We start from the raw sequence: 88,320 nt of genomic DNA, 5'->3' as shown, positions 1-88,320 counted from the left end.
ACTTCGATATTGATTATAGATCACTTTTCGTCTATACTTAGGGGTGAACACAATGTGATATAACACATCCATTTTGTGTGTGATAAACTATGTGCTTTTTGAGCCATATTTTTCTCCTTTCGCTTTACAATTGGCTTGAACACCTTAATTGTATCGCGTTTGGAGTTTTTTGGTATAACCTTCGATGCGCACCCGCATAGCGGGTGGTTCTTTTGTCTCGCACCTAACGGAGCGAGACGGACTGAAAGTCACATAATACAAAAAAGAGGGAAGACCCTCTTTTTGTTTAAGCATTATTTTATTCGCTTACTTCAACAGTTTCAACGACTTTTTCTACAGTCGTATCAACTGGAGCTTCTTCTTGTGAAGATGCTAGGTAAGACTCTTCGTTGACTGCTTGTGGTTCAAGGTTACGGTAACGTGCCATACCTGTACCAGCTGGGATGATTTTACCGATAATAACATTTTCCTTGAGACCAAGGAGATGGTCTTTCTTACCACGGATAGCTGCGTCTGTAAGGACACGAGTTGTTTCCTGGAAGGAAGCTGCTGACAAGAAACTATTTGTTTCAAGTGAGGCTTTGGTAATTCCCATAAGGACTGGACGACCAGTTGCTGGCACTCCACCTGCGATGAGAACATCCTTATTAGCATCTGTAAAGTCGTTGATGTCCATAAGCGTTCCCATGAGAAGATCTGTGTCTCCTGGATCCATAACACGAACTTTACGGATCATTTGACGAACCATTACCTCGATGTGTTTGTCACCGATTTCTACCCCTTGGCTACGGTAAACTTTTTGTACTTCACCGAGGAGGTAAGTTTCAACTGATAAGACATCACGTACAGCAAGGAGACGTTTTGGTTGGATTGAACCTTCTGTCAATGCTGCACCACGAGAGACTTGGTCCCCAACTTCAACACGCATACGAGCTGTAAATGGTACCACGTATTCGCCTTCTCCAGTTTCACCCTTAACAAATACTTTCTTAGTACGAGTTGAAGCATCTTCTTCGATAGCAGTAACTTGTCCTTTGACCTCTGTGATAACCGCTTCCCCTTTAGGATTGCGGGCTTCAAAGATTTCTTGGACACGAGGAAGACCCTGAGTGATATCGGTATTTGAGGCAACCCCACCCGTGTGGAAGGTACGCATTGTAAGCTGTGTACCAGGTTCACCGATAGATTGAGCAGCGATTGTACCAACTGCTTCACCAACTTCAACCGCATCACCAGTCGCCAAGTTGATACCATAACAGTGACGGCAGACACCATGACGAGTGTTACATGTAAATACAGAGCGGATAGTCACTTCTTCAACACCAGCATTGACGATTTCACGCGCCTTGTCTTCTGTGATCAATTCATTTGGACCAATGATAACTGCACCAGTTTCTGGGTGTTTAACAGTTTTCTTAGTGTAACGACCATTGAGACGTTCTTCAAGAGACTCAATCATCTCTTTACCTTCAGTAATAGAACGGATCAAGAGACCACGGTCAGTTCCACAGTCATCCTCACGAATGATAACGTCTTGTGCAACGTCAACCAAACGACGAGTCAAGTAACCTGAGTCGGCTGTCTTAAGGGCCGTATCGGTCATACCTTTACGAGCACCGTGTGTTGAGAAGAACATTTCGAGTACTGACAAACCTTCGCGGAAGTTTGAAAGGATTGGCAATTCCATGATACGTCCGTTCGGAGCAGCCATCAGACCACGCATACCGGCAAGCTGTGAGAAGTTTGAGATGTTACCACGGGCTCCAGAGTCCATCATCATAACGATAGGGTTCTTAGGATCTTGGTTGGCAACCAAACGTTTCTCCAATTTTTCACGGGCAGCACGCCATTCAGCTGTAACAGCATTGTAGCGTTCGTCATCTGTGATCATACCACGACGGAATTGTTTTGTGATTTGTTCTACACGTTTGTGTGATTCTTCGATGATTTCAGCCTTGTCTTCAACGACTGGAATATCAGCAATACCCACTGTCAAACCTGCAAGAGTTGAGTGGTGGTAACCGAGGTTCTTCATACGGTCAAGTAGGGCAGATGTTTCTGTCGTACGGAAACGTTTGAAGATTTCAGCGATGATATTTCCAAGGTTTTTCTTCTTGAATGGCGGGTTGAGTTCAAGTCCATCGATAGCTTCCTTGATATTTCCACCTAATGGCAAGAAATATTTAGCTGGAACGCCTTCTGTCAAGTTGGCATTATTTGGTTCTTGCAAGTAAGGTAGGCCTTCTGGCATGATATCGTTGAAGAGGATCTTACCAACAGTTGTAAGCAAGATTTTGTGTTTTTGCTCTTCTGTCCATGGTTTGTTAAGACTGTCTGTTGCGATACCAACACGTGAGTGGAGGTGAACATAGCCATTGCGATAAGCCATAACAGCTTCGTCACGGTCTTTGAAGATCATTCCTTCACCTTCACGACCAGCTTCTTCCATGGTCAAGTAGTAGTTACCCAAAACCATGTCCTGAGATGGAGTAACAACTGGTTTACCATCTTTCGGGTTCAAGATGTGCTCAGCAGCAAGCATCAAGATACGAGCTTCTGCTTGGGCTTCTTCTGAAAGAGGTACGTGGATGGCCATTTGGTCACCGTCAAAGTCGGCATTGTAGGCTTCACAGACAAGCGGGTGCAAGCGAAGGGCTTTACCGTCAATCAAGACAGGTTCAAAGGCTTGGATACCCAAACGGTGAAGGGTCGGTGCGCGGTTCAAAAGCACTGGGTGTTCCTTGATAACTTCTTCGAGGATATCCCAGATACGCTCATCTCCACGTTCCACCAAGCGTTTAGCGGCTTTAACGTTTTGCACGATATCACGCGCTACGATTTCACGCATGACAAATGGTTTAAAGAGCTCGATCGCCATTTCACGTGGCACACCACATTGGTACATCTTAAGAGTTGGACCAACGGCGATAACGGAACGTCCTGAGAAGTCAACACGTTTACCGAGCAAGTTTTGACGGAAGCGTCCTTGTTTACCTTTGAGCATGTGGCTCAATGATTTAAGTGGACGGCTACCTGGTCCTGTAATTGGACGACCACGACGACCATTGTCAATCAAAGCGTCAACCGCTTCTTGAAGCATACGCTTCTCATTTTGAACGATGATACCAGGTGCATTCAACTCAAGCAAACGAGCCAAACGGTTGTTACGGTTGATAACACGACGGTAAAGGTCGTTCAAGTCAGATGAAGCAAAACGGCCACCATCCAACTGCAACATTGGACGAAGATCTGGTGGAATAACTGGAAGGATGTTGAGAATCATCCATTCAGGCTTGTTACCAGACTTGTGAAAAGCATCCAAAACATCCAAACGACGGATAGCTTTGACACGTTTTTGTCCAGTAGCTGTTTTTAACTCTTCTTTGAGTTCAGCAATTTCTTTTTCAAGATCTACTTGTTTCAAGAGGTCTTGGATAGCTTCGGCACCCATTTTAGCAACGAACGATCCATAGCCATATTCACGCAAGCGCTCACGGTATTCACGCTCTGTCATGATTGATTTGTGCTCAAGTGGTGTATCCTTCGGATCGATCACCACATAAGCTGCAAAGTAGATAACTTCCTCAAGTGCTCGAGGACTCATATCAAGGGTCAAGCCCATACGGCTTGGAATCCCCTTGAAATACCAGATATGAGATACAGGAGCTTTCAACTCGATGTGTCCCATACGTTCACGACGAACTTTTGTACGCGTTACTTCAACACCACAACGGTCACAAACAATCCCTCTGTAACGAATGCGTTTGTACTTACCACAAGCACATTCCCAGTCTTTTGTAGGACCAAAGATGACTTCGTCAAATAGTCCTTCACGTTCTGGTTTCAACGTACGGTAATTGATTGTTTCAGGTTTTTTGACTTCTCCATAAGACCATGAACGGACTTTACTTGGAGAAGCTAGTGTGATTTGCATACTTTTAAAACGATTTACGTCAACCACTATTTCTTCCCTTTCTATTCTAAGTGAGCTACTTATTCTTGTTCAGTAGCTTCTTCTGTTGCTTCCGCTTTTGCACCTTCTTCAGCTTCAAAAGCAGCTTTTGCTTCTTCAGCAGCTTTTTTACGTGCTTTTTCAAGGTCATCTACGTGGATGACATCTTCGTCCATGCCCTCGTCAAGATCACGAAGTTCAACTTCTTGATCATCTTCGTCAAGAACACGCATGTCAAGACCAAGTGATTGTAATTCTTTAACAAGAACTCGGAAGGATTCTGGAACACCTGGTTTTGGAATTGGTTTTCCTTTTGTAATAGCTTCATAGGCTTTCAAACGTCCGTTGATATCGTCAGACTTGTAAGTCAAGATTTCTTGAAGGACATTTGATGCACCATAAGCTTCAAGCGCCCAAACCTCCATCTCACCGAAACGTTGTCCACCAAACTGAGCCTTACCTCCGAGTGGTTGTTGCGTAACTGTTGAGTATGGTCCGACTGAACGAGCGTGCAATTTATCATCAACCATGTGGTGGAGTTTGATCATGTACATGACACCAACTGACACACGGTTATCAAATGGTTCACCAGTACGTCCATCGTAAAGGATGGTCTTAGCATCGCTATCCATACCTGCTTCCTTAACAGTTGACCAAAGATCTTCTGAACTTGCTCCGTCAAAGACTGGTGTTGCGATGTGGATACCAAGAGTACGAGCTGCCATACCAAGGTGAAGCTCCATAACCTGACCGATATTCATACGTGATGGCACCCCAAGTGGGTTCAACATGATATCGACTGGAGTTCCATCTGGAAGGTAAGGCATATCTTCTACAGGAACGATACGAGAGACAACCCCTTTGTTTCCGTGACGTCCGGCCATCTTGTCTCCGACCTTAATCTTACGTTTTTGAGCGATGTAAACACGAACCAGCATATTAACACCTGATTGCAATTCATCACCGTTTGCACGTGTAAAGATCTTAACATCACGAACAACACCATCGGCACCGTGGGGTACGCGAAGTGAAGTATCGCGAACTTCACGAGATTTGTCTCCGAAAATAGCGTGCAAGAGACGTTCTTCAGCTGAAAGGTCTTTTTCACCCTTAGGTGTTACTTTACCTACAAGGATATCCCCTTCTTTAACCTCAGCACCGATACGGATAATACCCATTTCGTCAAGGTCTTTAAGGGCATCTTCACCAACGTTTGGAATTTCACGAGTGATTTCTTCAGGCCCAAGCTTTGTGTCGCGTGTTTCTGATTCGTATTCTTCAAGGTGGACAGATGTATAGACATCATCTTTCACCAAGCGTTCGCTCATGATAACGGCATCCTCGAAGTTGTAACCTTCCCATGTCATGTAGGCAACGATTGGGTTTTGTCCAAGCGCCATTTCTCCATTTTCCATAGAAGGTCCATCTGCGATAAAGTCGCCTTTTTCTACAACATCACCAACTTTAACAAGCGTACGTTGGTTGTAGGCAGTACCTGAGTTTGAACGACGGAATTTTTGAATGTGGTAAACATCCAATGAGCCATCTTCACGACGAACTTCTACCTTGTCAGCATCTGCATAGGTAACCTTACCACCATGTTGTGCAATAACTGCAGCTCCTGAATCATGAGCTGCTTGGTATTCCATACCAGTACCCACGTAAGGTGCTTTGGGATCAATCAATGGCACAGCCTGACGTTGCATGTTGGCACCCATGAGGGCACGGTTGGAGTCGTCGTTTTCCAAGAAAGGAATACATGCTGTCGCAACGGCAACTACCTGCTTAGGAGAAACATCCATGTAATCAACGCTTGACGCTGGATATTCTTGGTTAACCCCTTGGTGACGTCCCATGACAACTTTTTCAGCAAAAGTGCCATCTGCGTTCAATTTAGAGTTAGCCTGCGCTACTGTGAACTCATCTTCTTCATCGGCTGTCAACCAAACGATTTCGTTGGTTACTTTTCCAGTTGCACGGTCAACCTTACGATATGGTGTTTGAATGAAACCATACTTGTTGAGGTGCCCGTATGAAGACAAGTTGTTGATCAAACCGATGTTTGGCCCTTCAGGTGTTTCAATCGGACACATACGACCATAGTGAGTGTAGTGCACGTCACGCACTTCATATCCAGCGCGGTCACGTGTCAAACCACCAGGTCCTAAGGCAGACAAACGACGTTTGTGTGACAACTCAGAAAGCGGGTTGTGTTGGTCCATGAACTGTGACAATTGAGAAGAACCAAAGAATTCTTTGATTGCTGCAGTTACTGGACGGATATTGATAATTTGTTGTGGTGTTAGTACTTCGTTATCTTGAACAGACATACGTTCACGAACGTTACGTTCCATACGTGAAAGTCCAAGACGCACTTGGTTGGCAAGCAATTCACCAACAGCACGGATACGACGATTTCCGAGGTGGTCGATATCGTCCACACGACCAATACCTTCTGCTAGGTTGAGGAAGTAACTCATCTCAGCCAAGATATCTGCAGGTGTTACAATACGAACTTTATCATCTGGATTTGCATTACCGATGATTGTTACAACACGGTCTGGATCAGTTGGTGCTACAACCTTGAATTTTTGGAGTACGACTGGTTCTGTCAATACTGCTGAGTCATTTGGAGTGTAGACAATCTTGTTCAAATCACCATCCAAGTGACCTTCGATGCTTTCAATAACATCGCGAGTCATGACTGTACCTTTTTCAACCAAGATTTCGCCTGTTTCTGGATCTACCAGTGATTCAGCGATTGTTTGGTTGAGCAAACGAGTTTTAATATTTAATTTCTTGTTAATCTTGTAGCGTCCTACAGCAGCCAAGTCATAACGGCGTGGGTCGAAGAAACGAGCTACAAGCAAGGTACGTGAACTCTCAGCAGTTTTGGGTTCACCTGGACGAAGGCGTTCATAAATTTCTTTCAAAGCCTCGTCTGTACGAGAGTCCATTGGATTTTTATGGATATCTTTTTCTACGGTATTGCGAACCAATTCGCTGTCACCAAAGATATCAAAGATTTCGTCATCGCCTGAGAAACCAAGCGCACGAACCAATGTTGTAAATGGAATTTTACGCGTACGGTCGATACGAGTATAGGCAATATCTTTTGAGTCGCTTTCAAGTTCCAACCAAGCTCCACGGTTAGGGATAACAGTTGAACCGTAGCCGACTTTACCGTTTTTGTCTACCTTGTCATTAAAGTAAACACCTGGTGAGCGCACCAACTGTGATACGATGATACGTTCACCACCGTTGATGATGAAAGTACCCATCTCAGTCATGATTGGGAAATCACCAAAGAAAACTTCTTGAGTTTTGATTTCGCCAGTTTCTTTGTTAATCAAGCGGAAAGTTACAAAGATTGGGGCTGAATAACTTGCATCATGGATACGAGCTTCTTCAAGCGTGTATTTTGGTTCTTTGATTTCGTAGCCAACAAACTCTAACTCCATAGTGTCAGTAAAGTTTGAAATTGGCAATACATCTTCAAACACTTCCTTCAGACCATGGTCTAGGAAATCTTTGAATGAATCAGTTTGAATTTCAATCAAATTTGGTAAGTCAAGAACTTCTTTAATTCTTGAAAAACTACGACGGGTACGATGTTTCCCGTATTGAACGTCATGTCCTGCCAAGATGATTCTCCTTTGTAAATAAAGTTCCAAGCTTAGTCGCCTAAGCTAATAATTATCGTTAGATGGTTCTAAAACCCCTATCAACTTATCCTCTTTGGGTAATTTTCAGAATCTTTAAATCTTTGTTACAAAGGTCGAAAAAACTGAAAAAAAGCACAAAAAGAGCAGCTAAATCCGACTTTTTCAGGAGATTTAACTGCTGTGAGCCTTGTCCGGACAATATTTCAGACAAAACCTACGACAAATGATTATTTATATTATACCCTATTTAGCTAGATTTTTCAAGGTTTTGAACGATTTTTTTGCTTGTAATATTGATGGGGCCTGTTTTCAGAAAAGGTAATGTTCTAGAAAACTAGTTGTTGAATAAATAGGACTGGTTCCATTCATTAACCAACCGACCAACAAAAAAATTCTCTCTTTAGTTTGTAAGTTGGCATCTTGTATACCGAAAAAGAATCAAACGACTTACTGAAAAAGATACAATACTAATCAATTCAATTTGCTTGACAAAAGCTTGACTTCATGATTTAATATACCCCATAAGGGTATATTTGGAGGTGCCTATGTTTCACTTATTTACAAAAATTGACAGTATTTCTACCAGCGAGTTAGAAGTTAAACTCAAGGAACCGATTCAACTACTGGATGTTCGGACGCCTACGGAATTCCGTAGAGGTCATATCAAAAACGCCAAGAATGTTCCTTTAACAGAAATCGGTTCTTACACACCTGCAACAAAAGAAACACTTTATGTCATTTGTCATTCTGGTGTACGAAGCAAACTAGCCGCTAAAAAGCTAAAGAAAAAAGGTTACGATGTCGTCAATGTTCGAGGCGGTATGAGCGCTTGGACAGGTAAGGTCATCTAGAAGCATAAAGGAGAAAGTCAATGAAAGTTATCATTGTTGGAGGAGTTGCAGGCGGTATGTCAGCAGCAACCCGTATCAGACGTCTCATGGAGGACGCTGAGATCATTATTTTTGAGAAAGGTCCCTTTGTTTCCTTTGCAAACTGTGGGCTACCTTACTATGTTTCAGGAGAAATTGCAAACCGTGATAGTTTATTGGTCCAAACTCCTGAAAGTCTCAGGGCACGCTTTAATCTTGATGTGCGACCGTTTCACGAGGTCATCCAGATTTCACCAGAAGAACACACTGTGACTGTTCGCCATGATGGACAAGAATTCACAGAAAGCTATGACAAACTGATCCTCTCTCCAGGAGCTAAACCATTTGTTCCTACCATTGAAGGCTTAGCAGAAGCTAAAAATACCTTCACGCTACGCAATGTTCCCGATCTCGATGAAATTATGGCGGCCTTGGACAATCATCCAAAAGAAGCTGTCGTTATCGGTGCAGGCTTTATCGGGCTTGAAATGGCTGAAAATCTGGCGAAACGGGGATTGCAAGTTACCATCGTGGAGAAAGCACCTCATGTCTTGCCACCATTAGATCAAGAAATGGCAGCCTTTGTCCAAGCAGAATTACTGGCAAACGGTGTCCGTGTCATCACTTCCCAGTCTGCGACTCGATTTGAAGACCAAGGAAAAGTCATCGTTATTGAAAATGGTCAAAAAATCACTTCTGACCTCACCATCCTTTCTGTCGGTGTTGAACCTGAAAACGGTCTGGCCAAAGCTGCGGGAATTGAACTGGGACTTCGTGGCGGTATCTTAGTCGACGAACACTACGAAACCAGTCAAAAAGATATTTTTTCAGTTGGGGATGCCATCGTCGTCAAGCAAGAGATTACAAGCCAAGATGCTCTCATCTCTCTCGCTTCTCCTGCCAATCGCCAGGGCCGCCAAGTGGCGGACGTCATCGCAGGACTCGGTCGTACAAACAAGGGCAGCATCGGCACTGCTATCGTTCGTGCCTTTGATATGACAGCCGCTTCGACTGGTCTCAGCGAACGTATCCTTCGCATGAATCAACTCCCTTACAAGGCACTTCATGTCAGTGGAAAAGATCACGCTGGTTATTATCCAGGCGCTACTGATATGACCTTGAAACTCCTCTTTGACCCAACCACTGGAAAAATCTATGGTGCACAAGGAGTTGGGAAGAAAGGTGTTGACAAGCGCATCGATATCCTAGCAACTGCTATCAAGGGAAATCTCACCGTATTTGACTTACCAGAGTTAGAGTTCACCTATGCGCCACCATTTGGCTCTGCCAAGGATCCCGTCAATATGCTGGGCTACGCAGCCTTGAACCTTATCGAAGGTCTCAGCGACAATATTCAATGGTACCAGCTCGAAGACGAACTAGCTAAGGGCAAGAAATTCCTTGATGTACGGACAAGTGGCGAATTTCAGAGTGGTCGACTCAAAGTCGATACCATTCATATCCCCCTAAACGAACTACGGGAACGCTTGGACGAACTGGACAAGAACCAAGCCTACATCGTTAGCTGCCACAGCGGTTTACGTAGCTATATCGCAGAGCGTATCCTCAAGCAAGCAGGATTTACCGTCCAAAACCTTGACGGCGCTTATTCACTATACAAAATGGCTAACCCAGAAGGAGTAGAATATGGTAACTAATATCAGCATGGCTGACTTTTATGAAAAATATCAAAATGAAAATCTAAATCTTATCGATGTCCGTGAAGTACATGAATTCCAAGCAGGACATGCACCAGGTGCAAAAAATCTTCCGTTAAGTACCTTGGAGCAAGGCTACAAAGAACTCAAACCGGACCATGAATACCATGTCATTTGTCAAGGTGGAGTGCGCTCCGCCTCTGCCTGTCAATTTCTCAGTGCCCAAGGTCTCACCGTTACCAATGTAGAAGGTGGCATGAATGCTTGGCCTGGTGATGTTGAATAAATAAAATTCAAAAAGAGCAATTGGTCTAATTTCAAGAAAACCAACTGCTCTTTTAATCATTTGTTCACTATTTAGGAGAAACGTTTGTTTTTTATTACTTGCGTTTAATCAAGTATTGAACAGCTTTTTCTAAACGTTCCTTCTGTGCTTGAGGATCCTCTAGTGGGTCGTTAATACAAGCTGTTAAATTCTCCGTTATCATCAGTTCAATAATACGATCAACACTGGATCGCACTGCTGTTAATTGAGTAATGATATCGACACAATCACGCTCTTCCTCCATCATTTTTTGAATACCTCGTAATTGACCTTCCGAGCGTTTGAGACGTGTAATGTACTTTGATTTTGTCATATCTTTATCCTTAAACGATTTTTCTACATTATATCTCTAATATAGACCTTTGTCAAAAGGAGCACTTATCTTAAAGATAAAGACTTCTAGTTCTCCACTCTCACTCTCGTAACAATACCGTCTTTATCTGTAACGGAAAATTCAGAAGAGGAAATCCATTGAAGTTGCCCTTGCCTATCCTGTGCTTGCGTAAACAAATTGACCAAAAACTCCTTGTTCTCAACTTCAACCACATAGTAGGCAAGACCTGGCATTCCTTGCTCACGAGGAGCTAAGTTTTTACCTCCCCATTCATTGACAGCCAAATGATGATGATAGTCACCTGATGCGATCCAACTGGCATGTGGAATCGTGAATTTATCCTCAAGATTGAGCGACTCTTGATAGAATGCACTAGATTTACGACTATTTTTAACGGATAAATGAACATGCCCCATACGAGTACCACTAGCAATGGCAAAAGGTTCCATTTCTTTTCCCAGTTCATAGATATCTTGGGCAGACAGCTCTTCTGTCACACCAATAATTCGCCCGTCCTCACGAATATCCCATTCTACCACAGGCTTGTCTCTATAGAGCTCAATGCCATTGCCCTCTAAGTCTTCCAAATAGATAGCCTCACTATAACCATGATCCGCCCCGCCAACTAGTGGGATCTTTAAATCTAACAAGCGTTTAAAAACGTTAGCTAAATCTTCTCGAGTCGGTAAAAGCAAAGCCATATGGTAAAGACCGTAGCTCTGCTTAGAATTGCTTGTATTCTCTGTCTGGATCAGTTTTACTAGCGGTTTTCCTCCAGCACCTAGAAGAACTTCTTTTTCCGATTGATTCAAAATCTCCAAACCAAGTAATTGGTGATAAAAAGCAGTCTGACCTGCTAAATCTCTAACATTTAAAGCCACCTCCGCCAAATGAATGCGACTATTATATTCGTAAACCATAGAAAACCTCTCTTTGTTGTAACTATTTTTGTTACAGATATTATACTCCCTTCTCAGCCAATGTCAATTCAGATGCTTAGAGATGAAAAAACGAGAAAAATCCTCCCCATCGGGAAGGATTGTTTCGCTTTAATGAGCCAACATTTCTTGGGCGATTTCTTGACCAGATAAGCCATATGGATAGTAGGTTGGCCAGTTGTCCATCTCTTCAAAGAGGGCTTCTTGGCTAGTGCCTCCAAAGAAGATATGGAAATGCTCTGCCTTGACTGGGGCAATATTATGGTCGCTAAACTGAACATACTTGAATTGCCCGGCGTCTGCATCAGTCGCTTCAAAGAGGAAGCGTACTCCACGATTCCCTTTCTTATAAGTCAAGATTTTCTTGCCGACATACTTGTAAGTATATTTCTTACTTTGGCCACCTTGGATGAATTCCATAGTATTATCTGTAATATTAATCTTGCTTACATCTGTTTGGTAACCCTTTTGATAGTAGGCCTTATACTCATCCTTGGTCATCTTGCCAGTCAATTTAGCCTTGTAGTCAAAGACTTGGTCAAGAGTCCCATCCTCAAGGAAAGGATAGACAGACTGCCAGTTACCAGCATAATCACTCAGGGTACGGTCCTTAACATCGGCATCCTCAAAGTAGCCATTATGAACTGTTTTAGTTTCCTCTGCTTTTTCCGGTTCAATTTCTGCCCCTGCCTGGTCAGTTGTTTGCTTGAGGGCCTTGAGATTTTTCTCCATGATAGAGATATAGTTCTCGCCGTCCTTCATATCCTCTTCGGTCAAGCTTTCCAGAGGATTCAGAACATCTAACTTAACTCCTGTTTCTTTTGAAAGAGTATTAGCTAGAGCTTGTGAGGCATTTTCTTCAAAGTAGATATAAGAGATCTTATTCTTCTTGATATATTCGGTCAATTCTGCCAAGCGGCTTGCTGACGGCTCCGCATCGGGTGAAAGTCCTGAGATAGAGACTTGATTGAGTCCATAGTCTAAGGCTAGATAACGAAAGGCAGCGTGCTGCGTCACAAAACTCTTTTGTTTTGCACTAGAAAGTCCTTCAGTATAGGCCTTGTCCAGAGCTTGCAATTTCTCGATATAGGCAGCTGCATTTTGCTCAAAGGTTGCTTTTTTATCAGGATAGTCAGCTGATAAACTGTCACGGATGTGCTCTACAAGCTTAATGGCACGCGCAGGAGACAACCAGACGTGAGGATCATACTCGTGATGATGACCTTCTTCACCATGGTCATGGTCCTCCTCTTCTTCACTTCCTGGAAGAAGCAACATATCTCCAGTCGCCTTGATTGTTTTTACTTTTTTCGCATCTAGGGAATCTAACAATTTGGGAACCCAAGTTTCCATGTTTTCGTTCTCATACACAAAGGCGTCGGCGTCTTGGATTTTAGCGACTGCCTTAGGAGATGGTTCATAATCATGTGGTTCTGTCCCTGCTCCAATCAAGAGCTCGACATTGGCTGTATCGCCTGCTACTTGCTTGGTAAATTCGTAGACAGGGTAGAAAGTTGTAACGATGTTTAATTTCCCGTCTGCCTGTTTTTGATTGGAACAAGCCACTAAGAATAGTGTCACAAGACTTGCAAAAAGTAGGCCTAGTTTTTTCATTTTTTTCTCCTATTTGATAAAACGTTTGAGTAAGCTGACTAATAAAAAGACAACTACAAAGATAAGGGTGATACTTGCACTCGGTGGTGTCTCTGCATAATAGGAAATATAGAGTCCCGCAACCATGCCCAGAAATCCAATGGCGCTAGCAAGAATCATCACCGAACTAAAGTTCTTCCCTAAACGCAAAGCAATACTAGCTGGCAAAACCATGATGGTTGATACCAAAAGTGCCCCTGCAGCTGGAATCATAAGAGCAATAGCTACACCCGTCACCATGTTAAAGAGGATAGACATGGTACGTACAGGTAAACCATCTACAAAAGCTGTATCCTCGTCAAAAGTTAAGATGTACATGGGTCTTAAAAAAAGGAAGGTCAGGATTAAAACAACCGCTGCAATGACAAAGAGCCCAATGACCTGCTCTTGACTAATGGTCACGATAGAACCAAAAAGGTACTGATCCAGACTCATCGAGCTAGAGCTCTTACCCTTACTCATGACAATGAGCGATACTGCAAGTCCTGTAGACATGAGGATAGCTGTCCCAATCTCCATAAAGCTTTTATAAACCGTGCGGAGATACTCAAGGAAAACCGCCGCAATCAAAACAATGACAATAGTTGAGATAGTTGGAGAGATCCCTAAAACCAAGCCAAAGGCAACCCCTGAAAGGGAGACGTGACTCAGTGTATCACTCATAAGACTCTGGCGACGCAAGATAAGGAAGGTCCCCAGAACTGGTGAAAAGAGACTCATGGCAATAACCGCTAAAAAGGCTCGCTGCATAAAATCATAAGAAAATAGATTAAGCATGTTCCACCTCCTGATCATTTTCATGGACATTGAAACAACGCCATGGCGAATCTTGGTCACGAACAAGATGGATATTACGATCTGCGTAATCCTTAACTTCTTCAGGATCGTGAGTAATCATCAAAACAGCCTTGCCATGATGGTGGGCACTATGGTGCATGAGCTCATAAAATTCATCCTTGGTTCCCGCATCCATCCCTGTTGTCGGCTCATCCAAGATAAAGATATCCGGATCTGAAGCAAACATACGTGCAATGACCGCTCTTTGCTTTTGCCCACCAGAGAGAGAACCAATGCGTTTATCCCGATGTTCCCACATGCCAACTGAGTTTAAACTAGCCTTGATGTGTTCTTCATCATGGGCATTCAAACGACGGAACCAGCCCTTTCTTGGGTAGCGACCTGATTTGACAAACTCATAAACAGTACTTGGAAAACCTGCATTAAAACTTGCAATCTGTTGAGGAAGGTAGGCGATTCTTAGTTTTGTCCCACGAGTGTTGGTCTTTGAAATGGTAACTTTGCCAAATCTTGGTCGCAGAATACCAAGACTGGCCTTGATAAGAGTCGTCTTTGCCGCTCCATTTTCTCCTGTCAGTGTGACAAATTCCCCACTATCAACACTATAGTTGATATGCTCAAGAACAGGCTCCTTGTCATAATAGAAGGACAAATCCTCTACTGTGATGTATCTCATTACTTGATTTCTCCTACTAAAGCAGTTAAAAACCGCTGGATAATTTTTTGTTCGTTTGGTGTGAACTGAGTGGCAACCTGCTCATAAATCGAGAGGGTGTGCTCATGATGATGGTGGTGTTCCTCAGCAATTGGTCCTGCTAAGTCTGTCAATCGATAGAAGATAACGCGCGCATCCTTGGGATCCTTAGATGTCTCCAACATCCCCTCCTTGACCAAGGATTTGATAGCCTTGGTAACGGCAGCTTGACTGACATTGAGACGACGCGCCAACTCAGAGTTGGTTAGCGACTCCTCTGATAAAAGCATGAGAATATGCTCCTGGGTATTCGTCAAAGCCACATCACTCGTGCAATGGCCAATCAAAATTTCATGCTGATTTTCAGCTTTTAAAATAATCTCGTTTAAAAATTGATCGATATCTTTTGCTAACTGTCTCATGATTTGCTCCTTTCTCAGAACGGAATTTCTATAAATACAAGGTTTTCATACTCTTCAAAAATCAAATTCAAACCACGTCAGCTTCGTCTTGGCGTACTCAAGTACAGCCTGCGTCTCGCTTCCTAGTTTGCTCTTTGATTTTTATTGAGTATCACACCATTCCTTTACTAGTTAAGTATATCACATCCAAGTAAGGAGTCAAGAAAAAAGATGAAAACAATTTTTTATGTTTTCATCTTCTCGATACCTTTTTTACTTAGTACTATTCGACTACTATACTAGGCATCAACAAAAACTCAGCGACTACAAAGAGCCCAAACCAAGGTTCAGGCTCTGTTGCTATTTATTGAAAATCTTTGATGTTACCATCGTAATCCGCCCAATCTTGGCTAAAGAAGCGGTCATTCATTTGGTAACTAGGTGCTGTTGTTGGATTGCTCAAAAAAGGATTTACAATCTTATCAAACGCCAGCCAGCCTAACCAACCGATATGAATCGTATCCTTGACAAAATAAGGTTCATCACCGTTTTTTGAAAAATCAGCAATATTGGTGAAACCTTGGCTCTCCAACTGGTAACGAATTTTTTCGACAGAGTGTTGATACATTTCCTCACTCAAACCTGTATAGTCCATCCATTTTTTATTGACAGGTTGAAAGACAAAGAGTACATTTACCTTAGATTTGGCAAATTGATCGAGCACTAACTGCAAATCATTGTATTCCCTTGACTGGAGGAAGTTGTAATTTTTTTGATACCCTTCCCACTTTTTCAAATCCTTCTTTAGTTGAGTATTATAAAAGTGGTTCTCCATTCCCAAATCATTATTGGTCGTGTTTTCTTCTGCATCCTTACGCGCAATATTTTCCAATTCTTCATAAGAAAATTGTTCCGGGAGACTGCTCAAATATTTCTCAACATGATCTTTATACTTTAATCGACCTCGAATCGAGAATTGTCCAAAAATAGCTGACTGTTTCTCATTTAATTGCGACGAAATATTAATCATACTTTGGTCGAACTCTGATAATTTTTCTCCTTTGGCTAGTTTCTCAACGATGCTCTTCATCGGAACTCTCGGATTTTGCTTTAAGAGTCTATTGGCCGCATATTGAGAGGCTGCATCCCCAGATTGATTTTCCAAGAAGGCAGTCAATTGATCATTGTTAAAATAAGTTTGAAAAATAGTCGAGTCATGATCCTCTTTTGTAAACCACTGTGGAGAGATTACAAATACCGCTTGCTTATTTTCAAGCTCGGATGTGATTTGTTGTATCCCAAAATACTGGCTGAGGGTGGCTGCTCCTGCCTGTCCCATAAAGTAAGGTCGATAAGAACGGTCATATTTTTCAGCTAGTACTGCCGGATGCATACTATCAAAACGAATCCATTCACTCGACCCAAAGAAAGGGACAAAACGCATATTAGGGTCTGTTAGAGCTCTCACTTTTTGGCTTCTCTCCTTAAAGCTCTCTGTACTAACAGAAGCTGCAGAGTATTTTTCCTCCATGAGATTATGACTTGGGCTACTTGGATAGAAACAGATAAGAAGAAAAACCAATAATCCCGCTACAAAGATAGGCCCGAAGATTAACCACAGGCGTTTAAGCATTCTTTAACTCCGTAATCCCTGCTACGATTTTATTAGCTGTATTCCAGTCATCACGACCAAATTCTGTAACTGGGACACGAATATCAAAGCGATTTTCGATTTCCACGATCAATTCAACTGTTCCCATACTGTCCAAGACACCCGCATCAAAAAGATCCTCATCCATCATGTCAGAAACATCTTCCATAAACAATTCATCAATAATTTCAATAACTTCTGATTTGATATCCATTTTTTAACTCCTTTTATTTTTTAAACCATAAATCATTCAAAAATCCAGAGAAGATTAAGAATGAAATCATCACGACATGGAAGGTTATAACCATGCCAAGCAACTGAACCCAGCGATTCTCAGGCAAGGGAGCTTGCCCTGCTTTCTTACGTTCTTTATTGAGTGTTTTTTTCTTTCGAACCCAGGCATCATTAATCACTAAACCTAGCCCATGAAAGAGTCCATAGGCGATGTAAAACCAAGTTATCCCATGCCAGAAACCCATAAGGAGCATGTTCAGGATATAGGCGACACTTGAAGTCACATTTCGATTCTTAAAAAGCTTCTTTCTCGTCATCACCATGACCATGCGCATAAAGACAAAGTCACGAAACCAGAAGGATAAACTCATGTGCCAGCGATTCCAAAACTCTTTCAAATCTCTTGACAAGAAAGGTTTGTTGAAGTTGATCGGACTACGAATCCCCATCAGATTTGAAATAGCTATAGCAAACATAGAGTAACCTGCAAAGTCAAAGAAGAGCTCCAAACCAAATGTGTACATGATGGCCACTACATAATAGTTAAAGACGCCACCTGTTTGTAAAGCTAAATTCTTTAGCGGTGGTAATAAAATCTCACCTAAAATATGAGCTAGGATAAATTTATACAGAAATCCCCACATAATATACCGAACGGACTCGGCTAGCATATCCATCAACTCATCGCGCTCTGGTATCGTCTGATAATTTTCATTAAAACGTTTGAAACGATCAATAGGACCACTTGAAAATGTCGGCATAAAGAGAAGAAAACGCAAATACTCCCACATCTTCAAATCCTTAATGACTCCATCTCTAAGTTCGATGATGATTCCCACCGAACGAAATGTCAAATAAGAAATTCCCAAGAACCCGAACAAAGACTCCGTTCCATTGATAGCCGGCTGCACCTTGACAAAGACGATGGGAAGCAATGATAATAAACTTACTAGGTAGAAAATCCATTTGCCATCTCGAACTTTTCGATACTGCTTGTAAAAAAGAACCAACAAGATTTGCCAGATTAGATATATCCCTAAGGCAGCCAATTGATTGGTCTTGCCACCCGTCAACATGGTAACGATAAAGAAGAGACTAACCAATATTTCATACCAAGCAAAGCGTTTTTTGAAAAAAAGACCGATAAAGATTGGCAAGGTAGCAGTAATCACGTACAAAAAGTACTGCGGATTCCCATACGGCTCAATATGAGGCAGCTGTTTCAGGAAATCCATCATCTATTATTCACCTCGTTAATCAATCCTTTGATGTCAATCTTACCATTTGGAGTCAGTGGCAATTCCTCTCTGTAAAGAAACTTAGATGGCATCATGTAAGACATCATAATATCTTCCAAGTCTTCCTTGATAGCTTTCGTGATATCAATTTCGCGCTCAAATTGTTCTTTGATGCCATCTTTTAAGATAACATAGGCCAAGAGATTTTGGACCTTGTGATCCTTGTTGTAACGTGGAACTGCAACAGCAGATTCAACGTACTTGGATTTGTTCAAGTTTTGAGAGACATCCTCTAGTTCAATACGATAGCCATTAAACTTGATCTGGAAGTCCATCCGTCCACCATAGAGAAGAAGACCTTCATCTGTCATAGTTCCAACATCTCCAGTGTGGTAGGCTGGCAAACCTTCAAATTCGAAGAAAGCTTCAGCTGTTTTTTCAGGATTATTCATATAGCCTTTTGAAACAGCAGGTCCAGATACGATGATTTCCCCTTGTTCCCCATTTGGTAATTTATTGCCTTCTTCATCAACGATAAAGGTTGGTGAATCAGGTTTGGTGTAACCGATTGGCAAACGTTTCAAGGTTGCCAACATCTCATCTGTAACAGCAACTGCTGACAAAGCCACCGTCGCTTCCGTTGGACCGTAAGCATTGATGATACGCGCATTTGGAAAACGCTCGCGCAATTTTTGAGCAGTTTTAACTGTCAACTCTTCTCCATCAAAGTAGAAATGGGTAATCCCTGGCATCTTTTCAGCATTGAAATCTTCAGACAGCATGGCCATATCTGCAAAAGATGGCGTTGAAGTCCAGATAGCAATCGGAAGTGAAAAGATGGTCGCAAAGAGTTGCTTAAAGTCTTGAGTAAGGGCTGATGGGAGGGCAAAAAGCGTTCCTCCAAGAGCCAAGGTCGGTGCCCAATACATGACAGACAAGTCAAAGGAATAGGGTGGTTGCGCCAACATTTGTGGACGCTCTGGCGTTGCAAATTCCTTGTCCGTAATCATCCAGTTGGTAAAGCTGAGCAAATTATCATGCGAAATTTGCACCCCTTTTGGTTTTCCAGTTGTCCCTGATGTAAAGATGATGTAGTAGTTATCATCCCCCTTGACCGGATGCTGCAAATCATAAGCTTTTTGAGCCGCATAAGCTTCACGCACCTGCTTCAAGGACATGATTGGAGCAGCTGGAGTTTCGATTGGAAACTCTGAAATGGCAATGATCAAACTTGGTTCTGCAACCTCCAATATAGCTGAAACTCGTTCCAAGGCCGAATGGCTATCGATTGGAATATAGGCATGTCCTGACTTAGTCAGAGCTACAAAGGTAGCCAACATTTCATACTCCTGACCACCAAAAACGACTACTGGAGATTTCTCAGGTAAATCTAATTGATCGATGGACGCAGCCAAGCTATCTGAATCAGCCTTCAAATCACCATAAGTGTGCTCTTGCCCTAAGACATTATATACTGGAAAGGTAGGTTGAGTTTGGGCGAAATATTCAATCGCTTCAATCATATCTTTTATCGGCTTATTAGACACGATGATTCTTCTCCTTTAAACTAAAATTCATTGTAAATAAAGCTTCCCTGACTTTGTCCTAGGTAACTAAAAAAGTAAAGCAAACCAAGTAGAACAATAAAATACAGGACAGTTTGTCCTAAAAAAACATAGATTGGTTTCTTTTTATCCATAATTAACTTCTTTTTGTGAATTTTCAATAATTTTATGCAAATATACAATTACTATTTTTTCTTGTTCCCATTTTACCACTTTAGTCTCTTTATTTTCAACTGTTTACCATTTTTAAAGAGTACATTTTAGCCTATTTTAGTTCTTTCTTCATAATTTTACTGATATAAATAAATCACTTTAAAACGATAGTAGGCACCCCACTCCCCCTTTGGGCATTTTTATGCTAAAATAGTAGCTATGGATAAAATTATAAAAACAATATCAGAAAGTGGATCTTTTCGTGCTTTTGTTCTAGACAGCACTGAAACCGTCCGCACTGCTCAAGAAAAACATCAAACCCAAGCTAGCTCAACTGTGGCACTCGGCCGTACCCTCATTGCTAGCCAGATTCTCGCCGCCAATGAAAAGGGAGATACTAAAATTACGGTCAAAGTCCTCGGAACTAGCTCACTCGGAGCCATTATCACCGTCGCTGATACCAAGGGGAATGTCAAAGGCTACGTTCAAAACCCTGGTGTTGACATCAAAAAGACTGCAACTGGTGAAGTCCTAGTCGGGCCTTTTGTCGGAAACGGTCAATTCCTCGTTATCACAGACTATGGTACTGGAAATCCTTACAACTCTATGACTCCCCTCATCTCTGGAGAAATCGGAGAAGACCTTGCCTTTTACCTGACTGAAAGCCAACAAACGCCGTCAGCAGTTGGTCTCAATGTCCTTTTGGATGAAGACGACAAGGTCAAAGTCGCAGGTGGCTTCCTTGTTCAAGTTTTGCCAGGAGCCAAGGAAGAAGAAATTGCTCGTTTTGAAAAACGCATCCAAGAAATGCCAGCTATTTCTACTCTTCTCGAAAGCGACGACCATATCGAAGCACTTCTCAAGGCTATCTACGGCGACGAACCATACAAACGTTTGTCTGAAGAAGAAATCCGTTTCCAATGCGACTGTAGCAAAGAACGTTTTATGAAGGCTCTTGCTAGCCTTCCAAGCTCAGACTTACAGGAAATGAAAGAGGAAGACCACGGGGCAGAAATCACTTGTCAATTCTGCCAAACTACTTACAACTTTGATGAAAACGACCTGGAGGAACTCATTCGTGACAAATCTTAATACACCTTTTATGATTGGCAATGTTGAGATTCCCAATCGGACTGTTTTAGCACCCATGGCGGGAGTAACCAACTCTGCCTTCCGTACCATTGCAAAAGAGCTTGGAGCTGGACTCGTTGTCATGGAAATGGTCTCTGACAAGGGAATCCAATACAACAACGAAAAAACTCTTCACATGCTTCATATCGATGAAGGCGAAAACCCAGTCTCTATCCAACTTTTTGGTAGCGATGAAGATAGCCTTGCACGCGCAGCAGAATTCATTCAAGAAAACACCAAGACCGATATCGTCGATATCAACATGGGTTGCCCAGTTAATAAAATCGTGAAAAACGAAGCTGGGGCTATGTGGCTCAAGGACCCAGATAAGATTTACTCTATCATTAACAAAGTTCAATCAGTCCTTGATATCCCTCTCACTGTCAAAATGCGTACAGGCTGGTCTGACCCATCCCTGGCAGTTGAGAATGCTCTAGCTGCTGAGGCTGCAGGTGTTTCTGCCCTTGCCATGCACGGCCGTACACGTGAGCAAATGTACACAGGTCACGCAGACCTTGAGACTCTTCATAAGGTTGCACAAGCTCTGACCAAGATTCCATTTATCGCTAACGGAGACATCCGTACGGTTCAAGAAGCTAAACAACGCATCGAGGAAGTCGGTGCCGACGCCGTTATGATTGGGCGTGCCGCTATGGGAAATCCTTACCTCTTCAATCAAATCAATCATTACTTTGAAACTGGAGAAATCCTACCTGATTTAACCTTTGAAGACAAGATGAAAATTGCCTATGAGCACTTAAAACGCTTGATTGATCTCAAGGGAGAAAAGGTTGCGATTCGTGAATTCCGTGGCCTCGCCCCTCACTATCTCCGTGGTACATCTGGTGCAGCTAAACTTCGTGGAGCTATTTCACAAGCAAGCACACTGGCAGAGATTGAAACTCTCTTACAGTTAGAGAAGGATTAAACTTCTATACTACCTTTCGAATAAGGGCTGATTTCTAGCCCCTCTCACACCACCGTATGTGTCGTTCGGCATACGGCGTTTTAACGTATACCGTTCAAGATAACAATTCAATCACCCCCATCTAACGGCTGGTTTGCACCAGAACGCTATAAGCCCAAGTTACCAGAGTCTGGGACAAAAAGATTTTGATTTTAGGAATTCTTTATTATAAATTTTTAAAATCGATAGATTAGACAAAAAAGCGAACAAGACAGTATTCTGAGTGTCAGATAACTTGTTTTGTTCGCTTTTTATATTTAAGGTTAGACTTTTGTCCCAGACTCTCTCACCTTGTTCAAGCATCATTGCTCTTGACTCGTCACTTGCCTCTTAAAGAGGCGTGAGTATTACTTACCACTATCCCTAAAGGGATCCTCATATTCTTTTACACTCAATTTATCTAGTGCTATATCATGCTTTACTCGTTCTCAATTTTTTATACTCGTAAAGAAATCATTCACTGGATAATTTCTTTAATCTTGAATATATTTCTTGATTGTGGCTTCATTGAGACCTACTGTACTCATATAATAACCTTCTTCCCAGAAATGCCGATTCCCAAACTTGTACTTGAGATTAGCGTGTTTGTCAAACATCATGAGTGCACTTTTACCTTTTAAATAACCCATGAAACTTGAAACACTTATCCTTGGTGGAATATTTCTCCCAAACTACTTCGATATTGACTATAGGTCACTTTTCGTCTATACTTAGGGGTGAACACAATGTGATAGAACAGTGCCACTTTGTGTGTGATAAACTATGAGACTTTTGTGCCATGGTTTTCTCCTTTCGCTTTACAATTGGCTTGAACACCTTTATTGTATCGCGTTTGGAGTTTTTTGGTATAACCTTCGATGCGCACCTCACGGAGCGAGACAGACTAATAGTCACATAACACCAAAAATCTCTTAGGTTCATTTCTAAGAGATTTTTTCTTTCTTCCTCCCCCTCACAACCAACCTTCTTCTTCGGCAGTTTTGGCTGCTTCGGTTCGATTGCTGGCATTGAGTTTAGAGAGGATATTGGTCATGTAATTACGGACGGTGCCGTTTGAGAGGTAGAGCTTATCCGCAATTTCTTGGTTGGAGAGACCTTGGGCAACTCCATGTAGGACAGCGACTTCTTGCTCGGTCAAGGGATTGGGATGGGTCATCATGACTTCCATCAGCTCTGGAGAATATTCCTTGCGTCCCTCTAACACCGTATGCAGGGTTTGCATGAGTTCGGCGATGCTTCGCTCTTTCAAGACATAGGCGTCGACTCCTGCTTTGACCGCTCGTTCAAAATAGCCTGGACGTTTAAAGGTCGTAACGATAACCACCTTGGTTTCAGGCACTTCTTGTTTGATCCACTCGAGAGCTTCTAGTCCCGTCTTGACTGGCATTTCGACGTCAAGGATGGCAATATCTACTGCTTCTTTCTCCAAAATCTCGATAGCTTCGGCTCCATTTTTTGCCTGCAAGACAGTCTCCACATCTGGCTGAAAACTTAAGAGCTGACACATGGCATCTCTAAGCATACTTTGATCTTCTGCGACTAATACTTTCATCTACTTTCTCTCCTTATAAGGCAGATGCACGCGCACCTCTGTGGGATCTTTCAAACTGACCAGCTCTACTTGACCTGAGAAGGCTGCTGCACGGTCACGGACTGTATGGAGTTCATTCCCTTTTACAGTTGCAAATCCTTTCCCGTCATCTCTAACTGTCAGGATCAATTCCTGATCTGTACGTTCCAGTTTTAGATAGGCTTTTTCAGCGCTGGCATGCTTGATGATATTGGTCGCCAGTTCTAACAAAATCATAGCAGCTGTCGACTCCACATCTTGGGTCAAACTAGCCTTGTCCAAGTGATTCTCAACTTGAACCTCAATCCCAGCAATTTCCAGCATCTTTTTGACAGTCTCGAGCTCTGATGCTAGGGTCCGTGATTTCAGATTTTCCACAATGGTTCGCACTTCATTCATGGAATCCTTGCTTATCTGGTGAATTTCTTTTAATTCCTTCTCCACCTGTGGATAAGCCTCCATCTGAAACAACTGCAAGGCTAAATCTGTCTTGACACTCAGCATAGCAAAGGTATGTCCCAAGCTATCATGCAAATCCTGACCGATACGACTACGTTCATTTTCAGCAAGCAATAGATTTATCTGGGCATTTTGCTTAGCCTGAGCTTCTTTCAAATCCTCGACAATGCGAATCCGAACCAAACCAAAAGTCATCAAATCGACAAAAGTAAGAATTCCAAGCTCAAAGGCTACGAACTCAGTTTCGACTGACTGAAACATCATGAGTTGTCCAACAACAAGAACTTGAGCAAGAAGAAAAGTCCAGACATGAAGAGAACGTAGGCTACGCACTCTAAAATGATAAATCAAAAGATTGGCAAGGAAAAAGAAGAACCAGACATAGTTGCCATAAATGAAGACGGTATTTCCAGCTACATAGGCTAGCATGATAATCCAAAAGAGCCAGGATAATCGCTGGCTCTTGGTTGTCAAAACGCCTAAGTAAGCCACCACAAATAGAATATCAACTAGTAAATGCCAGCTAGGAATCTCCCCAACTACTGCAGAGAGGATAGGAAAAACCATAAAAATCAAACTGGCCCAAAACATATAGTGTATGCTTTTCAGTCTTTCAAGCATTAAGCATTCTCCTTATGACCTTGAAGGTAAATAGTCAAACCAAATAAAACTGCTGAAAAAACAAGTAGATAAACTGTGGCTGATAAATTGATGCCATCCTCGTTTAAGAAGGTCTTGAGCAACTCCATCAACTGATAAGTTGGCAGGCACTTACCGATTGCTTGCATCCAGTCTGGAAATAAAGAGATGGGCATCCAGAGTCCGCCTAAAACAGCCAATCCTAGATAGAGGAGATTGCCCACGACAGACATCAGTTGACTAGACGGTAAGAGTGTCAGGATCAAGCCAAGCGCTACAAAGGCTATACTTCCCGCAATCAGCAAGAGCGCAGCCCCAATCCAGCTTCCTAGAGGCATATCCACACCTCTGACCAAGTGCCCAACTGAGAAAACAACCAGGATTGAAACCAAATAATCAACCATCATACTTGTTATCTTTGATAGATAATATTCTACCATATTTACCGGGGTATGGCGTAATGTTTTCTGCCAGTTGTTGATTTTATCTGTATGTAAGACAGCTGGGAATGAAAACATAGCTGTCGACATCATGGAAAAAGCCGTCATGGAGATGAGGTAGTCGCGCATAAAATTAGCCGGTCCACCGGGTGTGTCCTGGTACATACCTGAAAAGAATAAATAGAAGGCCGTCGGCATCCCTACGGATAATAGATAATAGACTAATTGTCGTTTGGTCAATAGAAATTCTATCTTGTTTAGTGCGATCCATCGTTTCATCTTAGTCATCTCCTTTTTGTGTTTCTTCAAAGATTGTATCCAGCAAGCTACGATTATTGACTTCAATTTCTTGAATCCTGCATCCTGCTCGGACTAATAGTTCCCAGAAATCATCCGCTTCGCGTGTGACTACTTGTAGAGCATCCTGTTTTTGTGACCAGTTTTCAACCAAGTTAGACTGCTCAATGACTTTCTTGTAAGCCAGAGGTAGGATGAAGTGCTTTTCAATCTCCTCACTGCGCATGGCTAGAGGTGTTGTATCGCGAATCAACTCTCCCTTATTCAAGACCAAGATTCGGTCCGCTGTATGCTCTACCTCTTCGATATAATGGGACGAATAGAGAATGGTAACTCCCTTAGCTTTTAGCTCCTGAACAATTTCCCAAAAGCGTTGACGGGTTGAAGTATCCATGGCAGCAGTCGGCTCATCTAAAAAGACTAGCTTTGGTCGCCCAATCAAGGTCAAGACAAAAGAGAAGAGACGCTTTTGCCCACCTGACAATTTTTCTGCCAATTGCTCTTTTTGTTGCTGGTCAAACTGCAATAATTGATCGACTTCCTGGTTGCTCAAGGGATTTGGATAAATACTTTGAAAGAAAGCAATCAACTCTTTGACCTTTAATTTCTGAACGATAACATTTTCTTGAGGGAGGTAGGATCTAATATAGTCTAACTGAGAACTCGTCACTGGCAAGCCTTGGATGGATACTTGACCGCTTGTGACCAGTTTATCTCCTAGCAAACAGTCCAAGAGTGTGGTCTTCCCAGCACCATTGGGCCCAATCAAGGCGACGCATTCGCCTTCTGCTACTTCAAAGGAAATATCCTTCAATATAGCCTTGCTCTTGATGCTTTTATTTAGGCTTTCTACCTTAATCATGTTCATGATATTCTCCTTTCAGCCACTCCTTTCCCATCGGAAAGGCGATAAAAATCATAAATCCTAATCCCCAGGCACCACGGATGAATTGGTGAAGGAAGGCTTGATCAAACCAACCTGTAAACATTTCTACCAACCATACCACTAGTGATAGTCCAATAAAAAGATAGAGAATCGCTTTTTTCATTTTTCAAACTCCTTTTTCACATCTGAGACTAATTTCAAACCTTCTCGGATCAACCAAGACATGATTCCAAATCCTGCAAACAACTCCCAAGGAAAATGATAGAAGCCTTCATCCAATCCTGAAAACATGAGATAAGTCATGACTCCTGCTGCTACTAAACTCATTGCGATAATTACTTTATGTTTCATTTTTTTCTTCCTCCATTTGATACATCTAGTATAATTCTTTGAAGGTAGAATCACTAGAAGCTTCTGTCATGAGGAGATATGACAAATGTCATTAAAAATGATGGAACAGAAAATACTAGATTGGATTGATTTTCTAGCACCAATCAGCTACTGGGTCCAAAACTCATTGCAAACCAAAAAGATCGGGAATCTTTTCCCGACCTCTTTCGTTTTCTATTTCATTCTTATTCCACACTGAAAAGATATGGATACACTGGTTGTTGACCTTGGTGGATTTCTACTTCAACATCTTCGAATTCTTCTGCAATTTCTTGGGCGATTTGGTTAGCCAATTCTTCGCTTCCATCTTCACCAATATAGAAGGTTACGATTTCACTGTCTTCATCCAACATATGTTTCAAAGTTTCAGTCAGAGTTTGGTGCATATCAGGGTTTGATACGAGGATCTTACCATCAACCATACCTAGATTGTCATTTTCATGGATTTCCAAACCATCGATAGTCGTATCACGAACGGCTGTTGTTACACTACCGCTGACAACATCACCAAGTGCTGCAGTCATACGTTCTTTATTTTCTCCGATAGACTTGCTTGGGTCAAATGCTAGAAGACTAGTCAATCCTTGAGGAAGGGTACGAGCTTCTACCACTACTGCTGGTTGTTCTAATACTTCAGCTGCAGATTGAGCTGCCATGAAGATATTTTTGTTGTTGGGCAAGAAGATGATGTTGCGAGCATTCACTTGCTCTACAGCCTTTATAAAGTCTTCTGTCGAAGGGTTCATGGTTTGTCCACCCTCGATAACATAGTCCACACCTTGAGCACGGAAGATGTCTGCCAATCCTTGTCCAGCTACTACTGCGATAAGGGCGTATTCTTTTTCTTCAGCTGGTTTGCTGACTTGAGCTGCTTCTTTTTCCACTTGTGCTTCGTGTTGGTTACGCATGTTATCGACTTTAACCTTGACCAAGCTACCATATTTAAGACCTTCTTGCATAACAAGACCTGGATCTTCTGTATGGACGTGAACTTTAACGATTTCATCGTCATTGACAACAAGCAATGAGTCCCCAAGTTCGTTCAAGTAGTTACGGAATTCTTCGTAGTCAAACTCTTTAGCATAAGTTGGGCCTTGTTTAAGAGCAACCATGATCTCCGTACAGTAACCAAAGGTGATGTCTTCTGTTGCCACATGTCCAGCTACAGACTTGTGGTGTTCAGCATTGATCATTTCACTCATGTTGGCTGGAGTAGCGACAAAGTCCTCAGAAGCGCTATATTCACCAGTAAGAGCTGAAAGGAAACCTTCGTAGATGAAGACCAAACCTTGACCACCTGAGTCTACAACTCCAACTTCCTTCAATACTGGAAGCATGTCTGGAGTCTTAGCAAGGGCTGTTTTAGCTCCTTCCAAAGCTGCACGCATAACCTCAACGGCATCATCTGTCTGCTCGGCTTTTTTCTTAGCACCGATGGCAGCACCACGTGATACAGTCAAGATTGTTCCTTCAACTGGCTTCATAACAGCCTTGTAGGCTACTTCAACACCAGATTGGAAGGCAAGAGCTAGGTCTTTCCCTGTTAACTCTTCTTTGGTTTTGATGGCTTGCGAAAATCCGCGGAAAAGCTGAGAAGTGATAACTCCTGAGTTCCCACGCGCACCCATCAAAAGACCTTTAGCCAAGATGCTTGCAGCCTCACCAACTGTTGAAGCTGGTTTGTCTGCTACTTCTTTAGCACCATTTTCGATAGTCATTCCCATGTTTGTTCCTGTATCTCCATCTGGAACTGGGAAGACGTTCAATGAGTTAACATATTCGGCTTGCTTGTTCAAACGAGTAGATGCAGCCTGTACCATTTCTTGAAATAAGCTTGTAGTAATATTTGACACGATTATTCTCCTACAACTTTGATATTTTGAATATAGACATTCACAGTTTGAGCCGTGATGCCAAGTTGGTTTTCCAAACTAAAGCGTACACGCTCTTGGATGTTTTTTGAGACTTCACTAATCTTAGTTCCGTAGCTCAACACGGTATATACATCAACTGCAATGCTACCATCTTCGGCCGCTTTTACAACGACACCTTTAGAATAATTTTCCTTCCCAAGGAGGGCTTGGAAATTATCTTTGAGGGCTTTCTTACTTGCCATACCGACCACACCAAAAATCTCAGTTGCTGCACCGCCTACAACGGTAGCAATCACTTCATCTGTTAGTTCGATTTGACCATCTTTTGTATTAATTTTTACAGTCATTTTTTCTACCTCAACTAGTTGATACTCTATTTTATCATATTTCAAGCCAAGTGTAAAAGCAGAATACTGTATCGGCGGATATTTGCTCCTTTGACGAGACTTTTTGAGCTTAGAGCAAAAGAAAAAGACCTGATGGCCTTTTACTCTTTATTAAACGCGTTCTACTTTACCTGATTTCAAAGCACGAGCTGAAGCCCAAACTTTTTTAGGTTTACCATCGATAAGTACAGTAACTTTTTGAAGGTTTGGTTTTACGGCACGTTTTGTTTGGTTCATCGCGTGTGAACGGTTGTTTCCTGATACAGTCTTACGACCTGTAAAGTAACATACTTTAGCCATTTGTGTTTTCCTCCTATTAGATCTAATATAGCGGATGTGCTAGCACCACATACTGTACTATGTTATCACACTTTCTCTTTTTTGGCAAGGGGATTGGAAGATTTTTTTATTTAACGTAAACAACTCCTAGTTTCCCAAAAGCTACATCTCCACGGATAATCAAAGTTTTGCTGGTTGGGGCTACAGGGGCATCTGCCTTGGCTGCTCCACAAAAAGTCTCTACCTTTAGATCTACTCTCCAGTGTTGAGGCACGTAGATAACTGCATTCCCAAAACCGACTTCGATATTCAGAGTAGCAAAATCACCTAACATCTCTGCATTGTCATAATAGATTTTGGCATTCCCAAATCCGACTTCAAACTGGTCTTCTACCAATTCTTGGTCTTGCTTGTAAAATGTACCCGCCCCAAAAGCGACTTCCTTGTCTGTCAGAATGGTCTTTTCACCGTCATACCACCATTTTTTTCCATTCCAAGTTCTATTAGAATGAGTGAGTGCGCTGACACCCATTACGATTAAAATACTTGCCCAGAACAATGATTGATTTGGAATCGGTAAAATGTCATAAAAATGATTAGCAATCATGAGGGCCACTAGGGCTGTAAAAGTGGCTGATGTCAGATGACGACGAAGCAAAGCTTCAATTGATTGATAGGCAAAAAATCCAATACCAATCAAAGGCCAGATATGCCCTCCCAGAGAAGGGATTCCAAAATTCCCCTGCAATAACACTAAAGCTGCCAATACTAGCAACACAATACCAAATGCTTTCTTTTTCATGTTCTTACCTCATGTTTCTTAGATTTTCTTTTAGGAGGGATTGATAGTGCCGTGACACGTGAACCTCCTTGTGGGTCTGATAAAAGGAAATAGTTCCTGTTCCTGAAAAGGACTTATCAACCGAGTAAACTTGCCGGATATTGGCAATGGTCGACTTGGATACCCGACTGAAATAGCGGGGCAGGATGGACTCTAGTTCATAAAGCTTGAGCCGAACCTCGTAGGCTTCTTTCTGGGTATGGGCGTAAATCTTGCTACCTTCCGTCTCAAAGAAGAGGATTTCTGCCAAGTCTAAGTAATACTCACCCGTCCCCTTATAAAAGATCAACCTAGGAGCCTTGGTTTCTTGCAAGAGTCGTTGCAAGTCAGCTATCTCATCTGTCAGGGCTGCAGCCTTGATGACAATCTCTGTCTCAGTTAATTCACTATCAATCTCGATTCGTAACTTCATCCTATCTCCTTTCTGCATCTACTATACCAAAGGCCAGAAGACTTTACAAGGGCAAAAAAGCAAGTGGTCACTTTTGACCCGTAAGTGGTTACGAGGCCAAGCCCACTTGCTTTGCTTCTTACACAATAAAGAAAAGAATTCCCAAGAGGAAGCCACAGGCGTAGCCAACTAAAACATCCTTGGGATAATGAACACCACCCAAGACTCGCACAAAACCGAGAAAAGCTGATAAGACCAATAAAAGCAATCCCACAGGCAGATTTGCATGCAAGCAAGCCATGGAAATGATGGTTGCTGAAAAGACATGGCGGCTGGGCATTGAATTCCCAAGGCTATCCTTGTCTAGTAACGGAATAATTTCCCAAGTCTCATAAGGACGCGGTTGATTGATCCGCTTACGAACAAGCGTCAATAGAACAAAGCCAGAAGCTGGCACTAAGATATAAGCATAAAGGTCGTTTCCAACCCCTTTACTTACAAAGTTTGTTCCCAACAAGGTCAAGTAAGCTAAGGGCATCAGAACTGTCATCATACGATTAAAGACTCGCATCAATTGCAATAATTGTGGATGTCGAAGAAGACTTGATTTCCTCTCATCGTACCACTCTTGATAGTTTTTCATCTGTTTTCTCGTTGTTTCTAGATTTTACACAAGAAGCCTGACAGAACGAGTCTGCTAGCATCTCCTACTCTAGTATAGTGCAGAAAAAGAAGGCCGTCAAGCCTTCTTTTGAATTACTATTCTTCTGCTTCATCTTCTGTAAATTGACTATTGTAGAGGTCTGCATAGAAACCACCTTGAGCCATGAGTTCCTCATGATTGCCTTGCTCGATGATGTTTCCTTCTTTCATGACCAGAATCAAGTCAGCATTGCGTATCGTTGACAAGCGGTGGGCGATGACAAAGGATGTGCGTCCCTCCATCAAACGGTCCATAGCCTTTTGAATCAACTCCTCCGTACGAGTATCGACTGAGGATGTTGCTTCGTCCAGAATCAAGAGCGGAGCATCCTTGAGCAGGGCACGAGCGATAGTCAAGAGCTGCTTTTGACCTACTGACAAGGTCACTGTATCATCCAAGACGGTATCGTATCCATCAGGTAAGGTTGTGATGAAGTGGTGGATTCCGACTGCTTTGGCAGCTTCAATCACTTCTACATCACTGATACCTGTTTGATTGTAGATGAGATTGTCTCGAATGGTTCCTTCAAAGAGCCAGGTATCCTGCAAGACCATTGAAAAGGCATCGTGTACTTCTGAGCGCTTCATAGCCTTGGTATCCACACCATCAATGCGAATACTTCCCTTATCAATCTCATAGAATTTCATCAAGAGGTTAACAATGGTCGTCTTCCCAGCACCAGTTGGTCCGACAATCGCGATTTTTTGACCTGCATGAGCTGTCGCAGAAAAGTCATGAATGATCGTTCGCTCCGGTGTGTAGCCAAATGAAACTCTGTCAAAGATCACTTCACCCTTCATGTTGGTCAATTGTCTTTCCTTATGAGATTCATCTTCCATTTCCTCTTCACCTAGAAATTCGAAGACACGAGTCATAGCTGCACTAGCTTGTTGTAAGCTGGTAATTCCTTGGGCAATCTGTGATAAGGGTTGCGAGAATGTTCGAACATAAACCATGAAGGCTACAATAATCCCGATACTGATATACCCTTCAAGAGCCAAGGCAGCACCGACGATAATGACTAGAACATAACTAAAGTTGCCTACAAAGACCATGGCAGGCATCATAATTCCAGAGATAAACTGAGATTTCCAGATGCTATCATGTAGATTCTGATTCAAGCCTGCAAATGTATCTTTTGTTGGTTCCACAGCATTATAGCTGGTCACCACATTGTGGCCAGAGTACATTTCTTCCACATAGCCATTTACAGCTGCTAGGTTATTTTGTTGAGCTTTAAAGTAGCCCTGCGACTTGGCCATAATTACGGAAACCGCCGTAAATCCAACAAGGGTTGAAACAACGGTTACCAGTGCCAAAATCCAGTTCATACCAAACATGGTAATCAAAACAGCAATCAGTAAAAAGCTGGCTGAAAGAACTGTCCCAAGGCTTTGGTTAAGAGACTGAGCTGCTGTATCAACGTCATTAGTCACACGAGAAAGGGTGTCCCCTTGAGAATGACGGTCAAAATAAGCAAGTGGCAAGCGATTGATTTTCTCAGCAATAGCTGTCCGCAAACGTTTTGAGAAATGTTGGATACTAGTTGAAAAAATGTAGGCTTGCGTATAGTTCAGGATAATCCCAAGCACATAGAGGATAACCAAAAAGCTAGCAATACTTGAGACAGCCTCTAGGTCAATCTCTGTCATTAACCCATCTGAAATCAAATTGGTAATTTCTTTGATCTTAGTTGGTCCATAAACCGTGATAATACTTGAACATATAGCCGCCACAACTGCGATTAGTAGGGGAAGTTGGAGACCTGCTAGAAAAGGTTTACACTGTTTCCATAAGGACATTTTCTTATTTTCCATGTTCCAATTCCTCCTTCGATAGTTGTGAATAGGCAATTTCTTGGTAAACTTCATTGCTTGCAAGAAGTTCCTTGTGGGTGCCTTGTCCCACGACTTTACCTTGATCCAAGACTAAGATCAGGTCTGCATCCATAATGGTTGAAATGCGTTGAGCAACGATTAACTTAGTCATGGATTGTGTTTTTTCAGCTAATACTTGACGCAAGATACGATCTGTCTTGTAGTCCAAGGCTGAGAATGAATCATCAAAAATGAGAATCTCTGGTTTACGAGCCAAGGCGCGTGCAATGGCCAGACGTTGTCTCTGTCCACCTGAGAAGTTGGTCCCGCCTTGAGCTACTTCTGAGTCAAGACCGGCTTCCTTATCCTCTATAAAGTTTTTAGATTGAGCCAATTCCAAAGCTTGCCACATGGCCGTTTCACTTAGTGGTGTTTCTTGACTCTTACCAAAGTCGAGATTGCCCTTAACATCTCCAGAAAAGAGCACAGCTTTTTGTGGGATATAGCCAACTTTATTACGCAAATCTTCTAAGTCATAATTCTGAACATTGACGCCGTCTACTAGAATTTCTCCCTCTGATACATCATAAAAACGGGGCAAGAGGTTAACTAGAGTAGATTTACCAGAACCGGTTGAGCCGATAAAGGCAAGGGTTTGCCCTGCTTCTGCCTTGAAGCTGACATGTTCCACAACTGCTTCTGAGTTTTTAGAGTAGCGGAAGGTTACGTCGCGGTATTCCACTTGACCTTTTACAGAAGAGTTTGCTGTCTGTGGGTGACTAGGATTTTCAATAGTAGAATGAAGGTCCAAGACTTGATTGATACGACCTGCAGAAACCAAGGTACGAGGCAAGACGATAAAGAGAGCACCCATGAGTAAGAAGCCCATTACCACTTGCATAGCATAGGACATGAAGACCACCATATCGCTAAAGAGGGGTAGACGCTCTGTCAAACTAGCGTCGTTGATAAGATAAGCACCAATCCAGTAAATGGCAAGGACCAAGCCACTAGAAATCGCCATCATAATAGGATTCATAATGGCCATTAAGCGACTGACAAAGAGATTGAGTCGTGTGACTTCATCATTGGCTTCTTCAAATTTCTTATCTTGGTAATCCTCAGCATTGTAAGCACGAACAACCCGAATCCCTGTCAAGCTTTCACGAGTAATACTGTTCAGTTTATCTGTCAATTTTTGAATGACAGATTGTTTAGGAAAGGCCAAAGTCATCAAGACAGTTGTCATCAGAACATTGACAATGACTGCCACCACTACTGCCCAAATCCAGTATTCAGACTTGCCAAGGATTTTACCAATGGCCCAAATAGCCATGATAGGACCACGAGTGACCACTTGGAGTCCCATGGTAAAGAGCATCTGAATCTGCGTGATATCATTAGTCGTCCGAGTCAAAAGACTAGGAATAGAGAAACGTTTAATTTCTGTCTGGGAGTAATCCAAAACACGATTAAAAATATCGCTTCGTAGTTGAGCCGTATAGGATGCTGCAACTCGAGCAGCAAAAAATCCAACTGTTACAGATGATAGGAAGGCTAAGAATGACAAACCTATCATCTTAGTTGCTGGCGACCAAAGGTCTCCCAACTCCGTACCTGGCGTTCCGAGTAATTCTGTTATTTTTGAAACGTAAGTCGGTACTTCTAACTCTAGATAGACCGAGCAACAGGTAAAGAGAACAGTTATTAGAATCATGCCCCACTCTTTTCCTGTGATACGCTTAGCGAGTTTCTTCATCTGCTCCTCCTATTTTTTCTATATTTGCTTGTAGTTGGCCCATGACTTCTTCAAAAATAGCGAGATTCTCTTCGGAAATGCCATCAAGTAAACTACGGTCAATTCGATCAAAAAAAGACTTAACTTGCTTCATTTGAGAGCGTGATTTTTCGGTCAAGTGAACAAATTTCGCCCGTTTATCACTTGGACTCGTCTCCAACTCCACCAAACCATTTTGTACCATACGCTTGACCAAATTACTTGCAACAGACTTGGTAATATTAAGTTCTTGTTCAATATCCTTGATGAGAGTTAATTCTTGTTCATGCTCACGCCAACCTAAAAAACGCAGAACTTGTCCTTGAGGTCCCCCCATAAATTCAATACCACAACGCTTGGCTTCCTTTTGCACCATGAGGTGAACCTGATGACTAAAACGTTTTAAAACCAACATCGGTTTATCCATATCTGCTTCCTCCCAAATAAAAATAGTTCTCTTGAGAACAATTAAGTTTCCATGAGAACTATTTTATCATTTTCAGAAAAGATGTCAAGAAAAAAGTTTCTATGAGAACTATCTCGGTATAAATTGACATCAGCTCTTATTTTATCTATAATAAACACTATCTCACACGAACACAAATCCAGTTTACTAGAAATGAGTAATTCACAAATGAAGCAAAAAGAACAGAAAATCTTAGGAATCCTTGCCATCATCTTTGGAACCCTGGCACTTCTTGGTTCTTGGATACCTATTGTAAACATCCTATCATTTTTCCTTGCCATTGCCTCTTTGATTTTAGGAATTTTTGGCATTGTCCTCAATCTCAGAAACCGTAAAACATTGGCCATTATTGGAACAACCTTAGGTGTTATTTCCATTGTCATTGTTTTGATAACTCAAGTTCTATCTACTAATATCTTTACTGACCTTGCCAGAACCTTTAGTCACCCCTATAGAAACATCACTTTTTCAACTAATGCTGGGGAGTATGATGAACTTCCTGATAGTAGTACAGCTGAGGAAGATGACGAAGATGATACCGAATTCTTCACTTGGAGTCAGGAACAGTTCGATGCCTTGGTAGAAGGGGACACTTCTGATAGCGGGAAGGGAGGCAGCAACTACAAAGATATTATCAGGAAACACGGAATCCCAGATTCAGAAACAGATTCAATTATGGGAGACTATGAAATAAAAAGAATCACCTATCTCTCCATCAGTTCAGATCCTAAGACAGTTGTGCTCACCTTCGTAAAACAAGAAAATGGCCAGTTTCTTCTGATCCGTAAATTCGCCATCGGACTGGACCGCAAAGAACAATCTGATTCTGGAGTAAAAATTTAACATAACTAAAAAGGTTCTGGGAATAGCAATCGGTAGACCAAGTCTCGATTTCTAAATCCCAGCACCACGATATTTCCACAATCCATTGGATTATAGACGATTATAGATAACTAATAACGTTTTGGGCAAAAGAGATTTTTGTCTCTTTCTTGCCCCTTTTGTCATCACAAGATAAACAAACCCCTTGAAAATATTGAATTTTCAAAGGGGTTATTTTTATTCTTAGAATCCGTCTACGTTTGTGTAGATTTTTTGTACGTCTTCGTCGTCTTCAAGGACTCCGTAGAGTTTTTCAAATGTTTCCAAATCTTCACCTAACAACTCAACTTCTGATTGAGGAATCATTTCCAATTCAGTTACTTGGAATTCTTCAATACCAGACCCACGCAAGGCAACGATAGCCTTGTGAAGGTCAGTTGGTGCAGTGTAGACAGTGATTGTTCCTTCTTCTGCTTCTACATCATCTACATCAACATCTGCTTCAAGCAAGAGTTCAAAAATAGCATCAGCATCGTCACCTGCAAATACGATAACACCCTTGTTGTCAAAGAGATAAGATACAGAACCTGAAGCTCCCATATTTCCGCCGTTTTTACCAAAGGCAGCACGCACGTTGGCAGCTGTACGGTTAACGTTTGAAGTCAAAGTATCAACGATCAACATAGAACCATTTGGTCCGAAACCTTCGTAACGACCTTCTGTAAAGGTTTCGTCTGTGTTTCCTTTTGCTTTATCGATAGCCTTATCAATAACGTGTTTTGGCACTTGCGCTTGTTTGGCACGATCGATAACGAATTTCAAAGCAGTGTTTAGTTCTGGATCTGGTTCACCTTTTTTAGCTGCTACATAGATTTCTACACCAAACTTTGCATATACTTTAGAGTTAGCTCCATCTTTAGCTGTTTTCTTAGCTACGATATTGGCCCATTTACGTCCCATTAGGAATCTCCTTTTTTCACATTTTAATCTTTCTTATTATAACACAAGTCTACCTGATTTTCACTAGAGGAAATGGATTTTTCTTTTGTAAATCAAGCTAGGATTTCCCACCAGCAACCAAGATTTTCTTGCCTTCTTTGATCCATGGATGTTTGGAAAGTGAGAAGTAAAGTTGAGCAGTCATAACTAGCCAGAGAAGGGGCTCACATAGAATCACACCTGTATAGCCTGTCCAAGGAATAATCCAAGCCACAAACACGATTTTCCCAAATAACTCGATAAAGCTAGATACGAGAGGTAGGAACTTTTGACCTAGCCCTTGTAAGCTATTTCTATAGATCAATAAAAGACTCAAAAATGGATAGAATACAGAACTGATGCGTAGGTATAAAGTCCCATTTTCAATCAAGTAGCCGTCTGTCGAACTTGCCAGGAAAGAAACTAGAGTAGGACTTGCAAAAAATAGGAAAATACAGGCAAAGCTCGCCCAAGCCATACTGATATAACTCCCTAGTCGAAGACCGTGAACAATACGTTCTGGACGTTTTGCCCCAAAGTTTTGAGAGATAAATGTGGTCATAGAGGCTGAAATAGCCGTCATTGGCAATAAGGCAAAGGCCATGATTCGGCGTGCTGCCGTCTGAGCACTGATAATGACTGCTCCAAAACTATTGACTGAGGATTGCAAAATAACACTTCCGACAGAGACGATTGAACCCATCAAGCCCATAGCTAGCCCCTGCTCCAAGAGTTCAACATAGAGAGCCTTGTTCCATTTGAAGTGCTTCAAGCTTGGAAGAAGCTCCGGAACACTCTTGCGAATATAGAAATAACAGAGAATAGCGGACAAACCTTGCGAGATGATGGTTGCAAGACCAGCAGATTGAACACCTAACTTCAATTGTGTAATAAAATATAAATCTAGAATGACGTTAACAATGGCTGAAAAGACAAGAAAGGCAAGCGCCGCAAGGCTATCACCAATCGAGCGTAGTAATCCTGCAAAGAGATTATAAGCAAAGCTAACTCCCACACAACTGACAATCATTGAGATGTATTCATAAGACTGGGGGAGAATCTCTGTAGGAGTTTCCAGATATTGGAGAAGTGGATAGAGGCCGACAAAGCCTATCGCCATAACAATCACACTTAAAAGGGCTCCTAAGATCCAAGTGGCTGCGACAGCTTCTTTAATCTTCGAAAAGTTACGGGCTCCATAATAGCGGGCAATCACCACTCCCATTCCATTGCCAACTCCGAGAGCAAAACCGATAATCAAGTCAAAGATAGCCGTTGTTGCCCCAACAGCCGCCAAAGAGTCTGGCCCTAGAAAACGTCCAACAATCAAAATATCAGCCGTATTATAAAGTTGCTGAAAAATATTGGACAGTAAAATCGGGAATGCGAAACTAAGTAGCGCGGGAAGGATGGGACCATAAATCAAGTCCACCGTTGATTTTTTATTCATAAGGCTTATTATATCAGCTTTCTAGTAGGGGAACAAGAGAGTTTGGATAAGAAAGCGTTGCCTATATACAGACAATCTGGTATAATCATAACAGAAAAGGAGGTTAGGTATGACCTTAACCAGCCAATTAATTACAGATGTATTCCCAGATCTTGAAAAAGTTGACCAATTAAACAAGGAAGCTTTTCCTGAAGAAGAAAGGGTACCTTTGGATGAATTTTTACGTTACCAAGATAGGGATGACGCTCACTTTTTCGCTTTTTATAACGAGGAAGAATTTGTTGGCTTCGCTTTTGCTATTGCCAATCAAAAAGCATTCTACATCAGCTTTTTTGCTATTATGCCCCATCTCCGCAGTCATGGCTACGGGAGAGAAATTATTGAAAAACTGATTGATTTTTACCAGCGTACCATGATTCTTGAAGTTGAACGTTTGGATGAGGAATGCGATAACCTCGAACAGCGAAAAGCTCGCATGGAATTCTATAAACAAAACGGCTTCAAAACAGCCAATGCTTTTTTGGAGTACGAAGGTCTTAGTTTTGAGATTCTATATCGTGGCGACCACTTTGATGAAGAAGCCTACCGTGATATCTTCCAAAAATTACAAGAAGAAAATTACTTTGACTTCCACATCGAGTACCGTCGCTTTAGTGAACACTAGTCTGGATGGCAACCTTGAGTCTCCATTAAAGATTTATAATTTTCTCTGTAACCAATATACAATCACCTGTCGTAGGTGATTTTTTGTTATTTCAGAATAAATTAAGAAGAAAATTTGACAAAACTTTCCCCAGCACATCATAAAGATGCACTAAGTTTACGCTTCTGTTCCAGCTTCTGGCATGATGAGCCAAAGAATGAAGTAAGCAAGAATTCCTGATCCACCTAGTAATGTGAAGAGAATCCAAATAGCACGAACCAATGTTTGGTCCATATCTAAGTAGTCAGCAAGACCTGCACAAACACCAGCAATTTTTTTATCTTGAACATTACGAACTAAACGTTTTTCCATAAAAATCTCCTTATACTAATTTTTCTTTTAATTTATCATCAAATCAAATCTTTTTCAATAGTCTTTCTACTTTTTATCAGAAGATGCTAGTTTTAGAAAACTATATACTCTCATTGTTTCAGTTCTTTATACTCTTCGAAAATCAAATTCAAACCACGTCAGCTTCGCCTTGTCGTACTCAAGTACAGCCTGCGGATCGCTTCCTAGTTTGCTCTTTGATTTTCATTGAGTATTAGTCCACGATAACAGAAAAAGTGGGGATCCCTCCACCACTTTTACTTTTTAATCTTCAATTTCGATTTCAAGATCATCGCCAAGGTCAAGAGTCACTTCTTGATTAGCTACTTCTGATTCCGCAGGTGCAACTTTTTCATCGGCTACTGCATCATCTTCAATCAAGCCAAACTTGACACGAACTTGGTGGTCAATCTCGTCAAAGATTTCTGGATGATCTGCCAAGTATTTCTTAGCATTTTCAGAACCTTGACCGATCTTTTCGTCTTTATAAGAGTACCATGCTCCTGCTTTCTTGATGATGTCAAGATCACTTGCAATCTTCAAAAGCTCACCAGTTCTTGAAATCCCTTCACCATACATGATTTCAACAAAGGCTTCTTTAAATGGTGGAGCCACCTTGTTTTTAACAACCTTAATCTTGGTTTCCTTACCTACGCTCGTATCTTTTTGGTCACCAGTTCCCTTGATTTGTGTGCTTCCACGAACATCCAAACGGACAGAAGCGTAAAATTTAAGAGCACGTCCACCAGGAGTTGTTTCTGGATTACCAAACATAACCCCTACTTTTTCACGCAATTGGTTGATGAAGATAGCAATTGTCTTTGTCTTGTTAATAGAAGCCCCGAGTTTACGCATAGCCTGGCTCATCATACGAGCTTGAAGACCAACGTGGCTATCTCCGATATCACCATCGATTTCCGCACGAGGCACAAGAGCTGCAACTGAGTCGATAACGACAAGGTCAACTGCACCTGAGTCAATCAATTTCCCAGCAATTTCAAGACCTTGCTCCCCTGAGTCTGGTTGTGACAAGAGCAATTCATCGATATTAACTCCAAGCGCTGCTGCATAGGCTGGATCAAGAGCGTGCTCTGCATCGATAAAGGCAGCAATTCCGCCTTCTTTTTGGGCTTGCGCTACCGCATGAAGGGCTACTGTTGTCTTACCTGATGACTCTGGTCCGTAGATTTCAATGATACGTCCCTTTGGATAACCACCTGATCCAAGAGCAATATCCAGAGCCAAAGATCCTGAACTCATCACTTGGACTTTTTGCTCTGCACGTTCACCCAAGCGCATGATTGATCCCTTACCAAAGTCTTTTTCAATCAATTTAAGGGCATCGTTCAAGGCTTTTTCACGATCAGCACCAAATTTTTTGCCAATTTCGTCTAATTTTTTTGTTGGTTTTTTCGCCATTTTGTTCTCCTATATTCTAATAGTCCTAAGACCTTCTTCTATTATAACAAATCTCCAGCACTTAATAAAGCTCTGCGAACTAGGTTAAAGGCATGTAGGACTGCAATTTCTCGCACATCTCCACGACTTCTACCTGCGATATTGGCCTGGATAACTTCTGTACCCGAAGCTTGTGCCAAAGCGATAAAGACTGTACCTGCTGGATGTCCTTCTAGGCTGTCTGGTCCAGCCACTCCTGTCAAACTAATTCCAAAATCTGACTGGGTTTTGATGCGCGCCTGTTCAGCCATTTTTTCAGCAGAAAAAGCCGATACAACTCCATATTTCTCCAATTCAGCCTGTGGAATATCAAGCATTTTTGCTTTTTCTTCAAGGCTATAGGTCACAAAACCACCTTTAAAAATAGTAGATACACCTGAAAAATCTGCCAAAGTAGCTTGAAAAAGACCTGCAGTCAAGCTTTCTGCTGCAGTGATGGTTTTCTTTTGCTTTTTCAACTCTTCTACCACCAGGCTAGCCAAGCTGGTTTCTTCCCCATAGCCATAGCAAATTTCTCGAAGTGAAATACCCTCAAAGGTTTCTCTTTCAAGGATTTTTTGTTCTAAAATATCTAGAACACGATCCGCTTCTTCTTGACTCTTAGCCTTGGTCGATAAGCGAAGGGTCACTTCCCCAGTTTTAGCATAAGGTGCCAAGGTTGGATCCGTCTGCTGGTCAATCAAATCTGATAGAATGGTCACTAGCTGGCTCTCACCAATCCCAAAAAAACGTAGCACACGTGAATAGAGCATAGAGCCCGTTGTCAATCTCGGAAGCAACTCATTTAAGACCATAGGTTTCAATTCACTTGGAGGTCCTGGTAGAACGACGTAGGTTACCCCAGCCACCTCGATCAGGCCACCGACTGCCAGCCCTGTTTCGTTTGGTAATGGAGTTGAACCTTGAACGATTTGAGCCTGGCGTTCATTATTTGGAGTTCTAGCATAGTCTGGTCGGTGAGCAAAAAAGTCATCCAGCTTAGCCTGAGCCTGAGGATCAAAAGTCAAGTCACGTCCTAAAAATTGGGCTAAAGTTTGCTTGGTCAAATCATCTTCCGTTGGCCCCAAGCCACCTGTTAAAATAACTAGACTACTACGATTCTGAGCAATTTCTAACAAGGATAAGAGACGAGCCTCGTTATCTCCTACGGCCGTCTGAAAATAGACATCTACACCGATTTCAGCCAACTTTTCAGACAAGAATTGCGCATTGGTATTGACAATCTGACCTGTCAAAATCTCTGTTCCAACAGCTATAATTTCTGCTTTCATTTTTTCCTCCTACTTACCTATTCGGATTTCTTTGAAAAAATCGCAGGATAATTCCTACGATTTGATGAATAGTTTCCTATTATTCTAATTCTTCTACTGCAACACTAGTAGATTGAGGCAACTGACCCTGACCATAAAGATTCTCATACAAGACTACATTAGTCTCCAAATTCGTAACCTCTGGTTGCCCGAGCGAACGGCGTAAAAGATTTTGCATCTCTAACATATGCTCAGATGTCACGATTTGGTAAGATGTCCCTTGAAGCATTGCATCCTCTCCACGCAATTGTTGAGACTCAATATTTTTAAATGAATCTTGATAACCCATCAACTGAGGAATCGTCGTCGTTGTAATTTCGATATTTGTCTGCATATTATCGCTAAGAGCCTTCAGAATCTCTTGATAGTGACTCACACTATTCAAACTAAGAATCTTCTCGACAACTTTTTGAATCACTTCACGCTGACGTTTTTGACGACCATAGTCTCCTTCTGGATCCTGATAACGCATACGTGAATAAACAAGGGCTTCCTCACCATTTAGCTTCTGTTCGCCAACACCGATAGAAATCGTATTAAATGGTTCCTGATCTTGGATAGAGATTGGGAAACCTAGAGTGTTGTTCACTGTAATACCACCCACAGCATCAACCATTCTTTGAAGTCCATGCATATTGACCATCACATAGCGGTCGATATGGATATTCATCATTTTTTGAATCGTTGAAATAGACAACTCTGCTCCACCATTGGCATAGGCGGCATTGAGTTTAGCCTCTATTACACTACCATCTGGCTGCTGGATTTGTGTGAGAATATCTCGCTCTAAACTCATCATGACTGTCTTCTTAGTTTTAGGATTCACCGTCACCAAGATCATTGAATCACTATTACCAGCCCATGGATCTGTACGTTCAACATTCCCTGTGTCCACGCCCATAAGTAAAATCGTCAGAGGTTCGGTCGCTTCAATGACCTTGGTTTCTTCACCGATTTTTTTATAGGTTTTAGCCAAAGTCTGTGTACCCTGTTGGTAGATCGTATAGGCATAAGCTCCCACACCCAGTACTGTCACAAGAACAAAGCCTAAAAACATTCCGATTATCTTTTTTGCCATACTTTTATTCATCTATCAGTTGACCCATCAGGTAAACATCTAGAAACTCTCCTCCTTCTATACAAGCACCACGTTCCTGTAATCCTTCTATGATAAAGCCCATTTTTTCATACAGATGCACCGCAGCAAGATTTCTTTTTTGAACTGTCAATTGTAGACGTCGTACACTACCACTTGATTTGGCCCATTCAATAGCTTCTTCCATCAGGACACTACCGAGACCATTTCCCCAGTAAGCTTTTTTTATTCCTAAAAAGACATCCCCAATATGACGGACTCGCGGACGTTGATCAGCTGTTATATTGATGATTCCTACTAATTCATTATTCAAAAAAGCTAGTAGGATGATTTGATTATCCGACTGGGCCTGCTTATCCAAAAAATGTTGCATCTCAGACCCACTCATTGCAATCCCATTTTCATCCAGACTGGTAAAATTAGACTCTTGACCAATTTGATCTAAGAGAGCAATGACTTCTGAAGCATCCTGGGTTTCCGCTTCACGGATTAAAAGATCATACTCCATCCGTCAACCTCTGCAAAAGTTCTGTTGCCCTTTGACCATGAGCATGAAAGACTATTTCTCGTCCCTCATCTTTTTTTAGGATTTCTAACTCCAGATAATCTGAAGGGAGATCCTCACCCAATAGATGTCCCCACTCAATAACCGTTACACCTGAACCAAAAAGAAATTCGTCCAAATCGATAGAATCTGCATCCCCTTCGATACGATAAACATCCAAGTGATACAGGGGTAGACGTCCTTCATATTCTCGAACAATGGTATAAGTAGGACTCTTAATCATTTGATGAATGTCCAATCCTTTAGCTAGACCTTTTGTTAGTGTTGTTTTCCCAGCACCTAATTCACCAGTCAAAATCAATACATCATTTTTTTCTAACAAGTGCCCTAGCTTTTCCCCAAGTGCAATCAACTCATCTTCATTTTTTGTGTACATGTACTTATTATACCAAAAAGTTTTATTTTGTGATATTTCCATCAACAAAAAAAGGGGAGACTCCCCTCTTTTTTTAGTTTTTGTCATTAGTTAAGAGCCATACTGATGTAGTTCAAGATAAACAAGGCATCCAAAATCCAAATCATGACATGCACATCTTTCACTTGACCTTTGACAACCTTCGTCAAAGTATAAGTTAAGAAACCAACGGCAATCCCTTGTGTGATTGAGTAGCTGAATCCCATAAAGATAGATGTGAAGAAAGCTGGAACAGCTTCAGCCATATCATCCCAAGGGATATTTTTCAAGTTAGAGAGCATCATAATTCCAACGATGATCAAAATTGGTGCAGTTGCAGCTGTTGGAACGATTGCTAGAAGTGGGCTAAAGAAGCTTGATAGAGCAAAACAGATGGCAACAACTAAAGCTGTCAAACCAGTACGTCCACCCGCACCGATACCCGCTGCAGACTCAACATAAGTTGTAACGTTTGAAGTACCTGCAATGGCACCTACGGAAGTTGCCACCAAGTCAGAGTAAAGAGCCTTATCCAATTTAGCTGACTCATTGTTTTCACCACTTGTCGCAATGATACCAACTTTTTCACCAGTACCAATAAGAGTACCGATAGTATCAAAAATATCTGTCAATGAGAAAGCAAGAATGGCCATCAAGGTTTCTGGCAAACGAGAGGTGTTTGAAATCAGAGATCCCAATCCTTCTGAACCAAGAGCAGCACCAAACAAAGTTCCTAGGTCGTTAACTGCTGATGAAAGATTGTTGCTTGCAAAGTCAATGCTAGACAAATCAACAAGACCAACAGCAATCGCAAGAACTGTCGTTGTCAAAATAGAAAGGATGATACCGCCTTTGATCCCCTTAACAACGAAGAAGATAGTAATGGCAAGACCTGCAAGAGCTACCAATACAGCTGGAGTGTTGAAGTCTACCAATCCTGGAACAGCTGCTGAGTTTGCAGTAAGTGCTGCTTGAGCCTTATCTGCTCCTTCACCTGCTACTGTATAAGTACCCGGGTCAATCGAGAATTTCAAGAGACCAGCATTCTTAATCCCAACATAAGCAAGGAAAACCCCAATACCAGCTGAAATCGCTGAACGAAGTGTTGTAGGAATAGACTCAATGATCATTTTACGAACATTGGTCAATGTAATAATCAATGAAATAATCCCACAAATGAAGACCATCCCAAGAGCTTCTTGCCATTTATAACCCATCCCAAATACGACGGTAAATGTAAAGAAGGCATTGAGTCCCATACCTGGAGCTTGCGCGTATGGTAAGTTAGCATAGAAGGCCATCATCAAAGTCCCCACAACAGAACCAATGATTGTAGCCAAGAACACACCTTGAACAGGCATTCCTGTTTGTGAAAGCATTTGAGGGTTTACAAAGAGAATATAACTCATTGCAAAGAAAGTTGTTAAACCAGCAAGAACCTCTGTACGGACATCTGTCCCGTGCTCTTTTAGTTTAAATAGTTTGTCCATTTTTAATCTCCTTTGTCATTTTACGAACAATACTACTATTATATCACCAATCATTCATCTTTTCAAGATGTTTTTTCTAATTTTAAAAATTCTTATGAGATATTATTCTCCCTATTTTCGCTTATTATCAGCTTTTCTAGTCACTTTCTGATATAATAGAAAACATCTTATCTGAAACTAGATTCGGGAGGATTTTATGACTAAAAAAATGATTGCCGTCGATTTGGACGGAACCTTGCTCAACTCTGAAAGCAAACTTTCTGATTTTACTATTGAAACGATTAAGAAAATCTCTAAAAAAGGCCACCAAGTTGTTATCGCAACTGGTCGCCCTTACCGTATGGCCAAAGATTTTTATGATCAACTTGAACTTGAAACCCCTATGATCAACTTCAACGGTTCACTCACTCATCTGCCAGGTAAGACTTGGAAACATGAAAAGTGTCTGACTGTGGACAAAAAATACCTCTTGGATATTGTGAAACGAAAAGAGGAGATTGAGGCAGACTTTATCGCAGGTGAATACCGTAAAAAGTTTTACATTACGGCTCCAGACAAAGAAATTGCCAACCCTAAATTATTTGGTGTTGAAAACTTTCGCCCTGAAAATCAATTCCAGTCTGATTTAGTTACCAAGGGGCCTAACTGTATTTTATTACAAACTAGGGCAGACGATAAATATGCACTGGCTGAAGAGATGAACAGCTTTTACAAGCACCAACTCAATATTAATACTTGGGGTGGTCCCTTAAATATCCTTGAATGTACTCCCAAAGGAGTTCACAAGGCCTTTGCCCTCGAATATCTTCTCAAGATCATGAATATAGACAAACAGAATTTGATTGCCTTTGGTGACGAACACAATGACCAAGAAATGCTTTCTTTTGCAAGTAAAGGCTATGCTATGAAAAACGCAAATCCTGCTCTGTTACCTTTCGCAGACGAGCAATTACCATTGACCAACGAAGAAGATGGCGTCGCTCACTTTTTACAGGAACGATTTCTTTAATTTCACTCATTCTATACTTTTGGGGTAGACATTAGCTACCTTAAGAGTATGGAATTTTTTTGAGCTCAAAGTTAATGAAAAAGGATTTGAATCCGTCTTTTACAGATCCAAATCCCAACAAATGATGTCTATTTCTTTAAAACGATACGATCTGAAGCCTCGCGGTCCATGTCATCGATAATAATCTGGTTCTCTTCTGCCACATAAATCTTGATATCGTCTCCAATAAAGACTCTCTGATTTTCTGGTTCGAAGGTCACCTTCTTAACCTCTTGATCTCCGTTCGCTTCAACTTCTGTCCACGTTCCGGTATTTCCAGTGACTACAAGAGTAATGCTATCACCCTCGTCTTGGCCCTTATAGGTCCCATCTATATTAGTAGTTGCGTCAGTCTTTGCACTAGTAGTAGAACTAGAAGCACTGGTTTCTGATACTTGACTAGTGCTCGCTTCAGAGCTAGTGCTTGCTTGGGATGAAGGTGTCGGCTTCGTTGTTGCCGAACAAGCAACTAAAAGACTAAGACTTGCTACAGTAGCAAGAGAAAGTGTAAATTTTTTTAGTGACATAATGTCTCCTTTCTTTCAGGAGCTAAAGGCAGAAAAACTGCAGAACTATTCTACTTATACTATATCAAATAAAGGAAACAAGGTCAATCAAGCAACTATGTTTTTATAAGGTAGGCACGAACTTCAGATATAAAATAGAGGGAACCTGTAACAAACAGTAAGTCTTTCTCACCTGCAGACTTTTCAAAATCATCTATAAAATCTCGATAGGAAGCAACTCTATGATAGTCGCTCAAATCTTGCTCCTCCAAAGATCCCTGATAGTCAAAACTCGTCACATAGAGAGCTGTATCAGGTAAATGATCTGTCAGATAACCAAGCATGCCACTGTAATCTTTACGCTTTAAAGCTCCAAAAAGGATTTGAGGTTGATAACCTTGCTGAATTTTTTCCTGGATAAATTCAACTAACCGCTCCAAGGCTGGTAGATTGTGGGCACCATCTAGATAAATGTGCTCCGTAACAGGTTCTAGACGCCCAGCCCAACTGGTTATTTTCAAAGCACGCCGGATAGACTCCTCATTGACCTTTTCACCTCTCTCTGTCATAAACAACAGAAATGCCTGCAAAGCAAGGGCAGCATTCTCCTCTTGATAAGCTCCTTCCAATCCTAGTTTTAATTGGGTCAAATCCGCTAGAGAAGAAGAAAAATGTCCTGATTTGAAAGAAAAATCTCGGTCAGCTTGGTAGAGAGTTACATCTAAATCTTCTGCTATCTTTTGACAAACGAGCTGGGCTTCAGGAGCTAAGTTTGCAATCACTGCTGCTCTTTCTGGCTTAAAAATTCCTGCTTTCTGTTCAGCGATTTCTTCCAGACTATTGCCCAAGGTCTCCTGATGATCTAGGCCGATTGAAGTAATAACTGCAATCTCTCCAGTCACCACATTGGTCGTGTCAAGCAAGCCACCAATTCCAACTTCTAATAGAACTAGATCCACCCCTTGTTCTTTAAAATAAAGCAAAGCAATCACAGTTAACAATTCAAAAAAAGATAGCTGATCGTGGGTTTCTAGAAGCCTTTGCTCCATTTCCTTAACTTGATTTGCCAAACGGATAAAGTCTGCGTCCGATATGGGTTGACCATTGATACAAATCCGATCATGGATGCTAACAATATGGGGTGAAGTAAAGGTCCCCACCTTCTTACCATGAGAAACAAAGAGTTCTCTCATAAAGGCAATGGTTGACCCCTTGCCATTAGTTCCTGTAACATGGATAATGGGGTAAAATTCCTCAGGATTTCCCAACAAATCTACTGCCTTCTGCATACGCCCCAAACCTGATCTAAAATTCAAACCGATTCGACTATGAAGCCATTTTTCTACTTCAAACACGCTTAATCTCCTTAATCCTTAACAAAAAAGCGAAGATTCTCTTCGCTTTTCACTGAATTAGCTAGTACTTAGCTATATTTTATTTCAATACGGGCTAAAAACGTCCACTGGACATTCCAACTCTTCCCAATTTCTGAGTTGGGCTGATACAGTCTCCCAGACTTACCCGCTCTCTCTTAATTCAAGGAGCTGGGCTAAAAACATCCCCCGAACTTACTGACGGTTTTTATTTTTAGCGTCAGGCTAAAAACGTCCACTGGACGTTCCAACTCTCTCCAGTTTCTGGGAGTTGGGGTAAAAACATCCACTGGATGTTTTTACTCCTCCATAAAGCTGTTGAAGACTTCTTCAATCATGTTCCATTCATCTTCTGAATCTTCAGGGATTGGTTGCAATTCGCCTTCTGTTCCATCTTCGTTTTCGATGAATGAATAAGCTTGGATTTCGACTTCGCCGTTTTCATCTTCTTCTGCGTTAACTGGTACAAGAAGAACATAGTTTTTACCAAATTCTTCTTTTCCGTCAATGGTCAAAAGGATTTCAAACAAAGTTTCGTTTCCTTGCTCATCTACAAGTGTAATAAGTTCACGTTCTTCGTGATCGTGGTTGTGATCGTGTGACATAGTTTCTCCTCTGTCTTAAAATTTTCTATCTAAATAATTTTGCAAAATCAACTGAGCGGCTAGTTTATCAATAACTTTTTTACGCTTATTACGACTAATATCCGCTTGCTCAATCAACATACGCTCTGCAGCGACCGTAGTTAGGCGTTCATCTTGATACTCTACTGGTAGACCAAAGAGTTCTTCTAGTTTAGCCCCATAGGCTTGACTGGCTTCTACCCGCGGTCCACTGGTATTGTTCATGTTTTTAGGCAAACCAACAACAAAACGGTCTACCTTATAGGTAGTAACCAGTTCCTTGAGGCGTTCAAAACCGAACTCTCCCTGTTCTTCATTGATTTGGATGATTTCAAGCCCTTGTGCCGTAAAACCTAACGGATCGCTAATCGCTACTCCTACCGTTTTGGAACCAACGTCCAATCCCATAATTCTCATAGATTATAGATCGACTCCTTGTCCTTTAAGGTAGTAGCGAACCAGTTCTTCAACGATTTCATCTCGCTCATACTTACGGATTTGATTTCGTGCATTGTTATAACGAGGAACGTAAGCTGGGTCTCCACTGAGAACATAGCCCACGATCTGGTTAATAGGGTTATAGCCCTTTTCATTCAAAGAAGCATAGACATCTGTCAATGTTTCACTGATTTCTTTTTTATTGGAATCGTCCAATTTAAAACGTACGGTTTCTTCAGTAAATCCCATTCTAACACCCTCTTTCCTTAGAATAGTACTATTATAGCACATTCACGGTCGTTCTACAAATCACACAGTCTGATTCTGTTGATTTTCTATGACTTTCTACTGGACTGTTGCCCCATTTGCAACACGATTAGCAATATAGTCCTCTGGTTCGTTTTTCAATAGATTTTCCAGTCCAACATTCTTCAAGTATTCGTTTTCACTTGCTTTTTTGAGATCCAGTGTTTGGAAATCATAGCTAGTCTTGGTTTCCATTTCTTTCTCATTTAAAAGAGTCGTTTCAATGGTAAAGCCTGAAATTTTTCGAGCTGCTTGAACAGACTCATCCTTGTCCTCAGCTTCTTTAAGAGCTTTTTTAGCTTCGTCTAATCCACGTTCAGAAATATAATTTTTTAAATCTTCTGATACAGGACGTTTCTGCTGAATTGTCAAGCTTAAAAATTGATTGCCTTTGTAAGTAATGATTTGAGTTTGCTGTGCTCCACTCTCATCAGCTGGCAAAACCAAGGTCTTAGTAACAACTGTATTTTTGGTTGCATTTTCTAATACGGGCAAGGTTGACTGTAGAGCTTCTTGAGAACTCTCAGTAGTTGAAGCTGCTGTTTCTTTTTTCTGACCACATCCAACGAGCAAAAATAGTGCTGCGAATGTTCCAATGACTAACTTTTTCATAAATCCTCACATGTTATCCAATTTAAATATTAGAGAAGGCCAGGAGTCACTCCCAGCCTTGATGTTTTATAGAGCCGCACGTAAGCGCGCTTCTGCATTTTCCACATTACGGACAGAGCGTGGCAAAAAGGCACGGATATCGTCTTCTTTATAGCCGACTTGTAGGCGTTTCTCATCTACAAGAATCGGACTTTTCAAGATACGTGGTGTTTCCATAATCAGGTTGAGCACTTCATTCACACTCAAATCTTCGATATCAACACCAAGGGCCTTTGCGTAACGATTTTTCGATGATACGATACTTGCAATTCCATTGTCTGTTTTTGTCAAAATATCAAGTAGTTCTTCTCTCGAAATTCCTTCCTTACCGAGGTTTTGTTCTTTATAACTTAACTGGTGGGCATTGAGCCAGGTCTTCGCTTTTTTACAGCTAGTACAACTTGAGACTGTATAAATTTTGATCATGTACCTACCCCTTTCGCTACATGTTACTATCAGTTTAGACTATTATACCATAAAAAACATCGGACTTGCGACCTATTTTTAAAAAATTTTAACTTTTTTGGCAATTTTTGAACTTTTTTCTTGACAAAATACGAACTATAACCATTCTTTATACTTCTTAATGTAAAATTTCTTAATAACTGTAACGCTAAACATATACAAGAAAATAATACAGATTAAGAATAAGAAGTAAGGAAGCCCTAAGGGTGCTAGACGAAGGATATTTACTAGCGGTCCATAAGGTAGACTGGTTACAAAAAAGGCTGCAACCAGTGTCATCAAAATCACAAGCCAAGCTGGTCTGCTTTGTACAAAAGGAACTTTCGCTGTACGAAGCATATGGATGACCATGGTTTGAGACCACATAGATTCGATGAACCATCCTGTTTGGAACAAGATAATAAACTGAAGGGCAGATTCTGACCCATGAACATAATGATGGCCAGTCACCAAAGGAACAATGATAAAGTAGAGGAAGATAAAGGTCAAAATATCAAAGACAGATGAGATTGGTCCCATCCAAACCATAAATCGCGTAATGGATTTTGCTTCCCATGTATGGGGTTGTTTTAGGAAATCTTGATCCACATTATCAAATGGCAATGCCACACAAGACAAATCATAGACTAGGTTTAGGACAATGAGATGAACAGGGGCCATTGGTAAAAATGGTAAGAAAATACTCGCAACAAGGAGTGAGAAGATATTCCCAAAGTTTGAACTAACGGTCATCTTGATGTACTTGGTCATGTTGGCGTAGACCTTACGGCCTTCAACGATACCCGTTTCAAGAACCATGAGATCCTTGTCTAGCAAGATAACATCCGCTGTTTCCTTGGCGATATCGACTGCTGTATCTACAGAAATACCGACATCTGCCACCTTCATGGATGGAGCGTCGTTAATACCGTCCCCCATATAACCAACACCGTGACCATTTTTCTTTAACTGTAGAATGATACGAGCTTTTTGATCAGGTGACAATTTAGCAAAGACTGTTACTTTTTCAACCACTTCTGCCAATTCTTGGTCTGTCATTTGATCAATGTCAGCACCTAAGAGCATATGTTCAACGTCCAATCCAACCTTTTCACAGATGGCTTGGGTTACTTTTTCGTTATCTCCAGTTAAAATTTTTGTTCTGACACCATGCTCAAGCAAAGCTTGGATAGCGGGTGCTGCAGATGGTTTTGGTGGATCCAAGAAGGCAAGGTAACCCGTAAGGATCATATCATTTTCATCATCCACAGCATAGGCATAGTCTTCACGTAAACCTGATTTGTAGCCAACACCTAAGACACGCAAGCCTTGACGGTTTAATTGACCAACTTCTGCCAGTACTTCTTGGCGAATACCTTCCGTAATAGGGATTATTTCTCCACGATATTCCACATGTGTCGAAATGTTCAACATTTCTTCTAAAGCGCCTTTGGTCACCATACTAACAACATTGCTGTCATCTTTGACGATAACACTCATACGTCTGCGCTCAAAGTCAAATGGAAGCTCGTCAATTTTTTGAAAACTGGTATCTAGATTTTGTAGGATAGCGTGTTCTTTGGCTTCTTTTTCAGTTCTACTGATAATGGCACGGTCCATCAAGTTTTTCAAACCTGTTTGAAAATGTGAATTTAGATAAGCTCTTCTTAAGACCGCCATATCCAAATCACCATGGATATCCAAAGGGTATTCTAAGACAATCTCATCTTGCGTTAGAGTTCCAGTTTTATCTGTACATAGGATATCGATCGCTCCTAAGTCTTGAATAGCATTGAGTTTTTTGATGACCACTTTTTCCTTGGCCATGATAATGGAACCTTTGGCCAAGCTAGCTGTAATAATCATCGGAAGCATTTCTGGTGTCAGTCCGACACCGACACTCAAGGCAAATACTCCAGCCTCTAGCCAATCACCATCGGTCAAACCATTTGCGAAAAACACGATTGGGACCATGACAAGCATCAAGCGGATCAAGAGCCAAGAAATGCTGTTCATTTCACGTTCAAAAGAAGTTGGCTCATCATAGGTGTTGAGAGTCTGCTCGATGGCTCCCATCATGGTGTCATCACCAACAGCGAGAACCATAGCTGTGGCACTTCCTGAGATAACGTTTGTCCCCATGAATGCCAAAGATTCTGCTTCTAAAAGACTCTCTACATTTTGATTAGTAGCTTTATTTAAAGCAAGCTTTTCGACTGCATCACTTTCTCCAGTCAAACCTGACTGTTGAACGAAAAAGTCGCGGGATTCAAACAAGATGACATCTGCTGGAATCATGTCTCCAGCACTCAATTTCACGAGATCTCCCACAACCAACTCATCGATCGGCAACTCTTGTTCAAGACCATCACGAATAACAGTTGCAGTATTGACAATCATTTTTGAAAGGTTGGTTGTTGCCTTGTCGCTCCGCAATTCTTGGACAAAACGGATGCCTCCTGAAATCAAAACCAAGACAACGATAATGATAGAGGTCGTTGGATCCTCTTGACCAGGTTTGGCAAGCCAGACGTTTGTAACGAGAGAGATAAAGGCAATCACAAGTAAAATGATTGTAAAAGGATTGATAATGGACTCATAAATCTTTTTAAAGATAGAATCCTCTTGACCCTTGGTGATGGTGTTTTCACCATATAGGTCGCGATTTTCTTCGACTTGTTCTGAATCTAAGCCTTTTAGACTTGTATGGTAAAAAGCTAGACTCTCTTTAAATGGAGTTTGAATAGCTGCTGCTAATCTTTCTTTTGTAGTTTTCATTGGCTTCTCCTATCTGTATGAATGGTGATTTCATACTCAATGAAAATCGAAGAGCAAACTAGGAAACTAGCCGCAGGCTGTACTTGAGTACGGCAAGGCGACGTTGACGTGGTTTGAATTTGATTTTCGAAGAGTATCATACACAGGAACCAATCACTTTATAAGGACAAAACGACACAAATCAGCGATTGGCTGTGTATGTGCGGTTCTGGATGATCGTCAATTTGCATCGTTTGTCTCCTTTCTTTGTTTTAAAACAGCAGAAAGTCCTGCCATAAAATGGCAGGACTAAAAAACTTATGATCTGTTTTCGTTCAAGCTTTAACTCCATAGGGCAATGAAATGAGCTTAGTCTTGACCTTCGCGACCAGGACTGTTGACCAACGAGTAGTGTCTCCACTGCTTTGCGGTAGCCATCCGTATCCCTATGGTAGCCTCACCTACCGTTTTCGCCTTTCAGTATAAACCTTTAACTAGTAAAAGTCAACGATTTATCTCATTTTTCTTAGATTACGATTAATTCTTTTGGAGCAAGGGTTAATAATTCACAACCGGTATCTGTAATCAGGATATCGTCTTCGATACGAACCCCGTATTTACCTTCAATATAAATACCCGGTTCATCAGTCAAGACCATACCAGTTTTGATAACTTCTTTGGAAGTTTGACTGAAGTAAGGTTCTTCGTGGATATCAAGCCCGATACCGTGTCCGATACCGTGTGTAAAGTATTGTCCATAACCTGCTTCCACAATAATGTCACGAGGAATCTTATCAAAGTCACGGAAACCTAAACCATCCTTAGCTTGGTCAATCAATGCTTGATTGGCTTTTAGAACTGTATTGTAAATCTCTGCCTGCTCGTCACTGACATGACCGAGGTAGATGGTCCGAGTCATATCACTCACATAGTGGTCATAAAGACAACCGAAGTCCATTGTAATAGCTTCGCCTAGTTCTACTGGCTTGTGCATTGGGTGGGCATGAGGTTTAGAAGAGTTGATTCCACTCGCTAGAATCGTGTCAAAAGACAAACCAGCAGCGCCTAATTCACGCATACGGAAGTCCAGGAAGTTGGCAATTTCAATCTCTGTCTTACCTAGCTTGATAAAGTCAAGGGCATCGTGGAAAGCTTGGTCTGAGATGGAACAAGCCTTACGAATGGTCGCAATCTCTGTCTCGTCCTTAATCATACGAAGGGCTTCAACAAACTGCGTCTGAGGAAGCAATTCTAAACCTTCAAAGGCGGTTTGCATGCGATGGTAATAAGAAACTGAAATCTCATCTTCAAATCCGATACGAGAAAGGCCCATATCTTTTGCAATCTTTGCGATAGTAGCCAACTCGTCACGCTCTGCAAAAATCTCAAAACCGGTTACTTCTTGCTTGGCAGCGATAATATAGCGGGCATCTGTCACTAAGACCTGACGGTCACGGCTGATGAAGACTGTCCCATTTGAACCCCAAAATCCTGTCAAATAGTAGACATTTTTAAGGTTATTGATAATGATTCCATCTAGTTCTTTTTCTTGCATTTTATCTAAAAATGCTTGTACACGTTTATTCATGATGTAACTTTCCTTTCAAATACTGTCCTGTATAGCTAGCTTCATTAGCAGCTACTTCCTCTGGTGTTCCTGTTGCGATAATAGTTCCGCCACCGACACCACCTTCTGGTCCTAGGTCGATAATATGGTCTGCTGTTTTGATAACATCCAGATTGTGCTCAATGACGAGAACTGTATTCCCATCATCGACAAAGCGGGACAAAACGGTGAGTAAGCGAGCGATATCCTCGGTATGCAAACCAGTTGTCGGTTCATCTAAAATGTAGAAAGACTTCCCTGTTGAGCGCTTGTGAAGTTCACTAGCCAGTTTCATACGCTGAGCCTCCCCTCCAGAAAGTGTCGTAGCTGGTTGTCCCAAGGTCACATAACCTAGACCAACATCTTTGATGGTCTGGAGTTTGCGTTGAATTTTCGGAATATGTTGGAAAAATTCTACTGCGTCGTTGACTGTCATATCCAAGACTTGCGAGATATTCTTTTCCTTGTAGTGAACTTCTAGCGTTTCACTGTTGTAGCGGGTCCCATGGCAGACTTCACAAGCTACGTATACATCTGGCAAGAAGTGCATCTCAATCTTAATAATCCCGTCACCCGAGCAGGCCTCACAGCGCCCACCCTTGACATTGAAACTGAAACGCCCCTTCTTATAGCCACGAATCTTGGCTTCATTTGTCTGAGCAAAGAGGTCTCGAATATCATCAAATACACCTGTATAGGTCGCAGGATTAGACCTCGGTGTTCGACCAATTGGACTCTGGTCAATATCTATCAGACGATCGATATGCTCGATTCCTGTAATGGATTTAAACTTACCAGGCTTGTCTGAATTGCGATTGAGCTTTTGTGCAATAGCCTTTTTGAGGATGCTATTAATCAAGGTAGACTTCCCTGAACCAGATACCCCTGTCACCGCAATGAATTTTCCTAGTGGGAAACGAACGGTGATGTTTTGCAAGTTGTTCTCACGCGCGCCTATCACTTCGATAAAGCGTCCATTTCCTACACGACGTTCTGACGGCACTGGAATCGCGCGTTTCCCTGACAGATACTGTCCTGTAATGGATTTGCTGTTGCGAGCTACCTGTTTAGGCGTTCCTGCAGCAACAATTTCTCCACCAAAGACACCTGCACCAGGGCCAACGTCAATCAGATAATCAGCTTCTCGCATAGTATCTTCATCGTGTTCCACCACGATCAAGGTATTCCCCAAGTCACGCATCTTTTTCAGGCTGGCAATCAGGCGGTCATTGTCCCTCTGGTGAAGACCGATGGATGGCTCATCAAGGATATAGAGAACTCCTGAGAGATTGGAACCAATCTGGGTCGCCAAACGAATACGTTGACTCTCCCCACCTGATAGGGTTCCTGCCGAGCGGGATAACGTTAAATAGTTAAGACCCACGTTATTGAGGAAGGTCAAGCGGTCCTTGATTTCCTTCAGGATAGGACGAGCGATAATAGCCTCATTTTCAGATAGGGTTAGCTGGTCAATAACTTCCAAATGGTCTGCGATGGAGAGGTCTGAAATTTCTCCGATATGGAGTCCTTTCTCTCCTCCTACACGAACAGACAAGGCTTGGTCATTGAGACGATAACCATGACAGGTGCCACAAGTCAGCTCGTTCATATAGAGACGCATTTGTGTACGAGTGTAGTCGCTATTTGTTTCATGATAGCGACGCTTGATATTTCCAAGCACTCCTTCAAATGGAATATCGATATCACGAACTCCACCAAATTCATTTTCATAGTGGAAATGGAATTCTTTCCCATCTGAACCATAAAAAATGTGATGTTTATCCTCCTCAGACAAGTCCTCAAAAGGCGTATCCATATCCACTCCAAAGGCTGTCATGGCTTGTTCCAGCATATTTGGATAATAGTTAGAAGAGATAGGGTTCCAAGGCGCTAAGGCTCCCTCACGAAGAGTCTTGCTAGCATCTGGCACTACTAAGTCCGTATCAACCTCTAGCTTGATTCCCAAACCATCACACTCACTACAGGAGCCAAACGGTGCATTGAAGGAGAAGAGACGAGGTTCCAGTTCTGGAACCGTAAATCCACATACTGGACAAGCATAGTGCTCCGAAAAGAGCAACTCTGAATCATCCATAGTATCAATAACGACATATCCTTCAGCGATACGGAGAGCTACTTCAATCGAATCAAAGAGACGACTACGGATACCATCTTTGATGATAATACGGTCTACCACCACGTCAATGTTGTGTTGTTTATTCTTTTCAAGTTCAGGAACTTCAGTCACGTCGTAGACAACTCCATCGACACGGACACGGACGTAACCATCCTTTTGAATCTTTTCAATCAACGTCTTATGTTGCCCTTTTTTCTTACGAATCACGGGAGCTAGAATCTGCAAGCGTTGGCGTTCTGGCAATTCCAAGACCTTGTCTACAATCTGCTCTACTGACGAAGCCTTGATAGCCCCATGCCCATTGATACAGTAGGGTGTTCCGACACGTGCATAGAGGAGACGTAGGTAGTCATTGATTTCCGTTGTTGTCCCAACCGTCGAACGAGGATTTTTACTGGTCGTTTTCTGGTCAATGGAAATGGCAGGGCTGAGACCATCGATAGAGTCCACATCTGGCTTTTCCATATTGCCCAAAAACTGACGAGCGTAGGCTGACAGACTTTCGACGTAGCGACGTTGCCCTTCTGCATAAAGGGTATCAAAGGCTAAACTAGACTTTCCTGATCCAGATAGTCCCGTCACCACAACTAGCTTGTCACGCGGAATTTCCACATCTATATTTTTTAAATTATGGGCGCGTGCCCCATGGATGACAATCTTATCTTGCATATTACTTCTTCCTAGTTCATTGTTGCTTTCCATTATACCAAAAAAAGTGAAATTCTATTACCAAAAAAACCGAATTTGTAGTATAATAGTACGGTGTCAAAAATCACTGGAACACGGAATAGATTAGGAAAGGATAGGAGATATGAAACAAGTTTTTCTCTCAACTACAACTGAATTTAAAGAGATCGATACGCTCCAGCCGGGCACTTGGATCAATCTCGTCAATCCTACTCAAAGCGAATCGATGGAAATCGCCTCTGCCTTTGATATTGATATCGCAGACCTCCGTGCACCGCTCGATGCGGAAGAAATGTCTCGTATTACTATCGAAGATGAGTACACCTTGATTATCGTGGACGTCCCAATCACAGAGGAAAGAAATAACCAGACCTACTACGTGACTATTCCCTTGGGGATTATCATCACAGAAGAGGCTATCATCACTACCTGTTTGGAGCCTCTACCACTTCTTGATATCTTTATCAATCGTAGGCTTCGCAATTTCTATACCTTCATGCGGTCGCGCTTCATCTTCCAAATCCTCTACCGCAATGCAGAGATTTACCTAACTGCCCTTCGTTCAATTGAACGTAAGAGTGAGCAGATTGAGAGTCAACTTCACAAGTCTACTCGAAACGAAGAATTGATTGAACTCATGGAGTTGGAAAAGACCATCGTCTACTTCAAAGCTTCACTTAAGACAAATGAGCGCGTGATTAAAAAATTGACCAGCGCAACTAGCAATATCAAGAAATATCTCGAAGACGAAGACTTACTGGAAGATACCTTGATTGAAACGCAACAGGCCATCGAGATGGCGGACATCTATGGAAACGTCCTTCACTCTATGACAGAGACCTTTGCTTCTATCATTTCAAATAACCAGAACAATATCATGAAAACCTTGGCACTTGTGACTATCGTTATGTCCATCCCGACCATGATTTTCTCAGCCTACGGAATGAACTTTAAGGATAATGAAATTCCTCTAAACGGAGAACCGCATGCTTTCTGGCTCATCGTCTTTATCGCCTTTGCTATGAGTGTCTCTCTCACTCTTTACCTCATCCATAAAAAATGGTTCTAAACAGGAGTTATTATGTCACAGATTGATTTAAAAGAATTAACCAAGAAAAACCAAGAATTTATCCATATTGCAACTCAACAATTTCTAAAGGATGGAAAAACCGACGCTGAAATCAAGGCCATCCTTGAAGAAGTCATTCCTCACATCCTTGAAGAACAACCAAAAGGTGTGACTGCTCGTTCAATCTACGGAGCACCAACTCACTGGGCTCATAGCTTTAGTGAAAAAGAGCAATACGAAAAAGAACATCCAAAAGAAAACGACGATCCAAAATTGATGATGTTAGATTCAGCTCTTTTCATCACAGGACTTTTTGCAGTAGTTAGCGCCTTGATGAGCTTCTTCTCAAACCAACCCGTTGCCTACGGCTTGGTAACACTTATCAGTGTAGGGGCCTTTGGTGGAGTTGCCTTTTACCTTCTCTATCACTTCATCTACCGCTACTACGGACCAGATACTGACCGTAGCCAACGCCCTCCATTCTGGAAATCACTTTTGGTTATGTTAGCGACTATGTTTGCTTGGGTTCTCATCCTCTTCTTGAGTAACTTCCTTCCACAAGCCATCAACATCAGCCTCCCACCACTTGTTTTATTGGTGATTGGAGGAGCTCTCCTTGCCCTACGTTTCTACCTCAAAAAACGTTTCAACATTAAGAGCGCAAGTGCAGGACCTGCCAGATATTAAGATAAACAATAAAAGTAGTGTGTTTTGTAGACAGACTATTTTTATTCTGGCTCCAAAGCATTTTTCGATTCTACAAAGAAAAGTAGCCACATTTTCTAATAACATTCTAATGTAAAATCTTCCCTTAGAATCCCGAGGTTTTGTCCTTGAATCCAAGTTGTTTTTCTGTTATACTAATAAAGTAATAAGGAGAAATATATATGACTAAACAGAGAATTAATCAAATTGTCGGTTCAATTGGTGCCTTTATCGGGATTATTGTATTTATAGCCTACATCCCTCAAATTTTTGCCAATTTACAAGGGAACAAAGCTCAACCATTCCAACCTTTATCAGCAGCAGTCTCTTGCTTAATCTGGGTCATTTACGGATGGACAAAAGAGCCTAAGAAAGATTGGATTCTAATCATTCCAAACTCAGCTGGGGTTATCCTTGGCGGACTGACCTTCCTTACTGCTCTATAAGAAATTAACTACTATAAAAAGCAACCACATCGAGCGGTTGCTTTTTTGCTTACTTTTGTGATCTAAAAGCCTTTTTCTGATTCTAATTCTTGTTGTTTCCCCTCTTCTTTTGTGATACAATAGCATCAATTTATTTCTAGGAGGATGAGATATGGTTTCTACTATTGGTATTGTTAGTTTGTCTAGTGGCATTATCGGAGAAGACTTTGTCAAACACGAAGTGGACTTGGGTATTCAACGTCTCAAGGGCCTTGGACTCAATCCTATCTTTTTACCTCATTCGCTAAAAGGCTTAGATTTTATCAAAGAACATCCTGAAGCTCGTGCAGAGGATTTGATTCAGGTATTTTCTGATGATAGCATCGACATGATCCTATGCACCATCGGTGGAAACGATACCTATCGTTTATTGCCCCATCTTTTTGAAAATGACCAACTACAAAAGGTTATCAAGCAAAAGATTTTTCTTGGCTTCTCGGATACGACCATGAACCATCTCATGTTGCATAAACTAGGAATCAAGACTTTTTATGGGCAATCCTTTTTAGCAGATATTTGTGAATTAGACAAGGAAATGCTTGACTATAGCCTTCACTACTTTAAAGAATTGATTGAGACTGGTAGAATCTCGGAAATCCGCCCTAGTAACGTTTGGTATGAGGAACGGACTGATTATAGTCCCAAGGCTCTGGGAACACCTCGTGTTAGTCACGAAAATACAGGTTTTGACTTGTTACAAGGCAATGCTCAATTCGCAGGGAAAATCCTCGGTGGTTGTCTTGAGTCTCTCTATGATATTTTTGACAACTCTCTACACGCAGATAGCACAGACCTCTGCCAAAAATACAAACTTTTCCCTGACTTGTCAGACTGGGAAGGAAAAATCCTCTTGCTAGAAACCAGCGAAGAAAAGCCTGAACCTGACGACTTCAAAAAGATGTTGCGGACTTTGAAGGACACTGGCATATTCGCGGTCATCAGTGGACTCTTGGTCGGAAAACCTATGGATGAGACTTTCTATGACGACTATAAAGAGGCACTATTGGATATCATTGATAGCAATATCCCAATTGTCTATAATCTGAATGTCGGACATGCAACTCCAAGAGCAATTGTCCCCTTCGGAGTTCACGCCCATGTAGATGCAATGGAGCAAGTCATTCGCTTTGACTATAACAAATAAAGCTGGGAAGAATTTCTCAGCTTTTTTCAGTATCGTTACTAGCATTTTCATCACATACTACCGATAGCTAAAATGATCAAGGCTAGGCTATTGCCTAACATGTGAACAAGTAGGGGATAGTAGATATTCTCCTTTTCTTTCACATAAATAATAGAAAAAGCAAGACCCCCACCTAGGTATCCGACTGCACCGACCCACTCTGATAAAGACAAACTGTGCATATGAGTAAGCGCAAAGGCAAGGCCGACCAAAAAGACACTCAGCCAAGTTGGCAGACTTTTCCTTAAATATCTCAATAAAATTTGACGGAAAAAGAGCTCTTCCACTAAAGGGCCTATGACACAGGCAAAAACCGCTATCAGTAGTGGTTGTTCTTTAAAGGCAGTTTGTATATTAGCCTCGTTTAGTCCCTGTCCGCTTAATCCCAACATCTGTCTCAACATTTCCGATAGGAGCCCAAAGAGAATGGTTAAAATGAAAAGCAAGGCCCAGCCTTTTAAAACCCCAAAGATAAATTTCCTTTTAGAATTTCTAACCTCTTCCCACTTTTGGAGCAATAGGGACTTAAATAAGAAGCAACCATACACAAACATGATGGTATAGACTAAATAGGTCCCTGCAGAAGAAGGCAATGGAGCATCAAATACTCGTATACCATCAAACACAAAAAGGACTATATAGAGAATCCCAAAAATCAGAACTCCCTTATATTTTGTAGACATCATTTAAGACCCTTCCATTCACAATCATTCTCATGGTCATCAACTAGCCCTGCAACCTGCAGATAGGACAAGACAGCGACTGGTCCAGTGAACTTAAAACCACGTTTTTTGAGATCCTTGGATATTTTTTCAGACAAAGGCGTTTTGGCTGGTGCTTGACTGTAGTCCGGGATATCATTGACCAAGGTCTTCCCATCTACAAAAGACCAGAGATAAGCATCAAAAGAGCCATACTCTTTCTGAACTTGTAGAAAAGCCTGGGCGTTGGCACGGGTGGCAAATATCTTGGCACGATTGCGGATGATAGCTGAATTATTCATCAGATCTTCCAGTTCTTCATCCGTCATGTCTGCGACTCGTTGGACTTGATAGCCATAAAAAGCTTTTCGGAAGGCTTGGCGTTTATTGAGCACCGTTTCCCAAGAAAGACCAGCCTGATAAGTCTCCATGCAAAGCAACTCAAAAAGTGCTCGGTCATCATGGAGGGCCTGGCCCCATTCCTCATCGTGGTAGGCTACATATAGAGGGTTGTTCATTTTAACCCAGCCACAGCGTTTTGGCATCTTCTTCTCCTATTTCACCAACATCTTAAGGGCAGATTTGATGTAGTTTTCAGCAGTATCTGAAGTTCCTTCAAAGAATTTCTTGATTTTCTTAAGCTCGGTTGCCTTGTAGCCCAAGGCCAACATAGCTTCCATAGCTTCTTCCAATTCTTGGTTATCGTTGCTAGATGGAGCAGTAGTCTTAGCAGGGAGGTCATCGCCTGCCACAACCACTTTACCTTCTAGGTCTAGCACCATCTGCTGGGCTGTTTTCTTACCAATCTTCGGAAACTTGGTCAAGTAGGTGATATTCTTGGTCTCGATAGCTTGAACGAGACCTGCATTGTCATCAGCTGCGATAATAGCAAGAGCAGAAACAGGGCCAATGCCTGATACAGAAATCAAGCTGAGAAAGAGGTTTTTCTCGTCTTCCGAACGGAAACCGTAAAGCAGAAGAGCATCTTCACGAACAACTTGATGCACATAGATTTGCGCTTCCTGATTGACTTGTCCTGAGTAGGCATAGGGGTTTGCTACGTGTAGGATATAGCCGATTCCGTTTGCTTCTAGGACGATGTATTTAGCAGTAATTTTGGTAATGATACCCTTTAGATATTCGTACATAATTTTCCCTTCAATTTATACTCAATGAAAATCAAAGAATAAACTAGGAAGCTAACCGTAGGCATAACTTGAGTTAGGCAAGGTAAGGCTGACACAGTTTAGAGAGATTTTCGAAGAGTATTAGTATTTTCCTAGCTCTCGGAGGCTAGTATGATTTTCCTGAATGCGACGGAACATCTTTTCCATGTCCGACTTGGTAAAGTGTACCAAAACAGGACGTCCGTGTGGACAGTTATAGGGGTTGTCACATTGAGAGAGCTGATAGAGGAGTTGTCTAGCCGAGTGGTCATCGATCCGATGATTGGCCTTGATAGACCGCTTGCAGGACATCATAATCGCCAGCTCTGCTCGGTATTTCTTTATCGAAACTTCCTTGGTCAAGAGAAGCATATCACACATCTCATAGATACCTGACTCGATTTCCTCCTCTGCCATCCAAATGGGATGTTCCCGAAGGATGAATTGATTCTCCCCGTACTCTGCTAGAAAGACACCAACTTCCTCTAAAAGTGGCATTCTTTCCTTGAGACGAAGGGCATCATCCGCAGGAAATTCAAAGATATAGGGCACTAGGAGTTGCTGCTGGCTCTGGTCAACATTTCCAATGCTCTCACGGTACTCCTCATACTTAACCCGCTCTTGAGCCGCGTGCTGATCTATGATGTAAAGGCCATCTCGACCTTGGGCAAAGAGATAGGTTCCATGCATCTGCCCGAAAAATTCCAACTCTGGGAAGCTTGACGTTTCTTCTCGCTCTAGCTTGTCATAAGCCTTATCCAAACTAGCCATATCTAACTCAGGATGATCCAGTTGGTCATAGCTGATAGGCTTTCTCTCTGCAAAATGCAGTTTTGCTGGCTTGGTCAGCTGATCCAAGGTTTCCTTGGCGAAGAGATTCAAATCCTGTCTTTCTTCAGTCAGATTCACCTGATGGTCTGCTACCTCAGCTTGAGGCGGTCTTGTCAGCTCCGTTTTTTCATAGTAGAGCGTATTTTCTCTCAGTGGCAAAGTCGTTTGCTCCACCTTTTCACGATTGCGAACGGTAGACTTTGCAAGATTTTCCAAGGCATCTGGAATCAAGGTCTGTTCCTTGAGACTCTTTGCGATAGCTTCTGAAACCAGTGCCATCAGCTCTCTTTCCTTAGAAATACGCACCTCTTGCTTGGTTGGGTGCACATTTACGTCCGCCAGATATGGATCAATCTGGATGTGAATAACAGCTAGCGGAAAACGCCCCACCATGAGCTTGCTGCCGTAACCATCTAAAATAGCACGATTGAGTAGGAAGTTTTTGATATAACGGCCATTGATAAAAAGGCTGATATAGTTACGATTAGCCCGTGTCAATTCCGGCAATGAGACAAAACCTGAAATTTCAAAGTCTAGGTCCGAATTCTCAATCTCAACCATCTTTTTGGCACTAGCTAAACCATAAATCCCAGCAATGGCTTGGCGCAGCTGACCCGTACCAGCTGTTCGTGTCATCTCCTTGCCATCGCTAATCAGGCTAAAGGAAATCTCAGGATGGGCTAGCCCCAAACGGTTGACAATATCAATAATATGGGACAACTCCGCCTGCTGACTCTTCATATACTTGAGACGAGCCGGTGTGTTGAAAAAGAGGTCCTCCACACAAACCTTAGTCCCAACAGGACTAGTCGCTGGGCTAATCTCTCCAACTTCTCCCCCACGAGCCACTAACTTGGTCCCGTGACTTGCTCCATCCGCCGCAGTCAACAAGGTTAAGACACTAACAGATGCGATTGAAGGCAGGGCTTCACCACGAAAACCCAGCGTGCGAATCCGAAAGAGATCTGCCTGATTCTTTATCTTACTAGTGGCATGACGACGGAGGGCTAACTCGACTTCATCGTGGGCAATCCCATGTCCATTATCTGTGATTTGGATTTTCTTAAGACCAGCTTCTTCAATCTCAACGATAATCTGGCTTGAGCCAGCATCGATAGCATTTTCAACTAATTCTTTGACAACGCTAGCAGGACGCTCGATAACTTCTCCTGCTGCAATCTGGTTGGCCAATACTTCTGGCAATTCAATAATATGAGACATCTTTCAGCCCCTTTCTCAACTGTTTTTATCTATTTCTCTGAAAATAATACTCTTCAAAAATCTCTTCAAACCATGTCAGTCTCGCCTTGCCGTATATGTGTTACTGACTTCGTCAGTTCTATCCACAACCTCAAAACGGTGGTTTGAGCAGCCTTCGGCTAGCTTCCTAGTTTGCTCTTTGATTTTCATTGAGTATAAGCTAGTGCTATTATACCATATTTCACTCGTTTCCAAAAAAGTCCAAGTAGCAACTTTCTTCCCGATTTTACTAGGTTATTTGCCAAGTTTGTGGTAAAATAGGTAGAAACAATATTTTAAAAAGGAGAAAAGACACATGCACATTTTTGATGAGCTAAAAGAGCGTGGTTTGATTTTTCAAACGACTGATGAAGAAGCTTTGCGTAAAGCCCTAGAAGAAGGTCAAGTTTCTTATTATACCGGCTACGATCCAACTGCTGACAGCCTTCACCTAGGTCACCTTGTCGCAATTTTGACCAGTCGTCGTTTGCAATTAGCAGGTCACAAACCTTATGCGCTCGTTGGCGGTGCTACAGGTCTCATCGGAGATCCGTCCTTCAAAGATGCTGAGCGTAGTCTCCAAACAAAAGACACAGTAGATGGCTGGGTCAAGTCTATCCAAGGGCAACTTTCTCGTTTTCTTGACTTTGAAAATGGCGAAAATAAGGCTGTCATGGTCAACAACTACGACTGGTTTGGCAGCATCAGCTTCATTGACTTCCTCCGTGACGTCGGAAAATACTTCACTGTCAACTACATGATGAGTAAGGAATCTGTGAAAAAACGGATCGAGACAGGGATTTCTTACACTGAGTTTGCTTACCAAATCATGCAAGGTTACGACTTCTTTGTCCTTAACCAAGAGCACAACGTAACCCTACAAATCGGTGGTTCTGACCAGTGGGGAAATATGACAGCTGGTACCGAATTGCTTCGTCGTAAGGCTGACAAGACTGGTCACGTGATCACTGTTCCACTCATCACAGACGCAACTGGTAAGAAGTTTGGTAAGTCAGAAGGAAACGCAGTCTGGCTCAACCCTGAAAAGACTTCTCCATATGAAATGTATCAATTCTGGATGAATGTCATGGACGCTGACGCTGTTCGCTTCTTGAAGATCTTTACCTTCTTGTCACTGGATGAAATTGAAGACATCCGAAAACGATTTGAAGCAGCTCCACACGAACGCTTGGCTCAAAAAGTCTTGGCTCGTGAAGTCGTGACACTTGTTCACGGAGAAGAAGCCTACAAGGAAGCCCTTAACATCACTGAGCAACTCTTTGCAGGAAACATCAAAAACCTTTCTGTCAAAGAACTCAAACAAGGACTTCGTGGAGTGCCAAACTACCAAGTTCAAGCAGACGAAAACCACAACATCGTGGAACTCCTCGTGTCATCTGGTGTGGTTAACTCAAAACGCCAAGCCCGTGAAGATGTTCAAAACGGAGCTATCTACGTCAACGGCGACCGCATCCAAGACCTTGACTATGTCTTGGGGGATAGCGACAAGTTAGAGAACGAACTGACTGTTATCCGCCGTGGGAAGAAAAAATACTTTGTATTGACTTACTAAATTGTTCAACATTTACCTATAAACAAAGGAGTTAACCTCGAGAAAGGTAACTCCTTTTTGCTGTGAATAGTCCCCACCTATCCCTTAATAGACAGGCTACGCAGTACAATGCGTAAGGTTGTTAGATTATGTAAGATAGAGAGATTTGAAGGACTGAGCCAGTTAAACAAGCCAAAGCCAATCAAACTACTATTTACGACAACGGTATCTTGAATATTCTTCTTAATGAGTGTTTGCAAAGATGATGATAGCGAATCCAACTCTTGGAAGAAATCCAAACGATTATCTAACAATAAGATATCACTCATCTGCTTAGAAATATCTGCACTCTCATTCATCACCACACCGATATCTGATAGGGTTAGAGCCGCTGAGTCATTCAATCCATCTCCAACCATCAAAATAGTGTGACCTGCTTTCTGCAATTCCTCTACTAACTCAAATTTCCCATCAGGTTTCAAGTCTGTATATACCTGATCAAAGGGCAAATCTTTGACTAATTCCTCTGTCCTAACCAAGGTGTCCCCTGTTGCCAGAATCAATTTTTTCCCCTGTGCCTTAAGTTTATCCAAGGCTGTTTTTGCTTCTTTTCTCAAAGGAGTATGAATGCAGAACATTCCAATCAATTCATTCTGATAAGCCAAGAATAAGAGATTGTAGTGACTCTTGTACTCTTCAATTAAAGCATTTTGTTCTGAACTGATATGAATCTGCTCATCCTGCATCAAGACATAATTCCCAATAAGAACTGGTTGGCCATCTATATGAGATTTGATCCCCTTGCTTGCGATATATTGGAGTTTCCCATGCATTTCCTCATGTTCAATCCCCTCTATCTCAGCTTGCTTGACGATGGCATTAGCAATAGGATGATAAATGTGTTCCTCAAGACAGGCACTGATTCTGAGAATATCTTCCTCACTATAGTCCCCAAAAGGTAACACCTTTTCAACTATCGGATAGCTAGTTGTGATTGTTCCCGTCTTATCAAACAAGAAAGTATCAACTTCCAGATATTTCTCCAAAACATCTCCATCCTTAATCACCATTTCACGGTTCAACCCCTCCTTGATAGCTGTCAAATAAGCTACAGGAGTAGAGATTTTCAAAGCGCAGGAGAAATCGACCAATAGGAAAGAAATAGCCTTAGAAAAAGAACCTGTCAATAGGTAAGTCAGCCCAGCCCCCAAGAAATTATATTTGACGACCTTGTCCGCCATTTTGATGAAATAGCGTTGTTTCGTTTTCTTGTTTTCTTCAGATTTCTTCATCAACTCAATCAGTTGTAAAACCCGGCTGTTCATCTGATTATCGGTTACACGAATGCGTAACTCTCCAGTTTCTAATACTGTATTTGCACAAACCAAATCAGACTCTCTTTTTTCAACTGGAAAACTCTCTCCCGTCAAGGAACTTTCGTTGACCATACCTAAACCTGAAACTACTTGTCCATCAAACAGAATTTCATTTCCTTGAGATAAGACCAAAACATCTCCTATTTGAACATCGGAACTCTTGATACTAACAACCGTATCGCCCTGTACTAGGAATACATCGCTCTCTTTTGCAAGAAGACTCTGTTCTAAATCTGTTGCAGTTTTTTTCAAGGACCACTGATCTAAATGATTCCCCAAATCAAGCATAAACATGATGTTGCTGGCAGTCTTGGATTGGTTCATAAACAAGGACAATAAAATCGCCGAACAGTCCAAGACTTCCATCGTTAGTTCCTTACGCGCTAGTGTTTGATAGGCTTCTCTGATATAACCCAAAGCCTGATAACAAGTCCATATATAGCGAATAGGATACGGCACAAAACTACGAAAAATTATACGCTTAATCGCTGCACCTGAAACAATAGAATAAGCACTCTCTTCTCTACGAATGGGAAGAGTCATCAACTCAGAAACTTTCCCTCTATCAATTCTTTTTAAAAAGGCTTCTGCATTGTCTAATACAGAGAAGCCTTCTTTTATGCGTAGAGTAAAGTGCTGTTGATCCATGTAAAACTGGATAGACTCAATCCCCTTTTCATCTCTCGCCAAGGAACGAAGATAGTCTTGAATATCCAAGGTGAGTGAAAAAGAAGATGATAGTCGGATATGTTGGTATCCTCTATGTAGCACTTTAAAAGACATATTATTCTCCTATAAGGCTATCTAATTGCTCTTCTTTTTTCTCTTGCTCGTACAAATATTTGGCATCTTGCAAGACATCGTCTCCATGTTGTTTCACAACAGAAACAGATGCATCTAGCCCGTCTTTCAACTTGTAAGCCTTAGCCAAAGCTTTAGAATAACCTTTTTTAGCTTCCTTACTTGCTAAGATTTTCAAACCAAGGGTACCAAATGCGACACCACCCAAAAAGAGTGATGATTTTTTCGCAACTTTTGCGACGTTTAATACTTCTTTTAGCATACTTATTTCCTCCTTATCATTATTATATAGCAATTTAGATATAAAAGCAATTTTATTCCATAAATTGGAGAATTAGTTTTATTTCTACTGAATCTCCCATCTACTTATTCCTAAAGTTGCTTTCATTTGCCTCTTTTGATACACTTAAACTATGAATACAAATCTCAAACCCAAACTCCAGCGTTTTGCTTCTGCTAGCGCTTTTGCCTGTCCCGTCTGCCAAGAAAACTTGACCTTGGTAGAATCTAGTCTCAAGTGCACCAATCACCATTCTTTTGACCTGGCAAAATTCGGCTATGTCAATCTAGCACCACAAATCAAACAATCCGCCAACTACGATAAAGAAAACTTTCAAAATCGCCAGCAAATCCTAGAAGCTGGCTTTTACCAAGCTATTCTAGATGCCATCTCTGATTTAATTGCACGTTCAAAAATTGCCAAAACAATTTTAGATATCGGCTGTGGTGAGGGCTACTACTCTCGCAAACTTCAGGAAGTGCACCCTGACAAGACCTTCTATGCCTTTGATATTTCAAAAGATTCGGTCCAAATCGCTGCCAAGAGCGAACCTAACTGGGCAGTCAATTGGTTTGTCGGTGACCTGACTCAACTTCCTATAAAAGACGCTAGCATGAATATCCTTCTTGATATCTTCTCGCCTGCAAATTATGGAGAATTTCAACGAGTTTTATCAAAAGATGGTATCTTAATCAAGGTCATCCCTACCGAAAACCACCTCAAGGAAATCCGCCAAATAGTACAGGACCAGCTGACAAAGAAGGACTATTCCAATCAAGATATCAAGGTACACTTCCAAGAATATTTCAGCATCCAATCTATCCAGACTGCTTCCCTGACCAAATCCATCACCGCAGAGCAAAGACAAGCTTTACTCAGCATGACACCCCTCCTCTTTCACGTTAACCAAAGCAAGATTGATTGGAGCCAACTGACAGAGATCACCATCGAAGCAGAGATTCTGGTCGGGAAAGCCCTGTAAACTAGGTTATGAGATAAAACCAAGCCCGCACCTCTTCTGGAGATGCGGGTTTAAAACACGATTTTTCACTGTCTTTCCGAAAAGTATAAAAATTTTTGACCTCTCCATTTATTTTCGATTTGAAATGACAAATTTATCAATAAATAGCAAGTGATATAAGGCAAGTGCTGCCCCATAACAACAGCCATGAAAAGAGATTTCTTGATGAGTAAGTGGAAATGAAGAACTATTACCCATATAAAGACATGACCAAATTACAAAAAGAATCCAAAATAAATCAGTCCATTTATATTTTGAAAAATATTTTTTCCACATAAGAACACCCTCTTTCTTTACTATAATACTATTATAATACTGTTTGTAAACGAATACAAGAAATTTGAGGTAACAGCTAAGAAGAACCTTAGGCTTAAAGGTAGTACAACCAACCTTCTTAGTGTTCTCTAGGTCTGATTTTTAAGTCTAGAAATTATTGACAAATTATTTTTTCTTTTGAGACCAGTCAACCTCAAATCCATAACATTCAAAAAAAGCGAATTTCAATTGAAACTCACTTTTTTTCAAAATCCATTAGTATAATTTTTTATCTTAGTTCAAGTGCCAGATATCTTCGTTATACTGAGCGATTGTACGGTCAGATGAGAAGAATCCTGCTTTAGAAATGTTAACGATGACTTTATCCAACCATGCGTCACGGTCTTCGTAGTCAGCAAGCATTTGCTCTTTCACTTTGATGTAGTCTTCCAAGTCAAGAAGAGTCATGAACCAGTCTTTGTTGATTAATTCGTTATAAAGACGTTCCAAACGTTCAATCTTACCAACTGCAAGAACAGCGTCGCTCACGATAAAGTCAACCAATGGTTTGATCGCTTTACGAGCGTAGAATTCGCTTGATTTGTAAGCTGATTTTTCGTAAAGGTCGATAACAGTTTCTGAATCTTCACCAAAGATGTAGATGTTTTCATCACCAACCAACTCAGCGATTTCCACGTTAGCTCCGTCCATAGTACCAAGAGTCAAAGCTCCGTTCAACATGAATTTCATGTTACCAGTACCTGAAGCTTCCTTGGAAGCAAGTGAGATTTGTTCAGAGATATCACACGCTGGAATTAAGAAGCTTGCTGCAGTAACGTTGTAGTTTTCAACCATAACCACTTGTAAGTGTGGTGCAACTGCTGGGTCATTAGCGATTACTTCTGACAAGCAAAGGATCAAGTGGATGATATCTTGAGCAATTGTGTAGGCAGGAGCTGCTTTACCACCAAAGAATACTGTGATTGGACGAGCAGGGATGTTACCAGCCTTGATGTCCAAGTATTTGTGAATCACATACAAAGCGTTCATTTGTTGACGTTTGTACTCGTGAAGACGTTTGATTTGGATATCAAAGATAGAGTTTGTATTGATTTCCACACCTTGGTGCTCTTTCAAGTGACGAGCCAACTTACGTTTGTTGTGAGCTTTGATGCTTTCCAATTTTTCTTTGACAGCAACCTTGTCTTCGTAAGAAAGAAGGTCTTCCAATTTAGAAGCTTCATGGTGCCATTCGCGGCCAAGAATCTCATCCAAGTAGTGAGACAAGCTTGGGTTAGCATGCATGAGCCAACGACGGAAGGTGATCCCGTTTGTTTTGTTGTTGAATTTTTCTGGGTAGATGTCGTAGAAAGCTTTCAACTCTGAGTTCTTCAAGATTTCAGTGTGAAGAGCGGCAACCCCGTTTACGCTGTATCCATAGTGGATATCCATGTGGGCCATGTGTACACGATCGTTTTCATCAATGATTTGAACAGCTGGATCTTTGTATTCTGCTTTAACACGACGGTCCAATTCTTTGATGATTGGTACCAAGTGAGGAACCACTTCTTCCAAGAATTCAAGAGGCCATTTTTCAAGGGCTTCAGCAAGAATTGTGTGGTTTGTGTAAGCAGTCATGCTACGAACGATAGAGATTGCTTCATCAAGTTCGATACCACGTTCAGTCAAAAGACGGATCAATTCAGGAATCACCATTGATGGGTGAGTATCGTTGATTTGTACAACTGCGTAGTCAGCAAGGTCATGCAAGTTGCTTCCTTTTTCGATTGCTTCATCGATGATCAATTGTGCACCGTTTGAAACCATGAAGTATTGTTGGAAGATACGGAGCAATTCACCTTGTTTGTCGCTATCGTCTGGGTAAAGGAAAAGAGTCAAGTTGTGAGCGATGTCTGTCTTATCAAAGTTAATGCCATCTTCAATGATAGATGAATCAACTGAATCCAAGTCAAACAAACGCAAGCGGTTTTTCGTAGCTGTTTTGTAACCAGGCACATCGATATCGTAAAGAGTAGATGTCAATGTGAAGTGTGCAAATGGTACTTGGTAGCTACGGCTTGAGCGAACCAACCAGTTTTGGTCAGTCAACCAAGCGTTAGGAATAGTTTCTTGTTGGTTGTTTTTAAGCACTTGTTGGAAAAGACCAAAGTGGTAGTTCAAACCAACACCGTCACCGTTCAATCCAAGTGTAGCGATTGAGTCGATAAAGCAGGCTGCCAAACGTCCCAAACCACCATTACCAAGTGATGGTTCCAATTCTACTTCTTCGATTTCGATCAACTCTTTACCTGCGTCAGCAAGTTCTTTTTTAACTTCGTCATAAAGACCAAGGTTAATCAAGTTGTTTGACAAGAGTTTACCAATCAAGAACTCAGCTGAGATGTAGTAAACTTTTTTCTTACCAGTGTTCACTGGTTTTTGGCTGCTTGCAAGTTTGCTGTAGTTAAGAAGAGCAAGGTAAAGCTCCTCATTGCTACATTCTGCGATAGATTTATTGTAACGATTTTGTACAAATTCTTTTAATGGTAACATTTTTATGTCTCCTGATAATGTCTTATTTCTTTAATTCTACCAAATTTTCATTGATACGGCGATAAATTGTAGTCAAGTCAAGCAAAGTTTCTTCAACAGCAGGAGTCAATTGATCCTCTGTCATACGCCATGACCAGTTTCCACCAAGAGTAGATGGGAAGTTCATACGAGCTGAACCATCCAACTCTAGCAAATCTTGCATAGTAGCAATCGTCATGAAACTTACTGATGCGAAAGCTGTACGAAGCATAGCATGCACCACTGTTTCGTACTCTTTACGGTTTGTGTAACGAGCCATGTACTCACGAGTTGGATCATCAATTTCATCACGGTACCAACCAAGAACAGTGTTGTTATCGTGTGTTCCTGTATACATAACTGAGTTTGCTGGTGCCAAGTGTGGGCTGTCGATACTTTCGTGTTCTGGATTGAAAGCAAATTGAAGGACTTTCATTCCTGGGAATCCAGTGCGCTCACGAAGCTCGATGACTTCATCAGTCATAAATCCAAGGTCTTCTGCGATGATGTTCAAGTCACCAAGTTCTTCTTTAACCGCCGCAAAAAGTTTGTAGTCAGGTCCTTTCACCCATTTACCAGGTGCTGCTGTTTCAGAACCCGCAGGGATTTCCCAGTAAGACTCAAATCCACGGAAGTGGTCAATACGCACGATGTCGTAAATCTTAAAGCTTTCACGCAAGCGTTCAATCCACCATTTATAACCATCGCGATCCATTGCTTCCCAGTCATAGATTGGGTTACCCCAAAGCTGACCAGTCGCAGAAAACTCATCTGGTGGGCATCCTGCGATGCAAGTTGCTTTTCCGTTTTCATCAGTTTTAAAGAGGTGTGGATTTGCCCACATATCGCTTGAATCTTCAGCAACATAGATTGGCATATCCCCCACAATCTCGATGTGGTTTTCGTTAGCGTATGCTTTCAATTTCAACCATTGTTGGAAGAAGAGATATTGGGTTACGCGGTGGAAAACAAGTTTGTCTGCCAATTGTTCACGGTAGCTTTCAAGAGCAGAAGCTTTACGCGCACGAATATCTGCATCAGGCCACTCTGTCCAAGCAAGGTTATCAAAATGCTCTTTGATAGCCATATACTCTGCAAAAAGTTCAAGCCATGATTGGTTCTCTTGAGCAAATCTTTCAAAATCTTTGACATCTCCAGCTTCAAGGAAACGTTTAACTGCTTTTTCTAGAAGGGGACGACGTGCATAGTAAATTTTAGCGTAGTCAACTTCAGTTGGGTTGCTACCGAAGTCTACTCCCTCAAGATCACCTGCTTCTAATAAGCCTTGCTCTACCAAAATATCAAGATCGATAAAATGAGTGTTTCCAGCAAAGGCTGAGAAAGATTGATAAGGAGAATCTCCGTAGCTGGTTGTTCCTAAAGGAAGGATTTGCCAGTAACGTTGCTTTGTACGAACCAAGAAGTCAACGAAATCATAGGCGCTTTGACCAAATGATCCGATTCCGTAAGCTCCTGGAAGTGATGAGATGTGCATCAACACACCACTTTGACGTTTCTTCATAATAGCACCTCAAGTGTTTTTTAATTAATTGTTCAAATTTGTGCGCAAACGTTTGCGCTATGTAAAGTATAACCCATTTCTAAAATAAATGCAAGCGTTTTTAAAAAAACTTTTTATTGTTTAATCTTTTTTGACAAACTTTCAAGTTACTATATTCTTATTTTCAATACCCTTTTAATCACCATCCTAATCATGCAATCGTTTCCCTTCAATTATTTTTGAATCGAAATTTACACGATTACATCTTTCTCTTCTATTATACGAACAATTTTAGGAATTAGCCAGTAACAAGCTTTTTAATTTTTTTTCAAAAAAATACTTGCAACCGTTTTCTGTTTGTGCTATACTAAGGTCATAAGGGAAAACGTTTGCGTTCCCTAGACTATAAAATTTGTTATTCTTTAGGAGGAATACACTATGTCAACTAAATTCATGAAGAGCGCAGCTGTACTTGGTACTGCTACTCTTGCTAGCTTGCTTTTGGTAGCTTGCGGAAGCAAAACTGCTGATAAGCCTGCTGATTCTGGTTCATCTGAAGGTAAAGAACTTACTTTATACGTTGAAGACCAATATAAAGCATTTGCTGAATCAGCTGCACAAGCTTACGAAAAAGAAGCTGGAGTAAAAGTTACTATCAAAACAGGAGACCAAATGGGTGGTCTCGATAACCTTTCTCTAGATAACCAATCTGGTAAAGCTGCTGACGTTATGATGGCACCATACGACCGAGTAGGTAGCCTTGGTAAAGACGGACAACTTTCAGAAGTGAAATTGAGCGACGGTGCTAAAACAGATGATAAAACTAAATCTCTTGTAACAGCTGCTGACGGTAAAGTTTACGGTGCCCCTGCCGTTATCGAGTCACTTGTTATGTACTACAACAAAGACTTGGTGAAAGATGCTCCAAAAACATTTGCTGACTTAGAAAACCTTGCTAAAGATAGCAAATACGCATTCGCTGGAGAAGATGGAAAAACTACTGCCTTCCTAGCTGACTGGACAAACTTCTACTATGCATACGGACTTCTTGCTGGTAACGGCGGTTATGTATTTGGCCAAAACGGTAAAGACGCTAAAGACATCGGTCTTGCAAACGATGGAGCTATCACAGGTATCAACTACGCTAAATCTTGGTACGAAAAATGGCCTAAAGGTATGCAAGATACGGAAGGAGCTGGAAACCTAATCCAAACTCAATTCCAAGAAGGTAAAACAGCCGCTATCATCGATGGACCTTGGAAAGCTCAAGCCTTCAAAGATGCTAAAGTAAACTACGGTGTTGCAACTATCCCAACTCTTCCAAACGGAAAAGACTACGCAGCATTCGGTGGTGGTAAAGCTTGGATCATCCCATCAAGCACTAAGAACCTTGAAGCTGCTCAAAAATTTGTAGACTTCCTTGTTTCAACTGAAGAACAAAAAGCCTTCTACGATACAACTAACGAAATCCCAGCTAACACTGAGGCTCGTTCATACGCTGAAGGTAAAAACGATGAGTTGACAACAGCTGTTATCAAACAGTTCAAGAACGCTCAACCAATGCCAAACATCTCTCAAATGTCAGCTGTTTGGGACCCAGCTAAAACAATGCTATTTGAAGCTGTAAGTGGTAAGAAAGATGCTAAGACAGCTGCAAACGATGCTGTAACATTGATCAAAGAAACAATCAAACAAAAATTTGGTGAATAAAAAATTTGTTCAAGGGGGGTGGAAATCAAATCCCCCTTTGAATTTATCAATAGAGACACAAATAATTTAGCTTTCTTATAAAAAAGCAGTATCCTATGAAAGGAGTTATTATGGAAAAGCAACAACCTAGTAAAGCAGCCCTGCTGTCTATCATTCCTGGGTTAGGGCAGATTTACAATAAACAAAAAGCCAAAGGTTTTATCTTCCTTGGTGTAACCATCGTATTTGTCCTTTATTTCCTAGCACTTGCAGCCCCTGAATTGAGCAATCTCATCACTCTTGGTGACAAACCAGGTCGTGACAATTCCCTCTTTATGTTGATTCGCGGTGCCTTCCATTTAATCTTTGTAGTTGTTTATGTACTCTTTTATTTCGCAAATATCAAAGATGCTCATACAACTGCCAAACAAATTAATAATGGTATTCCAGTAGCACTTACCTTTAAAGAAATGGTCAAAGGAATCTATGAAAATGGTTTCCCTTACCTCTTGATCATTCCATCTTACATTGCCATGACTTTTGCGATTATCTTCCCAGTTATCGTAACCTTGATGATTGCCTTTACCAACTACGACTTCCAACACTTGCCACCAAACAAATTGTTGGACTGGGTTGGTTTGACAAACTTTACAAACATTTGGAGCTTGAGTACCTTCCGTTCTGCCTTTGGTTCTGTTCTTTCTTGGACTATCATTTGGGCTTTGGCAGCTTCTACTTTACAAATCGTAATTGGTATCTTCACAGCTATCATTGCTAACCAACCATTTATCAAAGGAAAACGTATCTTTGGTGTTATCTTCCTTCTGCCTTGGGCGGTTCCAGCCTTCATCACTATCTTGACATTCTCAAACATGTTCAACGATAGTGTTGGTGCTATCAATACCCAAGTTATCCCTCTCTTTGCTAAGGTTCTTCCATTCCTCGATGGAGCTCTTATCCCTTGGAAAACAGACCCTACTTGGACTAAGGTTGCCTTGATTATGATGCAAGGTTGGCTTGGATTCCCTTATATCTATGTCCTTACTCTCGGTATCCTACAGTCTATTCCAAACGACTTGTATGAAGCAGCTTATATCGACGGTGCAAACGCTTGGCAAAAATTCCGCAACATCACTTTCCCAATGATCTTGGCTGTTGCGGCACCTACTTTGATCAGCCAATACACCTTCAACTTCAACAACTTCTCTATCATGTACCTCTTCAATGGCGGTGGTCCTGGTAGTGTCGGTGGTGGAGCTGGTTCAACCGATATCTTGATCTCATGGATCTACCGTTTGACAACGGGTACATCTCCTCAATACTCTATGGCGGCAGCTGTTACCTTGATTATCTCTATCATTGTCATCTCAATCTCTATGATTGCATTCAAGAAACTACACGCATTTGATATGGAGGACGTCTAAGATGAATAACTCAATCAAACTCAAACGTAGACTGACTCAAACCCTTACTTACCTCTACTTGATTGGCCTTTCAATCGTGATTATCTATCCACTGTTGATTACTATCATGTCAGCCTTCAAGGCAGGTAACGTCGCAGCCTTTAAACTCGATACTAACATCGACTTCAATTTTGATAACTTCAAAGGGCTCTTTACAGAAACCTTGTACGGTACATGGTACCTCAACACTTTGATCATCGCTTTGATCACTATGGTTGTACAAACAAGTATTATCGTACTTGCTGGTTATGCCTATAGCCGTTACAACTTCTTGGCTCGTAAACAAAGTTTGGTCTTCTTCTTGATTATCCAAATGGTGCCTACAATGGCTGCTTTGACTGCCTTCTTCGTTATGGCCCTCATGTTGAATGCCCTTAACCATAGCTGGTTCCTCATCTTCCTCTACGTTGGTGGAGGTATCCCTATGAATGCTTGGTTGATGAAAGGTTACTTTGACACCGTGCCAATGTCTCTTGATGAGTCTGCAAAACTTGATGGTGCAGGACATTTCCGCCGCTTCTGGCAAATCGTTCTCCCTCTTGTTCGTCCAATGGTTGCTGTACAAGCACTCTGGGCCTTCATGGGACCTTTCGGAGACTATATCCTCTCTAGTTTCTTGCTTCGTGAAAAAGAATACTTTACAGTTGCCGTTGGTCTACAGACCTTCGTTAGCAATGTGAAGAACATGAAGATTGCCTACTTCTCAGCAGGTGCTATCCTCATCGCCCTTCCAATCTGTACACTTTTCTTCTTCTTGCAAAAGAACTTCGTTTCAGGACTTACAAGCGGTGGCGACAAGGGGTAATATACCCCCCCGCCACCCTTTTTCATTTTTGACCTTGTACATCGATTGTCTGGTGAGAAACAAGAGCTTGCTGAGATTACCTTGTTAGTTAGTGGACGAATCATAACAAACATTCACTTTTACCAAGGATTCTACTATCCCCGCTTGAAATAAAAAACATTTCTCTATATAATACTCGTATAGAAAAGTGCCTATAGAAAGAGATTTATGTTACCATATCCATTTTCTTATTTTAATAGTATTTGGGGATTTCGTAAGCCCCTATCTCAACGTTTTGGTCTCAACTGGTTTCAACTGATTTTTACCAGTATTTTCCTGATTAGCTTGTCTATGGTCCCTATTGCCATCCAGAACAGTTCTCAGGAAACTTATCCTTTAGAAACTTTCATCGATGATGTCTACACTCCTTTGACGGATAGTGTAGTTCAGGATTTGGCTGCCAATGCAAAGATTGTAGATGGTAAGTTGAGCTATACAGGTTCATCTCCTCATCAAGCTTCTATCCAAATCGGAGACCCTTCTAGTTCAAACTTCCCTGAGGAATTACTTCTGAACTTTGAACCTGAGAAACTCATCATCAGTAAGCAAGGAAAAGAATTGACCAGCATTCGCTATCACGCGATAACGACTGAGAGCTTCCAAAGCAAGGAAAGCTTAACACAAGCCATTTCTAAAGACTGGTATCAACAGAATCGCGTCTATGTTAGTCTCTTTCTTGTGCTTGGTTCTAGCTTCCTCTTTGGACTTAATTTTTTTATTGTTGCTTTAGGTGCTAGCCTCTTGCTCTACTTCACGAAAAAATCGCGTCTCTTTTCATTTAAAAGCTACAAAGAGTGCTATCATTTCATTTTGAACTGTTTAGGATTACCAACCTTACTTGCTATGATTCTCGGTCTCTTGGGGCAAAACATGGCAACTTTGATTACTGTTCAAAATATTTTATTTGTTCTATACCTGGTCACTATCTTTTACAAAACGCATTTCCGTGATCCAGACTACCATAAGTAGGAGATTATTATGCCTGTTACGATTAAAGACGTGGCCAAGGCTGCAGGGGTCTCACCCTCAACCGTAACCCGTGTTATTCAAAACAAATCAACCATTAGTGATGAAACTAAAAAACGAGTTCGAAAGGCTATGAAAGAACTCAACTACCATCCTAACCTCAATGCCCGAAGCCTGGTTAGTAGTTATACCCAGGTTATCGGCTTGGTTCTTCCAGATGATTCAGACGTTTTCTATCAAAATCCTTTCTTCCCTTCTGTCCTTAGAGGAATTGCACAAATTGCTTCAGAAAATCACTATGCTATCCAGATTGCAACTGGAAAAGACGAAAAAGAGCGCTTAAATGCAATTTCACAGATGGTCTATGGAAAGCGTGTAGACGGTCTTATCTTCTTGTATGCCCAAGAAAATGACCCCTTGGTTAAACTCGTTACTGAAGAACAATTTCCCTTCCTCATCCTTGGGAAATCACTATCACCCTTCATTTCGCTTGTTGACAATGATAATATTCAAGCTGGTTTTGATGCGACAGAATACTTCATCAAAAAAGGATGCAGCCGCATTGCTTTCATCGGTGGTACCAAGAAACTCTACGTTACCCAGGATCGTCTAAGAGGTTACGAGCAAGCCCTTCAAGAACACAATCTACCTCTTGATAGTCATCGTACTTTCTTTGCAGATGAATTTCTTGAAGAAAAGGGATATAAATTTAGCAAACAACTTTTTGAATACGATCCAAAAACCGATGCTGTTATCACAACAGATAGCCTCTTAGCTGAAGGTGTTTGTAACTACCTCAATGAACATCAGCTTAATGTCCCTGTTCTCAGCTTTGACTCTGTTAATCCAAGATTAAACCTAGCGGCCTATGTCAATATTAATAGTCTTGCTCTCGGCCGCACTTCGTTTGAGACGATTCTTCAAATCATCAATGATGTCAAAGATAATCGTCAAATCTGCTATCGTCAAGTGATTGCACATGAAATCATTGAAAAATAAGAAAAACCAACTCTAACATTTTTTGCTTAGAGTTGGTTTTTTGTAATCTATTTTTATAATTGATCAGTTTTCGACTTCAACAAATCGGCCTAGGATATGAACATTTTCTGAAACAGAAACAAAGGCTGTTGGATCAACTTGCTTCATGATCAGTTTAAAATCATTGAACTCTGCACGAGTGATAACCGTAATCAAAACAGCCTTACGTTCGTGGTTATAAGTTCCTTCAGCATCATGGATCATGGTTGCTCCACGATGCAATTTATTATGGATCTTCTCAATGACGGCATCTGGATTGCTAGTGACAATCATAGCCTGCATGCGTTTTTGTTTGGTGAAAACTGCATCTGTCACACGACTTGATACAAAGATGGTAATCATGGAATAAAGGGCATATTTCCAACCAAAGGTCACTCCAGCAATCAGCATAATTGTACCATTGACCAAGAAAGAGATACTTCCGACGTTACGACCAGTCTTCTTACGAATGGTTAGGCTGACAATATCTGTTCCACCACTGGAGATGTTATGACGTAAAGCAAAGCCGATTCCCAGTCCCATGACAACACCCCCAAAAAGGGCATTGATGATGGGATCCTCTGTTAAGACCACCACCGGCACAAACTGGATAAAGAGTGAGCTCATAGATACCGTGATAAAGGTAAAAATTGTGAACTTATGTCCAATTTGATACCAAGCCAAAATCATGAGAGGAATATTGATGGCATAAAATGCTACCGAAATCGGAAAATGAAAACCAAACCAGTGGTTACTAAGGGCAGATATAATCTGGGCCAAACCTGTCGCACCACTTGAATAAACGTGCCCTGGTTGGAAGAAGAAATTGACGGCTACTGCTGATAGAAAACCATATACCAGAGAAGCTGAGATTTTTTCATCGTATTTTTCTCGAGAAATACTTTGTAAAACACGCAAAATCTTTACTCGATAAGCAAAGCGGCGAAGATAATGATTCCACTTTTTAGTTAGTTTCGTTTGTTTCATCTTGTTCTACTTGTAGATTAAGTTCCTCTAGTTGTTTAAGAGCTACTGTTGATGGTGCTTGCGTCATTGGGTCAGTTGCCTTATTGTTCTTAGGAAAGGCAATGACTTCGCGAATATTTTCTTCTCCAGCGAGCAACATGACAAAACGGTCAAGACCGATAGCCAAACCACCGTGTGGTGGGAAGCCATAGTCCATAGCTTCCAAAAGGAAACCAAACTGGTCATTTGCTTCTTCAGCTGAGAAGCCAAGAGCTTTGAACATACGTTCTTGAAGTTCTTTTTGGTTGATACGAAGACTACCACCACCAAGCTCATAACCGTTCAAGACGATATCGTAAGCAATAGCACGAACCTTAGCCAAATCACCTTCAAGCTCATGAGTAGTTTCTGCTTGAGGAAGGGTAAATGGATGGTGGGCACTCATATAACGACCTTCTTCTTCAGACCATTCAAACATTGGCCAGTCAACAACCCAAAGGAAGTTGAATGTATCCTGATCAATCAAGCCCAGTTCTTTAGCAATACGTCCACGAAGGGCTCCAAGTGTTGCATTGGCTACTTCAAGCGTATCAGCAACAAAGAGAACCAAGTCCTTATCTTCAAGACCAAGTGCTGCTGTCAAATCAGACTGGATACCAGTCAAGAATTTCGCAACTGGTCCATTTAATTCTCCATCAACTACCTTGACCCAAGCAAGACCTTTAGCCCCATACTGCTTGGCTACTTCTGTCATCTTGTCAATATCTTTACGAGAGTAGTTGTCTGCTGCGCCTTTAACTACAATGGCTTTAACCGCAGGAGCTTCTGAGAAGACTTTGAAATCTACACCCTTGACAAGATCTGTCAAGTCTTGAAGCAACATTTCAAAACGAGTATCAGGCTTGTCAGAACCATAAAGAGCCATGGCATTATCATACTTCATTCGAGGGAATGGCAGTGTTACTTCGATGCCTTTTGTTTCCTTCATCACGCGCGCAATCAAGCCTTCTGTGATGTCTTGGATTTCTTGCTCAGTCAAGAATGAAGTTTCCAAGTCGACCTGAGTAAACTCAGGTTGGCGGTCACCACGCAAGTCTTCGTCACGGAAACATTTGACGATTTGGTAATAACGGTCAAATCCCGCATTCATCAACAACTGTTTTGTAATCTGCGGACTTTGAGGAAGAGCATAGAAATGCCCTTTATTAACACGAGATGGCACCAAATAGTCACGCGCCCCTTCTGGTGTTGACTTAGAAAGGAATGGTGTTTCCACATCGATAAATTCCAACTCATCCAAGTAGTTACGGATAGAATGTGTTACCTTGGCACGAAGTTTAAGGTTTTCCAACATTTCTGGACGACGAAGGTCAAGGTAACGGTAACGTAGACGTGTATCATCGTTTGCTTCAATGCCATCCTTGATTTCAAATGGTGTTGTTTTGGCTGTATTAAGTACAGTAAGAGCTGTTACATTCAGTTCAACTGCTCCAGTCGCCAACTTGTCATTGGCCTGCTCACGTGCAGCAACTTGACCAGTCACCTCGATGACAAATTCACTACGAAGGCTTTCAGCTGTTGCCATCACCTCTGCAGATACTTTTTCTGGATTGATAACCAACTGCATGATTCCTTCACGGTCACGAAGATCGATAAAGATCAAACCACCAAGGTCACGACGACGTGCAACCCAGCCTTTCAAGGTAATTTCTTGTCCGATGTGCTCCTCACGAACACGACCAGCATACATACTACGTTTCATGTTTTCTCTCCTCTTTTATTCTGTTACTATTTTACCATAAAAGCGCAGGCTCTTCATGAAAATCATCAGAAAAGTTGAGAGTTTCCTCTTATAAATGAAAAAATCCAGCAAAGTCATTCGCTGGATCTTATTTTACTTGGTATTTCTTTATTTTTTACGCTTTTCCGCAATCTCTGCAGCCTTTTTAGGGAGAACAATCTCCGTTGCATAGGCTGTCGCAAATCGCATAATACCTGCGATTGGTGCAAAGATAACTGCTAGATGGTTATAAAAGAAATCCCCTTTAAAAGCATAGGCAAGCACTCCAATAATGAAGAAGAGAACAACTGCCTGAATCACTGCTAATAATAGTACTCGTTTCATGACTTCCTCCTGAGTCTATTATAGCATGAGAATCATTAAAAATCCGATTAAATTATTTAAAGCATGTAAAGCAATGCTATATGCCAAACCACCTTTGCTGACATAAGCTAAACCCAAGCTCAAACCTAGGGAACCATACACTAGGAATTGTTGAGGAGTGCCAGGGAAATGAACAAGTGCAAAAATGATGCTTGTTACTAGTAGAAAGAGAGTAGTCTGCTTAACATTATCCTGTCTCGGGAAGAGGAAGCAAGCCAGCATTCCTCGAAAAATAAGCTCTTCTGTCAGAGGGGCAAAAACAACAATTAAAAAGAAAGAGAAAATTGGTTGTCTTAAGGCCAATTCAGTGATAATCTGTTGATTGGCAGATGGATCTTCTGGCAAAAAGAATTGAGCAATAATGACAAGAAACCATACCAAGGCAGGCAACCAGATGTATCGATTGAGTCCAGTTGTTCCAATCGTTACAGGTGACATCTTATACCACTTATAGACAAAATAACAGTATGCGCCTGCTAATAAAATATAAAGTGGAAGAACACCATAAATAGGTGCGCCTGCGCCGAGAGCAACCTGAGCTATGCCCTGAATAAAACTATAGACCATAATAAATGATAAGAAAGCAAGGCTATACCAGCCGATATTTTTAAGTGTTTTCATAATATTCTCCTATTTGAAATAACGTTTTGTTTTGCGCAATTGTGCCACATTCATGTACATATGGATGACAACTGCCACGAGTAGAGCCACCAACTGTACTTGTCCCAATACCACAGATAAAACTACTAAGACAACATAGATACCAGGAATGAGGAGCTGATTAACCTTGAACAAGATCAAGTAAGCTTCTTCCATCTCAGCCTGTTTTTCTCCCTCATCATAAGTGTCAAGGTAGTCCAAAACTTCCTTGGGAGTCGCCGTAATAGAAAGTTTGTAGTTACGAATCTTGCTGGTGATTTTGAGACAGTAAACACCCGACCAGATACCTACAACCAGCAAAAGTAAGGATGTTGCTGATAGGCCTAAACCTCCCAAACCTAAAAGTAGACAGGATAGCATACAAATTTGGCAAACATTCCAAGCTACTGAAGCATAATCTAAGAAGCGATACGTGGCAAGGTAGTCTTGTTCGTTTTCTTCGTCCTCCTCTTCTCTTTGATAACTCTGATAGGCCTGATGGCTTTTTCTAGTGAAATAAAAGGTTAGAATCACCGTAAGCATCCCTAAACCAAGAAAGAATGATTTCAATGCAACGACTACTTGAGCTTGAGTGATACCTAAAGGATTAAGATCAAGGAAACCAGCAAATATTCCTAATAAAGCACTTGCAAGAAAAATCTTCAGTGCAAAAATGATATGTTTCTTTTCCATATTTCAACCTCTTTCTAAAACAATCCAGCCAACCACTGACCAAAGGTTTTACCTGATTCAAAAATAGCTGTCAAACCCTCTGCTCCAAGTGACACCAAAAGCAAACAAACAACAAATAAGAGAATAGCTTGGTTTCTTGCTTTTTTCGCTCCATCTCCTAATGGCTCATTGCCAAGCCAGCCTGCTAGATAAGCATAGAGAGCTACTGTTATAATACCGAACTCTGTTGAAGAAAGAAACAACAAGACTGTCACCAAACGAACGACGTTGGTCTGGATGTTAAAATAGTTTCCTAGACCTGCACAAACACCGGCAAGTTCTTTGTTCTCAGTATCTACTTGAAAACCTGCTAAAAATTCTTTCATAATTTTTCTCCTTTTACGATCTCTTTAAACTTTATCTTTCTCTCTACCCATCTAAAGACCAATAGTAGAACTAAATTTATCCAGAAGAGATATTTACTTTCAACGATAGTAACCCAACCAAATAGGGTTCCAATCATAGCAAAAGCATTCACATAAAGGGCAAGAACACTCATGTAATAAATCACTTTAAACTTGTTCATCACTCGTCCTCCTCTAAGCGAAAGACTGACTCGACAGGCTCATTGAATATCTGAGCAATCTTCAGGGCAATGACGATGGATGGCGTGTACTCATCTCGCTCCAGTAGACTAATGGTCTGCCTGGACACACCTGCTAGCTTGGCCAGGTCGGTTTGATTGAGACCATCGCGAGCCCGAAGCTCTTTTAGACGATTTTTTAGTTGCATGTTACACACCTACTTTCCGTCAAATTGAATCGTTTGGATATCCTCAATGCGTTGTAGTTTGAATTTTTCTTTTCCCTTTTTATCTACACGTCGTAGCTTGACCCATTCCTCATCAACATCCACAACTTCCCAGTTATCTGTTCCAAATAATTGTCCAACGATGACCGGTGTTCTCCCAATCATTTCTTTTAATAATCTTGACATTTCTGTATTTCCTTTCTCTTTTCGCTCAAACTTTTTGATTTTATTCTCTAGTTTCTTGACCTTTTGGGAATGGTAGATATAATACATAATCACAAGAGGTACAAATCCTAATGCCCACATAATCGTTCCTTTCTGCTATACTTTTCTTAACTTGATTTCATTGTAACACATCTTTTTATTTTTGACAAGTATCTTTGTCAAAAAGTTTAAGATTTTTGTCATTTTGCAAAAGAAAACGGTCAGGAGTAAAATCCTGACCAGTTTATCTGCTATTAAAATTCTAGTTTTTCAAAGATTTCTGAGAAGTTTTGACTGATAGCACCAAGCGAAACTTGAACTTCTTCTCGAGTTTGGTTATTCTTAACTGTCACTTGTCCGCTTTCGACCTCGCTCTCTCCAAGAGTGATAAGAGTCTTAGCAGCAAAAACATCGGCTGACTTAAACTGAGCTTTGAGTTTACGGTTGAGGTAATCACGCTCGGCTTTGAAACCTTGTTGGCGAAGAGCCTGTACTAATTCCAAGGCCTTAACATTTGCTCCTTCTCCCAAGACTGCGATATAAACATCTAGGGCGTTTTCGATAGGGAGAGTCACACCTTGCTTTTCAAGGATGAGAAGCAGGCGCTCTACACCAAGTCCAAAACCAAAGCCAGCAGTTTCAGGACCGCCAAAGTAGGCAACTAAGCCATCATAGCGACCACCTGCACAGACTGTCAATTCATTGCCCTCGATTTCTGTGATAAACTCAAAAATCGTGTGATTATAGTAGTCCAAACCACGCACCATGTTGGTATCGATGATGTAGTCTACTCCGAGATTTTCCAACATCTGGCGAACAGCATCAAAGTGAGCTTGGCTTTCTGCATCCAGGTAATCCAAGATAGATGGTGCATTCTCCACAGCTACCTTGTCTTCTTTTTCCTTCGAGTCCAAGACACGAAGAGGATTTTCCTCCAAACGACGTTGGCTATCCTTAGACAAGGTCTCCTTGAGCGGTGTTAAGTAGTCAATCAAGGCTTGACGGTAAGCCGCACGGCTCTCGGGATTTCCAAGAGTGTTGAGGTGCAATTTAACACCTTGTATGCCAATTTCTTTCAAGAAGTGGGCTGCCATCGCAATCGTTTCCACATCGGTAGCTGGATTGCTAGAGCCAAAGCACTCCACACCAATCTGGTGGAATTGGCGTAAACGACCTGCTTGTGGGCGCTCATAGCGGAACATTGGCCCCATGTAGTAGAACTTACTTGGTTTTTGAACTTCTGGTGCGAAGAGTTTGTTTTCCACATAAGAACGAACGACTGGAGCAGTTCCTTCTGGACGGAGGGTAATATGACGGTCCCCCTTGTCGTAAAAATCGTACATTTCCTTGGTTACGATATCAGTTGTGTCTCCAACAGAACGACTGATGACTTCATAGTGCTCAAAAATTGGGGTGCGTACTTCTGCGTAGTTGTAGCGTTTGAAGATTTCACGCGCAAAGCCTTCAACGTACTGCCATTTGGCAGACTCAGCAGGTAAAATATCCTGCGTTCCTTTTGGTTTTTGTAATTTCATAG

At 41.5% G+C, this 88,320-nt stretch carries 84 protein-coding genes, 3 pseudogenes and 1 riboswitch; of the genes and pseudogenes, 19 read left to right on the top strand and 68 right to left on the bottom strand.

The genetic code is table 11. From position 1 onward, the window contains the following. From ADH90_RS11305 to ADH90_RS10550, 3 genes and pseudogenes are all read right to left on the bottom strand, one after another. Window positions 1-107 (bottom strand): annotated as a pseudogene (locus ADH90_RS11305) (transposase); the annotation flags it as partial. A gap of 191 nt (window positions 108-298) precedes the next feature. Continuing rightward, on the bottom strand, window positions 299-3,961 hold the full coding sequence (gene rpoC, locus ADH90_RS10555) for a DNA-directed RNA polymerase subunit beta' (RefSeq protein WP_049531241.1): 3,663 nt from the start codon (window positions 3,959-3,961) through the stop codon (window positions 299-301). Window positions 3,962-3,993: 32 nt separating this feature from the next. Further along, on the bottom strand, window positions 3,994-7,596 hold the full coding sequence (locus tag ADH90_RS10550) for a DNA-directed RNA polymerase subunit beta (protein ID WP_049531239.1): 3,603 nt from the start codon (window positions 7,594-7,596) through the stop codon (window positions 3,994-3,996). Between the two features lie 566 nt (window positions 7,597-8,162). Between ADH90_RS10550 and ADH90_RS10545 the strand changes: the two genes are divergently transcribed. Genes ADH90_RS10545 through ADH90_RS10535 form a run of 3 tightly spaced genes read left to right on the top strand, consistent with a single transcriptional unit; the run spans window position 8,163 to window position 10,430 of the window. Next, window positions 8,163-8,468 carry a rhodanese-like domain-containing protein gene (locus tag ADH90_RS10545; protein WP_049531238.1) on the top strand — a complete coding sequence of 102 codons (306 nt, stop codon included), beginning with the start codon at window positions 8,163-8,165 and terminating at the stop codon, window positions 8,466-8,468. Window positions 8,469-8,488: 20 nt separating this feature from the next. After that, window positions 8,489-10,144 (top strand): FAD-dependent oxidoreductase, encoded by a 1,656-nt coding sequence (locus ADH90_RS10540; protein WP_049531236.1) that lies wholly within the window; start codon window positions 8,489-8,491, stop codon window positions 10,142-10,144. Beyond that, window positions 10,134-10,430: a rhodanese-like domain-containing protein gene (locus ADH90_RS10535; RefSeq protein ID WP_049531234.1), complete on the top strand. Its 297-nt coding sequence runs from the start codon at window positions 10,134-10,136 to the stop codon at window positions 10,428-10,430. Before ADH90_RS10540 ends, ADH90_RS10535 begins: the two co-directional genes overlap by 11 nt. Window positions 10,431-10,524: 94 nt before the next feature. On the opposite strand, the gene ADH90_RS10530 is transcribed toward ADH90_RS10535, so the two are convergent. The 11 genes from ADH90_RS10530 to ADH90_RS10480 all read right to left on the bottom strand — a co-directional run bounded on the left by ADH90_RS10530 (window position 10,525) and on the right by ADH90_RS10480 (window position 20,109). Continuing rightward, a complete protein-coding gene (locus ADH90_RS10530; RefSeq protein WP_049531233.1) occupies window positions 10,525-10,782 on the bottom strand; it encodes a metal-sensitive transcriptional regulator in 258 nt (85 codons plus the stop codon). Between the two features lie 86 nt (window positions 10,783-10,868). Continuing rightward, window positions 10,869-11,723 carry a VOC family protein gene (locus tag ADH90_RS10525; RefSeq protein WP_049531232.1) on the bottom strand — a complete coding sequence of 285 codons (855 nt, stop codon included), beginning with the start codon at window positions 11,721-11,723 and terminating at the stop codon, window positions 10,869-10,871. A 129-nt stretch (window positions 11,724-11,852) separates the two neighbouring features. After that, on the bottom strand, window positions 11,853-13,355 hold the full coding sequence (locus tag ADH90_RS10520; protein WP_049531231.1) for a zinc ABC transporter substrate-binding protein AdcA: 1,503 nt from the start codon (window positions 13,353-13,355) through the stop codon (window positions 11,853-11,855). Between the two features lie 9 nt (window positions 13,356-13,364). Continuing rightward, complete coding sequence (locus tag ADH90_RS10515) at window positions 13,365-14,171, bottom strand: metal ABC transporter permease (protein ID WP_049504346.1); 807 nt, start codon at window positions 14,169-14,171, stop codon at window positions 13,365-13,367. Beyond that, window positions 14,164-14,868, bottom strand: coding sequence for a metal ABC transporter ATP-binding protein (locus ADH90_RS10510; RefSeq protein ID WP_049531230.1), 705 nt, complete (start codon window positions 14,866-14,868; stop codon window positions 14,164-14,166). The genes ADH90_RS10515 and ADH90_RS10510 overlap by 8 nt, the downstream gene beginning before the upstream one ends. After that, window positions 14,868-15,308 (bottom strand): zinc-dependent transcriptional regulator AdcR, encoded by a 441-nt coding sequence (gene adcR, locus ADH90_RS10505; RefSeq protein ID WP_049531229.1) that lies wholly within the window; start codon window positions 15,306-15,308, stop codon window positions 14,868-14,870. Before adcR ends, ADH90_RS10510 begins: the two co-directional genes overlap by 1 nt. Window positions 15,309-15,651: 343 nt before the next feature. After that, window positions 15,652-16,920: a D-alanyl-lipoteichoic acid biosynthesis protein DltD gene (gene dltD / locus ADH90_RS10500; RefSeq protein WP_049531228.1), complete on the bottom strand. Its 1,269-nt coding sequence runs from the start codon at window positions 16,918-16,920 to the stop codon at window positions 15,652-15,654. After that, a complete protein-coding gene (gene dltC, locus ADH90_RS10495) occupies window positions 16,913-17,152 on the bottom strand; it encodes a D-alanine--poly(phosphoribitol) ligase subunit DltC (protein WP_000351968.1) in 240 nt (79 codons plus the stop codon). The genes dltD and dltC overlap by 8 nt, the downstream gene beginning before the upstream one ends. Before the next feature lie 13 nt (window positions 17,153-17,165). Beyond that, complete coding sequence (dltB, locus tag ADH90_RS10490) at window positions 17,166-18,410, bottom strand: D-alanyl-lipoteichoic acid biosynthesis protein DltB (protein WP_049531227.1); 1,245 nt, start codon at window positions 18,408-18,410, stop codon at window positions 17,166-17,168. Then, window positions 18,407-19,957, bottom strand: a complete 1,551-nt coding sequence (gene dltA, locus ADH90_RS10485; RefSeq protein ID WP_049531226.1) for a D-alanine--poly(phosphoribitol) ligase subunit DltA — start codon at window positions 19,955-19,957, stop codon at window positions 18,407-18,409. The genes dltB and dltA overlap by 4 nt, the downstream gene beginning before the upstream one ends. A gap of 20 nt (window positions 19,958-19,977) precedes the next feature. Further along, window positions 19,978-20,109, bottom strand: a complete 132-nt coding sequence (locus ADH90_RS10480) for a teichoic acid D-Ala incorporation-associated protein DltX (RefSeq protein WP_000358457.1) — start codon at window positions 20,107-20,109, stop codon at window positions 19,978-19,980. Between the two features lie 238 nt (window positions 20,110-20,347). Here ADH90_RS10480 and hslO point away from each other — a divergent pair, with 238 nt between their 5' ends. Together hslO and dusB are read left to right on the top strand one after the other, a co-directional pair. Continuing rightward, complete coding sequence (hslO, locus tag ADH90_RS10475; RefSeq protein WP_049531225.1) at window positions 20,348-21,220, top strand: Hsp33 family molecular chaperone HslO; 873 nt, start codon at window positions 20,348-20,350, stop codon at window positions 21,218-21,220. Beyond that, window positions 21,207-22,187: a tRNA dihydrouridine synthase DusB gene (dusB, locus tag ADH90_RS10470; RefSeq protein ID WP_049531224.1), complete on the top strand. Its 981-nt coding sequence runs from the start codon at window positions 21,207-21,209 to the stop codon at window positions 22,185-22,187. Before hslO ends, dusB begins: the two co-directional genes overlap by 14 nt. 386 nt (window positions 22,188-22,573) lie before the next feature. On the opposite strand, the pseudogene tnpA reads toward dusB, so the two are convergent. The 16 genes and pseudogenes from tnpA to ADH90_RS10385 all read right to left on the bottom strand — a co-directional run bounded on the left by tnpA (window position 22,574) and on the right by ADH90_RS10385 (window position 35,402). Beyond that, window positions 22,574-23,006 (bottom strand): annotated as a pseudogene (tnpA, locus tag ADH90_RS10460) (IS200/IS605 family transposase). A gap of 172 nt (window positions 23,007-23,178) precedes the next feature. Further along, window positions 23,179-23,778, bottom strand: coding sequence for a response regulator transcription factor (locus tag ADH90_RS10455; protein WP_049531222.1), 600 nt, complete (start codon window positions 23,776-23,778; stop codon window positions 23,179-23,181). Next, complete coding sequence (locus ADH90_RS10450; protein ID WP_049531221.1) at window positions 23,779-24,876, bottom strand: sensor histidine kinase; 1,098 nt, start codon at window positions 24,874-24,876, stop codon at window positions 23,779-23,781. Continuing rightward, window positions 24,876-25,613, bottom strand: a complete 738-nt coding sequence (locus ADH90_RS10445) for an ABC transporter permease (RefSeq protein ID WP_049531220.1) — start codon at window positions 25,611-25,613, stop codon at window positions 24,876-24,878. The genes ADH90_RS10450 and ADH90_RS10445 overlap by 1 nt, the downstream gene beginning before the upstream one ends. Window position 25,614: 1 nt before the next feature. Next, a complete protein-coding gene (locus ADH90_RS10440; protein ID WP_049531219.1) occupies window positions 25,615-26,499 on the bottom strand; it encodes an ABC transporter ATP-binding protein in 885 nt (294 codons plus the stop codon). Beyond that, window positions 26,486-26,680, bottom strand: coding sequence for a hypothetical protein (locus ADH90_RS10435; RefSeq protein WP_006146175.1), 195 nt, complete (start codon window positions 26,678-26,680; stop codon window positions 26,486-26,488). Before ADH90_RS10435 ends, ADH90_RS10440 begins: the two co-directional genes overlap by 14 nt. After that, window positions 26,677-26,868, bottom strand: a complete 192-nt coding sequence (locus tag ADH90_RS10430) for a hypothetical protein (RefSeq protein WP_049531218.1) — start codon at window positions 26,866-26,868, stop codon at window positions 26,677-26,679. Before ADH90_RS10430 ends, ADH90_RS10435 begins: the two co-directional genes overlap by 4 nt. A 224-nt stretch (window positions 26,869-27,092) precedes the next feature. Beyond that, window positions 27,093-28,760 carry a DAK2 domain-containing protein gene (locus ADH90_RS10425; RefSeq protein ID WP_049531217.1) on the bottom strand — a complete coding sequence of 556 codons (1,668 nt, stop codon included), beginning with the start codon at window positions 28,758-28,760 and terminating at the stop codon, window positions 27,093-27,095. Window positions 28,761-28,762: 2 nt separating this feature from the next. Beyond that, complete coding sequence (locus ADH90_RS10420; RefSeq protein WP_000216431.1) at window positions 28,763-29,128, bottom strand: Asp23/Gls24 family envelope stress response protein; 366 nt, start codon at window positions 29,126-29,128, stop codon at window positions 28,763-28,765. 150 nt (window positions 29,129-29,278) lie between these two features. After that, complete coding sequence (gene rpmB / locus ADH90_RS10415; protein WP_001140948.1) at window positions 29,279-29,467, bottom strand: 50S ribosomal protein L28; 189 nt, start codon at window positions 29,465-29,467, stop codon at window positions 29,279-29,281. 106 nt (window positions 29,468-29,573) lie between these two features. Beyond that, the gene (locus tag ADH90_RS10410; protein WP_049531216.1) at window positions 29,574-30,248 is read right to left on the bottom strand and encodes a LiaF transmembrane domain-containing protein; all 675 of its coding nucleotides are present in this window, start codon (window positions 30,246-30,248) and stop codon (window positions 29,574-29,576) included. A gap of 4 nt (window positions 30,249-30,252) precedes the next feature. Continuing rightward, window positions 30,253-30,699: a LytTR family DNA-binding domain-containing protein gene (locus ADH90_RS10405; protein ID WP_004250544.1), complete on the bottom strand. Its 447-nt coding sequence runs from the start codon at window positions 30,697-30,699 to the stop codon at window positions 30,253-30,255. 118 nt (window positions 30,700-30,817) lie between these two features. Then, window positions 30,818-31,321, bottom strand: a complete 504-nt coding sequence (locus tag ADH90_RS10400) for a phosphatase PAP2 family protein (protein WP_049531213.1) — start codon at window positions 31,319-31,321, stop codon at window positions 30,818-30,820. Window positions 31,322-31,437: 116 nt separating this feature from the next. Further along, window positions 31,438-33,198, bottom strand: coding sequence for an ABC transporter ATP-binding protein (locus tag ADH90_RS10395; RefSeq protein WP_049531212.1), 1,761 nt, complete (start codon window positions 33,196-33,198; stop codon window positions 31,438-31,440). After that, complete coding sequence (locus ADH90_RS10390) at window positions 33,188-34,957, bottom strand: ABC transporter ATP-binding protein (protein ID WP_049531211.1); 1,770 nt, start codon at window positions 34,955-34,957, stop codon at window positions 33,188-33,190. The genes ADH90_RS10395 and ADH90_RS10390 overlap by 11 nt, the downstream gene beginning before the upstream one ends. After that, a complete protein-coding gene (locus ADH90_RS10385; protein ID WP_049531210.1) occupies window positions 34,941-35,402 on the bottom strand; it encodes a MarR family winged helix-turn-helix transcriptional regulator in 462 nt (153 codons plus the stop codon). Before ADH90_RS10385 ends, ADH90_RS10390 begins: the two co-directional genes overlap by 17 nt. Before the next feature lie 207 nt (window positions 35,403-35,609). Here ADH90_RS10385 and ADH90_RS10380 point away from each other — a divergent pair, with 207 nt between their 5' ends. Further along, window positions 35,610-36,284, top strand: a complete 675-nt coding sequence (locus ADH90_RS10380; protein WP_049531209.1) for a CD20-like domain-containing protein — start codon at window positions 35,610-35,612, stop codon at window positions 36,282-36,284. Between the two features lie 222 nt (window positions 36,285-36,506). Here ADH90_RS10380 and ADH90_RS10375 read toward each other — a convergent pair whose 3' ends face one another. Together ADH90_RS10375 and ADH90_RS10370 are read right to left on the bottom strand one after the other, a co-directional pair. Further along, the gene (locus ADH90_RS10375) at window positions 36,507-37,223 is read right to left on the bottom strand and encodes a YebC/PmpR family DNA-binding transcriptional regulator (RefSeq protein ID WP_049531208.1); all 717 of its coding nucleotides are present in this window, start codon (window positions 37,221-37,223) and stop codon (window positions 36,507-36,509) included. Window positions 37,224-37,320: 97 nt separating this feature from the next. Then, window positions 37,321-38,691: an MATE family efflux transporter gene (locus ADH90_RS10370; RefSeq protein WP_049531207.1), complete on the bottom strand. Its 1,371-nt coding sequence runs from the start codon at window positions 38,689-38,691 to the stop codon at window positions 37,321-37,323. 109 nt (window positions 38,692-38,800) lie between these two features. Between ADH90_RS10370 and ADH90_RS10365 the strand changes: the two genes are divergently transcribed. After that, window positions 38,801-39,355 (top strand): GNAT family N-acetyltransferase, encoded by a 555-nt coding sequence (locus ADH90_RS10365; RefSeq protein ID WP_049531205.1) that lies wholly within the window; start codon window positions 38,801-38,803, stop codon window positions 39,353-39,355. A gap of 156 nt (window positions 39,356-39,511) precedes the next feature. On the opposite strand, the gene ADH90_RS10360 is transcribed toward ADH90_RS10365, so the two are convergent. From ADH90_RS10360 to ADH90_RS10330, 7 genes are all read right to left on the bottom strand, one after another. Then, complete coding sequence (locus ADH90_RS10360) at window positions 39,512-39,706, bottom strand: PspC domain-containing protein (RefSeq protein ID WP_049531204.1); 195 nt, start codon at window positions 39,704-39,706, stop codon at window positions 39,512-39,514. A gap of 282 nt (window positions 39,707-39,988) precedes the next feature. Then, window positions 39,989-41,143 (bottom strand): recombinase RecA, encoded by a 1,155-nt coding sequence (gene recA / locus ADH90_RS10355; protein ID WP_049531203.1) that lies wholly within the window; start codon window positions 41,141-41,143, stop codon window positions 39,989-39,991. Window positions 41,144-41,184: 41 nt separating this feature from the next. Then, a complete protein-coding gene (locus tag ADH90_RS10350; RefSeq protein WP_049531202.1) occupies window positions 41,185-42,453 on the bottom strand; it encodes a competence/damage-inducible protein A in 1,269 nt (422 codons plus the stop codon). A gap of 79 nt (window positions 42,454-42,532) precedes the next feature. Beyond that, window positions 42,533-43,570 (bottom strand): biofilm formation/cell division transcriptional regulator BrpA, encoded by a 1,038-nt coding sequence (gene brpA / locus ADH90_RS10345; protein WP_049531248.1) that lies wholly within the window; start codon window positions 43,568-43,570, stop codon window positions 42,533-42,535. A 4-nt stretch (window positions 43,571-43,574) separates the two neighbouring features. Next, window positions 43,575-44,096 carry a GNAT family N-acetyltransferase gene (locus tag ADH90_RS10340; RefSeq protein ID WP_049531201.1) on the bottom strand — a complete coding sequence of 174 codons (522 nt, stop codon included), beginning with the start codon at window positions 44,094-44,096 and terminating at the stop codon, window positions 43,575-43,577. Further along, window positions 44,086-44,529, bottom strand: a complete 444-nt coding sequence (gene tsaE / locus ADH90_RS10335) for a tRNA (adenosine(37)-N6)-threonylcarbamoyltransferase complex ATPase subunit type 1 TsaE (RefSeq protein ID WP_049531247.1) — start codon at window positions 44,527-44,529, stop codon at window positions 44,086-44,088. The genes ADH90_RS10340 and tsaE overlap by 11 nt, the downstream gene beginning before the upstream one ends. Window positions 44,530-44,615: 86 nt before the next feature. Beyond that, window positions 44,616-46,037, bottom strand: a complete 1,422-nt coding sequence (locus tag ADH90_RS10330) for an NCS2 family permease (protein WP_049531200.1) — start codon at window positions 46,035-46,037, stop codon at window positions 44,616-44,618. A 196-nt stretch (window positions 46,038-46,233) separates the two neighbouring features. On the opposite strand from ADH90_RS10330, the gene ADH90_RS10325 reads away from it, so the two are divergent. After that, window positions 46,234-47,046 carry a Cof-type HAD-IIB family hydrolase gene (locus ADH90_RS10325; protein ID WP_049531199.1) on the top strand — a complete coding sequence of 271 codons (813 nt, stop codon included), beginning with the start codon at window positions 46,234-46,236 and terminating at the stop codon, window positions 47,044-47,046. A gap of 128 nt (window positions 47,047-47,174) precedes the next feature. Here ADH90_RS10325 and ADH90_RS10320 read toward each other — a convergent pair whose 3' ends face one another. The 10 genes from ADH90_RS10320 to uvrA all read right to left on the bottom strand — a co-directional run bounded on the left by ADH90_RS10320 (window position 47,175) and on the right by uvrA (window position 58,595). Then, a complete protein-coding gene (locus tag ADH90_RS10320) occupies window positions 47,175-47,612 on the bottom strand; it encodes an SP_0198 family lipoprotein (protein WP_049531198.1) in 438 nt (145 codons plus the stop codon). 95 nt (window positions 47,613-47,707) lie between these two features. Beyond that, window positions 47,708-48,946: a bifunctional folylpolyglutamate synthase/dihydrofolate synthase gene (locus ADH90_RS10315; RefSeq protein WP_049531197.1), complete on the bottom strand. Its 1,239-nt coding sequence runs from the start codon at window positions 48,944-48,946 to the stop codon at window positions 47,708-47,710. 317 nt (window positions 48,947-49,263) lie between these two features. Then, window positions 49,264-49,569: a DUF1292 domain-containing protein gene (locus ADH90_RS10310; protein ID WP_000017624.1), complete on the bottom strand. Its 306-nt coding sequence runs from the start codon at window positions 49,567-49,569 to the stop codon at window positions 49,264-49,266. A gap of 15 nt (window positions 49,570-49,584) precedes the next feature. Next, window positions 49,585-50,004: a Holliday junction resolvase RuvX gene (ruvX, locus tag ADH90_RS10305; RefSeq protein WP_045762582.1), complete on the bottom strand. Its 420-nt coding sequence runs from the start codon at window positions 50,002-50,004 to the stop codon at window positions 49,585-49,587. 3 nt (window positions 50,005-50,007) lie between these two features. Further along, on the bottom strand, window positions 50,008-50,274 hold the full coding sequence (locus ADH90_RS10300) for an IreB family regulatory phosphoprotein (RefSeq protein WP_000507060.1): 267 nt from the start codon (window positions 50,272-50,274) through the stop codon (window positions 50,008-50,010). A gap of 96 nt (window positions 50,275-50,370) precedes the next feature. Then, on the bottom strand, window positions 50,371-50,943 hold the full coding sequence (locus ADH90_RS10295; protein ID WP_000737513.1) for an SP0191 family lipoprotein: 573 nt from the start codon (window positions 50,941-50,943) through the stop codon (window positions 50,371-50,373). 66 nt (window positions 50,944-51,009) lie between these two features. Continuing rightward, window positions 51,010-51,408, bottom strand: coding sequence for a transcriptional regulator Spx (gene spx, locus ADH90_RS10290; protein WP_000591164.1), 399 nt, complete (start codon window positions 51,406-51,408; stop codon window positions 51,010-51,012). A 135-nt stretch (window positions 51,409-51,543) separates the two neighbouring features. After that, window positions 51,544-54,204: a magnesium-translocating P-type ATPase gene (gene mgtA, locus ADH90_RS10285; RefSeq protein ID WP_049531196.1), complete on the bottom strand. Its 2,661-nt coding sequence runs from the start codon at window positions 54,202-54,204 to the stop codon at window positions 51,544-51,546. Window positions 54,205-54,502: 298 nt separating this feature from the next. Continuing rightward, a riboswitch (M-box (ykoK) riboswitch) is annotated at window positions 54,503-54,656 on the bottom strand. Window positions 54,657-54,709: 53 nt separating this feature from the next. Then, on the bottom strand, window positions 54,710-55,771 hold the full coding sequence (locus ADH90_RS10280; protein WP_049531195.1) for a M24 family metallopeptidase: 1,062 nt from the start codon (window positions 55,769-55,771) through the stop codon (window positions 54,710-54,712). Further along, window positions 55,764-58,595 (bottom strand): excinuclease ABC subunit UvrA, encoded by a 2,832-nt coding sequence (gene uvrA / locus ADH90_RS10275; protein WP_049531194.1) that lies wholly within the window; start codon window positions 58,593-58,595, stop codon window positions 55,764-55,766. Before uvrA ends, ADH90_RS10280 begins: the two co-directional genes overlap by 8 nt. Window positions 58,596-58,737: 142 nt before the next feature. On the opposite strand from uvrA, the gene ADH90_RS10270 reads away from it, so the two are divergent. The 4 genes from ADH90_RS10270 to ADH90_RS10255 all read left to right on the top strand — a co-directional run bounded on the left by ADH90_RS10270 (window position 58,738) and on the right by ADH90_RS10255 (window position 62,016). Then, complete coding sequence (locus ADH90_RS10270) at window positions 58,738-59,682, top strand: magnesium transporter CorA family protein (protein WP_006149653.1); 945 nt, start codon at window positions 58,738-58,740, stop codon at window positions 59,680-59,682. A gap of 12 nt (window positions 59,683-59,694) precedes the next feature. Beyond that, window positions 59,695-60,369 carry a DUF1129 domain-containing protein gene (locus ADH90_RS10265; RefSeq protein ID WP_016466360.1) on the top strand — a complete coding sequence of 225 codons (675 nt, stop codon included), beginning with the start codon at window positions 59,695-59,697 and terminating at the stop codon, window positions 60,367-60,369. A gap of 200 nt (window positions 60,370-60,569) precedes the next feature. Beyond that, complete coding sequence (locus ADH90_RS10260) at window positions 60,570-60,833, top strand: SemiSWEET family transporter (protein ID WP_004250486.1); 264 nt, start codon at window positions 60,570-60,572, stop codon at window positions 60,831-60,833. A gap of 151 nt (window positions 60,834-60,984) precedes the next feature. Then, entirely contained in the window at window positions 60,985-62,016 is a 1,032-nt protein-coding gene (locus ADH90_RS10255) for a S66 family peptidase (RefSeq protein ID WP_049531192.1), read from the top strand. 50 nt (window positions 62,017-62,066) lie between these two features. On the opposite strand, the gene ADH90_RS10250 is transcribed toward ADH90_RS10255, so the two are convergent. The 4 genes from ADH90_RS10250 to mutL all read right to left on the bottom strand — a co-directional run bounded on the left by ADH90_RS10250 (window position 62,067) and on the right by mutL (window position 65,974). After that, entirely contained in the window at window positions 62,067-62,741 is a 675-nt protein-coding gene (locus ADH90_RS10250) for a CPBP family intramembrane glutamic endopeptidase (protein ID WP_049531191.1), read from the bottom strand. Then, complete coding sequence (locus tag ADH90_RS10245; RefSeq protein ID WP_049531190.1) at window positions 62,738-63,301, bottom strand: DNA-3-methyladenine glycosylase I; 564 nt, start codon at window positions 63,299-63,301, stop codon at window positions 62,738-62,740. The genes ADH90_RS10250 and ADH90_RS10245 overlap by 4 nt, the downstream gene beginning before the upstream one ends. Before the next feature lie 9 nt (window positions 63,302-63,310). Then, complete coding sequence (ruvA, locus tag ADH90_RS10240) at window positions 63,311-63,904, bottom strand: Holliday junction branch migration protein RuvA (RefSeq protein WP_049531189.1); 594 nt, start codon at window positions 63,902-63,904, stop codon at window positions 63,311-63,313. Between the two features lie 120 nt (window positions 63,905-64,024). Beyond that, the gene (mutL, locus tag ADH90_RS10235; protein WP_049531187.1) at window positions 64,025-65,974 is read right to left on the bottom strand and encodes a DNA mismatch repair endonuclease MutL; all 1,950 of its coding nucleotides are present in this window, start codon (window positions 65,972-65,974) and stop codon (window positions 64,025-64,027) included. Between the two features lie 334 nt (window positions 65,975-66,308). Here mutL and tyrS point away from each other — a divergent pair, with 334 nt between their 5' ends. Beyond that, the gene (tyrS, locus tag ADH90_RS10230; protein ID WP_049531186.1) at window positions 66,309-67,565 is read left to right on the top strand and encodes a tyrosine--tRNA ligase; all 1,257 of its coding nucleotides are present in this window, start codon (window positions 66,309-66,311) and stop codon (window positions 67,563-67,565) included. Window positions 67,566-67,642: 77 nt separating this feature from the next. Here tyrS and ADH90_RS10225 read toward each other — a convergent pair whose 3' ends face one another. Together ADH90_RS10225 and ADH90_RS10220 are read right to left on the bottom strand one after the other, a co-directional pair. Then, window positions 67,643-69,703, bottom strand: a complete 2,061-nt coding sequence (locus tag ADH90_RS10225) for a heavy metal translocating P-type ATPase (RefSeq protein WP_049531185.1) — start codon at window positions 69,701-69,703, stop codon at window positions 67,643-67,645. Between the two features lies 1 nt (window position 69,704). Then, complete coding sequence (locus ADH90_RS10220) at window positions 69,705-69,983, bottom strand: DUF6110 family protein (protein WP_049531184.1); 279 nt, start codon at window positions 69,981-69,983, stop codon at window positions 69,705-69,707. Between the two features lie 151 nt (window positions 69,984-70,134). Between ADH90_RS10220 and ADH90_RS10215 the strand changes: the two genes are divergently transcribed. Then, the gene (locus ADH90_RS10215; protein ID WP_049531182.1) at window positions 70,135-70,983 is read left to right on the top strand and encodes a putative RNA methyltransferase; all 849 of its coding nucleotides are present in this window, start codon (window positions 70,135-70,137) and stop codon (window positions 70,981-70,983) included. A 108-nt stretch (window positions 70,984-71,091) separates the two neighbouring features. On the opposite strand, the gene ADH90_RS11760 is transcribed toward ADH90_RS10215, so the two are convergent. From ADH90_RS11760 to malQ, 3 genes are all read right to left on the bottom strand, one after another. Next, window positions 71,092-71,298, bottom strand: coding sequence for a hypothetical protein (locus ADH90_RS11760; protein WP_049531181.1), 207 nt, complete (start codon window positions 71,296-71,298; stop codon window positions 71,092-71,094). 273 nt (window positions 71,299-71,571) lie between these two features. Next, a complete protein-coding gene (gene glgP / locus ADH90_RS10205) occupies window positions 71,572-73,830 on the bottom strand; it encodes a glycogen/starch/alpha-glucan family phosphorylase (protein WP_049531180.1) in 2,259 nt (752 codons plus the stop codon). 22 nt (window positions 73,831-73,852) lie between these two features. After that, entirely contained in the window at window positions 73,853-75,370 is a 1,518-nt protein-coding gene (malQ, locus tag ADH90_RS10200; protein ID WP_049531179.1) for a 4-alpha-glucanotransferase, read from the bottom strand. 417 nt (window positions 75,371-75,787) lie between these two features. On the opposite strand from malQ, the gene ADH90_RS10195 reads away from it, so the two are divergent. The 5 genes from ADH90_RS10195 (at window position 75,788) to ADH90_RS10175 (ending at window position 81,310) form a co-directional block, all read left to right on the top strand. Further along, entirely contained in the window at window positions 75,788-77,059 is a 1,272-nt protein-coding gene (locus ADH90_RS10195; protein ID WP_049531178.1) for an extracellular solute-binding protein, read from the top strand. A gap of 110 nt (window positions 77,060-77,169) precedes the next feature. Then, window positions 77,170-78,462 carry a sugar ABC transporter permease gene (locus ADH90_RS10190; protein ID WP_049531177.1) on the top strand — a complete coding sequence of 431 codons (1,293 nt, stop codon included), beginning with the start codon at window positions 77,170-77,172 and terminating at the stop codon, window positions 78,460-78,462. A 1-nt stretch (window position 78,463) separates the two neighbouring features. Beyond that, a complete protein-coding gene (locus tag ADH90_RS10185; protein ID WP_049531176.1) occupies window positions 78,464-79,306 on the top strand; it encodes a sugar ABC transporter permease in 843 nt (280 codons plus the stop codon). A 207-nt stretch (window positions 79,307-79,513) separates the two neighbouring features. Further along, complete coding sequence (locus ADH90_RS10180; protein WP_049531175.1) at window positions 79,514-80,314, top strand: DUF1189 domain-containing protein; 801 nt, start codon at window positions 79,514-79,516, stop codon at window positions 80,312-80,314. Between the two features lie 9 nt (window positions 80,315-80,323). Continuing rightward, window positions 80,324-81,310, top strand: coding sequence for a LacI family DNA-binding transcriptional regulator (locus ADH90_RS10175; protein ID WP_049531174.1), 987 nt, complete (start codon window positions 80,324-80,326; stop codon window positions 81,308-81,310). A 63-nt stretch (window positions 81,311-81,373) separates the two neighbouring features. Here the strand turns inward: ADH90_RS10175 and ADH90_RS10170 are convergent, their stop codons facing one another. The 10 genes and pseudogenes from ADH90_RS10170 to hisS form a co-directional block, all read right to left on the bottom strand. Then, entirely contained in the window at window positions 81,374-82,315 is a 942-nt protein-coding gene (locus ADH90_RS10170) for a YitT family protein (protein WP_049502826.1), read from the bottom strand. Then, complete coding sequence (gene aspS / locus ADH90_RS10165; RefSeq protein WP_049531173.1) at window positions 82,293-84,056, bottom strand: aspartate--tRNA ligase; 1,764 nt, start codon at window positions 84,054-84,056, stop codon at window positions 82,293-82,295. The genes ADH90_RS10170 and aspS overlap by 23 nt, the downstream gene beginning before the upstream one ends. 147 nt (window positions 84,057-84,203) lie before the next feature. Next, entirely contained in the window at window positions 84,204-84,419 is a 216-nt protein-coding gene (locus ADH90_RS10160; RefSeq protein ID WP_049531172.1) for a hypothetical protein, read from the bottom strand. 18 nt (window positions 84,420-84,437) lie between these two features. After that, window positions 84,438-85,079, bottom strand: coding sequence for a CPBP family intramembrane glutamic endopeptidase (locus tag ADH90_RS10155; protein ID WP_049531171.1), 642 nt, complete (start codon window positions 85,077-85,079; stop codon window positions 84,438-84,440). 9 nt (window positions 85,080-85,088) lie between these two features. Then, window positions 85,089-85,790 (bottom strand): DUF3169 family protein, encoded by a 702-nt coding sequence (locus ADH90_RS10150; protein ID WP_049496763.1) that lies wholly within the window; start codon window positions 85,788-85,790, stop codon window positions 85,089-85,091. Between the two features lie 14 nt (window positions 85,791-85,804). Next, window positions 85,805-86,155 (bottom strand): PspC domain-containing protein, encoded by a 351-nt coding sequence (locus ADH90_RS10145; protein WP_049531170.1) that lies wholly within the window; start codon window positions 86,153-86,155, stop codon window positions 85,805-85,807. After that, window positions 86,152-86,355, bottom strand: coding sequence for a hypothetical protein (locus ADH90_RS10140; protein ID WP_049531169.1), 204 nt, complete (start codon window positions 86,353-86,355; stop codon window positions 86,152-86,154). Before ADH90_RS10140 ends, ADH90_RS10145 begins: the two co-directional genes overlap by 4 nt. Further along, the gene (locus ADH90_RS10135; RefSeq protein WP_049531168.1) at window positions 86,355-86,561 is read right to left on the bottom strand and encodes a helix-turn-helix transcriptional regulator; all 207 of its coding nucleotides are present in this window, start codon (window positions 86,559-86,561) and stop codon (window positions 86,355-86,357) included. The genes ADH90_RS10140 and ADH90_RS10135 overlap by 1 nt, the downstream gene beginning before the upstream one ends. 9 nt (window positions 86,562-86,570) lie before the next feature. Next, window positions 86,571-87,038 (bottom strand): annotated as a pseudogene (locus ADH90_RS11755) (hypothetical protein). After that, window positions 87,038-88,318 (bottom strand): histidine--tRNA ligase, encoded by a 1,281-nt coding sequence (hisS, locus tag ADH90_RS10125; protein ID WP_049531166.1) that lies wholly within the window; start codon window positions 88,316-88,318, stop codon window positions 87,038-87,040. The pseudogene ADH90_RS11755 and the gene hisS overlap by 1 nt, the downstream one beginning before the upstream one ends. Between the last annotated feature and the right edge of the window lie 2 nt (window positions 88,319-88,320).

Source organism: Streptococcus pseudopneumoniae, from assembly GCF_001073085.1.
GTDB lineage: Bacteria > Bacillota > Bacilli > Lactobacillales > Streptococcaceae > Streptococcus > Streptococcus pseudopneumoniae_M.
This window is presented reverse-complemented; position numbering and strand designations above follow the sequence as displayed.

What these genes read in the sequence shown, in the direction of transcription:
- ADH90_RS10545 (WP_049531238.1), top strand. Translation starts at nt 8,163, where the DNA reads ATGTTTCACTTATTTACAAAAATTGACAGTATTTCTACCAGCGAGTTA.
- ADH90_RS10540 (WP_049531236.1), top strand. Translation starts at nt 8,489, where the DNA reads ATGAAAGTTATCATTGTTGGAGGAGTTGCAGGCGGTATGTCAGCAGCA.
- ADH90_RS10535 (WP_049531234.1), top strand. Translation starts at nt 10,134, where the DNA reads ATGGTAACTAATATCAGCATGGCTGACTTTTATGAAAAATATCAAAAT.
- ADH90_RS10530 (WP_049531233.1), bottom strand. Translation starts at nt 10,782, where the DNA reads ATGACAAAATCAAAGTACATTACACGTCTCAAACGCTCGGAAGGTCAA.
- ADH90_RS10525 (WP_049531232.1), bottom strand. Translation starts at nt 11,723, where the DNA reads ATGGTTTACGAATATAATAGTCGCATTCATTTGGCGGAGGTGGCTTTA.
- ADH90_RS10520 (WP_049531231.1), bottom strand. Translation starts at nt 13,355, where the DNA reads ATGAAAAAACTAGGCCTACTTTTTGCAAGTCTTGTGACACTATTCTTA.
- ADH90_RS10515 (WP_049504346.1), bottom strand. Translation starts at nt 14,171, where the DNA reads ATGCTTAATCTATTTTCTTATGATTTTATGCAGCGAGCCTTTTTAGCG.
- ADH90_RS10510 (WP_049531230.1), bottom strand. Translation starts at nt 14,868, where the DNA reads ATGAGATACATCACAGTAGAGGATTTGTCCTTCTATTATGACAAGGAG.
- adcR (WP_049531229.1), bottom strand. Translation starts at nt 15,308, where the DNA reads ATGAGACAGTTAGCAAAAGATATCGATCAATTTTTAAACGAGATTATT.
- dltD (WP_049531228.1), bottom strand. Translation starts at nt 16,920, where the DNA reads ATGCTTAAACGCCTGTGGTTAATCTTCGGGCCTATCTTTGTAGCGGGA.
- dltC (WP_000351968.1), bottom strand. Translation starts at nt 17,152, where the DNA reads ATGGATATCAAATCAGAAGTTATTGAAATTATTGATGAATTGTTTATG.
- dltB (WP_049531227.1), bottom strand. Translation starts at nt 18,410, where the DNA reads ATGATGGATTTCCTGAAACAGCTGCCTCATATTGAGCCGTATGGGAAT.
- ADH90_RS10480 (WP_000358457.1), bottom strand. Translation starts at nt 20,109, where the DNA reads ATGGATAAAAAGAAACCAATCTATGTTTTTTTAGGACAAACTGTCCTG.
- hslO (WP_049531225.1), top strand. Translation starts at nt 20,348, where the DNA reads ATGGATAAAATTATAAAAACAATATCAGAAAGTGGATCTTTTCGTGCT.
- ADH90_RS10455 (WP_049531222.1), bottom strand. Translation starts at nt 23,778, where the DNA reads ATGAAAGTATTAGTCGCAGAAGATCAAAGTATGCTTAGAGATGCCATG.
- ADH90_RS10450 (WP_049531221.1), bottom strand. Translation starts at nt 24,876, where the DNA reads ATGCTTGAAAGACTGAAAAGCATACACTATATGTTTTGGGCCAGTTTG.
- ADH90_RS10445 (WP_049531220.1), bottom strand. Translation starts at nt 25,613, where the DNA reads ATGAAACGATGGATCGCACTAAACAAGATAGAATTTCTATTGACCAAA.
- ADH90_RS10440 (WP_049531219.1), bottom strand. Translation starts at nt 26,499, where the DNA reads ATGAACATGATTAAGGTAGAAAGCCTAAATAAAAGCATCAAGAGCAAG.
- ADH90_RS10435 (WP_006146175.1), bottom strand. Translation starts at nt 26,680, where the DNA reads ATGAAAAAAGCGATTCTCTATCTTTTTATTGGACTATCACTAGTGGTA.
- ADH90_RS10430 (WP_049531218.1), bottom strand. Translation starts at nt 26,868, where the DNA reads ATGAAACATAAAGTAATTATCGCAATGAGTTTAGTAGCAGCAGGAGTC.
- ADH90_RS10420 (WP_000216431.1), bottom strand. Translation starts at nt 29,128, where the DNA reads ATGACTGTAAAAATTAATACAAAAGATGGTCAAATCGAACTAACAGAT.
- rpmB (WP_001140948.1), bottom strand. Translation starts at nt 29,467, where the DNA reads ATGGCTAAAGTATGTTACTTTACAGGTCGTAAGACTGTATCAGGAAAC.
- ADH90_RS10410 (WP_049531216.1), bottom strand. Translation starts at nt 30,248, where the DNA reads ATGAAAAAGAAAGCATTTGGTATTGTGTTGCTAGTATTGGCAGCTTTA.
- ADH90_RS10405 (WP_004250544.1), bottom strand. Translation starts at nt 30,699, where the DNA reads ATGAAGTTACGAATCGAGATTGATAGTGAATTAACTGAGACAGAGATT.
- ADH90_RS10400 (WP_049531213.1), bottom strand. Translation starts at nt 31,321, where the DNA reads ATGAAAAACTATCAAGAGTGGTACGATGAGAGGAAATCAAGTCTTCTT.
- ADH90_RS10395 (WP_049531212.1), bottom strand. Translation starts at nt 33,198, where the DNA reads ATGGAAAATAAGAAAATGTCCTTATGGAAACAGTGTAAACCTTTTCTA.
- ADH90_RS10390 (WP_049531211.1), bottom strand. Translation starts at nt 34,957, where the DNA reads ATGAAGAAACTCGCTAAGCGTATCACAGGAAAAGAGTGGGGCATGATT.
- ADH90_RS10385 (WP_049531210.1), bottom strand. Translation starts at nt 35,402, where the DNA reads ATGGATAAACCGATGTTGGTTTTAAAACGTTTTAGTCATCAGGTTCAC.
- ADH90_RS10380 (WP_049531209.1), top strand. Translation starts at nt 35,610, where the DNA reads ATGAAGCAAAAAGAACAGAAAATCTTAGGAATCCTTGCCATCATCTTT.
- ADH90_RS10375 (WP_049531208.1), bottom strand. Translation starts at nt 37,223, where the DNA reads ATGGGACGTAAATGGGCCAATATCGTAGCTAAGAAAACAGCTAAAGAT.
- ADH90_RS10370 (WP_049531207.1), bottom strand. Translation starts at nt 38,691, where the DNA reads ATGAATAAAAAATCAACGGTGGACTTGATTTATGGTCCCATCCTTCCC.
- ADH90_RS10365 (WP_049531205.1), top strand. Translation starts at nt 38,801, where the DNA reads ATGACCTTAACCAGCCAATTAATTACAGATGTATTCCCAGATCTTGAA.
- ADH90_RS10360 (WP_049531204.1), bottom strand. Translation starts at nt 39,706, where the DNA reads ATGGAAAAACGTTTAGTTCGTAATGTTCAAGATAAAAAAATTGCTGGT.
- recA (WP_049531203.1), bottom strand. Translation starts at nt 41,143, where the DNA reads ATGGCGAAAAAACCAACAAAAAAATTAGACGAAATTGGCAAAAAATTT.
- ADH90_RS10350 (WP_049531202.1), bottom strand. Translation starts at nt 42,453, where the DNA reads ATGAAAGCAGAAATTATAGCTGTTGGAACAGAGATTTTGACAGGTCAG.
- brpA (WP_049531248.1), bottom strand. Translation starts at nt 43,570, where the DNA reads ATGGCAAAAAAGATAATCGGAATGTTTTTAGGCTTTGTTCTTGTGACA.
- ADH90_RS10340 (WP_049531201.1), bottom strand. Translation starts at nt 44,096, where the DNA reads ATGGAGTATGATCTTTTAATCCGTGAAGCGGAAACCCAGGATGCTTCA.
- tsaE (WP_049531247.1), bottom strand. Translation starts at nt 44,529, where the DNA reads ATGTACACAAAAAATGAAGATGAGTTGATTGCACTTGGGGAAAAGCTA.
- ADH90_RS10330 (WP_049531200.1), bottom strand. Translation starts at nt 46,037, where the DNA reads ATGGACAAACTATTTAAACTAAAAGAGCACGGGACAGATGTCCGTACA.
- ADH90_RS10325 (WP_049531199.1), top strand. Translation starts at nt 46,234, where the DNA reads ATGACTAAAAAAATGATTGCCGTCGATTTGGACGGAACCTTGCTCAAC.
- ADH90_RS10320 (WP_049531198.1), bottom strand. Translation starts at nt 47,612, where the DNA reads ATGTCACTAAAAAAATTTACACTTTCTCTTGCTACTGTAGCAAGTCTT.
- ADH90_RS10310 (WP_000017624.1), bottom strand. Translation starts at nt 49,569, where the DNA reads ATGTCACACGATCACAACCACGATCACGAAGAACGTGAACTTATTACA.
- ruvX (WP_045762582.1), bottom strand. Translation starts at nt 50,004, where the DNA reads ATGAGAATTATGGGATTGGACGTTGGTTCCAAAACGGTAGGAGTAGCG.
- ADH90_RS10300 (WP_000507060.1), bottom strand. Translation starts at nt 50,274, where the DNA reads ATGGGATTTACTGAAGAAACCGTACGTTTTAAATTGGACGATTCCAAT.
- ADH90_RS10295 (WP_000737513.1), bottom strand. Translation starts at nt 50,943, where the DNA reads ATGAAAAAGTTAGTCATTGGAACATTCGCAGCACTATTTTTGCTCGTT.
- spx (WP_000591164.1), bottom strand. Translation starts at nt 51,408, where the DNA reads ATGATCAAAATTTATACAGTCTCAAGTTGTACTAGCTGTAAAAAAGCG.
- mgtA (WP_049531196.1), bottom strand. Translation starts at nt 54,204, where the DNA reads ATGAAAACTACAAAAGAAAGATTAGCAGCAGCTATTCAAACTCCATTT.
- ADH90_RS10280 (WP_049531195.1), bottom strand. Translation starts at nt 55,771, where the DNA reads ATGAATAAACGTGTACAAGCATTTTTAGATAAAATGCAAGAAAAAGAA.
- uvrA (WP_049531194.1), bottom strand. Translation starts at nt 58,595, where the DNA reads ATGCAAGATAAGATTGTCATCCATGGGGCACGCGCCCATAATTTAAAA.
- ADH90_RS10270 (WP_006149653.1), top strand. Translation starts at nt 58,738, where the DNA reads ATGAAACAAGTTTTTCTCTCAACTACAACTGAATTTAAAGAGATCGAT.
- ADH90_RS10265 (WP_016466360.1), top strand. Translation starts at nt 59,695, where the DNA reads ATGTCACAGATTGATTTAAAAGAATTAACCAAGAAAAACCAAGAATTT.
- ADH90_RS10260 (WP_004250486.1), top strand. Translation starts at nt 60,570, where the DNA reads ATGACTAAACAGAGAATTAATCAAATTGTCGGTTCAATTGGTGCCTTT.
- ADH90_RS10255 (WP_049531192.1), top strand. Translation starts at nt 60,985, where the DNA reads ATGGTTTCTACTATTGGTATTGTTAGTTTGTCTAGTGGCATTATCGGA.
- ADH90_RS10250 (WP_049531191.1), bottom strand. Translation starts at nt 62,741, where the DNA reads ATGATGTCTACAAAATATAAGGGAGTTCTGATTTTTGGGATTCTCTAT.
- ADH90_RS10245 (WP_049531190.1), bottom strand. Translation starts at nt 63,301, where the DNA reads ATGCCAAAACGCTGTGGCTGGGTTAAAATGAACAACCCTCTATATGTA.
- ruvA (WP_049531189.1), bottom strand. Translation starts at nt 63,904, where the DNA reads ATGTACGAATATCTAAAGGGTATCATTACCAAAATTACTGCTAAATAC.
- mutL (WP_049531187.1), bottom strand. Translation starts at nt 65,974, where the DNA reads ATGTCTCATATTATTGAATTGCCAGAAGTATTGGCCAACCAGATTGCA.
- tyrS (WP_049531186.1), top strand. Translation starts at nt 66,309, where the DNA reads ATGCACATTTTTGATGAGCTAAAAGAGCGTGGTTTGATTTTTCAAACG.
- ADH90_RS10225 (WP_049531185.1), bottom strand. Translation starts at nt 69,703, where the DNA reads ATGTCTTTTAAAGTGCTACATAGAGGATACCAACATATCCGACTATCA.
- ADH90_RS10220 (WP_049531184.1), bottom strand. Translation starts at nt 69,983, where the DNA reads ATGCTAAAAGAAGTATTAAACGTCGCAAAAGTTGCGAAAAAATCATCA.
- ADH90_RS10215 (WP_049531182.1), top strand. Translation starts at nt 70,135, where the DNA reads ATGAATACAAATCTCAAACCCAAACTCCAGCGTTTTGCTTCTGCTAGC.
- ADH90_RS11760 (WP_049531181.1), bottom strand. Translation starts at nt 71,298, where the DNA reads ATGTGGAAAAAATATTTTTCAAAATATAAATGGACTGATTTATTTTGG.
- glgP (WP_049531180.1), bottom strand. Translation starts at nt 73,830, where the DNA reads ATGTTACCATTAAAAGAATTTGTACAAAATCGTTACAATAAATCTATC.
- malQ (WP_049531179.1), bottom strand. Translation starts at nt 75,370, where the DNA reads ATGAAGAAACGTCAAAGTGGTGTGTTGATGCACATCTCATCACTTCCA.
- ADH90_RS10195 (WP_049531178.1), top strand. Translation starts at nt 75,788, where the DNA reads ATGTCAACTAAATTCATGAAGAGCGCAGCTGTACTTGGTACTGCTACT.
- ADH90_RS10190 (WP_049531177.1), top strand. Translation starts at nt 77,170, where the DNA reads ATGGAAAAGCAACAACCTAGTAAAGCAGCCCTGCTGTCTATCATTCCT.
- ADH90_RS10185 (WP_049531176.1), top strand. Translation starts at nt 78,464, where the DNA reads ATGAATAACTCAATCAAACTCAAACGTAGACTGACTCAAACCCTTACT.
- ADH90_RS10180 (WP_049531175.1), top strand. Translation starts at nt 79,514, where the DNA reads ATGTTACCATATCCATTTTCTTATTTTAATAGTATTTGGGGATTTCGT.
- ADH90_RS10175 (WP_049531174.1), top strand. Translation starts at nt 80,324, where the DNA reads ATGCCTGTTACGATTAAAGACGTGGCCAAGGCTGCAGGGGTCTCACCC.
- ADH90_RS10170 (WP_049502826.1), bottom strand. Translation starts at nt 82,315, where the DNA reads ATGAAACAAACGAAACTAACTAAAAAGTGGAATCATTATCTTCGCCGC.
- aspS (WP_049531173.1), bottom strand. Translation starts at nt 84,056, where the DNA reads ATGAAACGTAGTATGTATGCTGGTCGTGTTCGTGAGGAGCACATCGGA.
- ADH90_RS10160 (WP_049531172.1), bottom strand. Translation starts at nt 84,419, where the DNA reads ATGAAACGAGTACTATTATTAGCAGTGATTCAGGCAGTTGTTCTCTTC.
- ADH90_RS10155 (WP_049531171.1), bottom strand. Translation starts at nt 85,079, where the DNA reads ATGAAAACACTTAAAAATATCGGCTGGTATAGCCTTGCTTTCTTATCA.
- ADH90_RS10150 (WP_049496763.1), bottom strand. Translation starts at nt 85,790, where the DNA reads ATGGAAAAGAAACATATCATTTTTGCACTGAAGATTTTTCTTGCAAGT.
- ADH90_RS10145 (WP_049531170.1), bottom strand. Translation starts at nt 86,155, where the DNA reads ATGAAAGAATTTTTAGCAGGTTTTCAAGTAGATACTGAGAACAAAGAA.
- ADH90_RS10140 (WP_049531169.1), bottom strand. Translation starts at nt 86,355, where the DNA reads ATGAACAAGTTTAAAGTGATTTATTACATGAGTGTTCTTGCCCTTTAT.
- ADH90_RS10135 (WP_049531168.1), bottom strand. Translation starts at nt 86,561, where the DNA reads ATGCAACTAAAAAATCGTCTAAAAGAGCTTCGGGCTCGCGATGGTCTC.
- hisS (WP_049531166.1), bottom strand. Translation starts at nt 88,318, where the DNA reads ATGAAATTACAAAAACCAAAAGGAACGCAGGATATTTTACCTGCTGAG.